Genomic DNA, 115,343 nt, shown 5'->3' on the forward strand with positions numbered 1-115,343 from the left:
CCTAAACCCCAGGTCGCGCGTCGCTCACCTGGCGTCATTTTATAATCGTTCATTACCACCTCTGTTTTAAATTCGCGACTAGTGTAAAGCGGCAAACGAATGGGGTAAACATGCGGATTTTTTAGTAAATATTTCGAGAGGGATATGATTCTAATGCTAAGAAAAAAGGTGCCGTAGCACCTTTTTAACTGAGAGGTTGTGTTACCACACAGCAGCCAGCAGCGTATGCGAGTCCGGCACCATAAAATCAACGGACATCATCACCGAGAGGGCAGTGATGGCGATGATAGAGAAGCCGAACAGCTTGCGCGCCCAGATTCTGTCATCAGCAACTTTATAACCGCGCAGAGCCATGCCTAACCACCAGACGCTCACCGCCGCGGCGACTACCAGATATTTATACCCAGCGTAACCGCCAAGAGAGAGCATCAGCGTGGCAACGGCAAAGGCGATGATATACAGCGTGATGTGATTCTTCGCCACCGAAATGCCTTTTACCACTGGCAATACCGGAATGTTTGCCGCCTGGTAATCCTTAAAGCGGAAAATGGCGATGGCATAGGAGTGAGGCATCTGCCACAGACTGAAGATAGCAAGCAGGATCGCTGCGCCACTATCGAACTCGCCGGTTACTGCACAGTAGCCGATCACCGGCGGCGCAGCGCCGGAGAGCGAACCAATCAATGTGCCGTAGACTGAGTGGCGTTTCATGTACAGGCTATAAACGCCGACGTAAACCACAAAGCCCATCACCCCCAGCCAGCAGGCCAGCGGATTCGCGCCAAACCACAGCAGCATAAAGCCAGCAATACCCAGCAAGGTGGCGTACACCAGCGAGACAGCAGGAGAGATCAGGCCTTTAACCAGCACCCGATTCTTCGTCCTTTCCATCTTTCTGTCGATATCCCTGTCGATGTAGTTGTTAAACACACAACCCGACGCCACAACCAGTGACACCCCAACCAGCGTGTAGATAAACAGGGGATAATCAATGCTGCCCTTTGAGGCCAGCAGGAATCCCCCAATCACCGAGATCAGGTTGCCAAAGATGATGCCTGGTTTCGTTACTTGCAGGTATTGCTTAAACATCATAACCGCCGCTCTTAGTGCATCATCATGTTGTAGTTGAGGTTCCACATAATCCAGATGGAGCCTACAACCAGGATAGCGATGATTAGCACGGTGAAGACAAACGCCGTCATGTTCCAGCCTTCATCTGATTTGGTATTCATGTGCAGGAAGCACACCAGATGCACCAGAACCTGTACCACTGCCATTGCCAGGATTGTTCCCAGAATTACGGCCGGAGAGGCAGCTCCTGTCATCACCATCCAGAACGGAATCACCGTCAGAATGATCGACAGGATAAAGCCTGTCATGTAGGTTTTTACGCTGCCATGGGACGCGCCGCTGTGATCGGTAGAATGACTCATTACATCGCCCCCATCAGATAAACAACAGTGAACACACAGATCCAAACCACATCCAGGAAGTGCCAGAACAGGCTCAGGCACATGATGCGGGTACGGTTAGTGCTGGTCAGGCCGCGACGGGCGATTTGCACCATCAGCACCGCCATCCAGATAAGACCGGAAGTGACGTGCAGACCGTGCGTGCCGACCAGAGCAAAGAACGCTGACAGGAAGCCGCTGCGATCCGGACCCATGCCGTTAACAATCAGGTGATGGAATTCATAGATTTCCATCCCGATAAATCCAGCACCAAACAACCAGGTCAACGCCAGCCAGGAGATAACCTGGCTTTTGTTGTTTTTGTACATGGCGATAGCCGCCATGCCGTATGTGATGGAGCTGAACAACAGCAAGAAAGTTTCAACCAGAACGAACGGCAGTTCGAAAATGTCCTTACCTGTCGGGCCGCCTGCGGTGCCGTTAACCAGAACGGCATAGGTAGCAAACAAGATAGAGAACAGAATGCAGTCGCTCATCAGGTAGATCCAAAATCCGAAGATTTTGGTTCCGCCTGCATCGTGGTGCCCGTGTTCGTGCGCGTGGGCAGTCGCGTGCGTCAAAGTATCAGTTGCCATTTTTCAGCCCTGCCTTAGTAATCTCATCGAAATGCTGGTTTTCCAGTTTTTCGATTTCTGCCACCGGCACGTAGTAATCCACGTCCTCGTCGAAGCTTTTCACGATCCAGGTGATGATCATGCCTGCGAAGCCAACAATCGCCAGCCACCAGATATGCCAGATCATGGCGAAACCGAAGATGGTGGAGAAAGCTGCAATGACGATACCTGCACCGCTGTTTTTCGGCATATGAATTTCTTCATAGTGGTCAGGCTTTTTGTACGCTTCGCCTTTCTCTTTCATTTCCCAGAATGCATCACGCTCGTGAACGTGCGGCACAACGGCAAAGTTATAGAACGGAGGCGGGGAAGAGGTTGCCCACTCCAGCGTACGGCCACCCCACGGGTCGCCAGTCAGGTCACGGTTCTGGTCGCGGTCACGAATAGAAACGTACATCTGAATAACGAGGCAGAGAATACCCAGCGCAATCAGTACTGCACCGCTGGCTGCAATCATCAGCATGGTGTGGAACTGCGGGTCAATCTGCTGGCTCAAACGACGGGTCATGCCCATGAAGCCCAGCGCATACAGCGGCATAAAGGCAACGAAGAAGCCGATGATCCAGAACCAGAACGCGCGTTTACCCCAGGTTTCGTTCAGTTTGAAACCGAACGCTTTAGGCCACCAGTAGGTCATCCCTGCGAAGCAGCCGAAGACCACGCCGCCGATGATCACGTTATGGAAGTGCGCAATCAGGAACAGGCTGTTATGCAGAACGAAGTCCGCGCCCGGTACTGCCAGCAGCACGCCAGTCATACCGCCTACCGAGAAGGTGACGATAAAACCGATGGTCCACAGCATCGCAGAATGGAACACGATGCGGCCCTGATACATGGTGAACAGCCAGTTGAAGATCTTCACCCCGGTCGGGATGGCGATAATCATGGTGGTGATACCAAAGAAGGCGTTTACGTTCGCGCCCGCACCCATCGTAAAGAAGTGGTGCAGCCAGACGATGAACGACAGCACGGTGATACAGACGGTTGCCCATACCAGCGAGGTATAACCAAACAGACGTTTACGCGAGAAGGTTGCCGCAATTTCGGAGAACACACCGAAAACAGGCAGGATCAGGATGTAAACTTCCGGGTGGCCCCAGGCCCAAATCAGGTTGATGTACATCATCATGTTGCCACCCATATCGTTGGTAAAGAAATGGGTGCCCAGATAGCGATCCAGGGTCAACAACGCAACGGTAACCGTCAGAATTGGGAAGGAAGCAATAATCAGTACGTTCGCGCACAGTGATGCCCAGGTAAATACTGGCATCTTGAACATGGTCATGCCCGGTGCGCGCATCTTCAGAATGGTAACGAAGAAGTTGATACCGGTAAGCGTTGTACCTATACCGGATAGCTGGAGACTCCATATCCAGTAATCGACACCGACTCCCGGACTGTACTCTATTCCCGATAGCGGTGGATAGGCCAGCCAGCCGGTCTGCGCAAATTCGCCCACGCCGAGAGAAACGTTAACCAGAATCACACCAACAACGGTAAACCAGAAGCTTAGGTTGTTGAGGAACGGGAACGCAACGTCACGCGCGCCGATCTGCAGCGGAACCACCAGGTTCATCAGACCGATAACGAAAGGCATCGCCACGAAGAAGATCATAATCACGCCGTGCGCGGTGAAGATCTGATCGTAGTGGTGAGGTGGCAGGAAGCCCGCTTCGCCCGCCGAGGCAAGAGCCTGCTGGCTACGCATCATAATGGCGTCAGCAAAACCACGCAGCAACATCACAATCGCCACGATGATATACATGATACCGAGGCGTTTATGGTCGACGGAGGTCAGCCACTCTTTCCACAGGTAGGTCCACTTACCGAAGTAAGTGATCAGGCCAACGAGCGCCAGACCTCCCAAAATAATGCCAGCGATCGTAACCATGACGATAGGTTCATGGAACGGGACTGCATCAAGTGATAATTTTCCGAACATCTTTATTCTTCCTCAACCCCTTTAATGGGCGGATTCCGCGTGGCTCATGTCCATGCCTTCCATACCTTCGTGTGCGCTGTGCTCACCTTCTGGCTGGGTCATGTCCATGCTCTTACCGTGAGCCATAAACTTGTTAATCACATCAGCAAACAAGTCTGGTTTCACGTTGGAGAAATATTCCACCTGGTTGTATTCGCTAGGCGCGGCCAGTTTTTCGAACGCTGCCATGTCAGACATGGTGTTCGGCGACTGTTTCGCTTTTGCGACCCACTGGTCGAATGCGGCGCGATCCGGTGTAGCAATAGCTTTGAACTTCATGCCTGAGAAGCCCGGGCCGCTGTAGCTGGCGGAGATACCGTCATAAGTACCGGGTTCGTTGGCGATCAGATGCAGGCGAGTCTGCATACCGGCCATGGCATAAATCTGGCTACCCAGACGCGGAATGAAGAAGGAGTTCATCACGGAGTTGGAGGTCACTTTGAAGTACACCGGAGTGTTCGCCGGGAAAGCGATTTCATTCACGGTAGCAATGCCCTGTTCCGGGTAGATGAAGAACCATTTCCAGTCCATGGAAACCACTTCGATGGTAATGGGCTTCTCGTCGTGTGCCAGCGGCTTGCTAGGCTCAAGAGCGTGAGTGGTTTTCCAGGTCAGTACCGCAAGGAAGATGATGATTAAGATAGGTACCGTCCAGACCACAGCTTCCACTTTATTGGAGTGTGACCAGTTCGGGCTGTACTTAGCATCTTTATTGCTCGCACGATACTTCCAGGCGAAACCAACAGCCATCAAGATTGCGGGAATAACGACAATCAACATCAGGCCAAATGCCGTCAGTATCAGTGAACGTTGCTCCAGACCAATCTGTCCTTTGGGATCTAACAGCGCAGAATTACAGCCACTGAGCAATACAGTGCCTGCAAATAATGACAACCATCCCAAACTTTTATTGTATTTCCTGAGTCTCATTTAACGACCTCAATTCCACGGGATCTGGTGGCGTTTAAAGTGTGTGGGCATTTTACGGGAAGGTTACATTACTGTAAACATGATTAAATTCCTGTTACTTAGATTTGGCTGCCAGGTCACATATGTTGCAAAACATATCAGGTTGATTTTAAGAAGCTGTTGCAAAAGGGCGTTATAACAAAAGGGGAGTGCAGAAGGAGTCTGGGCGGGCAATTGGTATAACCAATATAAAATAAAACAATTATTTAACAAATAATTATCATTAAGGTGACAACTGGGTGGTGAGAAAATAAAAACTCATTAGCTGAATCGTGTAAGAAAAATAGAATTCATAAATGGCGTCAATAATTTCCAGACGCTAAGCCGCACAAAAGAACAAATATTAATAAGCGATGCTGATGTTTATTTAGCCGTAATAATTACGGCGAGTGATTACTACGGCTAAATAATATTTACAGATTACGTCAGATGCGTTTTTCGTAGCGCCAGATAATCCAGTAAACCACCAAGCACGACGCCAGAAAGGGCGACTAAAACCCCGACTTCCAGCAGAGCAGGCAGGAAAGAGAAGTGCGTCAAATCCAGCGCGTCCATCGTCAACAGCAGTAACCACACGGCCAACAGGCTGACGCCCGCCGCCAGTGTCCACATAGCAAAGGCATAACCTGCCGGATATTCGGTACGGGAGATAAAGTTGTCATTTACTCGTGTATATTCAAGCGTCTGGCGACAAATCAGCAGCAAAATAAGCCCTGGTACGGCAGCGGCGACGGAGAACAGATAGAATGTCGACCAGCCGTGTGCTTCAACAAACCAACCCGCCACGGGGCCGACATAAACTCGCCCTACAGCAGAAAGCGCTGAGAGCAGGGCAAATTGAGTAGCGGAAAATGACTTATTACACAGCGTCATTAACAGCGCGACAAAGGCTGATGTACCCATCCCGCCACAGAGGTTTTCGAAAAAGACGGCTGCGCCCATGCTGTAGAGATGCTTATCAGTAATCGACAGCAGCCAGTAACCGGCGTTAGACGCACCTTGTAAAATACCGAAAATCAGCAGCGCCCGGAACAGTGACAGGCGCTGCATCAAAATCCCACCGTACAATGCGCCAACAATGGTCGCCAGTAAGCCAAGCGTTTTGTTAACCACGCCTACTTCACCCGCATCAAACCCGACGCCACGAATCAAAAACGTGGTTGTCAGGCTCATGGCGAATGCGTCGCCCAGCTTATACAGCACGATAAGAAGCAAAATAAGCCAGGCATTATTGCGACCAAAGAAATCGCGCAGAGGTGCAACAACCGCTTGTTCCAGCGTTTTGGGCACTGGAATGGTGTCGGTGGGTTCTGGTGCAAGTAACGTCGCGATAATACAGGGGATCAACAGCGCCGCCATCAACCAGTACATGCCCTGCCAGCCCAGCCATTTATCTGCCAGCCACAGGGCTAAGCCGCCGGAAACCAGCATCCCTAAACGGTAACCCAGCACGCTGATTGCCGCGCCCGCACCACGTTCTTCTGCCGGGAGCACATCGGTTTTCCACGCATCGAAGACAATATCCTGGGAGGCAGAGCAAAAAGCGATCACCACTGCCAGTGCCGCCATCCAGCGGAGTTGGGTGCCAGGTTCGAGAAAACCCATCGCCGCAATGGCGACTAATAACAGAATTTGCGTGGCGAGCAGCCAACCGCGCCGCCGCCCAAAAAATGGGGGCGTGTAGCGGTCCATCAGCGGTGACCAGAGGAATTTAAAAACGTAAGCCTGGCCTACCAGAGAGAAGAAACCAATGGTTTTGAGATCGATATTCTCGACCGTCATCCAGGCCTGTAAGGTGCCGGACGTCAGGGCGAGCGGTAGCCCGGAAGCAAAACCCAGGATCAGCAATATGGCTGAACGTGGCTGTTGAAAAATACGTAAATATTGACTGGACATGGGCGTCTACAGGCCCGGCTTGCACCGGGCCAGAGGGCAGAAATTAACGCGCGTTCTGCTTGATGAATTCGTGGATGCTGGTGTCCTGAGACATATCAGCGATGGTATCGGTCAGCACACTGTTAACCGCATCGGCGATATTTTTGTTGGAGGCCTGGAACGCACCTTCAACGTTGTAGCTGGCACGATAGTTTTTGGTCATTTTGTTGCCATTCTGCGCGGTAGCGATGATGGCGATATCCGCTTTAGTAGCGATGTTGTAGCGCACGTTGCCCTGGGACACGTCAGCATACAATTGGCTAACGATGATTTGCAGATTAACCGGGCCATTCGGACCAACCATGTAACCACGCGCGGTCATCTGTTTTTCCAGCACTTCTTGCAGCAGGAAACGCAGATCGCGGGAGGCGGTCAGGGTAACGATTTGATTATCGCGGGTGACTTTTGCCAGCGCCTGATCGGTACGCTGATCGGCACCATTAATGCTTACGGTGACGCCCATCAGGCTTGGATCCTGCTGTGGCAGTGTAATCGTCGGGGAAACTTCAATAGTTGTTGGCGGTTTTGCGCATCCTGCAAGCATAAACAGAGCAACTAACGGGAAGAGGATTTTTTTGAACATGTTCGGGCTCTCAGAGACTCTTAAGCGTGTTTGGTAAAAATTCCCGCCATCATAACATTGCCAACGGCGAGGGGAAGTGGGTAAGGCATGTAAATTCATCATGTTGACGAAATAATCACCCCTGGTAAAAGAAACGCTGATGCGAGGCCTGTGTTTCAATCTTTAAATCAGTAAACTTCATACGCTTGACAGAAAAACCAGGACGAAACCTAAATATTTGTTGTTAAGCTGCAATGGAAACGGTAAAAGCGGCTAGTATTTAAAGGGATGGATGACATCTCAGCGTTGTCGGAGGAGATATTTCATGATGATACGTGAGCGGATAGAAGAAAAATTAAGGGCGGCGTTCCAACCCGTATTCCTCGAAGTAGTGGATGAAAGCTATCGTCACAATGTCCCAGCCGGCTCTGAAAGCCATTTTAAAGTTGTGCTGGTCAGCGATCGTTTTACGGGTGAACGTTTTCTGAATCGTCATCGAATGATTTACAGTACTTTAGCGGAGGAACTCTCTACTACCGTTCATGCGCTGGCTCTGCATACTTACACTATTAAGGAGTGGGAAGGGTTGCAGGACACCGTCTTTGCCTCTCCTCCCTGTCGTGGAGCAGGAAGCATCGCGTAAAAACGCATTTGCAACTGTCGGCGCTTTTCCAGTATGTTGCTAAAGATTTTATGAAAAACGGCCTGCGGGCCGTTTTGTTTTGTCTGGATTTTGCGCTTTTTGCCCAGCATTCAGACGAAAATTGCCCGGGAATTGTGAAAAAATACGCGACAGCGCGCAATAACCGTTCTCGACTCATAAAAGTGATGCCGCTATAATGCCGCGTCCTATTTGAATGCTTTCGGGATGATTCTGGTAACAGGGAATGTGATTGATTATAAGAACATCCCGGTTCCGCGAAGCCAACAACCTGTGCTTGCGGGGTAAGAGTTGACCGAGCACTGTGATTTTTTGAGGTAACAAGATGCAAGTTTCAGTTGAAACCACTCAAGGCCTTGGCCGCCGTGTAACGATTACTATCGCTGCTGACAGCATCGAGACCGCTGTTAAAAGCGAGCTGGTCAACGTTGCGAAAAAAGTACGTATTGACGGCTTCCGCAAAGGCAAAGTGCCAATGAATATCGTTGCTCAGCGTTATGGCGCGTCTGTACGCCAGGACGTTCTGGGTGACCTGATGAGCCGTAACTTCATTGACGCCATCATTAAAGAAAAAATCAATCCGGCTGGCGCACCGACTTATGTTCCGGGCGAATACAAGCTGGGTGAAGACTTCACCTACTCTGTAGAGTTTGAAGTTTATCCGGAAGTTGAACTGCAGGGTCTGGAAGCGATCGAAGTTGAAAAACCGATCGTTGAAGTGACCGACGCTGACGTTGACGGCATGCTGGATACTCTGCGTAAACAGCAGGCGACCTGGAAAGAAAAAGACGGCGCTGTTGAAGCAGAAGACCGCGTAACCATCGACTTCACCGGTTCTGTAGACGGCGAAGAGTTCGAAGGCGGTAAAGCGTCTGATTTCGTACTGGCGATGGGCCAGGGTCGTATGATCCCGGGCTTTGAAGACGGTATCAAAGGCCACAAAGCTGGCGAAGAGTTCACCATCGACGTGACCTTCCCGGAAGAATACCACGCAGAAAACCTGAAAGGTAAAGCAGCGAAATTCGCTATCAACCTGAAGAAAGTTGAAGAGCGTGAACTGCCGGAACTGACTGCAGAATTCATCAAACGTTTCGGCGTTGAAGATGGTTCCGTAGAAGGTCTGCGCGCTGAAGTGCGTAAAAACATGGAGCGCGAGCTGAAGAGCGCCATCCGTAACCGCGTTAAGTCTCAGGCGATCGAAGGTCTGGTAAAAGCTAACGACATCGACGTACCGGCTGCGCTGATCGACAGTGAAATCGACGTTCTGCGTCGCCAGGCTGCACAGCGTTTCGGTGGCAACGAAAAACAAGCTCTGGAACTGCCGCGCGAACTGTTCGAAGAACAGGCTAAACGTCGCGTAGTTGTTGGCCTGCTGCTGGGCGAAGTTATCCGCACCAACGAGCTGAAAGCTGACGAAGAGCGCGTGAAAGGCCTGATCGAAGAGATGGCTTCTGCGTACGAAGATCCGAAAGAAGTTATCGAGTTCTACAGCAAAAACAAAGAACTGATGGACAACATGCGCAATGTTGCTCTGGAAGAACAGGCTGTTGAGGCTGTACTGGCGAAAGCGAAAGTGACTGAAAAAGAAACCACTTTCAACGAGCTGATGAACCAGCAGGCGTAATTTACGCAGCATAACGCGCTAAATTCGCACAAAGGCCCGTCACCGCCAGGTGGTGGGCTTTTTTTTGTCATGAATTTTGCATGGAACCGTGCGAAAAGCCTCTTTCGGTGTTAGCGTAACAACAAAAGATTGTTATGCTTGAAATATGGTGATGCCGTACCCATAACACAGGGACTAGCTGATAATCCGTCCATAAGGTTACAATCGGTACAGCAGGTTTTTTCAATTTTATCCAGGAGACGGAAATGTCATACAGCGGCGAACGAGATAACTTTGCACCCCATATGGCGCTGGTGCCGATGGTCATTGAACAGACCTCACGTGGTGAGCGCTCTTTTGATATCTATTCTCGTCTACTTAAGGAACGCGTCATTTTTCTGACTGGCCAGGTTGAAGACCACATGGCTAACCTGATTGTGGCGCAGATGCTGTTCCTGGAAGCAGAAAACCCAGAAAAAGATATCTATCTGTACATTAACTCCCCAGGCGGGGTGATCACTGCCGGGATGTCTATCTATGACACCATGCAGTTTATCAAGCCTGATGTCAGCACCATCTGTATGGGCCAGGCGGCTTCGATGGGCGCTTTCTTGCTGACTGCAGGGGCAAAAGGTAAACGTTTCTGCCTGCCGAATTCGCGCGTGATGATTCACCAGCCGTTGGGCGGCTACCAGGGCCAGGCGACCGATATCGAAATTCATGCCCGTGAAATTCTGAAAGTTAAAGGGCGCATGAATGAACTTATGGCGCTTCATACGGGTCAATCATTAGAACAGATTGAACGTGATACCGAGCGCGATCGCTTCCTTTCCGCCCCTGAAGCGGTGGAATACGGTCTGGTCGATTCGATTCTGACCCATCGTAATTGATGCCAGAGGCGCAACTGTGCCGCTATACTTATCCAGGGCGGCACAACGCTGTAAGCGGCTTGCGCCTGAGAATGGCATTTGCGTCGTCGTGTGCGGCACAAAGAACAAAGAAGAGGTTTTGACCCATGACAGATAAACGCAAAGATGGCTCAGGCAAATTGCTGTATTGCTCTTTTTGCGGCAAAAGCCAGCATGAAGTGCGCAAGCTGATTGCCGGTCCATCCGTGTATATCTGCGACGAATGTGTTGATTTATGTAACGACATCATTCGCGAAGAGATTAAAGAAGTTGCACCGCATCGTGAACGCAGTGCGCTACCGACGCCGCATGAAATTCGCAACCACCTGGACGATTACGTTATCGGCCAGGAACAGGCGAAAAAAGTGCTGGCGGTCGCGGTATACAACCACTACAAACGTCTGCGCAACGGCGATACCAGCAATGGTGTCGAGTTGGGCAAAAGTAACATTCTGCTGATCGGTCCGACCGGTTCCGGTAAAACGCTGCTGGCTGAAACGCTGGCGCGCCTGCTGGACGTCCCGTTCACCATGGCCGACGCAACCACGCTGACCGAAGCCGGTTATGTGGGCGAAGACGTTGAAAACATCATTCAGAAGCTGTTGCAGAAGTGCGATTACGACGTACAGAAAGCGCAGCGCGGGATTGTCTACATCGATGAAATCGACAAGATTTCTCGTAAGTCAGACAACCCGTCCATTACCCGAGACGTTTCCGGTGAAGGCGTACAGCAGGCACTGTTGAAACTGATCGAAGGTACGGTAGCTGCTGTTCCACCGCAAGGTGGGCGTAAACATCCGCAGCAGGAATTCTTGCAGGTTGATACCTCTAAGATCCTGTTTATTTGTGGCGGTGCGTTTGCCGGTCTGGATAAAGTGATTTCCCATCGTGTAGAAACCGGCTCCGGCATTGGTTTTGGCGCGACGGTAAAAGCGAAGTCCGACAAAGCAAGCGAAGGCGAGCTGCTGGCGCAGGTTGAACCGGAAGATCTGATCAAGTTTGGTCTTATCCCTGAGTTTATTGGTCGTCTGCCGGTTGTCGCAACGTTGAATGAACTGAGCGAAGAAGCTCTGATTCAGATCCTCAAAGAGCCGAAAAACGCCCTGACCAAGCAGTATCAGGCGCTGTTTAATCTGGAAGGCGTGGATCTGGAATTCCGTGACGAGGCGCTGGATGCTATCGCTAAGAAAGCGATGGCGCGTAAAACCGGTGCCCGTGGCCTGCGTTCCATCGTAGAAGCCGCACTGCTCGATACCATGTACGATCTGCCGTCCATGGAAGACGTCGAAAAAGTGGTTATCGACGAATCGGTAATTGATGGTCAAAGCAAGCCGTTGCTGATTTATGGCAAGCCGGAAGCGCAACAGGCATCTGGTGAATAATTAACCATTCCCATACAATTAGTTAACCAAAAAGGGGGGATTTTATCTCCCCTTTAATTTTTCCTCTATTCTCGGCGTTGAATGTGGGGGAAACATCCCCATATACTGACGTACATGTTAATAGATGGCGTGAAGCACAGTCGTGTCATCTGATTACCTGGCGGAAATTAAACTAAGAGAGAGCTCTATGAATCCTGAGCGTTCTGAACGCATTGAAATCCCCGTATTGCCGCTGCGCGATGTGGTGGTTTATCCGCACATGGTCATCCCCTTATTTGTCGGGCGGGAAAAATCTATCCGTTGTCTGGAAGCGGCGATGGACCATGATAAAAAAATTATGCTGGTCGCGCAGAAAGAAGCTTCAACGGATGAGCCGGGTGTAAACGATCTTTTCACCGTCGGGACCGTGGCCTCTATATTGCAGATGCTGAAACTGCCTGACGGCACCGTCAAAGTGCTGGTCGAGGGGTTACAGCGCGCGCGTATTTCTGCGCTCTCTGACAATGGCGAACACTTTTCTGCGAAGGCGGAGTATCTGGAGTCGCCGACCATTGATGAGCGGGAACAGGAAGTGCTGGTGCGTACTGCAATCAGCCAGTTCGAAGGCTACATCAAGCTGAACAAAAAAATCCCACCAGAAGTGCTGACGTCGCTGAATAGCATCGACGACCCGGCGCGTCTGGCGGATACCATTGCTGCACATATGCCACTGAAACTGGCTGACAAACAGTCCGTTCTGGAGATGTCCGACGTTAACGAACGTCTGGAATATCTGATGGCAATGATGGAATCGGAAATCGATCTGCTGCAGGTTGAGAAACGCATTCGCAACCGCGTTAAAAAGCAGATGGAGAAATCCCAGCGTGAGTACTATCTGAACGAGCAAATGAAAGCTATTCAGAAAGAACTCGGTGAAATGGACGACGCGCCGGACGAAAACGAAGCCCTGAAGCGCAAAATCGACGCGGCGAAAATGCCGAAAGAGGCAAAAGAGAAAGCGGAAGCAGAGTTGCAGAAGCTGAAAATGATGTCTCCGATGTCGGCAGAAGCGACCGTAGTGCGTGGTTATATCGACTGGATGGTACAGGTACCGTGGAATGCGCGTAGCAAGGTCAAAAAAGACCTGCGTCAGGCGCAGGAAATCCTTGATACCGACCATTATGGTCTGGAGCGCGTGAAAGATCGCATCCTTGAGTATCTTGCGGTTCAAAGCCGTGTCAACAAAATCAAGGGACCGATCCTCTGCCTGGTAGGGCCGCCGGGGGTAGGTAAAACGTCCCTGGGGCAGTCCATCGCCAAAGCCACCGGGCGTAAATATGTCCGTATGGCGCTGGGCGGCGTGCGTGACGAAGCGGAAATCCGTGGTCACCGCCGTACTTACATCGGTTCTATGCCGGGTAAACTGATCCAGAAAATGGCGAAAGTGGGCGTGAAAAACCCGCTGTTCCTGCTCGATGAGATCGACAAAATGTCTTCTGACATGCGTGGCGATCCGGCCTCCGCACTGCTTGAAGTGCTGGATCCAGAGCAGAACGTAGCGTTCAGCGACCACTACCTGGAAGTGGATTACGACCTTAGCGACGTGATGTTTGTCGCGACGTCGAACTCCATGAACATTCCGGCACCGCTGCTGGATCGTATGGAAGTGATTCGCCTCTCCGGTTATACCGAAGATGAAAAACTGAACATCGCCAAACGTCACCTGCTGCCGAAGCAGATTGAACGTAATGCACTGAAAAAAGGTGAGCTGACCGTCGACGATAGCGCCATTATCGGCATTATTCGTTACTACACCCGTGAGGCGGGCGTGCGTGGTCTGGAGCGTGAAATCTCCAAACTGTGTCGCAAAGCGGTTAAGCAGTTACTGCTCGATAAGTCATTAAAACATATCGAAATTAACGGCGATAACCTGCATGACTATCTCGGTGTTCAGCGCTTCGACTATGGTCGCGCGGATAACGAAAACCGTGTCGGTCAGGTAACCGGTCTGGCGTGGACGGAAGTGGGCGGTGACTTGCTGACCATTGAAACCGCGTGCGTTCCGGGGAAAGGCAAACTGACCTATACCGGTTCGCTCGGTGAAGTGATGCAGGAGTCCATTCAGGCGGCGTTAACGGTGGTTCGTGCGCGTGCGGAAAAACTGGGGATCAACCCTGATTTTTACGAAAAACGTGACATCCACGTCCACGTACCGGAAGGTGCGACGCCGAAAGATGGTCCGAGTGCCGGTATTGCTATGTGTACCGCGCTGGTTTCTTGCCTGACCGGTAACCCGGTTCGTGCCGATGTGGCAATGACCGGTGAGATCACTCTGCGTGGTCAGGTACTGCCGATCGGTGGTTTGAAAGAAAAACTACTGGCAGCGCATCGCGGCGGGATTAAAACAGTGCTAATTCCGTTCGAAAATAAACGCGATCTGGAAGAGATTCCTGACAACGTAATTGCCGATCTGGACATTCATCCTGTGAAGCGCATTGAGGAAGTTCTCACTCTGGCGCTGCAAAATGAACCGTCTGGCATGCAGGTTGTGACTGCAAAATAGTGACCTCGCGCAAAATGCACTAATAAAAACAGGGCTGGCAGGCTAATTCGGACTTGCCAGCCTTTTTTTGTCTCGCTAAGTTAGATGGCGGATTGGGCTTGCCCTTATTAAGGGGTGTTGTAAGGGGATGGCTGGCCTGATATAACTGCTGCGCGTTCGTACCTTGAAGGATTCAAGTGCGATATAAATTATAAAGAGGAAGAGAAGAGTGAATAAATCTCAATTGATCGACAAGATTGCTGCAGGGGCTGATATCTCTAAAGCTGCGGCTGGCCGTGCGTTAGATGCTATTATTGCTTCCGTAACTGAATCTCTGAAAGAAGGGGATGATGTAGCACTGGTAGGTTTTGGTACTTTTGCCGTTAAAGAGCGTGCTGCCCGTACTGGCCGCAACCCGCAGACCGGTAAAGAGATCACCATCGCTGCTGCTAAAGTACCGAGCTTCCGTGCAGGTAAAGCACTGAAAGACGCGGTAAACTAAGCGTTGTCCCCAGTGGGGATGTGACGAAGTTCAAGGGCGCATCTACTGATGTGCCTTTTTTATTTGTATTCGGTGACTTTCTGCGTCTTGTGGGCTGACAATTGCCCCCGTTTCTTGTCACAATATGCCTTTGCGCGCATCGATACGTTGCGTGAGGTACACAGTCATCTACAGCGGAGTGTTGTTACACCATGATGGACAGCTTACGCACGGCTGCAAACAGTCTCGTGCTCAAGATTATTTTCGGTATCATTATCGTGTCGTTCATATTGACCGGCGTGAGTGGTTACCTGATTGGCGGAGGCAATAACTACGCCGCAAAAGTGAATGACCAGGAAATCAGTCGTGGGCAATTCGAGAACGCCTTCAACAGCGAGCGTAATCGCATGCAGCAACAGCTGGGCGATCAATACTCCGAGCTGGCAGCGAACGAAGGCTATATGAAAACCCTGCGTCAACAGGTGCTGAATCGTCTGATCGACGAGGCGCTGCTGGATCAGTACGCTCGTGAGCTGAAACTGGGTATCAGCGATGAGCAGGTTAAACAGGCGATTTTCGCGACCCCAGCCTTCCAGGTTGACGGCAAATTTGATAACAGCCGCTATAACGGTATCCTCAACCAGATGGGGATGACCGCCGATCAGTACGCCCAGGCGCTGCGTAACCAGCTCACAACCCAACAGCTGATTAACGGCGTTGCCGGTACCGATTTTATGCTGAAAGGTGAAACCGACGAGCTGGCGGCACTGGTAGCTCAACAACGCGTGGTGCGTGAAGCGACTATCGATGTTAACGCGCTGGCGGCGAAGCAGCCTGTGACCGAACAGGAAATTGCCAGCTACTACGAACAAAACAAAAACAATTTCATGACGCCGGAACAATTCCGCGTGAGTTACATCAAGCTGGATGCCGCGACGATGCAGCAACCGGTTAGCGATGCGGATATCCAGAGCTACTACGATCAGCATCAGGATCAATTCACCCAGCCGCAGCGTACCCGTTACAGCATCATCCAGACCAAAACTGAAGATGAAGCGAAAGCGGTACTTGATGAGCTGAATAAGGGCGGTGATTTTGCTGCATTAGCCAAAGAAAAATCTGCCGATATTATCTCTGCCCGCAACGGCGGTGATATGGGTTGGTTAGAAGATGCCACTATCCCGGACGAACTGAAAAATGCTGGTCTGAAAGAAAAAGGCCAACTGTCTGGTGTTATCAAATCTTCGGTCGGTTTCCTGATTGTGCGTCTGGACGACATTCAGCCAGCGAAAGTGAAATCGTTAGACGAAGTACGTGACGACATTGCGGCGAAAGTGAAACACGAAAAAGCCCTCGATGCGTACTACGCGCTGCAGCAGAAAGTGAGCGATGCGGCAAGCAACGACACCGAGTCTCTGGCCGGTGCAGAGCAAGCTGCCGGCGTTAAAGCCACTCAGACGGGTTGGTTCAGCAAAGATAACCTGCCGGAAGAGTTGAACTTCAAGCCAGTTGCCGACGCTATCTTCAACGGCGGTCTGGTAGGTGAAAACGGCGCGCCGGGCATCAACTCTGACATCATCACCGTAGACGGCGACCGCGCATTCGTGCTGCGCATCAGCGAGCACAAACCGGAAGCGGTGAAACCGTTGGCAGATGTTCAGGAACAAGTTAAGGCACTGGTTCAGCACAACAAAGCTGAACAACAGGCGAAAGTGGATGCTGAGAAACTGCTGGTTGATTTGAAAGCAGGCAAAGGTGCGGAAGCTATGCAGGCTGCCGGTCTGAAATTTGGCGAGCCGAAAACCTTAAGTCGTTCCGGTCGTGACCCGATTAGCCAGGCTGCGTTTGCACTGCCGCTGCCAGCGAAAGACAAACCGAGCTACGGTATGGCGACCGATATGCAAGGTAATGTAGTTCTGCTGGCGCTGGATGAAGTGAAGCAAGGTTCAATGCCGGAAGATCAGAAAAAAGCGATGGTGCAGGGTATCACCCAGAACAACGCACAAATCGTCTTTGAAGCTCTGATGAGTAACCTGCGTAAAGAGGCGAAAATCAAAATTGGCGATGCGCTGGAACAGCAATAATCCTGAAGCCGCCTCGCAAAAAAATGCTTTGCAGCTGTAACAAGAAAAGGTCGCTTTCGCGGCCTTTTCCATTTCTGAACATTGCCATTTGTTTACTGTTTTCACTGCCGTTAAGGTGATTCCACTGTTAACAAACAAGGAGAAAACAGTATGAAACACGGAATTAAAGCACTGCTCATTACCCTGTCCCTGGCCTGTGCCGGAATGTCTCATAGTGCTCTGGCGGCAGCTCCTGCGGCAAAACCGACAACGGTAGAAACCAAAGCGGAAGCTCCTGCAGCACAAAGTAAAGCAGCAGTTCCGGCGAAAGCCAGTGACGAAGAAGGCACCCGGGTCAGCATTAATAATGCCAGCGCGGAAGAGTTAGCCCGCGCGATGAATGGCGTTGGCCTGAAGAAAGCGCAGGCGATTGTCAGTTATCGCGAAGAGTACGGTCCGTTTAAAACGGTGGAGGATCTCAAGCAGGTGCCGGGGATGGGCAATTCGCTGGTGGAACGTAATCTGGCGGTATTAACCCTGTAATTAATTTGCATAGTGGCAATTTTTTGCCAGACTGAAGAGGTCATACCAGTTATGACCTCTGTACTTATAACAGTTCTTATAACAACAACGTAAGGTTATTGCGCTATGCAAACACAAATCAAAGTTCGTGGATATCATCTCGACGTTTACCAGCACGTAAACAACGCCCGCTACCTTGAATTTCTCGAAGAAGCCCGCTGGCATGGGTTGGAAAATAGCGACAGTTTTCACTGGATGACGGCCCATAACATCGCTTTCGTCGTGGTCAATATCAATATTAACTATCGCCGCCCGGCGGTATTAAGCGACCTGTTAACCATTACCAGTCAGTTGCAGCAATTAAACGGTAAAAGTGGCATCTTAAGCCAGGTCATTACACTGGAGCCGGAAGGACAGGTGGTAGCGGATGCGCTTATTACGTTTGTTTGTATTGATCTTAAAACGCAGAAAGCATTAGCTCTGGAAGGGGAATTGCGCGAAAAGCTGGAGCAGATGGTTAAGTAAACGTTTTGTGGTGCCGGATGCTCAAGCCGCATCCGGCGACACCCGGAATAATTACTTCAACCCGGTTTTCTGCTTCATCGCTGCCATCACCGTCGGTTTATCGGCCAGATAATGATTCAAACCGTTGGCACGTAAATTACACGCCGCACAATGACCGCAACCGTCGCCTTTAATGCCGTTATAACAGGTCAGCGTTTCGTTACGGACTAAATCCAGCTTGCCGTAATAATCTGCCAGCGCCCAGGTTTCCGCTTTATCAATCCACATCAGCGGCGTTTCAAAACGAATATCTTTCGCCATGCCCAAACTGACGGCATGGTTTAGTGCTTTCACAAACTCATCGCGGCAATCCGGGTAGCCGGAGAAATCCGTTTCGCAGACGCCGGTAATTACGGCTTCTGCTTTTACCTGATACGCATATATTGCCGCCAGTGTCAGGAACAAAATATTACGCCCTGGGACAAACGTATTCGGGATACCATCGGCTTCAGGTTCATAATCAGGCACCGGAATGCTGTCACGCGTCAGGCTGCTGACCGCCAGCTCGTTGAGCAGCGTTACATCAAGCACCTTATGCGCGCGTGCCCCCAGTTTCAGCGCCAGTTCGCGTGCCACGTCGATTTCTGCGCGATGGCGTTGACCGTAATCGAACGTCACGCAATGGACTTCATCATATTGTTGTAATGCCTGCACCAGACAGGTGGTGGAATCCTGGCCTCCACTGAACACAACGACAGCACGTTTCATAGATAATCCTGCTTGAACAATAAAAGCGTTATGGTAACGCCTGCGATTAACCCGGACCAGCTATTCATTGCGACGGCGCGGGAAGCCAGGCTTCGGTAAATTCAAACCAGCCGCGCGGTGTCAGTCGCACACCGTTCACGCCGGGAGGGGCGCTAATGCGATAGTGATAGTTGAACAGCGGCGTCAGCGTCGCATCTGCCATTAACTGGCTAAAAACCGCTTTCAGGGCATTAAATCGGTTTTCCTCATCAGGCATTACTTGCACCGCGTCCAGTGTCGATTGCAAATGTGCATATGCTGGAGCGTCGAAAACATGTGGCCACAGTGGATCGCAACGCAGCCATTGCTCCAGGGTATATTCCGGTGCTTCGCCAATTAATCTGTCGCCCATCATGAGGTCTGCGTGTGCCAGTAGGGTCGTATCGTCCCAGTTTTTTGCGTTATGAAAAATAATTGTAAGTTCACAACCTTCCGCTGCCAGTGTCGCCTGTAGGCGTTCTGCCATGGTATGAAGTTCTATCGGTAGGTGATAAACCAGCGTCAAGGTTTTCGGTAGTTTAACTTCATCCGGTACCTGCCATTGTGGAATAGTCCAGCCTGGCAGTAATGCATGACTGGCGGTGATCAGGTTTTCTCCGACTTCTAACGTTTGTAATAAACCGGATTGATGAATAATGGAGATCACTTTTCGCGCCTGCCAGAGGGAGAGTCGGGGACTTTTGCGCAACGTTAAATAGCAAAAACCTAAACTGATGCCACTACTGACCTGGCTGACCCGTTGCAGCTCCTCCGGTTTGCCGATGGTGATTTGCACGGGATGCCGACAACTGGTTCCCAAATTTTTTTCGAAAAGTGGCGGAGTTATCCAGTACTCAACCGCTTTAAGCAGCGGATGACGTAAATGGTAATAATCATGGCTCTCCAGGCGCACCAGTTCCGCTGTGAATTGTGTTAAGCGAAAAGGACCTGTGCCGATCAGTGGGAATTGCGGATGCGCCAGATGGCTGCAATAGCTCGCCAGCCGGTGCGCAAGCCAGTAATCGGGGCGATGTAAAAAGAAGGTCAGACACTGCGGATGGGTGACTTCAATACGCTTCACGCTAATAAATAATTGATCCAGTGCTGGCAGTTGTAACAGCATCAATAATCGCTGGTGTAAGTGTGAGGCTTTTACTGTATCGCCGTTATGCCAGTGTAGGGTTGAACGAAGATAAAAGTCCCAGCGTAACCCGTCAGCAGAGGTTTCCCAGTGATGCGCTAAATCGCCAATCGGGCGCTGGGTATTATTATCGAAGCGGGTCAGGCCGGAAAATATCTGTCCGGCGAGATGCTGCTCGGCACGGCCGGGCAAAAAGCCCGGTTGTAGCGGTTCGAGCGGGCGATAGTAGGGAATACGTAACGTGGGCGTATCGTTTTGCCATTGTCCGCCCATAAACGGCTGTAACAGAGTGCGCAGCTCACCTGGGGCCAGTTGCGCCAGCTCCAGCACATCTTGCTGCTTTCCGGTTTCCAGTGCCTGTTCCATCATCGCATTGCGTAGCGATTCTGGCGTGACCAGAAAGCGTAGTTGCCCGCGCTTTCCGCGTCCTGACTGCGCCTGCCACTCCAGCCATCCCGCCTCCTGTGCCTGACGCAACAGCGTACGAACATGGCGTTCGCTGCAAAAACAGCGTTCGGCCAGTTCGCTGACGGTGACGGTTTGCGGCTTTCCGGCGGAAGGTTGCCACAGACGTTGATACTGGTTAAGACGGTTGAGCAGTCGCATATAAACCCGGAACAATATTATTTAACTATTCACTATTACTTCCGTATATATCAGGTGATACTCAATCACCATTAACCGTGTCACAGAGTGGAGAAAGAAATGGCTCGTCTGGCAGCATTTGATATGGATGGCACTTTATTGATGCCTGACCATCATTTAGGTGAGAAAACCCTCTCTACTTTGGCGCGGCTGCGTGAACGCGACATTACCCTCACTTTTGCCACGGGGCGTCATGCGCTGGAGATGCAGCATATTCTCGGGGCGCTATCGCTGGATGCATATTTGATTACTGGCAACGGAACGCGCGTACATTCTCTGGAAGGTGAACTTTTACATCGTGATGATTTACCTGCGGATGTCGCGGAGCTGGTGCTGTATCAGCAATGGGATACCCGAGCAAGCATGCATATCTTCAATGACGATGGTTGGTTTACCGGGAAAGAGATCCCTGCGTTGTTGCAGGCATTTGTCTATAGCGGTTTTCGTTATCAGATAATCGATGTCAAAAAAATGCCACTCGGCAGCGTCACCAAGATCTGCTTCTGTGGCGATCACGACGATCTTACACGCTTGCAGATCCAGCTATACGAAGCATTAGGTGAGCGTGCACATTTATGTTTTTCCGCCACGGATTGCCTCGAAGTGCTGCCGGTGGGCTGCAATAAAGGCGCTGCATTGACGGTGCTGACCCAACATTTAGGTTTATCGTTACGCGATTGCATGGCCTTTGGTGATGCGATGAACGATCGCGAAATGTTAGGCAGTGTCGGTAGCGGATTTATTATGGGCAATGCGATGCCGCAACTGCGCGCGGAGCTCCCGCATTTACCGGTGATTGGACATTGCCGAAATCAGGCTGTCTCTCACTATTTGACGCACTGGCTGGACTATCCACATCTACCTTATTCCCCCGAATAACGAGATCCCTTCCAGCACCGGGCAATTGCCCGGTTTTTTTTGCGTTGAATTTGTCATTTTGTGCCGTGGTGTTTAAACCGCACAGAATAAATTGTCGCGATTTCACCTTTAAAATAGAATTAAAAGAGAAAAAAATTCTCTGTGGAAGGGCTATGTTAGATAAAATTGACCGTAAGCTGCTGGCCTTACTACAGCAGGATTGCACCCTCTCTTTGCAGGCACTGGCTGAAGCCGTTAATCTGACAACCACCCCGTGCTGGAAGCGTCTGAAACGGCTGGAGGACGACGGTATTCTTATCGGCAAAGTCGCCCTGCTGGATCCGGAAAAAATAGGCCTCGGCCTGACCGCCTTTGTGCTGATAAAAACGCAACATCACAGCAGCGAATGGTATTGCCGCTTTGTCACGGTGGTTACCGAAATGCCAGAAGTGCTGGGGTTCTGGCGCATGGCCGGTGAATACGATTATCTGATGCGCGTCCAGGTTGCCGACATGAAACGCTACGACGAGTTTTATAAGCGTCTGGTAAACAGCGTGCCGGGGCTGTCGGACGTCACTTCCAGCTTCGCGATGGAACAGATTAAATACACCACTTCTTTACCCATCGAATAAATATCCAGAATCAGGTCAGGACACAACGCGTGCGATTATTTGCTCAATTAAGCTGGTATTTCCGTCGGGAATGGCGTCGCTATCTCGGGGCTGTCGCCTTGCTTGTCATTATCGCGATGCTGCAACTGGTTCCGCCAAAAGTGGTTGGTATTGTTGTTGATGGCGTGACAGAACAACACTTTACTACCGGGCAGATCCTGATGTGGATCGCCACCATGGTGCTGATTGCCGTTGTGGTTTATCTCCTGCGTTACGTCTGGCGCGTATTGCTGTTTGGTGCGTCTTATCAACTGGCTGTTGAACTGCGTGAAGATTATTACCGTCAGCTAAGCCGGCAGCATCCTGAGTTTTACCTGCGTCATCGCACGGGTGACCTCATGGCTCGTGCGACCAATGACGTCGATCGCGTCGTGTTTGCCGCCGGAGAAGGGGTGCTGACGCTGGTGGATTCACTGGTAATGGGCTGCGCTGTGTTGATTATGATGTCTACGCAAATTAGCTGGCAGTTGACCTTATTTGCCCTGTTGCCGATGCCAGTGATGGCGATCATGATTAAGCGCAACGGCGATGCCTTGCATGAACGCTTTAAGCTGGCGCAGGCGGCGTTTTCCAGTCTTAATGACCGCACCCAGGAAAGCCTCACCAGTATCCGCATGATCAAAGCTTTTGGTCTGGAAGATCGCCAGTCGGCGTTATTTGCCGAGGATGCCGAAGATACCGGCAAAAAAAACATGCGGGTGGCGCGTATTGATGCTCGTTTCGACCCGACCATCTATATCGCGATTGGTATGGCGAACTTGCTGGCGATTGGCGGCGGTAGTTGGATGGTGGTGCAGGGCAGTTTAACGCTGGGCCAGCTCACCAGTTTTATGATGTATTTAGGTCTGATGATTTGGCCAATGCTGGCGCTGGCATGGATGTTTAACATAGTGGAACGTGGTAGTGCTGCGTACAGCCGCATTCGCGCGATGCTGGCGGAAGCGCCGGTGGTGAACGATGGTAGCGAACCCGTGCCGGAAGGTCGTGGCGAACTGGATGTAAATATTCGCCAGTTCACGTATCCGCAGACTGACCATCCTGCGCTGGAAAACGTCAATTTCGCCCTGAAACCCGGTCAGATGGTAGGTATTTGCGGGCCGACTGGTTCCGGCAAAAGTACCCTGTTGTCGCTCATTCAGCGTCATTTCGACGTCAGCGAGGGGGATATCCGCTTTCATGATATTCCTCTGACGAAGTTACAACTCGATAGCTGGCGTAGCCGCCTGGCGGTAGTTAGCCAGACACCGTTCCTTTTTTCCGACACCGTAGCGAACAACATCGCGTTGGGTTGCCCGAATGCCACCCAGCAAGAGATTGAGCATGTCGCGCGGTTAGCCAGCGTGCATGACGATATTTTGCGTTTACCGCAAGGTTACAATACAGAAGTGGGCGAGCGCGGCGTGATGCTTTCCGGTGGGCAAAAACAGCGTATCTCCATTGCTCGTGCGTTATTAGTCAACGCGGAAATCCTCATCCTTGATGATGCGCTTTCGGCAGTAGACGGACGCACAGAGCACCAGATCCTGCATAACCTGCGTCAGTGGGGGCAGGGAAGAACGGTAATCATCAGCGCCCATCGCCTTTCTGCACTGACGGAAGCCAGTGAAATTATTGTGATGCAGCACGGACATATCGCTCAGCGTGGCAATCATGATGAGCTGGCGCAACAAAGCGGCTGGTATCGCGATATGTATCGCTATCAACAACTGGAGGCGGCGCTCGACGACGCTCCGGAAATTCGCGAGGAGGCCATCGATGCGTAGTTTTAGCCAACTGTGGCCGACTCTCAAGCGTCTGTTAGCGTACGGTTCGCCGTGGCGTAAACCGCTGGGGATTGCGGTCATAATGATGTGGGTTGCGGCAGCGGCAGAAGTCAGTGGGCCGCTGCTTATCAGCTATTTTATCGACAATATGGTAGCGAAAAATAACCTGCCGTTGAAAGTGGTTGCAGGGCTGGCTGCGGCGTATGTTGGGCTGCAACTGTTTGCCGCCGGGCTACATTACGCGCAGTCGCTGCTGTTTAATCGGGCGGCAGTAGGCGTAGTGCAACAGTTGCGTACCGACGTGATGGATGCTGCGTTACGCCAGCCATTAAGCGAGTTTGATACCCAACCCGTCGGGCAGGTGATTTCCCGCGTCACTAATGACACTGAAGTGATCCGCGACCTCTACGTTACCGTAGTGGCAACTGTCCTGCGTAGCGCCGCACTGGTGGGCGCGATGCTGGTGGCGATGTTCAGCCTCGACTGGCGAATGGCGCTGGTGGCGATAATGATTTTCCCGGTGGTGCTGGTGGTAATGGTGATATATCAGCGTTACAGCACGCCGATTGTCCGTCGTGTGCGCGCTTATCTGGCAGATATCAACGACGGCTTTAACGAAATTATCAATGGCATGAGCGTTATCCAGCAGTTCCGTCAGCAGGCGCGATTTGGCGAACGTATGGGTGAGGCCAGTCGTTCACACTATATGGCGAGGATGCAAACCCTGCGCCTCGACGGTTTTCTGCTGCGTCCGCTGCTGAGTCTGTTTTCATCGCTCATTCTTTGTGGCTTGTTGATGCTGTTTGGCTTCTCCGCCAGCGGCACCATTGAAGTGGGCGTGTTGTATGCGTTCATCAGTTATTTGGGGCGACTTAACGAACCCTTAATCGAACTGACCACGCAGCAGGCGATGCTGCAACAGGCTGTTGTTGCTGGTGAGCGCGTTTTTGAGCTGATGGACGGACCGCGCCAGCAATATGGCAATGATGATCGCCCGTTGCAGAGCGGCACCATCGACGTCGATAACGTGTCATTTGCTTATCGCGATGACAATCTGGTGCTAAAGAACATTAATCTCTCTGTGCCTTCGCGCAACTTTGTGGCGCTGGTCGGGCATACCGGCAGTGGCAAAAGCACCCTCGCCAGTTTATTGATGGGCTATTACCCGCTAACGGAAGGTGAGATTCGCCTTGATGGTCGTCCATTAAGTACGCTAAGTCACAGCGCGCTGCGCCAGGGCGTGGCAATGGTGCAGCAAGATCCGGTGGTGCTGGCGGATACCTTCCTCGCCAACGTGACGCTGGGACGTGATATCTCTGAAGAACGCGTCTGGCAGGCGCTGGAAATCGTGCAGCTGGCGGAGCTGGCGCGTAGCATGAGTGATGGTATTTACACGCCGCTTGGCGAGCAGGGGAATAATCTCTCAGTCGGGCAAAAGCAACTGCTGGCACTGGCGCGCGTGCTGGTGGAGACGCCGCAAATCCTGATCCTTGATGAGGCAACCGCCAGCATTGACTCCGGGACTGAACAGGCGATTCAACATGCTCTGGCGGCGGTGCGTGAACATACTACGCTTGTGGTGATTGCTCACCGCTTATCGACTATTGTTGATGCCAACACCATTCTGGTGCTTCATCGTGGGCAAGCCGTGGAGCAGGGCACTCACCAGCAACTGCTGGCGGCCCAGGGACGATACTGGCAGATGTATCAACTGCAACTTGCGGGCGAAGAGCTGGCAGCCAGCGTGCGTGAAGAGGAATCATTGAGCGCCTGAATAGCGCAATATTTCATCGTTGGTGCAAAAATGTAACGCACTGTGCACTGTCATAGTGCGTTTTCATTTTCAATCTTCTTAACTTCCTGCTCTCTTTCTCGTTTTTCATTTTTGGCACACCGCTTGCAATACCTTCTTCGTGTAGCAGAACCATTACCGAATTCTGACCGGAGGGGATCTATGAAGCTGGTGACCGTGATTATCAAACCATTCAAACTTGAAGACGTTCGTGAAGCGTTATCTTCCATTGGTATTCAGGGCCTGACCGTCACCGAAGTGAAAGGTTTCGGGCGTCAGAAAGGACATGCCGAGCTGTACCGGGGGGCGGAATACAGCGTCAATTTCCTGCCAAAAGTAAAAATTGATGTGGCGATTGCTGATGACCAACTCGATGAAGTGATCGATATCGTCAGTAAGGCGGCTTACACCGGAAAAATTGGCGACGGCAAAATCTTCGTCGCTGAATTGCAACGCGTCATTCGTATTCGTACCGGCGAAGCCGACGAAGCGGCGCTGTAATCTCTGGCACACAGCAACAGGAACGAAAAATGAAGATAGCGACGATAAAAACTGGGCTTGCTTCACTGGCGATGCTGCCGGGACTGGTAATGGCTGCACCTGCGGTGGCCGATAAAGCCGACAATGCGTTTATGATGATTTGTACTGCGCTGGTGCTGTTTATGACTATTCCGGGGATTGCCCTGTTTTACGGTGGGTTGATTCGCGGCAAAAACGTGCTGTCGATGCTGACGCAGGTGACGGTGACGTTTGCACTGGTCTGTATTCTCTGGGTGGTTTACGGTTACTCGCTGGCGTTTGGTGAGGGAAACAACTTCTTCGGCAACATTAACGGGTTGATGCTGAAAAACATCGAACTGACGGCGGTGATGGGCAGCATTTATCAGTATATCCACGTAGCGTTTCAGGGATCGTTTGCCTGCATTACCGTAGGCTTGATAGTTGGAGCACTGGCGGAACGAATCCGCTTCTCAGCTGTGTTGATTTTCGTGGTGGTATGGCTGACGCTCTCCTACATTCCGATTGCGCATATGGTCTGGGGCGGCGGTTTGCTGGCTTCTCACGGTGCACTGGATTTCGCGGGTGGCACGGTGGTGCACATTAACGCCGCAATCGCCGGTCTGGTGGGCGCGTATCTGATAGGCAAACGCGTGGGCTTCGGCAAAGAGGCGTTTAAACCGCACAACCTGCCGATGGTCTTCACCGGGACTGCCATTCTCTATATCGGTTGGTTTGGCTTTAACGCCGGGTCAGCGGGCACGGCGAATGAAATCGCAGCACTGGCATTTGTGAATACTGTGGTCGCAACGGCGGCGGCAATTCTTGGCTGGATCTTCGGTGAATGGGCGCTGCGTGGTAAGCCTTCACTGCTGGGAGCGTGTTCAGGCGCGATTGCCGGTCTGGTCGGCGTGACGCCAGCGTGTGGCTACATTGGTGTTGGCGGCGCGTTGATTATCGGCGTGGTAGCTGGTCTGGCGGGCTTGTGGGGCGTTACCATGCTCAAACGCTTGTTGCGGGTGGATGATCCCTGCGATGTCTTCGGTGTGCACGGCGTTTGTGGCATTGTCGGCTGTATCATGACCGGGATTTTTGCTGCCAGCTCGCTGGGCGGCGTGGGCTTCGCTGAAGGTGTGACGATGGGCCATCAGTTGCTGGTACAGCTGGAAAGCATCGCCATTACGATCGTCTGGTCCGGTGTGGTGGCATTTATTGGCTACAAACTGGCGGATCTGACGGTTGGTCTGCGTGTGCCGGAAGAACAAGAGCGAGAAGGGCTGGACGTCAACAGCCACGGCGAGAATGCCTATAACGCGTAACAAGCACTGCAAAAAACAGCCGGACGGTTTTCACCTCCGGCTATTTTTTTAATTATGATTACGCATTACCCCTTCCTGAACGGTCGAGGCAACCAGCACGCCGTCCTGAGTATAAAACTCACCGCGCACAAAGCCGCGTGCGCTGGACGCCGAGGTGCTCTCCACGCTATACAGCAGCCATTCATTCAAATTAAACGGGCGATGGAACCACATGGAATGGTCGATGGTCGCTATCTGAATTCCCGGTTCGAGAAAACCGATGCCGTGCGGCTGTAGAGCTACCGGCAGGAAGTTAAGATCAGAAGCGTAACCGAGCAGATACTGATGAACGCGCAGATCATCCGGCACGCTACCATTTGCGCGGATCCACACCTGACGATGCGGTTCTGCGACGTGACCTTTCAATGGGTTATGAAATTCCACCGGACGGACTTCCAGCGGACGATCGCAGATGAATTTATCTTTCAGCACTGGCGGCAGCAGGTGCGCCAGCGATTGGGCGATTTGTGTTTCCGAAGGCAGGCCATCAGGCGCTGGCGCGGACGGCATTGTTTTTTGATGTTCGAAACCCGCTTCTGGTGCCTGGAAAGAGGCCGTCATATAAAAAATCGGTTTGCCGTTTTGAATAGCAGCAACCCGGCGGGCGCTGAAGCTGTTACCGTCACGCAGCGTTTCGACATCATAAATAATCGGCTTCTTACTATCGCCTGGGCGAAGAAAGTAGCTGTGAAACGAATGTACCAGCCGCTCTTCAGGGACGGTCTCTTTTGCAGCATACAAGGCCTGACCCACGACCTGGCCGCCAAACACCTGGCGTAAACCTAAATCTTCACTCTGGCCGCGAAAGAGTCCTTCCTCAATTTTTTCCAGATTTAACAATGTCAGTAAATTTTTTAGCGCCTGACTCATATAACTCTCCAGTAACAAAGCTGCCGCAGCAAGCCAAAGTGAGTTGAGTATAACGCAAATTTGCCACTGGTCCGATGGGTGCAATGGTCTGAATTACGGGCTAATTACAGGCAGAAATGCGTGATGTGTGCCACACTTGTTGACGTTACTATTTTGTTAACCACTCTTCCGGCGAGGAAAGTTAGCCCGCTGGTGCATTGATAATAAGGAGAAGTGAATGAAACTCGTGCACATGGCCAGTGGTTTAGCGGTTGCGATTGCGTTGGCGGCTTGCGCAGATAAAAGCGCGGATATTCAGACGCCAGCACCGGCTGCAAATACGTCTATTTCAGCAACACAACAACCTGCTATCCAGCAACCGAATGTCTCCGGTACCGTCTGGATCCGTCAGAAAGTCGCACTGCCGCCTGATGCTGTGCTGACCGTGACACTTTCTGACGCGTCGTTAGCCGATGCGCCGTCAAAAGTGCTGGCGCAGAAAGCGGTGCGTACCGAAGGTAAACAGTCACCATTCAACTTTGTTCTGCCATTTAACCCGGCAGATGTTCAGCCGAACGCGCGTATTCTATTGAGTGCGGCGATTACCGTGAATGACAAACTGGTATTTATTACCGATACCGTTCAGCCGGTGATCAACCAGGGCGGAACTAAAGCCGACCTGACATTGGTGCCGGTGCAGCAAACCGCCGTGCCGGTTCAGGCCAGCGGTGGCGCAACGGCTACCGTACCTTCGACTTCACCAACTCAGGTGAATCCGTCTTCGGCAGTTCCAGCTCCTACGCAATATTAAGCGCAGTTAACCCTCTCCGCCCGGAGAGGGTTAGTAGTTCCAGCGATAACGCTGCAAGTCGATTTGCCCGCTTCCCGATACCATCACACCTTCTGCCAGTAATGCCTGTCGTTGACGCTGTAAATCCGGTCCGGTTAGCGAAATTGTGCCGTGGCGATTAACCACCCGGTGCCAGGGCAAGGTGCTGCCTTCAGGGAGACGCTTTAACACACCGCCCACCTGGCGCGCGGCGCGCGGCGATCCCGCCAGTTTCGCCACATCACCGTAAGTGGTGACATAGCCTTCGGGAATAGCGGCGACGATTTGCCAGACGCGTTGGGGAAATGAATCTTCTTTTTCCATCTTTTCTTCCTGAGGTAATTTTTCAGCATAATCTGGAAAAACGCCCGAGTGAAGCCGCATTGCGCAAGAAACCAGCATCTGGCACGCAATGGGTTGCAATTAGCCGGGGCAGCAGTGATAATGCGCCTGCGCGTTGGTTCTCAACGCTCTCAATGGGGGCTCTGTTGGTTCTCCCGCAACGCTACTCTGTTTACCAGGTCAGGTCCGGAAGGAAGCAGCCAAGGCAGATGACGCGTGTGCCGGGATGTAGCTGGCAGGGCCCCCACCCATTTCTGCCTCCCACCGTTTCGTCAAAAAATCCCAACATGGCTAAACTTTAACCACAACTGACGTCGCAAGAATTGTCTGGCTGCGCAGTACGCTTCGGAGGTATGTCTGATGAAGTATGTTGATGGTTTTGTTGTTGCCGTTCCTGCCGATAAAAAGGATGCCTATCGGGAAATGGCCGCTAAGGCCGCGCCATTATTTAAAGAGTTCGGTGCGCTTCGTATTGTCGAATGCTGGGCCAGCGATGTACCGGATGGTAAAGTGACCGATTTTCGTATGGCGGTGAAAGCGGAAGAGAATGAAGAGGTTGTCTTTAGCTGGATTGAATACCCTTCAAAAGAGGTCCGCGACGCTGCTAATCAAAAGATGATGTCGGACCCACGGATGAAAGAGTTCGGCGAGTCCATGCCGTTTGACGGCAAGCGAATGATCTATGGTGGATTCGAATCAATCATCGACGAGTAGGTAGCGTGACGGGCTGTGCGGCGTGCCGTCAGCCCTAAAATTCACAAATGTTGCTCGGCCCAGCGTAAGAAATCCTCTTTCGGTAATGCCTTGCTGTAGAGCCAGCCCTGACCGTAGTGCACGCCATGCTGGCGTAACCACTCTTCTTGTTTACTGGTTTCGATTCCCTCCGCTACCATTTTCAGTTTCAGTGTTTTTGCCATTTCGATGATATGCGGCGTGACATTTTTATATTCCAGCGCATCAACGAAAGATTTATCGATCTTCAGAATGTCGACATCCAGATCCTGTAAATAACTTAAACTTGAATACCCCGTACCAAAATCATCGAGATAAATTTCATGGCCCGCCTCCCGGTAGCGAGAAATTATCGGGGCGCTGGTTTTCGGATCGGCAAACTCGCGTTCAGTGAGTTCAAGCGCGATCTGTCTGGGATTAACCTGATAGTGATTGATCATTTCACGCAGCAATTGCGGGATTTTTTCCGAGGTGAGCACGGTGGATTCAAGATTGATCGAAATATGCTGCTGCGGATGCTGACGCAGCCAGTCGCCCATATCTTCGAAGACGCTTCTTATGATCAGTAGCGTCAACGGCTCAGAAAGGCCCGTTTGCTGTGCCAGCGGAATAAAACTATCTGGTGACAACCAACTACCGTCTGTCTGCGGCCAGCGCGCCAGTGCCTCAGCACCGACAATTTTGCCATTGGCTAAGGAGACAATCGGCTGATAGTGCACGCAAATATCACGATTTTCGATAGCATCCTGCAGCCGATGATGCGGTGACTGGATACGGCGCAAAATACGCAGCACAAACATCGCTGCCAGCAGGCCAATCACCAACCCGAGCGGTAACCAAATAAAGACTTGCCGATGCCAGCCTTTCTGCAACATTTTCGTTGAAGACCAGGTGATGATCGAAATATTCATTTCCGGGAAGGGCAGGATATCGTAAATGATTCCATTATTTTCGATATGCTCACCGGGTGTTTTTTGTAGTCTGGTAATAATTCCCTGAGCAATTTCATCGCTGCTGGTTATCACAACGTTATGGGCATTGCCAATAATGGCGGCATCAATTTGCCATGAGCTATAGGGAATGACATCAATAAAGGAAGCGGGGTCGATCATGACGACATAATGTGCCGTTCCCATGGCAACCATGTAACGGATAATGCCTAAATCGTTATGCGATGTTAACCAGACACGATAACCATCTTTCGAAATTTTACCTGGCTCGGGGAAGGTATCGGGCGGGCTTTCATGCTCCAGAGACGAACACTGGGGAACGTTGTTATCGATATAAACCACTTCCTGAATATAGCGATAACTGTAAGATACCCGACGCATTTCCATGAGATGGGCTTCGCTACAGGCAGCGCCTTGCCATCTTTCCAGCTCTTGCAGCGCATCTTTCCCTTGTGTCGCCACCTTATTGGCCCGAATAGCGACGCGGGAGGAATACGTATTCAGCTCTTCAATAAATGATGTTTCTACCTGCTGATGGGCCAGCCAGATGCTTAAGCCGACAGGCAGCAATACTGAAAGAATCAGTACTCCCGAAATAAGGCCGACCAGATGTCGTGTTCTCACCAGCATATCCTTATTAACACAGTGTAGGGAAAGTATATCTGATTGTGGAAAAAGGCTGGCAGGAGATAAGGAGGTAGAGCCGGGATTTCATGAAGGGATGGGTGGAAACGAACGTTGTCATTTGACCAGGCGCAGAGCTTTACGCCTGGTATGTAACCCTAACTTAAGATGTTGATTCGGCGCGAGCGAGGGTAAAAATATCGTAAAAAGACAGTTCACCTTTACGGACGATCATTTTTTGCAGTTGTTCTTTATGAACATCCGCGACACGCGGAGAGTTCAAGATGGCTTCAACCAGCGCGGCAGGTACAAAGCGCGTGTTGTACCATTCGCCGTTATAGCAAACGCGGAAATCCAGCACGTCGATATCTTCATAGCGGTAGCGTGGGTAGACATCGAAAAAGAAGAAACCATTAAGCAGGATAAATAATACCACCAGCAGCCAGACAGAGCCTGAAAGCGTTTCGGACTGCAACATCACCGCCAGGGTGGCAAAAAAAGCAACGTACATACCGATAAACAGCCCCGGATGTTTACGGATAAAACTGATACTAAAGCGGGGTTTGTTGTCGCGTTTTTCGCGGGTATTCAGAGACTCAATCGTTTCGGTCAGCAGGCGTTGTATTTCGGTCATCGTTTGCCTTCGTGGTATCTGCAACTTTCCAGGGAACACCCTATTTTAACGTGGGAATAGTAGAGGGAAAGTAACAGATTTACCACAATTTTGCATAACAGTTGCGAAAAATCGATTACAATTTTTTAATTATTCTGGCTGGATTACCGCCCACGACAACGTTGTCCGGGACATCTTTTGTGACAACTGCACCTGAGGCTACCACGACGTTATCACCAATGGTCACACCAGGGTTAATGACCGCGCGTCCGCCAATCCAGACGTTATTACCGATGGTGACGGGTTTCCCCAGCTCAGCACCGCTATTACGTGCTACAGGGTCGATGGGATGTGTTGCCGTGTAGATATGAACGCCTGGTGCCAACATACAGTTATCACCGATGCGAATAGGGCAGACATCAAGCATCACGCAATCGAAGTTGGCGAAAAAATTATTGCCGAGAAAAATGTTATAGCCATAATCACAGCGAAACGTTGGCTCAATATAAGCCTCTGTCACCTGACCGAATAAATCAGCGAGAATTTGCTGGCGTAATGTGTGCTCTTCCGCCAGGGAATGATTGTATCGGTGAATAAGCTGACGAGCGCGCAGGCGATCGCGAGATAACGTCTCATCTGCTGAGCGATACAACTCACCAGCAATCATCTTTTCTTTTTCTGTGCTCATTACTGACCTCCGGTTGCTGAAAATGCGGCAACACAGTAAGACGAAAAGTCAGTGAAGAGAACGTTCCCATTACATCTGTGTGATAAAGATCACATAGGGTATGTCTTCATGGCGAAAAAGTATAAAATTCTTAATAAACAGCCGGTTATAGCTCCGAAAGCGAATTATTTATTAGCGAATAAATTTCCATACTGAGGAAGGGATCTTGTCGTACAGTTTATTCATGGTCAATTCGGCGAGGCGGTGATCTGCGGCTGAGTAAAATACCGCCAGTTCATTATCTGATAATTCGTATTTATTTTTCTCGATAACACGCTCCAGCGTGTCAATTGTCTGGCAACGACGTAAACGCATTAAATAATCGGTTTTTGTTAAAGGTTTTTCGGACATACTTCTACCCATGGTTGTAATAATTCTAACAAGATAAACTCGCAGGATTCTCTTTCGTCGCATTGACAAAACAACGGAATAGTCGATTACCTGACTTCCGCCATTTCTGAAGATCCTGCATATTAATACCATAACTGCTGAACAACATAAAGGTGTCATCCAGATATTCGTCGATCTGCTCAATGAGCTTATTGTCTTCATTATACTTAATTTTGTAATTAAGTGCGAAGGTCGCAATATGCTCAATCAGTTCATTCAACTGGAGGTTGATCGCCGAGGTTGGGTCGTTAACCCAGCCATGATTGCTTTCTTCAAGGTTTGCAAGACAGTCATGATACAGGGTTTCACAGAGAAACTTAAGCTGCGCGATATCATGTCTTTTGGGTGAGTATTCATCCATAACGCGTCCCCTTCTTAGCGGTTGAACTAACGGACACCTTTCGGGATGGAAAAAACTTACTGACCTGGACTTGCCCTCTCGTTTGTTAGCTTAACTATAAGCCACTCTTTGCAGGTTTTCATCGCATTATTACGAAAAATTACAATTAGGAAGGAAGCGGGACAGGACTCACTTTTTCATACTAGCACTAACCCGCAGCAGGTAAAAGCAGTTTGCTCGAACTGTTCATAACATTTCAGGATTATCGCCAGATGAAATTGGTAACACTAATACCAGGATTGCTCTGAATATGACGTAATAACCGAGGAATGAATAAAGAATTACCGCAAATAATTAAGAATAGCCTCTAAATGATTATGGATTATTAAATCTATTAGCGCTACTTAATATAAATTAACTAACAATCAGTATTTTTTATGAATTTTATACGTGTTTAATACTGGTTTTCGTATGAGATCCTGAGTTGGTGGTTCAATGACTCCTTAATGTTCGTCGGTTATGCATAAAAAAGGCCGCTTGCGCGGCCTTAGTGATTACACGTTGTATCAATGATGATCGACAGTATGGCTGTGCTCGATATCTTCATTCTTGCGGCTAAAGCGGCGGCGAACCACCACAAAGAATACCGGAACGAAGAAGATTGCCAGTACCGTTGCGGTCACCATCCCGCCCATTACACCGGTACCTACTGCGTTCTGCGCGCCGGAACCAGCACCAGTACTGATAACCAGCGGCATAACGCCGAGGATAAACGCCAGCGAGGTCATCAGGATCGGACGTAAACGCATCCGCACCGCATCAAGCGTCGCTTCAATCAGACCTTTACCTTCTTTATCCATCAAGTCTTTGGCGAATTCGACGATAAGTATCGCGTTCTTCGCCGACAACCCAATGGTTGTGAGCAGGCCTACCTGGAAGTAAACGTCATTGGTCAGGCCACGGAAGGTGGCAGCCAGCAACGCACCGATAACCCCCAGCGGAACGACCAGCATAACGGAGAACGGAATCGACCAGCTTTCATACAGCGCCGCCAGACACAGGAACACGACAATCAACGAAATCGCGTACAGTGACGGTGCCTGGTTGCCGGAGAGACGTTCCTGATAGGACATCCCCGTCCAGTCATAGCCAACACCGGTAGGTAGTTTGCTCGCCAGTTGTTCCATCAGCTCCATTGCTTCACCGGTACTTTTACCCGGTGCCGCCTGGCCTAAGATTTCCATGGATGGCAGGCCGTTGTAACGTTCCAGACGCGGCGAACCGTACTCCCAACGAGAAGATGAGAACGCCGAGAATGGCACCATCTGACCATCAGCAGCACGAACATACCAGTCGCCGATATCATCCGGCAGCATACGGTATTTCGCTTCTGACATGACGTAAACTTTCTTCACACGACCGCGGTCGATAAAGTCGTTCACATAGCTACCGCCCCATGCAGCGCCCAGAGTGGTGTTAATGTCGTTGATAGAAACACCCAGCGCCTGCGCTTTTTCCTGGTCGATATCAATCTTAAACTGCGGGGTATCTTCCAGACCGTTTGGACGTACGCTGGTCAACATATCAGGGTGCTTCGCTGCTTCTGCAAGCAGCTGGTTACGCGCCTGAGTCAGTTTTTCGTGACCAAGGCCAGCCTGGTCAATCAGCTCAAAGTCAAAGCCGGTTGCGGTACCCAGTTCCACGATTGCGGGCAGGTTAAAGGCGAAAACCATCGCATCTTTGATTTGCGAGAAAGCACGTGTTGCACGCATGGTAATCGCTTCAACTTTGTTTTCTTCGCCCGGACGATCGGCCCAGTCCTTCAAGGAAACGAACGCAATACCGGTATTCTGACCACGTCCCGCAAAGCCGAAGCCGTTAACGGCGAACACCGACTCAACGTTGTTCTTTTCTTTGGTCAGATAGTAATGCGTTACCTCATTGAGCACTTTCTGCGTACGTTCCTGCGTTGCACCTGCTGGCAGCTGAACCATGGTCATAAATACGCCCTGGTCTTCATCTGGCAAGAAGGAGCTTGGCAGACGCACGAACAGATAGGCCATGCCGACCACGATGATCAGATACAGCACCAGGTAACGCCCTGTACTGCGCAGAATACCGCCTACGCTGTCGGTGTAGTGGTGCGTGCTCTTTTCGAACATGCGGTTAAACCAGCCGAAGAAGCCTTTTTTACCTTCCCCGTGATCGCCTTTGGCAATCGGTTTCAGCATGGTGGCACAAAGAGCCGGCGTCAGGATCAACGCCACCAGTACTGACAGCGCCATTGCTGAAACAATGGTAATAGAGAACTGACGATAAATAGCACCGGTAGAACCGCCAAAGAAGGCCATCGGTACGAATACCGCCGACAGTACCATCGCGATACCGACCAGAGCGCCCTGAATCTGCCCCATCGACTTACGGGTAGCTTCTTTTGGCGGCAAACCTTCTTCCGCCATAACACGCTCAACGTTTTCTACCACAACGATGGCGTCATCCACCAATAGGCCGATGGCGAGCACCATCCCGAACATTGTTAGCGTGTTTATCGAGAAGCCAAAGGCGGCAAGGACGGCAAAGGTCCCCAGCAATACCACCGGTACGGCAATGGTCGGAATCAACGTCGCGCGGAAGTTCTGCAGGAACAGATACATAACCAGGAACACGAGGATGATCGCTTCGACCAGCGTTTTAACCACTTCGTGAATAGAGATTTTCACGAACGGTGTGGTGTCATACGGGTAAACAATTTTCAGACCCGACGGGAAGAACGGTTCCATCTTCGCCAGTTCAGCACGGATTGCCGCAGCGGTATCCAGCGCGTTCGCACCGGTCGCCAGCTTGATCCCCAGACCGGAAGCCGGTTGGCCGTTAAACTCTGCGATGATGTCGTAGTTCTCACCACCCAGCTCAATTTTCGCCACATCACGCAGCAGCACGCGGGAACCATCCTGATTCACTTTCAGCAGGATTTTGCCGAACTCTTCAGTAGAGGTCAGACGCGTCTGAGCAATAATAGAGGCGTTAAGCTGTTGGCCTTTCACCGGCGGCGTACCACCGAGCTGACCCGCCGCAACCTGGGCGTTCTGCGCTTTGATGGCAGTAATGACATCAACCGGTGTTAGCTGGAATTTGTTTAGTTCATTCGGGTTCATCCAGATACGCATCGCGTACTGTGAACCGAACAACTGAACGTCACCCACGCCCGACGTACGGCTGATGGCATCTTTCATATTCGCCGCCACGTAGTCGGAGATATCCTCCTGCGTCATGGTGCCATCGGTGTTGATAACGCCGACAACCATCAGGAAGCTGCTGGATGATTTCTCAACGCTCACCCCTTGCTGCTGTACTTCTTGTGGCAGCAACGGCATCGCCAGCTGCAGTTTGTTCTGCACCTGAACCTGCGCGATATCCGCATCAGTACCAGACTCAAAGGTCAGGGTGATCTGCACGGTACCCGTGGAGTCACTGTTAGAGGACATGTACATCAGGTTATCGATACCGTTCATATTCTGTTCGATAACCTGTGTCACCGTGTCCTGCACTGTTTTCGCATCAGCGCCAGGGTAGGAGGCGGAGATCGTTACTGCCGGCGGTGCAATCGTAGGATATTGCGCCACCGGCAGTTTGAGGATCGCCAGCCCCCCTGCCAACATGATGATAATGGCGATCACCCACGCAAAAATCGGGCGATCGATAAAGAAATTAGGCATGTCTTAACGGCTCCTGTTTAAGTTAAGACTTGGACTGTTCAGGCTGAGCACCGCTTGCGGCTTGCTGGTTATTATCAGCGGTAACTTCTTGTGCTTTTACCTGGACACCAGGACGCACTTTCTGCAGCCCACTTATTACTACGCGATCGCCTGCTTTCAGACCTTCTGTCACCAGCCACTTATCGCCGATAGCCTGGCTTGCAACGATCGGACGGGTTTCCACTTTGTCATCCGCGCCAACCACCAGTACGGTGGCATCGCCACGCGGCGTACGGGTTACGCCCTGTTGCGGGACTAAAATAGCGTTTGGATTAAGCCCTTCTTCCAGACGTGCACGTACGAACATACCCGGCAGCAGAGTGTGATCCGGGTTCGGGAAGATAGCGCGTAGGGTGATAGACCCGGTGGTCTGATCAACGGTAACGTCAGAGAATTCCAGCGTACCGTCCTGCGGGAACTTAATGCCGTCACTGGTGATCAGCGACACTTTGGCTTTGCCGTTCTCTTGTTTCAGCGTGCCATTTGCCAGTTCCTGTTTCAGGCGCAGGAAGTCGTTGCTGGACTGGGTCACATCAACGTAGATCGGATCAAGTTGCTGCACGGTTGCCAGCGCAGTCGCCTGACCGTTCTGTACCAATGCGCCTTCTGTCACGTTCGACTTACCAATGCGACCGCTAATCGGAGAGGTAACTTTGGTGTAAGCCAGATTGATTCGCGCAGTTTCAACGGCAGCTTTCGCCGCAGTTACCGCAGCATTCGCCTGTTGCGCATCAGCCAGAGCCTGATCGTACTCTTGTTTACTGATGTACTGAGTACCGAGCAGTTTCTGATAACGATTCACCGTCAATTGCGCGATATTTGCTGCAGCCTGGGCTTTCGCCAGATCACCTTTCGCACTGTCGTATGCCGCCTGATAGGTCGCAGGATCAATCTGATAGAGAGAGACACCTGCTTCGATGTCGCTACCTTCTTTGAAATTACGCTTCAGGATAATCCCGCTAACTTGAGGACGAACTTCTGCGATCCGGTAGGCACTGGTGCGACCCGGAAGCTCGGTTGTGATCTGCAGAGGTTCAGTTTTGACTGTTACTACGCCAACGGCGGGCATCTGCTGGCCACCTTGTTGGGCCTGTTTGTCGTCACATCCTGTTAGGGCTAAGCTGCCTGAGAGCATCAGAACGACCGCCAGAGGCGTAAACCCTCTGTTTTTGTTCATATGTAAACCTCGAGTGTCCGATTTCAAATTGGTCAATGGTCAAAAGTTAATAAACCCATTGCTGCGTTTATATTATCGTCGTGCTATGGTACATACATTCACAAATGTATGTAAATCTAACGCCTGTAAATTCACGAACATATGGCACGAAAAACCAAACAAGAAGCGCAAGAAACGCGCCAACACATCCTCGATGTGGCTCTACGTCTTTTCTCACAGCAGGGGGTATCATCCACCTCGCTGGGCGAGATTGCAAAAGCAGCTGGCGTTACGCGCGGTGCAATCTACTGGCATTTTAAAGACAAGTCGGATTTGTTCAGTGAGATCTGGGAACTGTCAGAATCCAATATTGGTGAACTCGAGCTTGAGTATCAGGCAAAATTCCCTGGCGATCCACTCTCAGTATTAAGAGAGATATTAATTCATGTTCTTGAATCCACGGTGACAGAAGAACGGCGTCGATTATTGATGGAGATTATATTCCACAAATGCGAATTTGTCGGAGAAATGGCTGTTGTGCAACAGGCACAACGTAATCTCTGTCTGGAAAGTTATGACCGTATAGAACAAACGTTAAAACATTGTATTGAAGCGAAAATGTTGCCTGCGGATTTAATGACGCGTCGGGCAGCAATTATTATGCGCGGCTATATTTCCGGCCTGATGGAAAACTGGCTCTTTGCCCCGCAATCTTTTGATCTTAAAAAAGAAGCCCGCGATTACGTCGCCATCTTACTGGAGATGTATCTCCTGTGTCCCACGCTTCGTAACCCTTCCATTACCGAATAACCCTGAATCTGACTCCAGGATTTTTCCTGGACATTTTCGTCGTTGCTATTCTGGTTCACTGCGTCGTGATATTCTTGCGGTTTGACTTTTTCAGGTCGTTCTTCAGGTTCAGAAACCTTCATTCATCATGACTATGTTCCAGTATTACAAACGATCACGGCATTTTGTTTTTTCAGCATTTATTGCTTTTGTTTTTGTCTTGTTATGCCAGAACACGGCGTTTGCGCGGGCGTCATCGAATGGTGATCTGCCGACAAAAGCGGACCTGCAGGCACAACTTGACTCACTGAATAAACAAAAAGATCTTTCTGCTCAGGACAAACTGGTGCAGCAGGATCTGACAGATACATTAGCTACCCTCGATAAAATCGATCGCGTAAAAGAAGAGACAGTTCAGCTACGGCAAAAGGTTGCTGAAGCGCCGGAAAAAATGCGCCAGGCGACCGCGGCGTTAACTGCACTTAGCGATGTCGATAATGACGAAGAAACGCGCAAAATTCTGAGTACGCTTTCGTTGCGCCAGCTGGAAACTCGCGTTGCCCAGGCGCTGGACGATTTGCAAAACGCACAAAACGATCTGGCGTCTTATAACAGCCAGCTGGTTTCGTTACAGACGCAGCCCGAACGCGTGCAAAATGCGATGTATAACGCTTCGCAGCAGCTGCAACAAATTCGCAGTCGTCTGGATGGGACTGATGTCGGCGAGACTGCCTTACGTCCCAGCCAGAAAGTGTTAATGCAGGCTCAGCAGGCGTTGCTGAATGCCGAGATTGACCAGCAGCGTAAAAGCCTGGAAGGGAACACAGTCTTACAGGATACCTTGCAAAAGCAACGGGATTACGTGACGGCGAACAGCGCCCGTCTGGAGCACCAGTTGCAGCTGTTGCAAGAAGCAGTAAACAGCAAGCGTCTGACTTTAACCGAAAAAACGGCGCAGGAAGCCGTCTCCCCGGATGAAGCCGCGCGTATTCAGGCTAATCCGCTGGTGAAGCAGGAACTGGAAATTAACCAGCAGTTAAGTCAGCGTCTGATTACCGCGACTGAAAACGGTAATCAGTTGATGCAGCAAAACATTAAAGTCAAAAACTGGCTGGAGCGGGCGCTGCAATCGGAACGCAATATTAAAGAGCAGATTGCCGTCCTGAAGGGCAGCTTGCTGTTGTCTCGTATCCTTTACCAGCAACAACAAACGCTGCCCTCGGCGGATGAACTGGAAAACATGACCAACCGCATCGCGGATTTGCGTCTCGAACAGTTTGAAGTTAACCAGCAGCGTGATGCACTCTTCCAGAGCGATGCGTTCGTCAACAAACTGGAAGAAGGTCACACCAACGAAGTCAACAGCGAAGTTCACGATGCATTATTGCAAGTGGTTGATATGCGTCGCGAATTGCTGGATCAGCTTAACAAACAGTTGGGTAACCAATTGATGATGGCCATTAACCTGCAAATCAACCAGCAGCAGTTAATGAGTGTGTCGAAAAACCTGAAATCCATCCTGACTCAGCAAATCTTTTGGGTGAACAGTAACCGTCCAATGGACTGGGACTGGATCAAAGCGTTCCCGCAAAGCCTGAAAGATGAATTTAAGTCGATGAAAATCACGGTGAACTGGGAAAAAGCCTGGCCTGCCGTTTTTATCGCTTTCCTCGCCGGTTTGCCGCTGCTGTTGATTGCCGGGCTGATCCACTGGCGTCTGGGCTGGCTGAAAGCGTATCAACAAAAACTGGCTTCCGCTGTGGGTTCCCTGCGTAACGACAGCCAGCTCAACACACCAAAAGCGATCCTTATCGACCTGATCCGTGCGCTGCCGGTGTGCCTGATTATTCTCGCGGTTGGCCTGATTCTGTTGACCATGCAGCTCAACATCAGCGAACTGCTATGGTCGTTCAGTAAAAAACTGGCGATTTTCTGGCTGGTGTTTGGCCTGTGCTGGAAGGTACTGGAGAAAAACGGCGTTGCCGTGCGTCACTTTGGTATGCCGGAACAGCAGACCAGCCACTGGCGTCGGCAAATTGTCCGCATCAGTCTCGCGTTGCTGCCTATCCATTTCTGGTCTGTGGTGGCAGAACTTTCCCCGCTGCATCTGATGGATGATGTGCTGGGGCAGGCGATGATTTTCTTCAACTTGCTGCTGATTGCCTTCCTGGTGTGGCCGATGTGCCGCGAAAGCTGGCGTGATAAAGAGTCGCACACCATGCGACTGGTCACCATTACCGTACTGTCGATTATCCCGATTGCGTTGATGGTGCTGACTGCCACGGGTTATTTCTACACCACGCTGCGCCTCTCCGGGCGTTGGATTGAAACCGTTTATTTGGTGATCATCTGGAACCTGCTGTACCAGACGGTATTGCGCGGCTTAAGCGTAGCGGCGCGGCGTATCGCCTGGCGTCGTGCGCTGGCGCGTCGGCAGAATCTGGTGAAAGAGGGCGCAGAAGGTGCTGAACCGCCGGAAGAACCCACCATTGCACTGGAGCAGGTTAACCAGCAGACGCTGCGTATTACCATGTTGCTGATGTTTGCGCTGTTCGGTGTCATGTTCTGGGCAATTTGGTCCGATTTGATCACCGTGTTCAGCTATCTGGACAGCATCACGCTCTGGCATTACAACGGCACTGAAGCTGGCGCTGCGGTGGTGAAAAACGTCACCATGGGCAGTCTGTTGTTTGCGATTATCGCCTCAATGGTGGCCTGGGCGTTGATTCGCAACCTGCCTGGTTTACTGGAAGTGCTGGTGCTCTCGCGACTGAATATGCGCCAGGGCGCGTCGTATGCCATTACTACCATCCTTAACTACATCATTATTGCCGTTGGTGCGATGACGGTGTTCGGATCGCTGGGCGTCTCGTGGGATAAACTCCAGTGGCTGGCGGCAGCATTATCCGTAGGTCTTGGTTTTGGTTTACAAGAGATCTTCGGTAACTTCGTTTCCGGTTTGATCATTCTGTTCGAACGTCCGGTGCGCATAGGCGACACGGTAACCATTGGTAGCTTCTCGGGGACGGTAAGTAAGATCCGTATTCGTGCGACAACGATTACCGATTTCGATCGCAAAGAAGTGATTATCCCGAACAAAGCGTTTGTTACCGAGCGTCTGATCAACTGGTCGTTGACTGACACGACTACGCGTCTGGTGATCCGTCTCGGCGTGGCCTATGGCTCCGATCTGGAAAAAGTGCGTAAAGTGTTACTGAAGGCGGCGACTGAGCACCCAAGGGTGATGCACGAACCAATGCCGGAAGTCTTCTTTACGGCATTTGGTGCCAGCACGTTGGATCATGAGCTGCGTCTGTATGTGCGTGAACTGCGTGACCGTAGCCGTACTGTCGATGAGCTGAACCGTACTATTGATCAGTTGTGCCGTGAAAACGACATCAACATTGCCTTTAACCAGCTTGAAGTGCATCTGCACAACGAGAAGGGCGATGAAGTGACGGAAGTGAAACGCGACTACAAAGGCGACGATCCGACGCCAGCGGTAGGGTAATAACCAAAGGGGGAGACATTTAGTTGCCCCGAGATTACTGACAAAGTGCGCGTTGTTCATGCCGGATGCGGCGTGACCGCCTTATCCGGCCTACGAAACCGCAAGAATTCAATATATTGCAGGAGCGGTGTAGGCCTGATAAGCGTAGCGCATCAGGCAGTTTTGCGTTTGCCCGCAATCTTAGGGGACATTTAGCGACCCCATTTATTTCTCACTTTTCCGCCTCATCATCGCGCGTTAATTTCTTTTCATAATCGCGTTTTACAATATCCAGCGCGCGCAGTACGGTGCGGGCTGGGATCTGATTTTCTTCCAGCAGCACAATCAAATCGACGGCCAGTTTGACATCGTCAGGGGCATTTTCCAGTGACATACTCTCTCCATTGCTAGCGGGTTAAACGCGCTAACCTGTTTTCGATTTTTTCCAGCGCATGGCGGCAGCGTGCCAGGCGCGCTTCATAGGCTTCCACTTCACGATGCAGCGTTTGCTGTTCCACGAGATCGGTCACCCGCGCCAGGCGGGCTCGACGTTCAGCAACCATCTCACTTAGCCGCCGCTCAAAATCCTGATGCTGAATACGTTTACGCTGCCAGCGGGCAATTTTCGGTGGCGCACTGTCCCACTCGCGTAGCGACCAGGCTGTGGCTTCACGCGCTATAGCCTCCAGTTGCGCCGCCAGATGTTCCGCCAGCCAGGCGACTTGCGGCAGCTGTTGCTGCTCAACCGCATGACGAAGCGCAGCCAGATTATCGCCCGCCTCATCGAGACAAGCCTGCAGTGTTGTCGCACGAGTCTGAAAAAGATGCCTGTCAAAACGGGCGCTTAGCGTGGCAAATTGCGCTACCGGGGCACAACGCTGACGCAGCGTAGCGAGCTGTCCTTCCAGTTTTTCCAGCAGCAGGGCGGTTTTCACGATAAGACCTCAATGAAAATGATAATTGTTATGCTAAAGTAGCAACTCTGTAAGCTGACAACACTCAATATGCAACGAATCATTTTAATCATCATTGGCTGGCTGGCGGTAGTGCTGGGTACGCTGGGCGTGGTATTACCGGTATTACCGACGACGCCGTTTATCCTGCTGGCGGCCTGGTGCTTTGCCCGTTCTTCCCCGCGCTTTCACGCCTGGTTGCTGTACCGCTCATGGTTTGGCAGCTATCTACGTTTCTGGCAGAAACATCATGCGATGCCGCGCGGCGTCAAACCGCGGGCGATTTTGCTTATTTTGCTCACGTTTGCCATTTCTCTGTGGTTCGTCCAGATGCCATGGGTGCGCATCATGTTGCTGGTAATTCTCGCCTGTTTGCTTTTTTATATGTGGCGAATTCCAGTGATTGATGAAAAGCAAGAAAAGCACTGAAGCACAACAATCGCAGTTGCAATTATTGCGTACAGCCAGTACATTCTGGCGTTTTCGAGCACAGGCGCAGGCGGTCAAAGGTTAAACAACTGTTACTTTTGATACGTTTAAAACGCGCCGTGAGTACCACCGTAACAAGCAGGCATACACTTATGACCGCGACTGCACAGCAGCTTGAGTATCTCAAAAATAGCATCAAAAGCATTCAGGACTACCCAAAACCCGGCATTCTTTTCCGCGATGTCACCAGCTTACTGGAAGACCCGAAAGCTTACGCTCTCAGCATCGACTTGCTGGTTGAGCGTTACAAAAATGCGGGCATTACCAAAGTGGTCGGCACCGAAGCACGTGGCTTCTTGTTTGGCGCTCCGGTAGCTCTGGGTCTGGGCGTTGGCTTTGTACCGGTCCGTAAACCGGGCAAACTGCCGCGTGAAACCATCAGTGAAACTTACGACCTGGAATACGGCACCGATCAGCTGGAAATCCACGTTGATGCCATCAAACCGGGCGACAAAGTTCTGGTGGTGGACGATTTGCTGGCAACCGGCGGCACTATCGAAGCGACCGTTAAACTGATCCGTCGTCTGGGTGGTGAAGTAGCTGACGCTGCGTTCATTATCAACCTGTTCGATCTTGGCGGCGAACAGCGTCTCGAAAAACAGGGCATTACCAGCTACAGCCTTGTCCCGTTCCCGGGCCATTAATTATCGTCAGTCTTGCGCTGCTCACGCTACGGGCAGCACAAGATGTGCATTCAGCCTCGCCGTTCTGACGGGGCTGTGTTAGCATTACCCCTTCGTGAATCCACCTTCCAGCGTTTCAGAGCCTGCCAATGAGTTATCAGGTCTTAGCCCGAAAATGGCGCCCACAAACCTTTGCTGACGTCGTCGGCCAGGAACATGTGCTGACCGCACTGGCGAACGGCTTGTCGTTAGGGCGTATTCATCATGCTTATCTTTTTTCCGGCACCCGTGGCGTCGGAAAAACCTCTATCGCCCGACTGCTGGCGAAGGGGCTAAACTGCGAAACCGGCATTACCGCGACGCCGTGCGGCGTGTGCGATAACTGTCGTGAAATCGAGCAGGGGCGCTTTGTCGATCTGATTGAAATCGACGCCGCCTCGCGCACTAAAGTTGAAGACACTCGCGACCTGCTGGATAACGTCCAGTACGCTCCGGCGCGTGGTCGTTTCAAAGTTTATCTCATCGACGAAGTGCATATGCTGTCGCGTCACAGCTTTAACGCACTGTTAAAAACCCTTGAAGAGCCGCCAGAGCACGTTAAGTTTTTGCTGGCGACGACCGATCCGCAGAAATTGCCGGTGACGATTTTGTCACGCTGTCTGCAATTTCATCTCAAGGCGCTGGATGTCGAGCAAATTCGCCATCAGCTTGAGCACATCCTCAACGAAGAACATATCGCTCACGAGCCGCGGGCGCTGCAATTGTTGGCACGCGCCGCTGAAGGCAGCCTGCGAGATGCCTTAAGTCTGACCGACCAGGCGATTGCCAGCGGTGACGGCCAGGTTTCAACCCAGGCGGTCAGTGCGATGCTGGGTACGCTTGACGACGATCAGGCGTTATCGCTGGTTGAAGCGATGGTCGAGGCCAACGGCGAGCGCGTAATGGCGCTGATTAATGAAGCTGCTGCCCGTGGTATCGAGTGGGAAGCGTTGCTGGTGGAAATGCTCGGTCTGTTGCATCGTATTGCGATGGTACAACTTTCGCCTGCTGCTCTTGGCAACGACATGGCCGCCATTGAGCTGCGGATGCGTGAACTGGCGCGCACCATACCGCCGACGGATATTCAGCTTTACTATCAGACGCTGTTGATTGGTCGCAAAGAATTACCGTATGCGCCAGACCGCCGTATGGGTGTTGAGATGACGCTGCTGCGCGCGCTGGCGTTCCATCCGCGTATGCCGCTGCCTGAGCCAGAAGTGCCACGCCAGTCCTTTGCGCCCGTTGCGCCAACGGCAGTAATGACGCCAACACAGGTGCCGCCGCAACCGCAATCAGCGCCGCAGCAGGCACCGACTGTACCGCTCCCGGAAACCACCAGCCAGGTGCTGGCGGCGCGCCAGCAGTTGCAGCGCGTGCAGGGAGCAACCAAAGCAAAAAAGAGTGAACCGGCAGCCGCTACCCGCGCGCGGCCGGTGAATAACGCTGCGCTGGAAAGACTGGCTTCGGTCACCGATCGCGTTCAGGCGCGTCCGGTGCCATCGGCGCTGGAAAAAGCGCCAGCCAAAAAAGAAGCGTATCGCTGGAAGGCTACCACTCCAGTGATGCAGCAAAAAGAAGTGGTCGCCACGCCGAAGGCGCTGAAAAAAGCGCTGGAACATGAAAAAACGCCGGAACTGGCGGCGAAGCTGGCGGCAGAAGCCATTGAGCGCGACCCGTGGGCGGCTCAGGTGAGTCAACTTTCGCTACCAAAACTGGTCGAACAGGTGGCGTTAAATGCCTGGAAAGAGGAGAACGGCAACACGGTGTGTCTGCATTTGCGCTCCTCTCAGCGTCATCTGAATAACAGTGGCGCACAGCAAAAACTGGCTGAAGCGTTGAGCACGTTAAAAGGTTCAACGGTTGAACTGACTATCGTTGAAGATGATAATCCCGCGGTGCGTACGCCGCTGGAATGGCGTCAGGCGATATACGAAGAAAAACTTGCGCAGGCGCGCGAGTCCATTATTGCGGATAATAATATTCAGACCCTGCGTCGGTTCTTCGATGCGGAGCTGGATGAAGAAAGTATCCGCCCCATTTGATCGTAAGCACAGCTTACGTTCGTCATCCTTAACGTGATTGAGAGAGAAACCTATGTTTGGTAAAGGCGGTCTGGGTAACCTGATGAAGCAAGCCCAGCAGATGCAAGAAAAAATGCAGAAAATGCAGGAAGAGATCGCGCAGCTGGAAGTGACCGGCGAATCTGGCGCAGGTCTGGTAAAAGTGACCATCAACGGTGCACACAACTGCCGTCGCGTAGAGATCGACCCGAGCCTGCTGGAAGACGACAAAGAGATGCTGGAAGACCTGGTGGCTGCAGCATTCAACGACGCGGCACGTCGTATCGAAGAAACGCAGAAAGAAAAAATGGCCTCTGTATCCTCCGGAATGCAGCTGCCGCCTGGCTTTAAGATGCCGTTCTGATGCAAACCAGCCCGCTGTTAACACAGCTTATGGAAGCACTGCGCTGTCTGCCGGGCGTTGGCCCGAAGTCGGCGCAGCGTATGGCGTTCACGCTGCTTCAGCGCGATCGTAGCGGCGGGATGCGTCTGGCGCAGGCGCTCACCCGGGCGATGTCGGAAATCGGCCACTGCGCCGATTGCCGCACCTTCACCGAACACGAAGTCTGTAACATCTGTTCGAATCCGCGTCGTCAGGAAAACGGTCAAATCTGCGTGGTGGAGAGTCCGGCGGACATCTACGCCATTGAGCAGACGGGGCAGTTTTCAGGCCGTTATTTTGTGTTGATGGGACACCTGTCACCGCTGGACGGCATCGGTCCGGATGATATCGGGCTTGATCGTCTGGAACAGCGTCTGGCAGAGGAAAAAATCACTGAAGTGATCCTCGCCACCAACCCCACGGTTGAAGGTGAAGCTACCGCTAACTACATTGCCGAGCTTTGCGCGCAATATGACGTGGAAGCCAGCCGAATCGCTCATGGCGTACCGGTTGGCGGCGAACTGGAAATGGTCGATGGCACCACGCTGTCACACTCCCTTGCCGGGCGTCATAAGATTCGTTTTTAAGCAAACGAGAGCAGGATCACCTGCTCTCGCTTGAAATTATTCCCCCTTGTCCCCATCTCTCCCTCATCCTGTTTTTAACCTTAAAATGGCATTATTGAGGTAGACCTACATGAAAGGACAAGAAACTCGTGGTTTTCAGTCAGAAGTGAAGCAGCTTCTGCACCTGATGATCCATTCTCTCTATTCCAATAAAGAAATCTTCCTGCGTGAGCTTATCTCTAACGCCTCCGATGCGGCGGACAAGCTGCGTTTCCGCGCGCTCTCTAACCCGGATCTGTACGAAGGTGATGGCGAACTGCGCGTTCGTGTCTCTTTCGATAAAGACAAGCGCACGCTGACCATCTCCGATAACGGCGTGGGGATGACCCGCGACGAAGTGATTGACCATCTGGGGACTATCGCTAAATCCGGCACCAAATCATTCCTCGAATCCCTGGGTTCTGACCAGGCGAAAGACAGCCAGCTGATCGGTCAGTTTGGTGTTGGTTTCTACTCTGCGTTTATCGTGGCCGACAAAGTGACCGTGCGTACTCGCGCGGCAGGCGAAAAACCAGAAAACGGTGTTTTCTGGGAATCGGCTGGTGAAGGTGAATACACCGTTGCCGACATCACCAAAGAAGATCGTGGTACTGAAATCACCCTGCATCTGCGTGAAGGCGAAGACGAGTTCCTCGATGACTGGCGCGTGCGTTCCATCATCAGCAAATACTCCGACCATATCGCGCTGCCGGTAGAGATCGAAAAACGCGAAGAGAAGGATGGCGAAACCGTTATCTCCTGGGAGAAAATCAACAAAGCGCAGGCGCTGTGGACCCGTAACAAGTCGGAAATCACCGATGAAGAGTACAAAGAGTTCTACAAACACATCGCCCACGACTTTAACGATCCGCTGACCTGGAGCCACAACCGTGTTGAAGGTAAGCAGGAGTACACCAGCCTGCTGTACATTCCGTCCCAGGCTCCGTGGGATATGTGGAACCGCGATCATAAACATGGCCTGAAACTGTACGTCCAGCGTGTGTTCATCATGGACGACGCAGAACAGTTCATGCCGAACTATCTGCGCTTCGTGCGTGGTCTGATTGACTCCAGCGATCTGCCGCTGAACGTTTCCCGTGAAATCCTCCAGGACAGCACGGTAACGCGTAACCTGCGCAATGCGCTGACCAAGCGTGTGCTGCAAATGCTGGAAAAACTGGCGAAAGACGACGCGGAAAAATACCAGACCTTCTGGCAACAGTTTGGCCTGGTACTGAAAGAAGGTCCGGCGGAAGATTTCGCTAACCAGGAAGCGATCGCCAAACTGCTGCGTTTTGCTTCTACCCATACCGATTCTTCTGCGCAGACCGTGTCTCTGGAAGACTACGTTTCCCGCATGAAAGAAGGGCAGGAGAAAATCTACTACATTACCGCAGACAGCTATGCGGCAGCGAAGAGCAGCCCGCACCTGGAACTGCTGCGTAAGAAAGGCATCGAAGTTCTGCTGCTTTCCGACCGCATCGATGAGTGGATGATGAACTATCTGACTGAGTTCGACGGTAAACCGTTCCAGTCTGTGTCTAAAGTTGACGAGTCGCTGGAAAAACTGGCTGACGAAGTTGATGAGAGCGCGAAAGAAGCGGAGAAAGCCCTGACTCCGTTCATCGACCGTGTGAAAGCCCTGCTCGGCGAGCGCGTGAAAGATGTCCGTCTGACTCACCGTCTGACCGATACGCCAGCGATCGTTTCGACCGACGCGGACGAAATGAGCACTCAGATGGCGAAACTGTTCGCTGCGGCGGGCCAGAAAGTGCCAGAAGTGAAATACATCTTCGAACTGAACCCGGATCACGTACTGGTGAAACGTGCGGCGGATACTGAAGATGAAGCGAAGTTCAGCGAGTGGGTAGAACTGCTGCTGGATCAGGCGCTGCTGGCAGAACGCGGCACGCTGGAAGATCCGAACCTGTTTATTCGTCGTATGAACCAGCTGCTGGTTTCTTGATGCCATGCCGGATGACCTTCGTGTCATCCGGCATTTTTCTTTTCTTCATCTGCACTTTCCGCAAATTATCTTGCCATTAACCGTTTCAGCCTCAGGTGCCTTTCTTGAGGCAATCGCCTGTTGGTGGTATCGTTTATCGCTTTTTCAAAAAATTCGACACATTTTAAGGGGATTTTCGCAATGCGTATCATTCTGCTTGGCGCTCCGGGCGCGGGGAAAGGGACTCAGGCTCAGTTCATCATGGAGAAATATGGTATTCCGCAAATCTCCACTGGCGATATGCTGCGTGCTGCGGTCAAATCTGGCTCCGAGCTGGGTAAACAAGCAAAAGACATTATGGATGCTGGCAAACTGGTCACCGACGAACTGGTGATCGCGCTGGTTAAAGAGCGCATTGCTCAGGAAGACTGCCGCAACGGTTTCCTGTTGGACGGCTTCCCGCGTACCATTCCGCAGGCAGACGCGATGAAAGAAGCGGGCATCAATGTTGATTACGTTCTGGAATTCGACGTACCGGACGAACTGATCGTTGATCGTATCGTCGGCCGCCGCGTTCATGCGCCGTCTGGTCGTGTTTATCACGTTAAATTCAATCCGCCGAAAGTAGAAGGCAAAGACGACGTTACCGGTGAAGAACTGACTACCCGTAAAGACGATCAGGAAGAGACCGTACGTAAACGTCTGGTTGAATACCATCAGATGACTGCACCGCTGATCGGCTACTACTCTAAAGAAGCGGAAGCGGGTAACACCAAATACGCGAAAGTTGACGGCACCAAGCCGGTTGCTGAAGTTCGCGCTGATCTGGAAAAAATCCTCGGCTAATCAAGCCGCAGCAGATCTGCTTTCGGGCAGGTCTGCTCATCCTCCTCAGGCAATACCTCTCACAGCAATTAGTTCTTCTTCTTCACTTTTCCGCTACAATTATCAACAAGTTGAATCGATAAGAGGCGGTAATGCGTCAGACTAAAACCGGTATCCTGCTGGCAAACCTGGGGACGCCCGATGCCCCCACACCTGAAGCGGTAAAACGCTATCTGAAACAATTTTTAAGCGACAGACGTGTGGTTGATACCTCACGGTTGTTATGGTGGCCATTGCTACGCGGCGTGATTTTGCCGCTGCGCTCGCCGCGTGTGGCGAAGCTGTATGCCTCTGTCTGGATGGAAGGTGGCTCGCCGCTGATGGTTTACAGCCGCCAGCAACAGCAGGCGCTGGCACAACGTTTACCGGAGACGCCCGTAGCGCTGGGAATGAGCTACGGCTCGCCATCACTGGAAAGCGCCGTAGATGAACTACTGGCAGAGCATGTAGATCATATTGTGGTGCTGCCGCTTTATCCGCAATTCTCCTGTTCAACGGTCGGTGCGGTATGGGATGAACTGGCACGCATTCTGGCGCGCAAACGTAGCATTCCGGGGATATCGTTTATACGTGATTACGCCGATAACCACGATTACATTAATGCACTGGCGAACAGCGTACGCGCTTCTTTTGCCAAACATGGCGAACCGGATCTGCTGCTGCTCTCTTATCATGGCATTCCCCAGCGTTATGCAGATGAAGGCGATGATTACCCGCAACGTTGTCGCACAACGACTCGCGAACTGGCTTCCGCACTGGGGATGGCACCGGAAAAAGTGATGATGACCTTTCAGTCGCGCTTTGGGCGGGAACCCTGGCTGATGCCTTATACCGACGAAACGCTGAAAATGCTCGGAGAAAAAGGTGTAGGTCATATTCAGGTGATGTGCCCGGGCTTTGCTGCGGATTGTCTGGAGACGCTGGAAGAGATTGCCGAGCAAAACCGTGAGGTCTTCCTCGGTGCGGGCGGGAAAAAATACGAATATATTCCGGCGCTTAATGCCACGCCGGAACATATTGAAATGATGGCTAATCTTGTTGCCGCGTATCGCTAAAGCTGAGCGGTAAAGAATTGAGCGCCGTCGCGAAGAGCCTCGTCGGCGGTTTTCATCATCCGTGAATAATGCAAAAAGGCGTGCAGCGTGCCTGGGTAGAGTTTGAACTCACAGGGCTGCTGATGCGCCGCTAACGTCTGGTAAAGCAGACGGCTGTCATCCAGCAGCGGATCGAACTCCGCCCCGGCAATAAAACAGGGCGGAACTTCGCGAGTGAGATCATTATTAAACAGGCAGTAATACGGCGACTCGCGGTCCGCGTCGTTACTTAAATACGCCTCTTCATACATCTGTAAATCCTGTTGCGTTAAGCCATCCCAGACACCGCCCAACAGACGACGAGTCACGGAATCCCGTAATCCGTAAAGCCCATACCACAGCAAAACGCCCGCAACTTTACCGCAATCGATCTGTTTATCACGCAACCACAACGTACTGGCGAGCGCCAGCATGGCACCTGCGGAATCACCGGCAAAGCCAATGCGGGACATATTGATTTGATAATCTTCCGCCTGCTGGTGGAAATAACAACAGGCAGCCACAATTTCCTCTATCGCTTGCGGAAAACACGCTTCAGGTGAAAGGGTGTAATCAATGCCAATCACCGTACATTGGCTGTAGCTTGCCAGCAGGCGCATGATGCGATCGTGGGTATCAAGATTGCCGAGAATAAAACCGCCGCCATGCAAATAAAATAGCGTCGCCGGGCTATCTGGCTGCGGACAAAAGAGACGTGTTTCCACCTGCCCATATTTTGTTGGAACCATGTAAGCTCTGGTTGCCATTTCTGGAGCGCCCGCATTCCAGAATCGGCGCTCAAGCGTGTAATGCTGTCGTTGCTCAGCAATCGTTCCCGTTGCGGGCCAGGGCGGTAAATCCGGCTGAAGAGTATTCACAACGGTCTTCATTTCAGCAGAAATAAGGTCCAGAACGGGTAATTTGTTTTCCGGCTTCATGCAAAAACTCCTTTCAAATTACGTCATTGTAAGGAACCACTGCCATGAAAATGCGATCCCGCCTGCTGATATTGAAACTGGCTGCGTCTCGCGCGCTCCCGTCAGATTGTGTTAACATTCGCCGCTCAGTTAACCACCCGTAAAAACAACCATGAAATTTCCCGGTAAACGTAAATCCAAACATTACTTCCCCGTAAATGCACGCGATCCGCTGCTTCAGCAATTCCAGCCAGAAAACGAAACCAGCGCTGCCTGGGTAGTGGGTATCGATCAAACGCTGGTCGATATTGAAGCGAAAGTGGATGATGAATTCATTGAGCGTTATGGATTAAGCGCCGGGCATTCACTGGTGATTGAGGATGACGTTGCCGAAGCGCTTTATCAGGAACTAAAACAGAAAAACCTGATTACCCATCAGTTTGCGGGTGGCACCATTGGTAACACCATGCACAACTACTCGGTGCTCGCGGACGACCGTTCGGTGCTGCTGGGCGTCATGTGCAGCAATATTGAAATTGGCAGCTATGCCTATCGTTACCTGTGTAACACCTCCAGCCGTACCGATCTTAACTATCTACAAGGCGTGGATGGCCCGATTGGTCGTTGCTTTACGCTGATTGGCGAGTCCGGGGAACGTACCTTTGCTATCAGCCCTGGCCACATGAACCAGCTGCGGGCTGAAAGTATTCCGGAAGATGTGATTGCCGGAGCCTCGGCACTGGTTCTCACCTCTTATCTGGTGCGTTGCAAGCCGGGTGAACCCATGCCGGAAGCAACCATGAAAGCTATTGAGTACGCGAAGAAATATAACGTACCGGTGGTGCTGACGCTGGGCACCAAGTTTGTCATTGCCGAGAATCCGCAGTGGTGGCAGCAATTCCTCAAAGACCACGTCTCTATCCTTGCGATGAACGAAGATGAAGCCGAAGCGTTGACCGGAGAAAGCGATCCGTTGTTGGCATCTGACAAGGCGCTGGACTGGGTTGATCTGGTGCTGTGTACCGCAGGGCCAATCGGCTTGTATATGGCGGGCTTTACCGAAGACGAAGCGAAACGTAAAACCCAGCATCCGCTGCTGCCGGGTGCTATAGCGGAATTTAACCAGTATGAGTTTAGCCGCGCCATGCGCCACAAGGATTGCCAGAATCCGCTGCGTGTCTATTCGCACATTGCGCCGTACATGGGCGGGCCGGAAAAAATCATGAACACTAATGGAGCAGGGGATGGCGCACTGGCAGCGTTGCTGCATGACATTACCGCCAACAGCTACCACCGTAGCAACGTACCAAACTCCAGCAAACATAAATTCACCTGGTTAACTTATTCATCGTTAGCGCAGGTGTGTAAATATGCTAACCGTGTGAGCTATCAGGTACTGAACCAGCATTCACCTCGTTTAACGCGCGGCTTGCCGGAGCGTGAAGACAGCCTGGAAGAGTCTTACTGGGATCGTTAAGTTATCGACCAGACCGGACGACGATGGCATCCGTAGGCCGGATAAGATGCGTCAGCATCGCATCCGGCAATGGAATCAATGTTTTACCCCGTCACCACCTCACCCGCCGGTGGCGTTTCCAGCAGTTCCAGCATAGTACGGGCAATTTCACGCTCACCCATCACTACCTGATTTGCACCACGTTCGGTGATATACGCCACTTCATCGTCATAATGGGCGCGGGCGATAATCTCAATATCCGGATTTTTCGCGCGGGCAGATGCCACAATCTCGCCCGCTTCATAACCGTTGGGAATCGTCAGGATCAGCCATTTTGCACATTCCAGATGCGCCAGTTGCATAATTTCTTCGTTCGCCGCATTGCCCAATACTGCGCGGACCCCGCGCTCTCGCAGTTCATCAACACGGGTTCGTGACGTCTCAATCACCACCAGCGGAATATCAGAGGCGAGCAATTTCTCCCCCAGCAGGCTGCCTACACGACCGTAACCTACCAGTAGCGCATGGTTGCAAATATCCACTGGGATCTGCTTCTCTTCTTCGATAGCCTCTTCCAGCGTCTGCTCTTCCAGCGTTTCGGTCTTCGCCAGATATTTCTCCAGCAGCGCAAACAGGACCGGGTTGAGCATAATCGACAAAATCGCCCCTGCCAGTACCAGGTTCTGCCCGGCTTGCGGCAACAGATCCAGCGCCATGCCCAGTCCCGCCAGGATAAACGCGAACTCACCAATTTGCGCCAGGCTGGCGGCGATAGTTAATGCCGTACGTTGGGAGTGACCAAACAGTCGCACCAGGAAAAACGCGGCTAACGACTTACCAAACAGAATAATCGCCAGCGTCGCCAGCACTGCCAGCGGTTGCTGAATCAGAATTAACGGATCAAACAACATCCCGACGGAGACAAAAAACAGCACCGCAAACGCGTCGCGCAATGGCAGCGTATCGTGGGCGGCACGGTGACTCAGTTCAGACTCGTTCAGTACCATCCCGGCAAAGAACGCACCGAGTGCAAAGGAGACATCAAACAGCTCCACCGCACCAAAGGCAATCCCTAACGCCAGCGCCAGCACCGACAGGGTAAACAGCTCACGGGAACCGGTTGCTGCGCTACGTGCCATAATCCACGGCACCAGACGGCGACCTACCAGCATCATAATGGCGATAAATGCGATCACCTTGCCGATGGTGATCCCCATATCGACAGCAAGAGTGGCAAAGCCCACATCGCCTTGTTCCATCATTCCTGCCACTGCGGGCAGCAACACCAGCGTCAGAACCATGACCAGGTCTTCCACAATCAACCAACCGATGGCGATTTGCCCACGCTGACTGTCTATTAATTGCCGTTCTTCAAGTGCGCGCAGTAACACCACGGTACTGGCGGTGGAAAGGCATAAGCCGAACACGATACCGGTCATTAACGACCAGCCCAGCACGGCGGAGAGCGCCATACCCAGCAGCGTCGCCACGGCTATCTGGGCGATCGCGCCGGGAATGGCGATGGCCTTTACCGCCATCAAATCCTTCAGCGAAAAGTGCAGACCCACGCCAAACATCAACAGAATGACGCCCAGTTCAGCCAGTTCCGGCGCAAGCTTGGTATCGGCAACAAAGCCCGGAGTGAATGGTCCTGCCAGCACACCCGCTAACAGATATCCCACCAGAGGAGAAATACGTAGTTTATTGGCCAGCATGCCGAGGATAAAGGCGAGCACAAGGCCGCCAACAATGGTGGTGATAAGCGGGGTGGCGTGATGCATTCCGTCTCCTTTTCCTGGTGGTTATTGTCCATTTTTGGCCGGGAAAACCAAAATTACAGGTAATAGTTTATGACAATTTCATTGATGATGTTTATGAATAATTGTTGAATTTTGCAGAAAAATGGAATTAGCTGCAAAAAAAGCACGGATCGGAAAACAGAAGGCGGTTTAACAGAGGAAAGGCTTATGGCGACTGTAAAACGATGCAGCCAAAGTTTGCCTTTGGCTGCAATGAAATCAGTCTTTATGCCGGTTATCAGGCAGGAATATGGTCAACATCCCCAATAGTGGCAGGAAAGCACAGATTTTATAGACTAACTCGATGCTGGTGTGATCGGCGATAAGCCCCAGAACTGCCGCTCCCAGACCTCCCATGCCAAAAGCAAAACCGAAAAAGAGTCCAGAAACCATACCGATACGTCCCGGAAGTAGCTCCTGAGCGTAGACCAGAATGGCAGAGAATGCCGAAGCGAGGATAAATCCAATAATCACCGTTAAAACCCCCGTCCAGTGCAGGCTGGCGTAGGGTAAAATCAGCGTAAACGGCGCAACGCCGAGGATAGAGCCCCAAATCACATATTTCCGTCCAATTTTATCCCCTACAGGCCCGCCGATCACCGTACCTGCCGCAACGGCAAACAGGAAGGCAAACAGATGAAGCTGGGCATTCTGGATAGATAATCCGAATTTTTGCATCAGATAAAAGGTGTAATAGCTGCTGATGCTCGCCATATAGAAATATTTCGAGAAAATGAGGATTAACAGAATGCTGACCGCCAGTACCACTTTGTTGCGCGGCAGTGGATTGATAATCGTCGCTTTGGGTTTTCCTTTATTCATTCGGTGCTGTGCCGAGTACCAACGGCTGATTTGCGCCAGCACCACGATTGCCAGCAGTGCCGCAAGCACAAACCAGGCAACGTTGCCTTTGCCATAAGGCGCGATAATCACCGCCGCCAGCAAGGGTCCCAGGGAACTGCCAAAGTTGCCGCCGACCTGAAAGATAGATTGTGCCAGGCCATGCCGCCCGCCGGACGCCATACGGGCCACGCGAGAAGATTCCGGATGAAAGACCGATGAACCGGTACCGACCAGCGCCGCCGCCAGCAGAACTGCGCCAAAACTGCCCGCCAGCGCCAGCAGCACCAGACCACTTAAGGTAAAGCACATGCCAATTGGCAACGACCACGGCATCGGATATTTATCGGTCCAGTAGCCGACAACTGGTTGCAGTAGCGAAGAGGCGAGCTGGAAGGTGAGGGTTATCATGCCAATCTGCATAAATGTCAGAGAAAACTCTGACTGAAGCAGCGGATAAATCGCCAGAATCAGCGATTGGATCATGTCGTTCAGCAGATGTGAGAGGCTGATAGCACCTAAAATACCAAACGATGTTCGGGCCTTGGTCGTTGACGCAGCCGCGCCCGCCACAGGCTGGGTTTGTTCACTCATTGCCATAGGAAAGTCACTTTTTCAGGGTTGCGATGTAAAGAATGATCTTATTTGTGATTATTACCCGACTAACATACCTGTATGCGCCGCCTGAAGGAAGTCTCAACGCTGAATACAGAATTTCTAATCTGGATGCAGATTTATCTTCACCGGACGCAGACTTATCTATGATGTCGCGTCATACTATTTTTCAACACGTTGAAATCAGGTCAGGGAGAGAAGTATGAAATTATTGCAGCGGGGCGTGGCGTTAGCACTGTTAACCACATTTACACTGGCGAGTGAAACTGCTCTGGCGCAATGAATATGGTGAATATGGTCTGGCGGCGCAAAAAACGCTGGTGGATGGTATCCGCAAAGAGGTTGCGGCTGAAGGCGGTAGCGTGCTGCTACTTTCCGGTGGCGACATTAACACTGGCGTGCCCGAGTCCGACTTACAGGATGCCGAACCTGATTTTCGCGGTATGAATCTGGTGGGCTATGACGCGATGGCGATCGGTAATCATGAATTTGATAACCCGCTCACCGTATTACGCCAGCAGGAAAAGTGGGCTAAGTTCCCGTTGCTTTCCGCCAATATCTACCAGAAAAGTACCGGCGAGCGCCTGTTTAAACCATGGGCGCTGTTTAAGCGTCAGGATCTGAAAATTGCCGTTATTGGCCTGACGACGGATGACACAGCCAAAATTGGTAATCCGGAATATTTCACTGATATCGAATTTCGTAAGCCCGCTGATGAAGCGAAGCTGGTGATTCAGGAGCTGCAACAGACAGAAAAGCCAGACATTATTATCGCGGCGACCCATATGGGGCATTACGACAATGGTGAGCACGGCTCTAACGCACCGGGCGATGTGGAGATGGCACGCGCGCTGCCTGCCGGATCGCTGGCGATGATCGTCGGTGGTCACTCGCAAGATCCGGTCTGTATGGCGGCAGAAAACAAAAAACAGGTCGATTACGTGCCGGGTACGCCATGCAAACCGGATCAACAAAACGGCATCTGGATTGTGCAGGCGCATGAGTGGGGCAAATACGTGGGACGGGCTGATTTTGAGTTTCGTAATGGCGAAATGAAAATGGTTAACTACCAGCTGATTCCGGTGAACCTGAAGAAGAAAGTGACCTGGGAAGACGGGAAAAGCGAGCGCGTGCTGTACACCCCTGAAATCGCTGAAAACCAGCAAATGATCTCGCTGTTATCACCGTTCCAGAACAAAGGCAAAGCGCAGCTGGAAGTGAAAATAGGCGAAACCAATGGTCGTCTGGAAGGCGATCGTGACAAAGTGCGTTTTGTACAGACCAATATGGGGCGGTTGATTCTGGCAGCACAAATGGATCGCACTGGTGCCGACTTTGCGGTGATGAGCGGAGGCGGAATTCGTGATTCTATCGAAGCAGGTGATATCAGCTATAAAAACGTACTGAAAGTGCAGCCATTCGGCAATGTGGTGGTGTATGCCGACATGACCGGTAAAGAGGTGATTGATTACTTGACCGCCGTCGCGCAGATGAAGCCAGATTCAGGTGCCTACCCGCAATTTGCCAACGTTAGCTTTGTGGCGAAAGACGGTAAACTGAACGACCTGAAAATCAAAGGCGAACCGGTCGATCCGGCGAAAACTTACCGCATGGCGACATTAAACTTCAATGCCACCGGCGGGGATGGCTATCCGCGCCTTGATAACAAACCGGGCTATGTGAATACCGGCTTTATTGATGCCGAAGTGCTGAAAGCGTATATCCAGAAAAGCTCGCCGCTGGATGTGAGTGTTTATGAACCGAAAGGTGAGGTGAGCTGGCAGTAATCCGAAAGTGCCGGATGTTCGCATCCGGCACAATGCTTAATCGCGACGGGCGATATCAGCAAATTTGGCATCGAGTATCTTTGCCAGGTCGCTTGCCGCCAGTTCGATATCCAGACCGCGCTTGCCGCCGGAAACATAAATAGTGGCAAATTCTTGTGCGGGGGTGTCGATAATCGTTGGCAGACGTTTTTTCTGCCCCAGTGGGCTAATCCCTCCAACCAGATATCCCGTCGAACGCTGCGCGACCATCGGATCGGCCATCTCAACTTTCTTGGCACCCAGCGCTTTTGCTACTTTTTTAAGATCCAGTTGACCTGCGACCGGCGTAACGGCCACGGCAAGGTGTTTCATATCACCGTTCACTGCGACCAGCAGCGTTTTGTAGACCTGATCCGGATTCAAACCTAATTTTTTGACGACTTCATCGCCAAAATTGGTTTCAGCCGGATCGTGCTCGTAGGTGTGGATTTGAAACGAAATCTTGTTTTTTTCGAGTAATTTAACTGCGGGTGTCATGGTAATTTTCCTGCCTTAAACAAAAAAACGAAGCAAGCATACGCCTGATGGCGGTCCAAAAAAAAGAGTCATCTTGCCTAAGAGTATTGGCAGGATGGTGAGATTGAGCGACAATCGAGTTACACCGTCGCTTAAAGTGACGGCATAATAATAAAAAAATGAAATTCCTCTTTGACGGGCCAATAGCGATATTGGCCATTTTTTTAGCGCAACATCTGCGGCAAATTCCCTTCTCCATACAGGTGTAGTGCACCAACCGCGACCACATATCGCCCCGGCGGCATGGCGCGTAATTTGTCCCGCCAGGCGAGATTTCGCTGATGCATCAGCACATCGTACAGCGACTGACTGAACGTATTAGGCAGCGTTATTTCATTATTTTGTGGCGGTGTATTCAGCCACCAGCTCATCATTTGTTGCAGCAACCGTGCGTTGGTGTGCCAGTGGGTCAGCGTATCGTCCAGCAGCGCCAGTCCGTTGTCAGGGAGCTGGAGCAACATGGCAATCTGGTTTTCTGCCCCTTCCAGTTCAATCACGGGTTTATGTTGTTGCTTCGCCGCCTGCAATAGCTGGTAATCGATACCGTATTCTGCCCGCAGCCCCAGTTTTTGTGCCTGCGTCGCCTGAAGAACCATCGCGATTTGCCACAGCGGTTGAGTAGAAAAGAGCGACGGAGAAATGCCCATCTCCTGGCTAATATGCTGCAGATTTTGGAGTTGCTCCTCGCTAATGCGCTCTTCCAGCGTCTCGCAGGCAGGCAAATTAGCAAAAGGCGTATCGCTGGTGGAAACATCCGCCTCGACGATCAGCGCATCGGCGTTTTTGAGCTTTTTGAGCAAACGGGTGGGCAGGGGAGCCATATCGTGGCTACCCATATGAATACTGCCAATCAGATGAAAATGGCGATTGCCGGGAAGAGAGATATCGATAGCAGGCCAGGTGTAATGATTACCGCGCAGCGCGGCCCAAAGCGTTTTTACCCGGTACAACAGATCCATACGACCTCCCTTTGTGAAATATCATGCTAGCGCGCGGGGAGGGATGGCGCAAATGGAGTTGATTGTTGCACTTGCGCACAGTGCTTGTGTGCATTACAATGATTAAATAATGGACAAGGAGATGAGAGAGGAATGGCTCAAAAGAAAAATATAAGGAGTTTTCGTGATGCCTGGTTGGCTGATTTTTTTGTCCATTCAACGCCACATCGAAAGATCCCTGCTGAAATCCATACCACGTTATCACGAAAGTTGGACATCATTAATGCTGCCACTTCTCATCGGGATTTACGCTCCCCTCCGGGGAACCGATACGAAGAGTTATCCGGGAAATTACAGGAATACTCCTCCATTAGAGTGAATAAACAGTACCGACTGATTTTTAAATGGGTTAATGGCAAGGCCGAAGAATTGTTTTTAGACCCACACAACTACTAAAACATAGCTGTCGTATTGACGAGAAAGGTAAAACTATGAAACAGGCAACAAGAAAACCGACGACACCCGGAGATATTCTTCTCTATGAATATCTGGAACCGCTCGATTTGAAAATCAATGAGTTAGCAGAGTTGCTGCATGTTCATCGTAATAGCGTCAGTGCACTGATCAATAACAATCGTAAACTCACCACTGAGATGGCATTCCGTCTGGCGAAAGTTTTTGATACCACAGTCGATTTTTGGCTAAACCTCCAGGCGGCAGTTGATCTTTGGGAAGTTGAAAACAACATGCGTACCCAGGAAGAATTGGGACGGATTGAAACAGTGGCTGAATATTTGGCACGCCGTGAAGAGCGTGCAAAAAAGGTCGCGTAGAATAATTTCCCTATAACGGATGCGCCACCCTAAAGCAGTGCATCCGCAATGATGTACTTATTCCTTCGGTTTAAACCGCAGCAACCGGTTGGCGTTACTCACTACGGTAATCGACGAGAGCGCCATTGCCGCTCCGGCGACCACCGGGTTAAGCAGCGTACCGGTGAACGGCCACAAAATACCGGCGGCGACCGGAATACCAATGCTGTTGTAGATAAACGCACCGAGCAGGTTCTGCTTCATGTTGCGCAGCGTTGCGCGGGAAATTGCGAGCGCATCCGCAACACCCATCAGGCTATGGCGCATCAGGGTAATCGCCGCGGTTTCAATGGCAACATCACTGCCGCCACCCATCGCAATACCGACATCCGCCTGAGCCAGCGCTGGCGCATCGTTAATGCCGTCGCCCACCATTGCTACCTGACGTCCTTCACTTTGCAGACGTTTGATCGCTTCGGCTTTACCGTCTGGCAGCACGCCGGCTATCACCTCATCAATCCCTGCTTCTTTAGCGATCGCATTGGCGGTGGTCGGGTTATCCCCGGTTAGCATCACCAGGCGATATCCCGCTTTATGCAGGCGTTGCAGCGCCGCCACGCTATCACTACGCAACGGATCGCGTACAGCCAGCAGGGCTACCGCTTTCCCGTCAACCGCCAGCAGCACAGGCGTTGCCCCTTGCGATGCCTGAGCTGAAATATCTGCTTCAATTGCTTTGGTATCGACCTGTTGGTCATTTAACAGCGCCTGATTACCCAGCAATACCGCATGACCTTCAGCTTCACCGCTCACACCCAGCCCGCGCAATGTGCGGAAACCGTTGACCTGCGGCAGCTGCATATCACCTGCTTTATCGAGGATCGCCCGTGCCAGCGGGTGGCTGGAACCTTGCTCCAGCGCCGCCGCCAGACGCAGCGCCTGCGCTTCATCAACATCAGCAAATGTTTTTACTGCGACAACCTGCGGCTTCCCTTCGGTCAGCGTCCCGGTTTTATCGAACACCACGGTGTCGAGCGTACTGGCGCGTTGCAGCGCGTCGGCGTCCCGCACCAGCACGCCAAACTCAGCCGCCCGCCCGACGCCCGAAATAATCGACATCGGCGTCGCCAGTCCCAGCGCACACGGACAGGCGATAATCAGCACCGTGGTGGCAATCACCAGGGTATAAACAATTTGCGGTGCCGGGCCAAAGAAATACCAGATTGCCGCACTGACCAGCGCAATGACTACCACCACCGGCACAAACACAGCGGAGATTTTATCCGCCAGTTGACCGATTTCTGGCTTGCTGCTCTGGGCCTGTCGCACCATGCGAATGATCCGTGACAGCGTAGTATGGCTGCCGACCGCACTGGCGCGAAACAGCACACTGCCGTCCTGTACCACTGTCCCGGCATGGACGCTATCGCCTTCGCCTTTTTGCTGCGGGATTGGTTCGCCCGTCAGCATCGCTTCATCCAGCCACGCTTCGCCCTGGGTAATTTCACCATCTACCGGCACCCGATCACCCGTCGTCAGGCGCAGCAACATACCTGGCTGAACATCTGCCAGCGGCACGTTTTTTTCACCTTCGTTGGTGACCAGGCGCGCCGTCGGTGGGGTTAAATCGAGTAATTTCTCCAGCGCCTTAGAAGAACGCTGACGTGCGCGCGCTTCCAGCATATGACCGAGATTAATCAGACCGATAATCATCGCACTGGCTTCATAGTAAAGATGTCGCGCTTCCATCGGGAACCACTGCGGCCACAGGTTGACGCTCATTGAATAGAGCCACGCCACGCCCGTACCCAGCGCCACCAGCGTATCCATCGTCGCTGCACCGTTCAGCAGGCTTTTCCATGCGCTGCGGTAAAAATGGCCGCCGGCGAAAACCATTACCGCCAGGGTTATCAGGCCGATAACCAACCACAGGCTGCGGTTGTCGGCGGTGACCATCATGTTATCGCCGATCATCCCCCAGACCATCACCGGGATACCCACCGCCAGTGCGACAATCGCCTGCCAGCGGAAGCGCTTCATCGTAGCGACGGCGGTTTCTTGCTGGCGCTCGCGGCGTTTAGCGTCATCTTCAATCGCTTCCGCGCCGTAGCCCGCTTTTTCCACCGCCTGCACTAAATCTTGTGGGGAGGCACTGCCCATCACCAGCGCAGTACGCTCCGCCAGGTTTACCCGTGCCTGAGTGACGCCCGGTACGCTTTGCAACGCATTTTGTACGCGGGTGACACAGCTGGCGCAGCTCATGCCGCTCAGCAGCAACTGCTGGCTGTCATCGTCATCGGCGGTCGCTGCCGGAAGCGCCTCAGAAACCGCTGTCAGTGCTTCCGACGGGATTGATGACTCCGCCAGCGGTTTAGCCTTTGGGTGGCTTACAGATGCGTCATAACCCGCTTGTTTGATGGTTTCGATCAGCTGTTCTGCACTGGCAGTCCCGGTAACGTGCGCTTCAGTGACAGACACATCCGCCTGCTCAACATCCGGGCGCTGTTCGAGACTTTCTTTCACGCGTTTAACGCAGTGACCGCAGGACAGGCCGTCCAGGGTCAGGTCGATAGTTTGTGACATAAAACACTCCTTTTAAGACAGTTTTGACTGGCTGTGATAAAGGTTAAACCTTCCAGCAAGGGGAAGGTCAAGAAATTAATAAACCAGGCGGGTAAAAGTCCGTAAAGATTAAAAAATCGGCTCGATTTGCATCAGGATTAGACATTTATCTCTTTGTTTTCCTGTAGTTAAGTTGCGGGTGCTAAGTTAAATCAGGATGCCTGAAAATTGGCACCGGGGTGAGGAATTACCTCCCGCATCTATAAAAAGGAGTTAACAAAAGATGTTAGATGCAAACAAATTACAGCAGGCAGTGGATCAGGCTTACACCCAATTTCACTCACTTAACGGCGGACAAAATGCCGACTACATTCCCTTTCTGGCGAATGTACCTGGTCAACTGGCAGCAGTGGCTATTGTGACCTGCGATGGCAACATCTATCGCGCGGGTGATAGTGATTACCGCTTTGCGCTAGAATCCATCTCGAAAGTCTGTACGTTAGCCCTTGCGTTAGAAGATGTCGGCCCGCAGGCGGTACAGGACAAAGTTGGCGCTGACCCGACCGGATTGCCCTTTAACTCAGTTATCGCCTTAGAGTTGCATGGCGGCAAACCGCTGTCGCCACTGGTAAATGCTGGCGCTATTGCCACCACCAGCCTGATTAACGCTGAAAATGCCGAACAACGCTGGCAGCGAATTTTACATATCCAACAACAACTGGCTGGTGAGCAGGTAGCGCTCTCTGATGAAGTCAACCAGTCGGAACAAACAACCAACTTCCATAACCGGGCCATTGCCTGGCTGCTGTACTCCGCCGGATATCTCTATTGTGATGCAATGGAAGCCTGTGACGTGTACACCCGTCAGTGCTCCACGCTCATCAATACTGTTGAACTGGCAACGCTTGGCGCGACGCTGGCGGCGGGTGGTGTGAATCCGCTGACGCATAAACGCGTTCTTCAGGCCGACAACGTGCCGTACATTCTGGCTGAAATGATGATGGAAGGGCTGTATGGTCGCTCCGGTGACTGGGCGTATCGCGTTGGTTTACCGGGCAAAAGCGGTGTAGGTGGCGGTATTCTGGCGGTCGTCCCTGGCGTGATGGGAATTGCCGCGTTCTCACCACCGCTGGACGAAGAAGGCAACAGTGTTCGCGGTCAAAAAATGGTGGCATCGGTCGCTAAGCAACTCGGCTATAACGTGTTTAAGGGCTGATCATGATGAACACGGAAGGTAATAACGATAACAAACCCCTCGGTCTATGGAACGTCGTTTCCATCGGTATTGGGGCAATGGTGGGGGCGGGGATCTTCGCGCTGCTGGGGCAGGCTGCGTTGCTAATGGAAGCCTCGACCTGGGTCGCCTTTGCTTTTGGCGGTATTGTGGCGATGTTTTCCGGTTATGCCTATGCGCGCCTAGGGGCGAGCTATCCCAGCAATGGCGGTATTATCGACTTCTTTCGTCGCGGATTAGGCAACGGCGTCTTTTCGCTGGCACTCTCGTTATTGTACCTGTTGACGCTGGCGGTGAGCATCGCCATGGTCGCCCGTGCTTTTGGCGCTTATGCCGTGCAGTTTTTGCATGAAGGCAGTCAGGAGGAGCACCTTATATTGCTCTACGCGTTGGGGATCATTGCGGTGATGACGCTTTTCAACTCCTTAAGCAACCATGCGGTAGGGCGGCTGGAAGTGATCCTCGTCGGCATTAAAATGATGATCCTGTTATTGCTGATCATTGCCGGTGTCTGGTCGCTGCAACCGGCGCATATTTCCGTCTCTGCGCCCCCCAGCTCCGGTGCGTTCTTCTCCTGTATCGGGATAACCTTCCTTGCCTATGCGGGCTTTGGCATGATGGCGAACGCGGCGGATAAAGTGAAAGATCCGCAGGTCATTATGCCACGGGCGTTTCTGGTGGCGATTGGCGTTACCACGTTGCTTTATATCTCGCTGGCGCTGGTTTTGCTTAGCGATGTATCGGCATTAGAGTTAGAAAAATATGCCGATACCGCCGTAGCGCAGGCAGCTTCTCCGCTGCTCGGGCATGTGGGTTATGTGATCGTCGTCATCGGCGCTTTACTGGCGACGGCTTCAGCCATCAACGCGAACCTGTTCGCCGTGTTTAACATCATGGACAACATGGGCAGCGAACGCGAACTGCCGAAGCTAATGAATAAATCCCTGTGGCGGCAGAGTACCTGGGGCAACATCATTGTCGTGGTGTTGATTATGCTGATGACGGCGGCGCTGAATTTAGGCTCACTCGCCAGCGTTGCCAGCGCCACCTTTTTGATTTGCTATCTGGCGGTGTTTGTGGTGGCGATCCGCCTGCGTCATGATATTCACGCCTCGTTGCCGATTCTTATCGTTGGTACGTTGGTGATGTTGTTGGTGATCGTTGGCTTTATCTACAGCCTGTGGTCCCAGGGCAGCCGTGCGCTGATATGGATTATTGGCGCACTCTTACTCAGCCTTATTGTGGCAATGGTCATGAAGCGCAATAAAACCGTATAACATCTCTCTGTGCGCAGTACTTCCTGTATTATTGTGGTGGCGGTCGATATTCGCACTGGCAAAAAAACGTGCTTGAATATTTGTTGAAACCCTTTAACAAAGCACAGGAGGCGTTGCGCGAACGATGAACATTAGCGATGTAGCAAAAATTACCGGCCTGACCAGCAAAGCCATTCGCTTCTATGAAGAGAAGGGGCTGGTGACGCCGCCGATGCGCAGCGAAAACGGTTATCGCACCTACACGCAGCAGCATCTCAACGAACTGACCTTACTGCGCCAGGCACGCCAGGTGGGCTTTAACCTGGAGGAGAGCGGCGAACTGGTGAATCTGTTTAACGATCCGCAGCGTCACAGCGCCGACGTCAAACGTCGTACGCTGGAGAAAGTAGCGGAGATCGAACAGCATATCGAAGAACTGCAATCCATGCGTAACCAGCTGCTGGCGCTGGCGAATGCCTGCCCCGGTGATGACAGCGCCGACTGCCCGATTATCGAAAATCTCTCCGGCTGCTGTCATCATCGGGCGGGGTGATTAAGGCTTGCGAAAATAGTCGTCCATTATTTTCGTCAGCTCCGGACGTTCCCCGTCATCATTGATGGCAAAATCCAGAAAAAAAGCATCTGCTTGCGGCGTTCGGTTTTGCGCCATCAACCGGAAGGTGAGGGGGCCTGACCAGGTTTCGGATGGGCTGATGTGCTTATCAGGGCCGAAACTCTCCCATGCGTTGGGCGGTAATGTTTTGCACGCGGTGAGTTTTGGTATGTGGTGTTGCAGCTCTGTTTTGTGCAGACATTCCCCGCCAGGAAATACCAGGGTTTGTTGCTCATCATTAAAATGGGTTGCCGTGCTGAGCACCTGTGTTTTGAGCGGTCGCCCTTCCAGCGCGGCGGCAGTAGCCTTATGGTGTCCGTCGAGCAGAACGCAGAGATAGGAATCAGGGAGATACCAGGCCAGAGCGCGGGCGATTCCAGTTTTCGAGAGCAGACAAAAACCGGGCGGCTCCCTGTTCACCCTCCGCAAAACCGCTGTAGACAAATTCCGCACAGGTAGGGCAACCAGCCTCGGACCAGAAACGTATTAACGGGACATCCTTGCCAGCAGAGCGAATGGATAAGACCGTGCGAGTGCGGATCGTAAATCACACATTGACGCAGAAATCCTTTCCCGGACTTCACCGAAAAAATGACGCCCGCAGCGGTATTTTTCAGCAGACGTACTTCAGGTTTTCGAAAGGGGAAAAAGCATGGCCACTCCTTAGCCAAAATTTCAGTTCCCTGAACTGTGCCAGAAAATTACGCTGGTGACTATTGCTCTGGAAATGGAAACGGTGTCCTTACCCATTAATCCCCGTTTGTACCGAAAGAATATGTTGCAAACTTTCTACCATAATGCGCCCCGACTGAAATAAGCCTTCCTGGATTTCATTGTTAACATTCACAGCGTGAACCAGGGAGGCTAATAACACCACTTGCAAGAAGGCAAAAATAAACGCACCGATAATCATAATATGCGTCAGGGGGATTTTCCTTTGCTCCTTCATTTTAAATAACCCACAAACTGGCCTTCTTTCATTAAGGCGACTTTTCCTGTGTGATGATAAACAATGACATTATACAGACCCGACTGATAAACCGTGGCATCGGCATTATCTTCATCTATGGCACATAATGAATCATTGAGATAAGCAAAATTCTTACTACTCATTCTAAAGGTCATGCCAAATCCTTTATAAATGGCTTTTTTTGCCGCCTGGGCATGTTGTGCGGCTTCTGCATTTTTAAATGCCTGCGCTTCAGAAGCACTTAAAATAGCCGTCTGGCGCTGCTGTTCTGCGAGATAACAGGTGTCATGGCTGACGCCCTGCGCCTGACAATCTGCGATGCGGGAAGCGGGTGAGCTACAGCCAGCCAGTAATATAACCGCCAGCAGGGAAAAGGATTTAATGGAGCTATTCATCATTGTTAACCTTAAATAATGTGCGAATTAATGAAGAGGTGAAACCCGGCAAGCTTCCTTGCTCTTATTTATATTGAGGATTGAAATATTAGAACGAATATCCTACGCCGACACCTGCGCCGAAATCAGATTGCGTATCCGCAGAAATACCGGCTTTAAGTACCGTATGCGTTCCGGCATTAAAAGATGCTCCGACAGACACCGCAGATTCACCGTTGAAGGTTCCCGCTCCCGCTGACACCATCATCACGTCACCGGTTTTAACCTGTGGTTGTGAGGCGATAGCGATGGCAGATGCAGTTCCCGCATTGGCTTCTTTACGGTTGTCCTCAACTTCGTTTTTCAGCGAACTGAAATGGTTATTGAGCGTGTTAATTTGTTGGCTGTTATCTGCGACCCGTTTTTGCGTGTTGCTTAACTGTTGCTGCGTTTGTGCGGAATCTTGTCTCAGACTTTCAATTTGCTCATGTGCCTGGACAGACTTCTGCGCCAGACTTTGCATTTGTTTATCGTATTGAGCCCTTTCTTTTTGCTGTTGTGCTGCCACATCGGTTGTCAGTGCATTCATTTTCTGCCCTTGTTCCGTGGTAGTGCGCTGATTAGCCTCATTTTGAGCCGCCAGTCTGGCATTAATCATCTCCTGATAATGCGCAGTATTTTGCGTATCTCCAGTCGCGGCGAGCGTTTTTTGTGTGGCTACGATCTGCGCCTGTTGCTCTGTAATTTGCGTTTGCTGGGCATCAGTTACCGCAGACTGTCGGGCGTTGATCATGCTCTGATAACGGGCAGGTGTCTGTGCATCACCTGTAGCGGCAACGGTTTTTTGTCCTGCGTCAGGATCTGTCTGGACAGTGGGAGTCTGAGTGGTATCAGGTGTTTCAGAAGGGATGTAGTGATGTTCAGTCAAATAGGTATACGCAGCGGGGCTGTTGTCTGTGCGTTCTAAAAAGCGGGTAATCTTCTGCTCAATCTCCGATTGCGACATGCCAGAGTTAATGGCTGAAAGCTCTGTTGCCGCCGCTTCAATGGTATCACCAGCTAAAACAACAGGGCTGGATGTTGCTGAAATTATGAGTGCCAGTAAAGCTACGTTTACAGTTTTCATTCATTTTCTCTTGTTCAAAATAAGTCGCATTAATGTTTCTATAAGAAACAAATAATATTATTTTAAGAAATAAACTGCGTTGCAATTTAATCGAAATCTACGCCGCCATTTGTGTGATGTAAAGCGCATTTTTGTCTGGTGTAAGCGTAAACACCACCAATAAGAAACAAAAAATGTTTCTTATATAAATAAAATCGAAAATCATTTTGTGCTCTTTCAATGTAAAAAAGAGTAAAGACTTGTTTTGATAAGCGAAATAAATTCTGTTTCTGGACTAAACGTGAAGCGGTTCCTGATGTGTGCTAAAATGCGTTTCTTTGATAAATCTCAATTTTTAAGAGGTTTACGCCAGGCAGGAAAATTTAAATGAATGAATTTGAGAAGATTTTTAATGAAATGAATCTGGACCGGGCATTGTTACCGATCCTTTTTCGTTCGAACCGGTCGACAGTGTGGAAGTATTTAAGCGGCGATAGTACGGCTCCTGCCTCTGCCATGTCGCTGATCATGCTGTTGCAGTTGATCCAGAAACGAAACCCCGATCTGTTAGCCGAATGGTTAACGCTTTCTGATTTCACCATTCCGCCAGAAGTTTACCTGGACCAACCTGATTACTGGAAAGGGTGGGTGTATACCCAACACAAGGTCAATAAAAACGTCCTGGAATATCTAAAAAAACACTATCCGGATGAAGACCAAAAAAGTATGGGTAAAGGCCGGGAAGAGTAATTTTGCCTCTACTCGGCTATATGCCGGATGCGGCGCAAGCGCCTTATCTGGCCTACGATTCGGGCATATTTTGTAGGCATGATAAGACGCGCCAGCGTCGCATCAGGCGATGACCGCACGGATAATCAGCGTTATCCCTTCTATCGCAATCACCTCAACATGCGTACCTGCACTGAGATCCTCGCTGGCGCTGACAGGCCATGAACTGTCACCGACGCGCATATGACCACGCCCGTTGACCAGCGGAGATTCCAGAACAAAACGTCGGCCAATCAACTGCTGCCCGCGCTGGTTTAAATGACTGTCGCTGTGCTTTTGTTCGCGCACCCGCCGCGACAACCATTTCCACCACAGCCAGGCGGCGAGCAGCGTCAGGACGGCAAACATTACCCCTTGCCACTCCCAACCCAGCGGCAGCAACCAGACCACCAGACCGGTAATCACCGCTGCCACGCCGCTCCACAACAGATAACCATTGCCGCCCAACATCTCGGCTGCCAGCAGCAAACCGCCGAGACTTAGCCAGAAAATATGTGGATGAACGACCATTAACTCCATCATGGCTGAGTCCGTTTGTTGGCGCTGTCTTTCACCAGCTCGGCAATCCCGGCAATCGACCCCATCAGGCTGCTGGCCTCTAATGGCATCATCACTACTTTGCTGTTACTGGACGAACCGATCTGCTGTAACGCTTCGGTGTATTTCTGTGCGACGAAGTAGTTCACCGCCTGAATATCACCGGAGGCAATGGCTTCAGATACCATTTTGGTGGCGCGGGCTTCTGCTTCGGCAGAACGTTCACGCGCTTCGGCCTGTAAGAATGCCGATTGACGTTCACCTTCCGCTTTCAGGATTTGCGACTGTTTTTCACCTTCAGCTTTGAGGATTTCCGCCTGACGGATCCCTTCCGCTTCAAGGATGTAAGCGCGTTTGGTACGTTCCGCTTTCATCTGCGCGTTCATTGAAGAGATAAGCTCTGCCGGTGGGCGCACGTCGCGAATTTCAATACGGGTGACTTTAATCCCCCACGGGTTGGTGGCTTCATCGACAATACGCAGCAGGCGTGAGTTGATGCTGTCGCGCTGAGAGAGCATTTCGTCAAGTTCCATTGAACCCAGCACGGTACGGATGTTAGTCATGGTCAGGTTGATGATCGCCAGCTCCAGATTGCTGACTTCATAAGCCGCGCGCGGCGCGTCAATCACCTGAATAAAGCACACGGCGTCGATGGTAACGTTGGCGTTATCTTTCGAGATAACTTCCTGGGAAGGGATATCGAGCACTTGCTCCATCATATTGATCTTGCGACCAATGCGATCCATAAACGGCACCACCAGACTGAGCCCCGGCTGTAACGTTTTGGTATAGCGACCAAAACGTTCTACTGTCCACTGATAGCCCTGCGGCACGATTTTGACGCCCGCGCCGACAATGACCAGCGCGACAAAAATGAGAATCGGGATAAAGATAAGCATCGGAAAAACCTCCTGTTGTACCGTCCATAATCAGCAAAATTGCTGCTTGATTAAACAAATTATACCTGATTACTGAAAGAGAGTTTCCCCTTATTCCTGCGAAGGATAAACTGTTTTTAGTAAAAATCAGAAAAAGGGAACAGTGATGCAGGAAAATAGTCCTTTGCTTCAGCTACAAAACGTAGGATATCTGGCGGGTGATGCGAAGATTCTTAATAACATCAATTTTTCGCTGTGTGCTGGCGAATTTAAGTTAATTACCGGTCCTTCTGGTTGTGGCAAAAGTACGCTGCTAAAAATAGTTGCTTCATTGATCAGCCCAACCAGCGGAACGTTACTGTTTGAAGGTGAGGATGTCAGCACACTAAAGCCAGAAATCTACCGCCAGCAAGTCTCTTATTGCGCCCAGACGCCGACGCTGTTTGGCGACACGGTATACGATAATCTGATCTTTCCTTGGCAGATCCGTAACCAGCAGCCTGACCCAGCCATTTTTCTCGATTTTCTCGAACGCTTCGCCTTACCGGACACCATTTTGACGAAGAATATCGCCGAGCTATCTGGTGGGGAAAAACAACGCATCTCATTGATTCGTAACCTGCAATTTATGCCGAAGGTTTTATTGCTGGATGAAATAACCAGTGCGCTGGACGAAAGTAATAAACATAACGTTAATGAGATGATCCACCGTTATGTGCGCGAGCAAAATATTGCCGTGCTGTGGGTGACACACGATAAAGACGAAATTAATCATGCGGATAAAGTGATTACACTGCAACCGCATGCCGGAGAAATGCAGGAAGCACGCTATGAACTCGCATAATATTACTAACGAATCATTAGCACTGGCATTGATGCTGGTGGTGGTGGCAATCTTAATTAGCCATAAAGAAAAACTGGCGCTGGAGAAAGATATTCTCTGGAGCGTCGGGCGAGCGATAATTCAGCTGATTATTGTCGGCTATGTGCTGAAGTATATTTTCAGCGTGGATGATGCCAGCCTGACATTATTGATGGTGTTATTTATCTGCTTTAATGCGGCGTGGAATGCGCAAAAACGCAGTAAATATATTGCTAAAGCTTTTATCTCATCGTTTATTGCCATTACGGTCGGGGCGGGAATTACCCTGGCGGTGCTGATTCTCTCAGGGTCGATTGAATTTATCCCGATGCAGGTGATCCCTATCGCCGGGATGATAGCCGGCAACGCCATGGTAGCGGTGGGGTTGTGTTACAACAATTTAGGGCAACGGGTCATTAGCGAACAGCAACAGATTCAGGAGAAACTGAGTCTTGGCGCGACGCCGAAACAGGCTTCAGCGATATTGATTCGCGACAGTATTCGCGCGGCTTTAATTCCGACGGTCGATTCAGCAAAAACGGTAGGCTTAGTGAGTTTACCAGGAATGATGTCCGGGCTGATATTTGCCGGGATTGATCCGGTGAAGGCGATTAAATATCAGATTATGGTGACCTTTATGCTGCTCTCAACCGCCAGCCTGTCGACCATTATTGCCTGCTATTTAACCTATCGTAAGTTTTACAATTCGCGCCACCAGTTGGTGGTGACGCAATTGAAGAAGAAATGATGCGATGCCGGATGCGCAGCATCGCATCCGGCGTTGTGGTTCATGTGCCGATCAACGGAAACTCAATACAACAACGCATACAGCTGGCGGCGATACTTCGACGCCAGTGCATCACCCGTACCCAGCGCAGCGAGGATCTCCTGGAACGTTTTACGCGTCTGACCGTCTGCGGCGGTGAGATCTTTACGCAGATGCCCGAACAGCAACTCCAGCGCCTCTTCATTGCGCCCAACCTGATGCAGTTGCAGCGCCAGTTGCGTCGCCAGTGCGGCATCTTCTGGATTCTCCGCCACCTGCTGTTGCAACTGTTGAATTTCCGGCGTATCAGCCGCCTGCTTCAGCAGTTCGATTTGCGCCACCAGCCCCTGGTAGCGGGTGTCCTGATCCTGCAACGGAATGGTTTTCAGCACCGCTTCTGCATCTTCAGAACGGTTCAGCGCAATCAGCGTTTCTGCCAGCAGCAGGCCGATCTCCCCGTTCTGATTCGACAACTGCCAGGCGTCTTTCAGCAATGGCAAGGCGTCGGTGTAATTGCCTTCCTGCATCAGCTGCATCGCCTGCTGCGCTTTCAGCTCTTCTTCGCGCGGCAGCACTTTATCCAGCAGGGCGCGGATCGCCTCTTCCGGTTGCGGCCCCTGGAAGCCATCTACCGGTTGCCCGTTCTGGAACAGATACACGGTCGGAATCGCGCGCAGACCAAACTGGGCGGCAATCATCTGCTCCGCGTCGCAGTCCAGCTTCGCCAGAATAAATTGCCCGTTGTACTGCGCCGCGAGGCTTTCCAGGATCGGGGTTAACTGCAAACAGTGCTGGCTACGTTCAGACCAAAAATAGAACAGCACCGGAGTGGTCATCGACTGTTCAAGAACCTGTTGCAGGTTAGATTCGTTAATGTTGACAATATTTTCTACGGACATGGAGTCGCTCTCTGTTGTCGATATTTTCTTTGACATGGGGGCTTAAGCGCGCGCTTCAACTCACCCCTGCAATATTTTGTCCATCACGCGCCCCGGCAGTAGGCGCTTAAGCACCATTACCGCCCAGGTCACCAGCGTTACCGGATAGCGCATCTTCGGCTTCTCGCTAATAAAAGCATGGCGTACTTTGTCCACCACCGCTTCCGGTCCCAACGTAAAGCGGGCGGCGATGCCGGGATTTTCGACTGGTTTATCACTTTGCGTCTGGTTGACGTTGTCGGTGAAGCGAGTACGAATGGGACCGGGTTCGATCAGGCTGACTTTAATTCCACAGTGGCGTAGCTCCATGCGCAGCGCGTCTGACCACGCCTCCAGCGCATATTTACTGGCCGCGTAAGCGCCACGACCCGGTGTGGAGATTAATCCCATCACCGATGAGGTCATCACAATACGCCCTTCACCGTGCGGCAACATCGCGGGTAACAGGCGCATGGTGAGCTGGTGTGCGCCGAAAAAGTTGGCGGAAAACTGCTGTTCCATCTGCGCACGGCTGATGGTGGAAAGGGGGCCATACATGCCGAATCCGGCATTGTTAAAGATCCCATACAGACAATTATCGGTCAGGGCGATCACTTCGTCGGCTGCGCGATCAACACATTCTGGCGAATCCAGATCGATCAACACGCCGGTAAATCCCATGCTGTTCATGCGCTCAACATCATCCGCTTTCCGGCAACCTGCCAGCACATGAAAACCCTGGCGTTTTAATTCGAGCGCGCTTTCCAGGCCAATTCCACTGGAACATCCGGTAATTAAGACCGATTTTTGCATAACTTTACCTGTCAGGATCTCCGTTGCTTTATGAGTCATGATTTACTAAAGGCTGCAACTGCTTCGCCATCCAGTCGGCAATAAACGGCTGGGCGTCGCGGTTGGGATGAATACCGTCATCCTGCATCCATTGTGGTTTGAGGTAGACCTCTTCCATAAAAAAGGGCAGCAGCGGAACATCAAACTCTTTGGCGAGTTTGGGGTAAATGGCGCTAAAGGCTTCATTATAACGGCGACCATAGTTTGCAGGCAGACGTATTTGCATTAACAATGGTTCAGCGTTGGTGGCTTTGACCTCCTGCAAAATCTGGCGCAGCGTTTGCTCGGTTTGTTGTGGCTGAAAACCACGCAAACCGTCATTGCCGCCCAGTTCAACCAGCACCCAACGCGGCTGATGCTGTTTCAGCAGAGCCGGAAGGCGCGCCAGCCCTTGTTGCGAGGTGTCGCCGCTGATGCTGGCATTGACTACCGACGTTTTACTCTGCCACTTATCATTCAACAAGGCAGGCCAGGCCGCGCTGGCAGACATTCGATACCCGGCGCTCAGGCTATCACCCAGAATCAATAACGTGTCCGCTGCAGCGGCACGGAAGGTTAACAGGACCAGGAACAGGAAGGGCAAATGCCAGCGGAAAACATTGTTGAAGTTCATCATCTTAAGAAGTCCGTCGGTCAGGGGGAGCATGAACTCTCCATCCTCACCGGAGTTGAGCTGGTTGTCAAACGTGGCGAGACCATCGCGCTGGTGGGCGAGTCGGGATCGGGTAAGTCAACCTTGCTGGCGATCCTCGCCGGGCTGGATGACGGCAGCAGTGGCGAAGTAAATCTGGTGGGACAACCGCTACATAATATGGACGAAGAAGCGCGGGCAAAGTTACGCGCGAAGCACGTAGGTTTTGTTTTTCAGTCATTTATGTTAATTCCTACCCTTAACGCGCTGGAAAACGTCGAGCTTCCGGCGCTGCTGCGCGGTGAAAGTAGCGTGGAAAGTCGTAACGGGGCAAAAGCGTTGCTCGAACAGTTAGGACTGGGTAAACGTCTGGATCATCTTCCGGCACAGCTTTCCGGCGGCGAACAGCAACGAGTGGCGCTGGCGCGAGCTTTTAATGGTCGGCCTGATGTGCTGTTTGCCGACGAACCCACCGGCAATCTTGACCGCCAGACGGGCGATAAAATTGCCGACCTGCTGTTTTCCCTCAACCGTGAACATGGCACCACGTTGATTATGGTGACCCACGACCTGCAACTGGCGGCACGCTGCGACCGCTGCTTACGGCTGGTGAACGGGCAGTTGCAGGAGGAAGCATGATTGCACGTTGGTTCTGGCGCGAATGGCGCTCGCCGTCGCTATTAATTGTCTGGCTGGCGCTAAGCCTGGCGGTGGCCTGCGTGCTGGCGCTGGGCAATATCAGCGATCGCATGGAGAAGGGCTTAAGCCAGCAAAGCCGGGAGTTTATGGCGGGCGATCGGGCGTTGCGCAGTTCGCGCGAAGTGCCGCAAGCGTGGCTGGAGGAAGCGCAAAAGCGCGGCCTGAAAGTCGGCAAGCAGCTGACTTTCGCCACCATGACATTTGCAGGCGACACACCGCAGCTGGCGAACGTCAAAGCGGTGGATGATATCTACCCGATGTATGGCGATCTGCAAACCAATCCCCCAGGCCTGAAACCGCAGGCGGGCAGCGTATTGCTGGCCCCACGCCTGATGGCACTGCTTAACCTGAAAACGGGCGACACCATTGACGTGGGCGATGCCACCTTGCGGATTGCCGGAGAAGTGATTCAGGAACCGGATTCCGGTTTTAACCCCTTCCAGATGGCTCCGCGTCTGATGATGAATCTGGCGGATGTCGATAAAACCGGAGCCGTGCAGCCGGGAAGTCGGGTCACCTGGCGCTATAAATTCGGCGGCAACGAGAACCAGCTCGACGGCTATGAGAAATGGTTGTTACCCCAGCTTAAACCCGAACAACGCTGGTACGGTCTGGAACAGGACGAAGGCGCGCTGGGGCGCTCGATGGAACGCTCGCAACAGTTCCTGCTGCTTTCGGCGCTTCTGACCTTGCTGCTGGCAGTGGCAGCGGTGGCGGTGGCGATGAATCATTACTGTCGCAGTCGCTACGATCTGATGGCGATCCTCAAAACGCTGGGAGCAGGGCGAGCGCAATTGCGTAAGTTAATCGTCGGTCAGTGGTTGATGGTGCTGGCGCTTTCAGCCGTTACCGGTGGTGCGATAGGCCTGTTGTTCGAAAACGTGTTGATGGTGCTGCTCAAGCCCGTTTTGCCTGCTGCACTACCGCCAGCCAGCCTCTGGCCGTGGTTGTGGGCGCTGGGCACCATGACGGTCATCTCGCTGCTGGTGGGGCTACGACCGTACCGCTTGTTGCTGGCAACGCAGCCTTTACGCGTATTACGTAATGATGTGGTCGCGAACGTCTGGCCGCTGAAGTTTTATCTGCCGATTGTCAGTGTGGTGGTTGTGCTGCTGCTCGCCGGATTAATGGGTGGCAGCATGCTGCTTTGGGCGGTGCTGGCGGGCGCGGTAGTACTGGCTTTGCTGTGCGGTGTGCTGGGCTGGATGCTGCTGAATGTACTTCGCCGCATGACGCTGAAATCGCTACCTCTGCGCCTGGCGGTTAGCCGCCTGTTACGTCAGCCGTGGTCAACGTTAAGCCAGCTTTCGGCATTTTCGCTCTCCTTTATGCTGCTGGCGCTGTTGCTGGTATTGCGTGGCGATCTGCTCGACCGCTGGCAGCAGCAGCTACCTCCAGAAAGCCCGAACTACTTTTTAATTAACATCGCCACAGAACAGGTAGCACCGCTAAAAGCGTTCCTCGCGGAACATCAGATAGTCCCGGAATCGTTTTATCCGGTGGTGCGGGCGCGGCTGACGGCGATTAACGATAAGCCGACAGAAGGCAATGAAGATGAGGCGCTCAATCGCGAACTCAATCTTACCTGGCAAAATACGCGGCCCGATCATAATCCGATTGTCGCCGGTAACTGGCCGCCAAAAGCCGATGAAGTGTCGATGGAAGAGGGGCTGGCGAAACGCTTAAACGTTGCCCTCGGTGATACCGTGACTTTTATGGGCGATACCCAGGAGTTCCGCGCTAAAGTGACCAGCCTGCGCAAAGTGGACTGGGAAAGTCTGCGGCCTAATTTCTATTTTATTTTCCCTGAAGGGGCATTAGACGGGCAACCGCAGAGCTGGCTTACCAGTTTCCGCTGGGAGAATGGCAACGGCATGTTGACGCAACTCAACCGCCAGTTCCCTACTATTAGCCTGTTAGACATTGGCGCGATTTTAAAACAGGTCGGTCAGGTGCTGGAGCAGGTAAGTCGGGCGCTGGAGGTGATGGTGGTGCTGGTCACCGCCTGCGGTATGTTGCTGTTGCTGGCACAGGTGCAGGTGGGAATGCGTCAGCGTCATCAGGAGCTGGTGGTGTGGCGCACACTCGGTGCGGGGAAAAAACTGCTGCGTACCACGTTGTGGTGTGAGTTCGCCATGCTTGGGTTTGTTTCTGGCCTGGTAGCCGCAATTGGTGCGGAAACGGCGCTGGCAGTGTTGCAGGCGAAAGTGTTTGATTTTCCGTGGGAGCCAGACTGGCGATTGTGGATTGTGCTGCCGTGCAGCGGTGCACTGCTGCTGTCGCTTTTCGGCGGCTGGCTGGGTGCGCGATTGGTTAAGGGTAAGGCGCTGTTCAGGCAGTTTGCGGGGTGATGACAGGCGTTAGATTGCCTGATGCGCTACGCTTATCAGGCCTACGAGGATCGTGCAATATATTGATTTTGCAAGATTGTGTAGGCCGGATAAGGCGTTTACGCCGCATCTGGCATGAACAGTGTGCATTTTGGCAATAAATATGAAACCAACTGTCATGTCGGTTTTTTTAAAGGCCGAAGGTGGTAAACCTTCGGCCTTAGCTACGTTTCCTCAGTTATTCAATAAACTGACGGATCAGTTCCAGCAGCGCGATTAGCGCCTTAAGAACGATGAGAACTTTATCGAGAAAAGTTTTCATCCGTTGCTCCCTTAAGGGAGAAAGACAATCACAGCTTACCCTTACGTTGCCTGTAACTATGATTTTCTTCATGTGCTAGATGAGGACTGCCTCTCTCCAAATTAGAGCACCAGAATCAGCACCACCTGTATCCTGACCAGGACTTAAAAGTACTTTTCCGCACTGCGGTAGTCCCTTGAGGCAGTATCACTACTAGCGTCGGGATTGTATCGCCAACATAGCTGTTTGAATATGTAGGCATCCTGACTTATAATTCACTTGCTAGATGAGGACTGTTTCATTTCTGCCCGGAACCACCAAGTCTTGGGCGGAAAAAATAAAAAAACCGACTGTCATGTCGGTTTTTTTATATCTGTATTCTGGTGCAACCATTCTGTTCTCACGACAATCGCCGTTTCAGAATACCGCCCATCACTGCGTCTTAACCCATTCCGCCACTTCCGCCCACTCACCGCGAAAGACAACTTTTTCCGCTTTTTTCTCAAGCTGATAGCGATACATCGGGTCGTAATATTCTTCAAGTAACGGCACCAGCCAGGCCAGATGACCGTCGGTGCTGCCGGTGGTAAGTTGCGTTGTCAGCGCCGCATCCAGCCTTGCAGCCAGTTCGTTATAGCGCTGTAGCCCCAGCCGACGCTTAATCGCCGAAAGTCCGTGATGCAGGTATTCGCAATACTCCTGCCAGCCCTGTTCGTCGCCGTACGCGTGGGTAAAATCATGATGCATACGCAGGAAATATTCTTCGTTCAGCCGCTCAAGACGGATCTCAAACGGATCTTCTACTACCGCAATCGCCGCCTGGGTCATTCGCTCGCGCAGGCATTCCGGCAGGTGATTCGAACCGATCATCCGGCTTTCGTCTTCCAGCACCCACAGGCGCAAATTCTGACGGGCGTCGGTTTTTAGCATTTCGGCAGCCAGCAGGTTTTCAAAACTCGCCTGGCTAAGTTGTGGTTGTAAGGTGCGACCAAACGCCGAACCGCGATGACGCGCCAACCCTTCCAGATCAACACCGTTCGGCTGTTGCTGCACTAACAGCGTTTTACCGCTGCCGGTACAACCGCCAATCAGCACTATCGGTTTTTGTGCCAGTTCAATAGTCGCCTGAATCGCGGTCTGGCGCAGTGCCTTATAACCGCCTTCCACCAGCGGATAATCAATCCCCGCTGCATGCAACCAGCTTTGCACAATATGTGAGCGCTGACCGCCTCGGGCGCAGCAGAGAATACCGTGCGGATTTTGCAGGCACGCTGCCCGCCAGGCGTCCATGCGCTGCTGACGAATTTCACCCGCCACCAGTTTATGACCCAGCGCCAGCGCCGCGTCTGACCCTTGCTGTTTATAGCAGGTGCCAACGGCGGCGCGTTCATCGTTATTCATTAACGGCAGGTTGATAGCGGCAGGCATTGCGCCTTGCTCAAACTCGATGGGGGCGCGAACATCAATAATGGGCGTATCAGCAATCAGCAGGGCACGATAGTCCTGTTCCGTGTGTCTCTCTTGCATAGTAAAAAGTGAACCTCAAATCAGCTTGCGCGCTATTTTACGCGCCAACGCGCAAGGAAACTTGATTTTTAACTGCGTGGGTTGCCGAAAATTTCTAAAAATCCGCTGATTTCCGGCCTGCGCTGGGTAAACAAGGTCACAATATCTTCTACCGCTTTGCCGCTGCCAAATTTGCGCCATGCCAGACTCAATGGTGAAGGAGGGCGCATCGTTGGGATTACCCGGCTGACCAGTTGTTGATTATCGATCATTGACTGGCAAAGTGATTTTGGCAAAAAACCAATGCCAACGCCCGCCAGATGGGCGGCGATTTTCGTTTCCATATCGGGAACAATAATCTCTTTTTGCCCCGGCAATCGCCAGGCGACGCGTTTGGTTAGTGTGCGGGCGCTGTCTTCAATATTAACCGCCGGAAAGCGCCGCAACTGTGCTTCTGTTAGCGGCTCTTCAACGTTCGCCAGCGGATGATCCGCCGCCATGACAAAGCGCCATTGCACCGATCCTAAGGGATCAAGACTAAAGGTATTTGCCAGCGCCTCGGTTCCCGTGACGCCGATAGCCAGTGAAAAACCTTCGTATAATAGCGAATCCCAGACGCCCATATAGATTTGTCGGGAGATGTGAAATTGGGTAAACGGGTAACGTTCATTTAGCCACGCCAGCAGCCTGGCAACGGCCTGAGGGTTATAGAGCAGGTTGTTGATGACGATATTCACCTGGCGTTCCACGCCATCATTCACCTGTTGTAACTCGCTGGGCATACTTTCCAGCCAGCTCAGCCAGTCTCTGGCCTGACAAAGTAGATGCTCGCCAGCCGCCGTCAACGTCACGCTACGAGTCGTACGGAAAAACAGCGCTACTCCGGTATTCTCTTCCAGAAGTTTAATGCGATAACTGATCGTCGCCGTGGTTTTACATAATCGTTCTGCCGCTTTTGAAAAACTTCCTGTTTCAGCAACCGCAATGAAAGTCCGCAAGGTTTCTGGATCGAACATCTTCAGGTATCCCCTTTTAAATCCGCAAGTTGCGTGATTTTCTTATCCTCTGATTTATCAGTATTTTTACATGATAACCCTGTTCAATTTGTGGACTAAATCTAGTTTTGGAAAAATATTCCAACTTTTGTATTGATGTTGTTCTCTTAAGGTTTTAGATTGCCTGTTATTGAAACCAAGCTGACCGGTCGGCGGTGGTTGAACGGAATTATGTTACAAGGACAAAAAGATGAAACTTCAGGTATTACCGTTAAGTCAGGAAGCCTTTAGTGCTTATGGCGACGTAATCGAAACGCAGCAACGGGATTTTTTCCATATTAACAATGGCCTGGTGGAGCGTTACCACGATTTGGCGCTGGTTGAGATTCTTGAGCAAGACCGTACGCTTATCAGCATTAACCGAGCGCAACCGGCGAATCTGCCGCTGACCATTCACGAACTCGAACGTCATCCGCTGGGTACTCAGGCCTTTATCCCGATGAAAGGTGAAGTGTTTGTGGTAGTCGTGGCGTTAGGTGACGACAAACCAGACCTGTCAACGCTGCGGGCGTTTATTACCAACGGTGAACAGGGGGTGAATTACCATCGTAACGTCTGGCATCACCCACTTTTCGCCTGGCAGCGCGTCACCGATTTTCTGACCATCGATCGCGGCGGCAGTGACAACTGTGATGTTGAAAGTATTCCTGAACAGGAACTCTGTTTTGCGTGACGCCTGCAACCGACTTGCATAAGATAAACGAATTGTTCATTGTTTATGCTCACTTGTAGGTCGGAGTTAACGTAGGTATGACGGAAGTTAGACGGCGCGGCAGGCCAGGACAGGCGGAGCCTGTGGCACAGAAGGGCGCACAGGCGTTAGAGCGGGGAATTGCGATTCTGCAATATCTGGAAAAAAGTGGGGGAAGTTCGTCGGTTAGCGATATTTCTCTCAATCTGGATTTGCCGCTCTCCACGACCTTTCGCTTGCTGAAGGTTTTACAGGCAGCGGATTTTGTCTATCAGGACAGTCAGTTAGGCTGGTGGCATATAGGATTAGGTGTCTTTAACGTCGGTGCAGCGTACATCCATAACCGCGATGTCCTCTCCGTCGCCGGGCCGTTTATGCGCCGCCTGATGTTACTTTCCGGCGAAACGGTCAATGTCGCGATCCGTAACGGCAATGAAGCGGTATTAATTGGTCAGTTAGAGTGTAAATCGATGGTCAGGATGTGTGCGCCGCTGGGCAGTCGTCTGCCGCTGCATGCTTCCGGTGCGGGCAAGGCGCTGCTTTATCCGCTGGCGGAAGAAGAGTTGATGAGCATCATTCTGCAAACCGGTTTGCAGCAGTTTACGCCAACGACGCTTGTGGATATGCCCACCTTGCTGAAGGACCTGGAACAAGCGCGTGAACTGGGCTATACCGTAGATAAAGAAGAGCATGTTGTCGGCCTGAATTGCATAGCTTCAGCAATTTACGATGATGTAGGTAGTGTTGTTGCCGCTATCTCCATCTCCGGGCCTTCATCAAGACTGACAGAAGATCGTTTTGTCAGTCAGGGTGAGCTGGTCAGAGACACCGCCCGCGATATCAGCACGGCGTTGGGACTGAAAGCACATCCATAGTGTCTGTCGTATCCCGCTCTGCGGAGCGGGTTTTTTTGACAAAATTTGAAAGTTGGAAAAATTTTCCAATTAATAGAGGTAGGAATAAAATGGCAAAAATGAGAGCCGTTGACGCGGCAATGTATGTGCTGGAGAAAGAAGGTATCACCACCGCCTTCGGCGTTCCGGGAGCTGCAATCAATCCGTTCTACTCAGCGATGCGTAAGCACGGCGGTATTCGTCACATTCTGGCGCGTCATGTGGAAGGTGCTTCGCACATGGCGGAAGGTTATACCCGCGCAACGGCAGGGAATATCGGCGTATGTCTGGGGACTTCCGGTCCTGCGGGCACGGACATGATCACCGCGCTCTATTCCGCTTCTGCTGATTCCATTCCTATTCTGTGTATTACCGGCCAGGCTCCGCGCGCCCGTCTGCATAAAGAAGATTTCCAGGCCGTTGATATTGAAGCAATTGCTAAACCGGTCAGCAAAATGGCGGTTACAGTTCGTGAAGCGGCGCTGGTGCCTCGTGTGCTGCAACAGGCGTTTCACCTGATGCGTTCTGGTCGCCCGGGTCCGGTACTGGTGGATTTACCGTTCGACGTACAGGTTGCGGAAATCGAGTTTGATCCTGATATGTACGAACCGCTGCCGGTCTACAAACCTGCTGCCAGCCGTATGCAGATCGAAAAAGCTGTAGAAATGTTAATCCAGGCCGAACGTCCGGTGATTGTTGCCGGAGGCGGGGTAATCAATGCTGACGCAGCTGCACTGTTACAACAGTTTGCTGAACTGACCAGCGTTCCGGTGATCCCAACGCTGATGGGCTGGGGCTGTATCCCGGACGATCATGAACTGATGGCCGGGATGGTGGGCCTGCAAACCGCGCATCGTTACGGTAATGCAACGTTGCTGGCGTCCGACATGGTGTTTGGTATCGGTAACCGTTTTGCTAACCGTCATACCGGTTCGGTAGAGAAATACACCGAAGGGCGCAAAATCGTTCATATCGATATTGAGCCGACGCAAATTGGCCGCGTGCTGTGTCCGGATCTCGGCATTGTCTCTGATGCTAAAGCGGCGCTGACACTGCTGGTTGAAGTGGCGCAGGAGATGCAAAAAGCAGGTCGTCTGCCGTGTCGTAAAGAGTGGGTCGCCGACTGCCAGCAGCGCAAACGCACTTTGCTGCGTAAAACTCACTTCGACAATGTGCCGGTGAAACCGCAGCGCGTGTATGAAGAGATGAACAAAGCCTTTGGTCGCGATGTTTGTTATGTCACCACCATTGGTCTGTCACAAATCGCTGCGGCACAAATGCTGCATGTCTTTAAAGACCGCCACTGGATCAACTGTGGGCAGGCAGGCCCGTTGGGCTGGACCATTCCGGCGGCGCTGGGGGTTTGTGCCGCTGATCCAGAGCGCAATGTGGTGGCGATTTCCGGTGACTTCGACTTCCAGTTCCTGATTGAAGAATTAGCCGTTGGCGCACAGTTCAACATTCCGTACATCCATGTACTGGTCAATAACGCCTATCTCGGTCTGATTCGCCAGTCGCAGCGCGCGTTTGATATGGATTACTGCGTACAGCTCGCGTTCGAAAATATTAACTCCAGCGAAGTGAACGGTTACGGCGTCGACCACGTAAAAGTAGCGGAAGGTTTAGGTTGTAAAGCGATTCGCGTTTTCAAACCGGAAGATATAGCACCAGCCTTTGAACAGGCGAAAGCCTTAATGGCGCAATATCGGGTACCGGTAGTCGTGGAAGTTATTCTCGAGCGTGTGACCAATATTTCGATGGGCAGCGAACTGGATAATGTCATGGAATTTGAAGATATCGCCGATAACGCAGTGGACGCACCGACTGAAACCTGCTTCATGCACTATGAATAAGGGAGATAAATAATGTTACGTTTCTCTGCTAATTTATCGATGTTATTTGGTGAATATGATTTTCTCGCCCGTTTTGAGAAAGCTGCGCAGTGTGGTTTTCGCGGTGTTGAATTTATGTTCCCTTATGACTACGACATTGAAGAATTAAAACAGATACTGGCGAGTAATAAACTCGAACATACGCTGCACAATTTACCGGCGGGTGACTGGGCGGCGGGGGAGCGCGGTATTGCCTGTATTCCTGGCCGTGAAGAAGAGTTTCGGGATGGCGTAGCAGCAGCGATTCGTTATGCCCGTGCGCTGGGTAATAAAAAAATTAACTGTCTGGTCGGTAAAACGCCGGCTGGTTTCAGCAGTGAACAGATTCACGCAACGCTTGTAGAAAACCTGCGTTATGCCGCGAATATGCTGATGAAAGAAGATATTTTATTACTGATTGAACCTATCAACCATTTTGATATTCCTGGTTTCCATCTCACCGGAACTCGGCAGGCGCTGAAACTGATTGATGATGTTGGTTGCTGCAATTTGAAAATTCAGTATGACATTTATCACATGCAGCGGATGGAAGGTGAATTAACCAACACTATGACTCAATGGGCCGATAAAATTGGTCACCTGCAAATTGCCGATAATCCGCATCGCGGCGAACCGGGAACCGGAGAAATTAATTACGAATATCTCTTTACGGTAATTGAAAATTCTGACTACAACGGTTGGGTTGGGTGTGAATATAAACCCCAAACCACCACGGAAGCCGGTTTACGCTGGATGGATCCGTACCGTTAAAACGTAACGCTATTCAGACAATGCTTTTTTAGGTCGCTAAGTCGGCAGGGGATCGTGTTGTCTGAATTCAGGAAAAGCGAAATTTAAAAGAGGTTAATTATGAAACTGGGATTTATTGGCTTAGGTATTATGGGTACTCCGATGGCCATTAATCTGGCGCGTGCCGGTCATCAACTGCATGTCACAACCATTGGTCCGGTTGCTGATGAATTACTGTCACTGGGTGCCGTCAGTGTTGAAACTGCGCGCCAGGTAACGGAAGCATCGGACATCATTTTTATTATGGTGCCGGATACGCCACAGGTTGAAGAAGTTCTGTTTGGTGAAAATGGTTGTACCAAAGCCTCGTTGAAGGGCAAAACCATTGTTGATATGAGCTCCATTTCCCCGATCGAAACTAAACGTTTCGCTCGTCAGGTGAATGAACTGGGCGGTGATTATCTCGATGCGCCCGTCTCCGGCGGTGAAATCGGCGCGCGTGAAGGGACGTTGTCGATTATGGTTGGCGGTGACGAAGCGGTATTTGAACGTGTTAAACCGCTGTTTGAACTGCTCGGTAAAAATATCACCCTCGTGGGCGGTAACGGCGACGGTCAAACCTGCAAAGTAGCAAATCAGATTATCGTAGCGCTCAATATTGAAGCGGTTTCTGAAGCCCTGCTATTTGCTTCAAAAGCCGGAGCGGATCCGGTACGTGTGCGCCAGGCGCTGATGGGCGGCTTTGCTTCCTCACGTATTCTGGAAGTTCACGGTGAGCGCATGATTAAACGCACCTTTAATCCAGGTTTTAAAATTGCGCTGCACCAGAAAGATCTCAACCTGGCACTGCAAAGTGCGAAAGCACTGGCGCTGAACCTGCCAAACACCGCGACCTGCCAGGAATTGTTTAATACCTGTGCGGCAAACGGTGGCAGCCAGTTGGATCACTCTGCGTTAGTGCAGGCGCTGGAATTAATGGCTAACCATAAACTGGCCTGATACCCGCAATAAAAATGGCCGATATCAGAAAATGAATCGGCCAGCAATATTAAAAAAAGAAAGCAGCCAAAGATGTTGCTTCAGTATTAAAAATAATATTTTTATTTTATTTGTTCCTCATAGCTAGATTAAAAAGACGTTATTCGATACGTGAAATTAAGAGGGATTTATGGAACATCAGAGAAAACTATTCCAGCAACGCGGCTATAGCGAAGATCTATTGCCGAAAACGCAAAGCCAGCGGACCTGGAAAACATTTAACTATTTTACCTTATGGATGGGTTCGGTTCATAACGTTCCCAATTATGTGATGGTCGGTGGCTTTTTTATTCTCGGCTTGTCTACCTTTAGTATTATGCTGGCAATTATCCTCAGCGCCTTTTTCATTGCCGCGGTAATGGTATTAAACGGTGCTGCGGGCAGTAAATACGGCGTACCGTTTGCCATGATCCTGCGTGCTTCTTATGGCGTACGTGGCGCACTGTTTCCCGGATTATTAAGAGGCGGGATTGCTGCCATTATGTGGTTTGGCCTGCAATGTTACGCCGGATCGCTGGCCTGCTTGATCCTGATTGGCAAAATCTGGCCGGGATTTTTAACTCTCGGTGGTGATTTCACTCTGTTAGGCCTTTCTCTACCGGGCTTAATTACTTTCTTACTCTTCTGGCTGGTCAACGTTGGTATAGGTTTTGGCGGTGGCAAAGTTTTAAATAAATTCACTGCCATTCTTAACCCGTGCATCTATATCGTTTTCGGCGGTATGGCGATTTGGGCGATTTCGCTGGTCGGGCTCGGTCCAATCTTTGACTACATTCCGAGCGGTATTCAGAAAGCAGAAAACAGTGGATTCTTGTTCCTGGTGGTGATTAACGCGGTAGTTGCGGTCTGGGCGGCACCGGCGGTGAGCGCATCCGACTTTACGCAAAACGCCCACTCGTTTCGTGAGCAAGCGCTGGGGCAAACGCTGGGTTTAGTTGTGGCCTATATTCTGTTTGCGGTCGCCGGGGTATGTATTATTGCCGGAGCCAGTATTCACTACGGCGCTGACACCTGGAACGTGCTGGATATTGTTCAGCGTTGGGACAGCCTGTTTGCCTCGTTCTTTGCGGTACTGGTTATTCTGATGACGACCATTTCCACTAACGCCACCGGTAATATTATTCCGGCCGGTTATCAGATTGCCGCTATTGCACCGACGAAACTGACCTATAAAAACGGCGTACTGATTGCCAGTATTATCAGCCTGGTGATCTGCCCGTGGAAATTAATGGAAAATCAGGACAGTATTTATCTGTTCCTCGATATTATCGGCGGAATGCTGGGTCCGGTAATTGGTGTCATGATGGCGCATTATTTTATGGTGATGCGCGGACAAATTAATCTTGATGAACTGTATACCGCAGCAGGTGATTTCAAATATTACGATAACGGCTTTAACCTTACCGCGTTCTCAGTAACTTTGGTCGCCGTTATTTTATCTCTCGGTGGTAAATTTATTCCGTTCATGGAGCCTTTATCACGCGTTTCATGGTTTGTCGGCGTTATTGTCGCATTCGCTGCCTACGCGTTATTAAAAAAACGTACAGCAGCAGAAAAAACAGGAGAACAAAAAGTCACAGGTTAATTAATCCCGATATTGAACATTGAGTTAAAAAACCAATCTGTATTTTACAAGGAGTTTGTTATGTCTTTTGATTTAATCATTAAAAACGGCACCGTTATTTTAGAAAACGAAGCTCGCGTTGTAGATATCGCCGTTAAAGGCGGAAAAATTGCTGCTATCGGTCAGGATCTGGGCGATGCAAAAGAAGTGATGGATGCGTCTGGTCTGGTGGTTTCTCCAGGCATGGTTGATGCGCACACCCATATTTCTGAGCCGGGTCGTAGCCACTGGGAAGGTTATGAAACGGGTACTCGCGCAGCGGCAAAAGGTGGTATCACCACCATGATCGAAATGCCGCTCAACCAGCTGCCAGCAACGGTTGACCGCGCTTCAATTGAACTGAAGTTCGATGCCGCTAAAGGCAAGCTGACTATCGATGCGGCACAACTCGGTGGCCTGGTGTCTTACAACATCGACCGTCTGCATGAGCTGGATGAAGTGGGCGTTGTCGGCTTCAAATGCTTCGTTGCGACCTGTGGCGATCGCGGTATCGACAACGACTTCCGTGATGTAAACGACTGGCAGTTCTTCAAAGGTGCGCAGAAGCTGGGCGAACTGGGGCAGCCGGTGCTGGTGCACTGCGAAAACGCGCTGATCTGTGACGAACTGGGCGAAGAAGCGAAGCGTGAAGGTCGCGTAACTGCTCATGACTATGTGGCTTCGCGTCCGGTATTTACCGAAGTGGAAGCGATTCGCCGCGTGCTGTATCTGGCGAAAGTTGCCGGTTGCCGTCTGCACGTTTGCCATATCAGCAGCCCGGAAGGCGTTGAAGAAGTGACTCGTGCACGTCAGGAAGGTCAGGACGTTACTTGTGAATCCTGCCCGCATTACTTTGTACTTGATACCGATCAGTTCGAAGAAATCGGTACTCTGGCGAAGTGTTCACCGCCGATCCGCGATCTGGAAAACCAGAAAGGCATGTGGGAAAAACTGTTTAACGGTGAAATCGACTGCCTGGTTTCCGACCACTCTCCATGTCCGCCGGAAATGAAAGCCGGCAATATCATGAAAGCATGGGGTGGTATCGCCGGTCTGCAAAGCTGCATGGACGTGATGTTCGATGAAGCGGTACAGAAACGCGGTATGTCTCTGCCGATGTTCGGCAAATTAATGGCGACTAACGCAGCAGATATTTTCGGTCTGCAGCAAAAAGGCCGTATCGCCCCAGGAAAAGATGCCGACTTCGTCTTCATTCAGCCGAATAGCAGCTATGTTCTTACCAATGACGATCTGGAATATCGCCACAAAGTCAGCCCGTATGTTGGCCGTACCATTGGCGCGCGTATCACGAAAACCATCTTACGTGGTGATGTGATTTACGACATCGAACAGGGCTTCCCTGTTGCGCCGAAAGGTCAATTTATCCTTAAACATCAGCAGTAATCTGGCCCCTGCAATGCCCGTCCTTGCGGCGGGCATTCTCCGGTTAAGGTGTTTTTATGTTCAATTTTGCAGTCAGCCGCGAAAGCCTGTTATCAGGATTTCAGTGGTTTTTCTTTATTTTTTGCAACACGGTTGTGGTTCCTCCTACGCTACTTTCTGCTTTTCAGTTGCCGCAAAGTAGCCTGCTTACGCTCACGCAATATGCTTTTCTTGCTACCGCACTGGCCTGCTTCGCTCAGGCGTTCTGCGGTCATCGTCGCGCTATTATGGAGGGGCCGGGCGGCCTGTGGTGGGGAACCATCCTGACTATCACCCTTGGCGAAGCATCGCGCGGGACACCGATCAACGATATCGCTACCAGTCTGGCGGTGGGAATTGCGCTCTCCGGCGTGCTGACGATGTTGATTGGTTTTAGCGGATTAGGCCATCGCCTGGCACGGTTATTTACGCCGTCGGTGATGGTCTTGTTTATGTTGATGCTGGGCGCGCAGCTGACCACTATCTTTTTCAAAGGTATGCTCGGGCTGCCGTTTGGCATAGCCGACCCGAATTTTAAAATTCAGTTACCGCCGTTCGCGCTTTCGGTCGCGGTGATGTGCCTGGTACTGGCGATGATTATCTTTCTGCCGCAACGTTTTGCCCGTTATGGCCTGCTGGTCGGTACCATAACCGGCTGGTTGTTGTGGTACTTTTGCTTTCCTTCTTCGCATTCGCTCTCCGGTGAGTTGCACTGGCAGTGGTTCCCGCTCGGCAGTGGCGGTGCTTTGTCGCCGGGGATTATTCTGACGGCGGTGATTACAGGTCTGGTAAATATCAGCAATACCTACGGTGCGATTCGTGGCACGGATGTTTTTTATCCGCAGCAGGGCGCGGGGAATACACGTTATCGTCGCAGCTTTGTGGCGACCGGATTTATGACACTGATAACCGTGCCGCTGGCGGTAATTCCATTTTCACCGTTTGTTTCATCCATTGGTTTATTAACCCAGACTGGCGATTACACGCGGCGTTCGTTTATTTATGGCAGCGTTATTTGCCTGCTGGTGGCACTGGTTCCGGCACTCACGCGACTGTTTTGCAGTATCCCCTTACCGATGAGTAGCGCGGTCATGCTGGTTTCTTATCTGCCTTTACTCTTTTCCGCGCTGGTGTTTAGCCAGCAAATCACGTTTACCGCTCGCAATATTTATCGACTCGCATTGCCGTTATTTGTCGGCATATTTTTAATGGCATTACCGCCTGTGTATCTGCAAGACCTTCCATTAACGCTTCGTCCTCTGCTCAGTAACGGCTTACTGGTCGGAATTTTACTGGCTGTTCTTATGGATAATCTTATTCCGTGGGAACGCATCGAATAATTTGTTGAAAAAGGATTGATAATGAAGATTGTCATTGCGCCAGACTCGTTTAAAGAGAGCTTAAGTGCAGAAAAATGTTGTCAGGCAATTAAAGCCGGGTTTTCGACCCTCTTTCCCGATGCGCACTATATCTGTTTACCGATAGCGGATGGCGGCGAAGGGACAGTGGATGCGATGGTCGCCGCGACGGGCGGCAACATCGTGACGCTTGAAGTCTGCGGGCCGATGGGCGAAAAAGTGAATGCTTTTTATGGCATTACCGGCGACGGGAAAACGGCGGTGATTGAGATGGCTGCGGCAAGCGGCCTGATGCTGGTCGCGCCTGAAAAGCGTAATCCGTTGCTGGCCTCCAGTTTTGGTACGGGGGAGTTAATTCGCCATGCGCTGGATAACGGCATTCGCCATATTATTCTCGGCATTGGTGGTAGCGCGACGGTTGACGGCGGTATGGGCATGGCGCAGGCGCTCGGTGTGCGTTTCCTTGATGCCTACGGTCAGGTGCTGGCGGCTAACGGCGGCAATTTAGCACGCGTGGCAAGTATTGAGATGGATGAATGCGATCCGCGTCTGGCGAACTGCCATATTGAAGTCGCATGTGATGTTAATAATCCGCTGGTAGGGGCACGCGGCGCGGCGGCGGTGTTTGGCCCGCAAAAAGGGGCGACGCCAGAAATGGTCGAAGAGCTGGAACAGGGGCTGCAAAATTACGCCCGTGTTTTACAACAGCAAACTGAAATCAACGTCTGCCAGATGGCGGGTGGTGGCGCGGCGGGCGGTATGGGCATTGCGGCGGCGGTATTCCTCAATGCGGATATTAAACCGGGTATTGAGATTGTGTTGAATGCGGTCAATCTTGCGCAGGCAGTGCAGGGCGCAGCACTGGTGATCACCGGGGAAGGGCGCATCGACTCGCAAACGGCAGGTGGTAAAGCGCCGCTGGGCGTGGCGTCGGTGGCGAAGCAGTTTAATGTCCCGGTGATTGGGATTGCTGGCGTATTGGGTGATGGCGTGGAAGTGGTGCACCAGTACGGCATTGACGCGGTATTCAGCATTTTGCCACGTCTGGCACCTCTAGCCGAAGTGCTCGCCAGCGGTGAAACCAATCTCTTTAACAGCGCGCGAAATATTGCCTGCGCCATTAAAATAGGTCAGGGAATTAAAAACTGACTCTTACCTTTAAAGCGGATGCGATTTATATCGCATCTTTTTTTACCTGAATTGACTACAAAAAAAGCCACGGAATAAACCGTGGCAAAATCCAACATAGCTAAAAATAATCAGGCGAGTGGTATGACTTAAATCTCTACGTCGCGGTTGCAATCTTTTGAGTAAATATAACTAAACGCTTCACCACGCCCTACGCCATAACCGGCCTGTAAGGAGTAAGCGCCCATAAAGATGTAATCGCCTTTTTTCACCGGGATCCAGTTATTGTCGAGGTTATAAACCCCCTGACCGGAAAGAATATAGGCACCGTGTTCCTGGACGTGAGTTTCGATATAACCGTGGCTGGCACCTGGCGCAAAAGAGAGGATATGCATGTTCATATCAAAACCTAACTCTTTGGGCAGAAAATCCAGCAGAATAACATCGTCCATGCCTTCATAATGAATGTGTTCCAGTTCGCTGGCATTGCCAGAAACCAGCCACGGCGCATGACCTTCTACCGGAATATAGCGACGCTTATATAAAAAGATTTGGCTGTCTTCGGCCTGGGCGTTAACAAACGTCATTAAGGAGCCTGGCGGGCAATAAAGATAGCCACCTTCGCTTAAGGCAAATGTTTTCCCTTCGGCTTTGGCAGTGATATTTCCAGAGATCACATACAGGAACGTTTCAATGCCTTCGCCACCGAAGCCCTGTTGGTTGCCGCCGTTTTGATGCAGTGTGACCAGATAATCAACAAAAGAGGCACCCAGCTTTGGCGTGGAGAGGATTGTCGCGTCACAATTTTCAAAGCCCGGAATAATATTTTTTACCAGACCGTCTGGTGTTAACAGTGCGAAATTACCGTGTTTCACAATCGCACGGTTAGCCAGTAAATCATCGCGGTAACCGGTGACGTTATTTAAATATCCCATTTATAACTCCTTATTTCTGCCAGGCAAGTTGATAAAGCATGAGTGCCAACGTTTTGACCCCTTCGGCAAGGTCGGTAATATTGGTGCGTTCCGCCGGGTTATGGCTGATCCCGTTGATGCTGGGAATGAAAATCATGCAGGTCGGCACGCGAGGCGCGAAAATTTGCGCGTCGTGCCCGGCACCACTGTGCATTACCCGGTAGTTCTGTTTTTCACTTTCACACAATTCTGTCAGGGTGGCGACCAGCTCCTTATTCATCGGCACGGGTTCTTCGTCCATCCATAAATCGATATCAATACCAATGTCCATTTCATCGCAAATCGCCCGCATGTCGTTTTCTAACTGCTGGGTGAAATCGCGCAGCACGGCAGCGTCGGTATGACGACAATCAATAGTGAACGTGGTTTTACCCGGCACTACATTCACCGTATTCGGGCGCGGCTCCACCTTGCCAAAGGTCAGCACCAGCGGATCGCCCATCTTTTTCGCTTTCTCAACTGACTGATGGCAAATGCGACTGAAAGCGTAAACCGTATCACGACGATAACCCATCGGCGTGGTGCCTGCATGGTTTGATTCGCCGTTCAGCGTCACCGTATAGCGACGTTGTCCGACAATTGCATTCACCACGCCAATTGACTGACCATTACTTTCCAGCACACAACCCTGTTCGATATGCAGTTCGACAAAGGCTTTAATATCCTGACGCGGAGTTAGTGGGGCGTTCGGCAGAGTAAATCCGCAAGCCTTCATTGCATCGACAAAACTATTTCCTTTGGCATCACAGATATTCCGCACGTCGTCAGGATTCGCCAGCCCAAAGATATTTTTACTGCCCCAGAAGACATACGGGAAGCGGCTGCCTTCTTCTTCCGCCATTGCCACCACTTCGACCGTTCGCAGCGGCGCGCCGTATTGCGTTTTCAGCCAGTCAATCGCCAGCCACGCCGCCAGCGCGCCGAATTGCCCGTCGAGGTTACCGCCGTTAACCACGGTATCGATATGCGAACCGCTCAGAACCACTTCCTGTGGATATTCGGTGCCACTCAGGCGACCGTATAAATTCCCCACTTCATCGAAACGTGTTTCCAGCCCGCTTGCTGCCATTCTTTTTTTAAATTGCTGCTGGGTTTCCAGCCATTCCGGCGAATAAAGTAAACGGGTCATCCCACCCGTTGGGTCAGCGCCAAAAGAGGAAAGCCAGGGCAGCGTTTCTTCTATGGCTTGACGGAAATGTGTAATCATAAGAAAGTCCTGTCTCAATAATTATTGTGCAAAGGGATTTTTCGTTTCGTATGACGTGTTATAAAGCGCGTCGGAAATTAAATACTGGTAAATATCATCAACAATTTCGATGCCTTCGACGGCGGCTTTGCGTTGTTTAATATCCTGATCCTGTCCGGGATAATAAACCTGATTAAAACCGGGCGCGGGGGTAATGGCATTTAATTCGCGCATGGTCTGGCTAAGATGTTGACGGAATAATTCGCTGGAGGAGAAAAAGTTCGGATTAATAACGATATGTAATTGCCCCAAATTACGCCCGGCGTGTAAATCGTCATACATCGAACTAACCTGTCGCCCGAACGGTAAGCCGAGTAAGACGCCTGAGAGGACGTCAATCATCATCATCAGGCCATACCCTTTCGGTCCGGCGGCAGGGAGCAGGGCGTTAACTGCAAATGGATCGGTTGTTGGTGCACCGTTTTTATCGACCGCCCAGGTATCCGGGATAGACATATTACGCGAGCGGGCGTCGAGCACTTTTCCCCATGCCTGTACGGTAGTCGCCATATCAAAGGTAAGGATCTCGTCGCCTTCTCCCGGCGCGGCAAAGGCCAGTGGGTTAGTACCGTAGTAAATTTCCGCGCCGCCAAACGGCACCACCATTGGATCGGACTGGCACATCGAAATGCCAATTAACCCGGCGCGAGCTGCCTGCTGTACAAAATAAGAGATTGCGCCGCTGTGACCCATCCGGCTGATACCGACCACCGCAACGCCTTTTTGCTGGGCGGTTTTGATGGCATGTTCCATACCCATTTTCGCCGCGACCTGTCCGGCAGCATTGTCGGCATGTAAAATTGCCGAGCACGGTCCGGTTTCCTCAAGACGAAACTCCGGTTCGCGGTTGGTGCCGCCTTTTGAAATGCGTTCGGCGTAGTATTCAACGCGCACCGCGCCATGAGAGTGGATCCCTCTGGCATCGGCGTAAACCAATACTTCAGCCACGGTTGCAGCGTGCTCACGTTTTAACCCAGCCTGGCAGAGTTTATTCTCGATTAGCTGGTGGAGTGTTTCCCGACTGATTTTCATCTGTCTTCCTTTTTAACGACGGTGTGAAGCATGACTGCAATTAACATACAGGGAAAATATCTGGATTATGTGATCCAGACAGGCAAAAAAATATAGTTAGAATTTATTTGATAATCCGCTCGCTTTTAACCTGGTTTTTAAAACAACCCCACTTATTAAAAAATAATACGTAATAGCCTGGCGGTTATTTGAATTCTTTTGTTAATAATCCCTGTGTGATATTCATCACCTTATTTACTCGTTGTCATCGATACCGTAATCGCCATATTAACACTGCTCGTGCAATTGCCATGGGTGCAATTTTTAAGGAGTTGTTATGATCCACGCCTTTATTAAAAAAGGGTGTTTTCAGGATTCGGTCAGTTTAATGATTATTTCACGAAAACTCAGCGAATCAGAAAATGTTGATGATGTTTCCGTAATGATGGGTACGCCCGCCAATAAAGCGTTATTAGATACTACAGGTTTCTGGCATGACGATTTTAATCACGCCACGCCGAACGATATTTGCGTGGCAATTCGTAGCGAAGCGGCGGATGCGGGGATCGCGCAGGCGGTTATGCAGCAGCTTGAAGAGGCGCTAAAACAACTGGCGCAGGGTTCAGGCAGCAGCCAGGCGTTGACGCAGGTGCGTCGCTGGGACAGTGCCTGTCAGAAATTACCCGATGCCAATCTGGCGCTGATTTCAGTGGCTGGTGAGTATGCGGCGGAGCTGGCGAACCAGGCGCTGGATCGCAACCTCAACGTGATGATGTTCTCCGATAACGTCACGCTGGAAGATGAAATCCAACTTAAAACCCGCGCGCGGGAAAAAGGCTTGCTGGTGATGGGGCCAGACTGCGGTACGTCGATGATTGCCGCCACGCCGCTGGCTTTTGCTAACGTGATGCCGGAAGGCAACATTGGCGTCATAGGCGCTTCCGGTACCGGGATTCAGGAGCTGTGCTCACAGATTGCGCTGGCAGGGGAGGGAATTACTCACGCGATTGGTCTTGGCGGGCGCGATCTCAGCCGTGAAGTGGGCGGCATCAGTGCGCTAACGGCGCTGGAAATGCTCAGTGCAGACGAGAAAAGCGAAGTGCTGGCATTTGTTTCAAAACCACCTGCCGAAACTGTGCGTCTGAAAATTGTTAATGCCATGAAAGCAACTGGCAAACCGACGGTGGCGCTGTTTTTAGGTTATACCCCGGCGGTGGCCCGCGACGAGAATGTCTGGTTTGCCTCCTCGCTGGATGAGGCCGCTCGTCTGGCTTGTCTGCTTTCACGCGTCACTGCGCGACGTAACGCGATAGCGCCTGTCAGCAGCGGATTTATTTGCGGTTTGTATACCGGCGGTACGCTGGCTGCTGAAGCGGCGGGATTACTTGCCGGACACCTTGGCGTGGAAGCCGACGATACCCATCAACATGGCATGATGCTGGACGCCGACGGACATCAGATCCTCGACCTGGGCGATGATTTTTACACCGTCGGGCGTCCCCATCCGATGATCGACCCGACCTTACGCAACCTGTTAATTGCCGATCTCGGCGCTAAACCGCAAGTGCGCGTGTTGCTGCTTGATGTCGTGATTGGCTTCGGTGCGACCGCCGATCCTGCCGCCTCGCTGGTGAGCGCCTGGCAAAAAGCCTGTGCCGCGCGTTCAGACAATCAACCACTGTATGCCATTGCCACGGTGACAGGCACTGAACGTGACCCGCAATGCCGCTCGCAGCAAATCGCCACGCTGGAAGATGCGGGGATCGCGGTAGTGAGTTCGCTACCGGAAGCCACCTTGCTGGCTGCGGCGTTAATTCATCCGCTCTCGTCAGCCACACAGCAACACACACCGTCATTACTGGAAAACGTCGCCGTGATTAACATCGGATTACGCAGCTTTGCGCTGGAGCTACAAAGCGCCAGCAAACCGGTTGTGCATTACCAATGGTCGCCAGTCGCCGGCGGCAATAAAAAACTGGCTCGTTTATTAGAACGTTTGCAATAAGGGGTTCCCATGTTTACATCAGTGGCGCAAGCCAATGCTGCGGTTATCGAACAAATTCGTCGCGCTCGTCCACACTGGCTGGATGTGCAACCGGCTTCTTCACTTATCAGCGAACTAAACAAGGGCAAAACACTGCTTCACGCCGGGCCGCCAATGCGCTGGCAGGAGATGACCGGGCCAATGAAAGGGGCGTGCGTGGGCGCATGTCTGTTCGAAGGCTGGGCGAAAGATGAAGCGCAGGCACAGGCAATGCTGGAGCAGGGGGAAGTGAACTTCATTCCTTGTCACCATGTGAATGCTGTCGGGCCAATGGGCGGCATTACTTCTGCCAGTATGCCGATGCTGGTGGTCGAGAACGTGACCGACGGCAACCGGGCGTACTGCAACCTCAACGAAGGTATCGGCAAAGTGATGCGTTTTGGCGCTTACGGCGAAGATGTTCTGACTCGCCATCGCTGGATGCGCGATGTGTTAATGCCAGTATTAAGCGCGGCGCTGGGGCGCATGGAGCGCGGTATCGATCTCACCGCGATGATGGCGCAGGGCATTACCATGGGCGATGAGTTCCATCAACGCAATATTGCTTCCTCAGCACTGTTAATGCGTGCGCTGGCCCCACACATTGCTCGCCTCGATCATGATAAACAGCACATCGCGGAAGTGATGGATTTCCTCAGCGTGACCGATCAGTTCTTCCTTAACCTCGCGATGGCTTACTGCAAGGCGGCGATGGATGCTGGTGCGATGATCCGCGCAGGCAGCATCGTCACGGCTATGACCCGCAACGGCAATATGTTCGGGATTCGGGTAAGCGGGCTGGGCGAACGCTGGTTTACTGCGCCTGTAAACACTCCCCAAGGGCTGTTTTTCACCGGCTTCTCGCAGGAGCAGGCGAACCCGGATATGGGCGATAGCGCAATTACCGAAACCTTTGGTATTGGCGGTGCGGCGATGATCGCAGCGCCTGGCGTAACGCGCTTTGTCGGTGCGGGTGGCATGGAAGCGGCCAGAGCGGTATCTGAAGAGATGGCGGAAATCTTCCTTGAACGCAATATGCAGTTGCAGATCCCCGGCTGGGATTTCCAGGGCGCGTGCCTGGGGCTGGATATTCGTCGCGTGGTAGAAACCGGCATTACGCCGCTCATCAATACCGGAATCGCCCATAAAGAGGCGGGGATCGGGCAGATTGGCGCAGGCACTGTGCGGGCACCGTTGGCCTGCTTTGAACAAGCGCTGGAAGCACTGGCTGAAAGCATGGGGATAGGTTGAGGAACGCGCAATGACGATCATCCATCCTCTGCTTGCCAGCCGTAGCGCACCGAATTATCGCCAGTCCTGGCGGTTAGCGGGCGTGTGGCGGCGGGCGATTAACCTGATGACGGAAAGCGGCGAACTGTTAACGCTGCATCGTCAGGGTAGTGGTTTCGGCCCCGGAGGATGGGTGCTTCGCCGCGCGCAATTCGATGCGTTATGCGGTGGATTATGCGGCAATGAACGACCACAGGTTGTGGTTCAAGGGATTCGCCTCGGGCGTTTCACGGTTAAACAGCCACAGCGTTATTGTTTGCTGCGTATTACGCCGCCTGCGCATCCTCAACCGCTTGCCGTTGCATGGATGCAACGCGCGGAGGAAACCGGGCTTTTCGGGCCACTGGCGTTGGCGGCAGGCGATCCGCTTCCTGCTGAATTACGCCAGTTTCGTCACTGTTTTCAGGCCGCGCTCAATGGCGTTAAGACCGACTGGCGGCACTGGCTGGGTAAAGGCCCAGGATTAACGCCAAGTCATGATGACACGCTGAGCGGAATGCTGCTGGCGGCCTGGTATTATGGCGCTTTAGATGCGCGCTCCGGTCGCCCGTTTTTTGCCTGTTCCGACAATCTTCAACTCGTTACCACAGCGGTGAGCGTCAGTTATTTACGTTATGCCGCGCAAGGATATTTCGCCTCGCCACTCCTGCACTTTATTCATGCTCTGAGTTGCCCGAAACGTACCGCTGTTGCGATTGATTCGCTGCTGGCGCTGGGGCATACGTCAGGGGCAGATACGCTGCTGGGGTTCTGGCTTGGCCAACAATTATTACAAGGAAAATCATGAAAACACTGGTTGTGGCTCTTGGGGGCAACGCCTTACTCCAGCGCGGTGAGGCGCTGACGGCAGAAAATCAATATCGCAACATTGCCAGTGCTGTACCCGCACTGGCGCGCCTGGCCCGTTCTTATCGGCTGGCGATTGTTCACGGCAACGGGCCACAGGTGGGGCTGCTGGCGTTACAGAATCTGGCGTGGAAAGAGGTAGAACCGTATCCGCTGGATGTGCTGGTAGCGGAAAGCCAGGGGATGATTGGCTATATGCTGGCGCAGAGCTTGAGCGCACAGCCGCAGATGCCGCCCGTGACGACGGTGCTGACGCGCATTGAGGTTTCGCCTGATGATCCGGCGTTTTTGCAGCCAGAGAAGTTTATTGGTCCGGTTTATCAGCCAGAAGAACAAGAGGCACTGGAAGCGGCTTACGGCTGGCAGATGAAACGTGATGGTAAATATTTACGCCGGGTGGTGGCGTCTCCGCAACCGCGTAAAATTCTCGACAGCGAAGCCATCGAGTTGTTGCTCAAAGAGGGGCATGTGGTGATTTGCAGTGGCGGCGGCGGTGTGCCTGTGACGGAAGACGGGGCAGGGAGTGAAGCGGTGATTGATAAAGATCTTGCCGCTGCGTTGCTCGCCGAGCAGATTAATGCCGATGGACTGGTGATCCTCACCGATGCTGATGCGGTATATGAAAACTGGGGAACGCCGCAGCAACGTGCCATTCGCCATGCCACACCGGATGAGTTAGCGCCATTTGCCAAAGCCGATGGTTCGATGGGGCCGAAGGTAACGGCGGTGAGTGGCTATGTCAGAAGCCGTGGTAAACCCGCGTGGATTGGGGCGTTATCGCGGATTGAAGAGACGCTGGCGGGCGAAGCGGGGACTTGTATTTCGCTGTAGTGATGGGCACCAGGCAATTGGCACATCCAGCCTGATGCGATGCTGGCGCGTCTTATCAGGCCTACAGTCGGTGTTGGAGCGGTGGGCCGGATAAGGCGTTTACGCCGCATCCGGCAATCGGCACACCATGCCTGATGCGATGCTGGCGCATCTTATCAGGCCTACAGTCGGTGTTGGAACGGTAGGCCGGATAAGGCGTTCACGCCGCATCCTGCAATCGGCACACCATGCCTGATGCGATGCTGGCGCGTCTTATCAGGCCTACAGTCGGTGTTGGAGCGGTGGGCCGGATAAGGCGTTTACGCCGCATCCGGCAATCGGTACACCATGCCTGATGCGATGCTGGCGCGTCTTATCAGGTCTACAGGCGGTGTCGGAACGGTAGGCCGGATAAGGCGTTCACGCCGCATCCGGCAATCGGCACACCATGCCTGATGCGATGCTGGCGCGTCTTATCAGGTCTACAGGCGGTGTCGGAACGGTAGGCCGGATAAGGCGTTCACGCCGCATCCGGCAAGAAAATGAGCATCAATTAACTGAACTTGCTCTGCGCCCACATCACGCCGCTGGCATACTCCGGCGGCAGCAGTGGGATTAAGGCTTCCAGCGTCGCGGTCAGACGCGATGTGTCGCTGTCGGTCAAATTTAAATGCCCCACTTTACGGCCCGGACGGACTTCTTTGTCGTACCAGTGCAGATGCACAAGCGGCAGTTTCAGCCAGTCATAATTCAGATCGCTACCAATCAGATTGATCATCACCGACGGATTATTCACTACTGGTTGCGGTAACGGCAGATCGGTAATCGCCCGCAGATGTAGCTCAAACTGGCTGATGCTGGCACCGTTTTGTGTCCAGTGACCGCTGTTATGCACACGCGGAGCCAGTTCGTTGATCAGCAGACCTTGCGGGGTGACAAAACACTCCATCGCCATCACGCCCACATAGCCCAGCTCCTGCATAATCGCCGACAGCATCTCTTCGGCTTGCGCTTGCTGCTGCGCGTTGGCCTGCGGGAAAGCGACGCTGGTGCGCAAAATACCGTCCTGATGCAGGTTATGCGTCAGCGGATAAAACACGGTGCTACCATCAAAGCCGCGCGCGCCAACCAGCGACACTTCGCCAGAGAAGTTTATGCCCTGCTCGACAATACATTCGCCGTAGCATTCAGCCGGTAACTGTTCGGTTTCATCGGCGCGTAAACGCCATTGACCGCGTCCGTCATAGCCACCAGTGCGACGCTTAACAATCGCCAGCTCACCTAAACGATCAAACACCGCAGGCCACTCGCTGCGATCGGCAAGTAACTGCCACGGTGCGGTCGGTAGGTGAAGCTTGTCGAAAAGCTGCTTCTGAGTCAGACGGTCAGCAATAATCGGGAACACATCGCGGTTCACAAAGGCCGGATGGCGCGCCAGCTCGCGGGTTAATGCGGTTTCCGGCCAGCGTTCGATCTCAGCGGTAATCACGCTTTGTTGAAAAGGCACCGCCGCCGGTTCAGCGTCCAGCCCGACCGGCCAGACAGCAATGCCTAACGGTTCGCCTGCCTGACGCAGCATACGGCCTAACTGCCCGTTACCGAGGACGCAAACCTGTTTCATGCCGCACCTCGCGGGTCCGGGTTTTCCAGCACTTCATCAGTTTGTGCTTTGCGCCAGTCATTCAGACGCTGGTGCAATTCTTTATCATGAGTCGCAAGAATTTGTGCTGCCAGTAATGCCGCGTTTGCCGCGCCAGCTTTACCAATCGCCAGTGTACCCACCGGAATGCCGCGCGGCATTTGTACGATAGAGTAGAGGCTATCGACACCGCTCAGTGCGGCGCTCTGTACTGGCACGCCCAGCACTGGCACCAGCGTTTTGGCGGCAATCATGCCTGGCAGGTGCGCTGCGCCGCCTGCGCCCGCAATAATCACCTGATAACCGTTCTCTTCGGCACTTTCGGCGAAGCTGAACAGTTTATCGGGGGTGCGGTGAGCAGAAACCACTTCAACGTGGTGTGGGACATTCAGGATTTCGAAGATTTCGGCGGCGAACTGCATGGTAGCCCAGTCGCTTTTGGACCCCATCACGATGGCGACACGCGCCGGATTATTGCGGGAAGACATGCGTCTTAAAACTCCTGTGGTGCACAACTCTCGGCTTTAGAGGGCACAGAGAATAGCACGGAAAGAGAGCAAGGAAAACGGTTGCGTGGCTGTGAAATCAGCAAAGTTGCGGGTATTTAAAACGGAAAATGAATCAGCTCAACGTCATCTGCCGTGACTTTCACCATTGAACCTTCAGTATGCCAGGCACCCAGCACGACGCGGAAAGCAGGTTGCTGATTGGCGATAAGTTCATGTACTGCCGGGCGATGGGTATGCCCGTGAATCAGCCATTGCACCTGATGTTTTTCCATCGCACTGACCACCGCGTTTTGGTTAACGTCCATGATCGCCAGCGATTTACTGCTGTTGGCTTCTTTGCTGTTCGCTCGCATTCGCGCGGCAATGCGTTTGCGCACAAACAACGGCAGGGCGAGGAATAGCGTTTGCAGCCAGGGTTTGTGGACTTTGGCGCGAAAAGCCTGATAACCGGCGTCATCGGTGCACAGCGTGTCGCCATGCATAATCAATACCCGGCGACCATACAGTTCGAGCACCTTTTCTTCCGGCAATAACGTCATGCCGCTTTCACGGGCAAAGCGTTTGCCGAGCAGAAAATCACGGTTGCCATGAATGAAATAACAGGGAACACCGGAATCGGACACCGCTTTGATCGCTGCCGCCATCTGGCGATGGAGTGGGTTGGGATCGTCGTCGCCAATCCACGCTTCAAACAGATCGCCAAGAATATACAGCGCGTCGGCCTTGCGGGCTTCCCCCGCTAAAAAACGCAGAAAACCGGCGGTGATCGCCGGTTCTTCCGCGCAGAGATGAAGATCTGCAATAAAGAGTGTCGCCACGATTACTCGCTAACGGTCACGCTTTCAATGATAACGTCTTCTTTTGGCACGTCCTGGTGCATACCGCTACGACCGGTTGCGACACCTTTGATTTTGTCTACCACGTCCATGCCTTCAACCACTTCAGCAAACACGCAGTAACCCCAACCTTGCAGGCTTTCGCCAGAGAAGTTCAGGAAGTCGTTATCAACCACGTTGATGAAGAACTGTGCAGTTGCAGAGTGCGGTGCCTGAGTACGGGCCATTGCCAGTGTACCACGGGTATTTTTCAGACCGTTGTTGGCTTCGTTTTTGATCGGTTCTTTGGTGGCTTTTTGTTTCATGCCCGGTTCAAAACCGCCGCCCTGAATCATAAAGCCGTTGATAACACGGTGGAAAATGGTGTTGTTGTAAAAACCTTCGCGGCAGTAGTCCAGGAAGTTTTTAACTGTTTCAGGTGCTTTATCGTCAAAAGTTTTGATGACAATATCGCCGTGATTGGTGTGGAAAGTAACCATTTTTGCATCCTGTTCCGTTTGATTGGTGCTTCAACCCGGTTCGGGTCATATATAGGGTGGTGTTATAGCATAACCGCACGATCGGATCATCACGCAATGTATGCTGATTCGCGCGGGAAATATGGGTATTATACGCAACTCAATTACCCACACATGTCTAAACGGAATCTTCGATGCTAAAAATCTTCAATACTCTGACACGCCAAAAAGAGGAATTTAAGCCTATTCACGCCGGGGAAGTCGGCATGTACGTGTGTGGAATCACCGTTTACGATCTCTGTCATATCGGTCACGGGCGTACCTTTGTTGCTTTTGACGTGGTTGCGCGCTATCTGCGTTTCCTCGGCTATAAGCTGAAGTATGTGCGCAACATTACCGATATCGACGACAAAATCATCAAACGCGCCAATGAAAATGGCGAAAGCTTTGTGGCGCTGGTGGATCGCATGATTGCCGAAATGCACAAAGATTTTGATGCTTTGAACATTCTGCGCCCGGATATGGAGCCGCGCGCGACGCACCATATCGCAGAAATTATTGAACTCACTGAACAACTGATCGCCAAAGGTCACGCTTATGTGGCGGACAACGGCGACGTGATGTTTGACGTACCGACCGATCCGACATATGGCGTGCTGTCGCGTCAGGATCTCGACCAGCTGCAGGCAGGCGCGCGCGTTGACGTGGTCGACGACAAACGCAACCCGATGGATTTCGTTCTGTGGAAGATGTCGAAAGAGGGCGAACCGAGCTGGCCGTCGCCGTGGGGCGCGGGCCGTCCAGGCTGGCACATTGAATGTTCGGCAATGAACTGCAAGCAGCTGGGTAACCACTTTGATATTCACGGCGGCGGTTCAGACCTGATGTTCCCGCACCACGAGAACGAAATCGCTCAGTCCACCTGTGCGCATGATGGTCAGTATGTGAACTACTGGATGCACTCCGGGATGGTAATGGTTGACCGCGAGAAGATGTCCAAATCGCTGGGTAACTTCTTTACCGTGCGCGATGTGCTGAAATACTACGACGCGGAAACCGTGCGTTACTTCCTGATGTCGGGCCACTATCGCAGCCAGCTGAACTACAGCGAAGAGAACCTGAAGCAGGCGCGTGCGGCGCTGGAGCGTCTCTACACTGCGCTGCGCGGCACAGATAAAACCGTTGCGCCTGCCGGTGGCGAAGCGTTTGAAGCGCGCTTTATTGAAGCGATGGACGACGATTTCAACACCCCGGAAGCCTATTCCGTGCTGTTTGATATGGCGCGTGAAGTAAACCGTCTGAAAGCAGAAGATATGGCAGCGGCAAACGCGATGGCGTCTCATCTGCGTAAACTTTCCGCCGTATTGGGCCTGCTGGAGCAAGAACCGGAAGCGTTCCTGCAAAGCGGCGCGCAGGCAGACGACAGCGAAGTGGCTGAGATTGAAGCGTTAATTCAACAGCGTCTGGATGCCCGTAAAGCGAAAGACTGGGCGGCGGCAGATGCGGCGCGTGACCGTCTGAATGAGATGGGGATCGTGCTGGAAGATGGCCCGCAAGGGACCACTTGGCGTCGTAAGTAATTGCGCTATTGCCGGATGCGAGTTTTCGCATCCGGTTATCGCCTGCGCCACCACAACATTCCCATCAGTAGCATCCCCGGCAACCACACCCACATTAATTCAGAAATAATCACCTGATGCCCGTACGGCGTGGTGTAACGAGACAATGCAAACGGCGCGACTTTAATCACCTGCCAGGGGGCGAAAAAGCGTTCATCTGACCACGGCCACAGCCAGCCAACCCCTTTACCGCCAGTGGTTACCGAATCCAGCAAGCTGTGCGATAGCAACGAGACGGTTAAAAACAGCCAGCAGCGAATCAGCCCAGCCCTGAACCATCGGCGTCCAATCAGCACACATAACAGCGGGACAACAAACGCAAACACCAGCGAATGGGTAAACCCGCGATGACCAAAAACATTGCCGTAAGCAACGCCAAATTTAAACGACAAGACGTCGGCATCGGGCAGCATCGCCAGGATGATTCCGGCAAATAACAGGCGCGGAGGGATGACTTTCGAACCCAACCCTAAAGCAATGCAAAGGGGAACGGCGGCGTGCGTAATAACGGTTGGCATGATGGTCGCTTCGGCAAAATGTCGATGCTATCAGCATGGATGAACGGGGCGTAGAGGGCAAAAGTCTGAAAAGAGAACCGGCCTGTTGTTACAGGCCGGGAAAGGGATCAGGCAACAACCTGTACGCTGTGACCGGCAAAACTCACTGTCTGCCCGGCAACGATTTTGCAGCGTTTGCGCGTTTCAACCGCACCGTCGACTTTCACCTGGCCTTCTGCTATCGCGATTTTCGCCTGCGGCGCCGCTTTCGCTCCAGCCTTCCAGTTTCAGCAAGTCGCACAGCTCAACGTGCGGATGTTTACCTAAAGAAAATGTCGCCATGTTACTCACCCTGTGGATCATGATATTCAACGCACGCCTGTAGCGTGTTTTCAATCAGCGTGGCAACCGTCATCGGGCCAACGCCGCCCGGAACAGGCGTAATGTATGAGGCGCGTTTAGCCGCGTCTTCAAACACGACGTCGCCCACAACTTTGCCATTTTCCAGACGGTTGATGCCGACATCAATCACAATTGCGCTTTCTTTGATCCAGTCACCAGGAATAAAGCCCGGCTTGCCGACGGCAACGATCAGTAGATCGGCATTTTCTACGTGGTGACGCAGATTTTTAGTGAAACGGTGAGTCACGGTGGTGGTGCAACCTGCCAGCAGCAGTTCCATGCTCATTGGGCGACCGACGATATTCGATGCGCCAATCACCACGGCGTTGAGGCCGAAGGTATCAATGTTGTAACGCTCAAGCAGCGTGACGATACCGCGCGGGGTGCAGGGACGCAGACGCGGCGCGCGCTGGCACAGACGACCGACGTTGTAAGGATGGAAACCGTCCACGTCTTTGTCCGGATGAATACGTTCCAGCACTTTGACGTTATCAATACCCGCCGGTAACGGCAGTTGAACCAGAATGCCATCGATGGTGTTGTCGGCATTCAGCGCATCGATAAGCTCCAGCAGCTCCGCTTCGCTGGTGGTTTCCGGGAGGTCATAAGAGCGGGAGACGAACCCGACTTCTTCACAAGCCTTGCGTTTGCTTGCGACATAAATTTGCGATGCAGGGTTACTACCCACCAGCACAACGGCCAGTCCTGGTGCCCGCAGTCCGGCTGCAATACGCGCCTGAACTTTTTGAGCAACTTCAGAGCGCACCTGCTGCGCAATCGTTTTACCGTCAATAATCTTTGCTGCCATCAGAGAGAGGATTCCATCTGTTACGTAGGTCGAAGGGGATGCGCCTATTTTGTCAGAAGCGTGGCGCGCTGTCAGTTTTCGTTTTCTGAAAAGTAAAACCTTCTGTACCTGGCTGATTCACACCTATCATGATAACCGTCGTTGGTTTGCCGCCATAGTGAGCTACATCTGATGCGGTCGTACACTTGTTCAGCAACTGGTTCAAAAGCCATTGACTCAGCAAGGGTTGACCGTATAATTCACGCGATTACAGCACACCGTGGTATCAATGCGCCCTTAGCTCAGTTGGATAGAGCAACGACCTTCTAAGTCGTGGGCCGCAGGTTCGAATCCTGCAGGGCGCGCCATTAAAATTCAATCAGTTACGCCTTCTTTATTTCTTCTATAATTCCAGAGTGGGACATTATAACCAAAAATGTCGTCTATTTTCCTCGCGTGCTCAGTCAAATGATTAGGCGCAAGGTGAGCATATCTACGAACCATTTCTCTGGACTCCCATCCGCCCATTTCCTGAAGCACTGATAATGGGATGCCTGACGGAATCAACCAGCTTGCCCAGGTATGCCAGAGGTCATAGAAACGGAAATTTTCAACTCCTGCACGACGACAAGCTGATAGCCATGCTGTCTTGCTGTCAATGCGCATCTTCCTGAGCGCAGGCATTGATGTTCCATCTGCTCGCTTAGCCGCCCTGGTATGTACACCCACATTTGTGATGCTTGCCTGTTTGAGCACGCAACACTTTAGAGGCGGTATCGTTCAGCGCCACACCAATGGCGCGGTTTGATTTGCTATCTTCTGGATTCACCCTGGCAACTTGTCGCTGCATGTCAATCTGTTGCCACTCCAGATTTATGATGTTCGACTTTCTCAGAACAGTTACCAGCGCAAATTTGACGACAGATTTCAGTAGTTAGGGGCTCTCATCAATCAGGCGTTTTGCCTGATTCTTTTGTAAGTCTCTTGTGCCATTCCACCTCATACAGGTTTGCCTGCAAACAGTACTGATATTGCCCAGATATTCCGGCTGGCTTCGTGGTTGTTTTCAACAGTGATGAGGCATCGTGGCATCTCGTTGAAGACCATCGGGGTAAAACGGTTTATGACGTGGCATCAGGGGACGCATTATTTATTTCTGAACTCGGTCCGTTACCGGAAAATGTCACCTGGTATCCCCGGCAGGGGAGTTTCAGAAGTGGAACGGCATATCATGGATAAAGGATACGGAGGAAGAAACCTCGTTGCTGGAAGCCTGTAAGATGTATCAGGTGTTGCTGAACCGAGTTGATACATCAACTGCCCCTGATATTGAGTGGCCTGTGAACCCTGTCAGAGAGTAATCATTGGGATTATGCCGCAGCACGTCGTGCGCAAGAACGTGCTGCGGCTGGATGCTATTTTTTCCCTGAAGCGGAAAACATTACTACAGTACCTTTAACCTTGGTTTTAACATTCTCGAAATGCTCTGAGAGTATATGTGTTAAGCCTTCTTCGGAATCTTTTGTGTTTGAAAAGATGCCTTTCTGATTGTAAATGCGCATCAGTTTTTGACCGAAGCTATTGTGCACAACGCCGTCACCAAGAATTGTGGCTCCGTATAGAGTTCCATCGTCAGTTAAGGCCTGCGCCGCATTGCGTATTACACAGCTTTTTGTAGATATATTTCCAGGCAGGCAGTGAAGAAGGTAAAACATGGAAATGGAATCAAATTGACCATGTAACGCCGCGGGATAAGGATCAAAAACATCATGGCTAATTTTATGTTTAATTTTTGATTCCCCAGCCCTTGTCGATGCCGCGTTCAGGCTAGCTTCGTTCAAATCCATTAAAGATATCAGACTACTCTCAGGTACGTGAGTAAGGTAAAACCCAGTTCCAACACCAATATCCAGATGGTTGTTACCTAAATGTTCCAGAAAGTGTGGAAGAAGGTGTTCCTTTGTAGGACATCCCCATGCAAGCCGATTTGATACTCCCAAAACCCACCAGTCATAAAGCTTTAGGGTAAGTGGTGTGTAAATTTTAGCCCCATCATCTGTGTTTTTTTTCATTAGTTTCACCGTGTTATAGTTTTATTTGTGAATTAAATCAATTATAGCGATGAATTACAAGGGGTTAAATGATGCCACGGCATAACGAATTTGAATATATTGGGTCTTGTGTTGCGGTAAGAGGTTACACGCCAGGACGCAGGTTAAATGCTTACAATATTAGGGGATATTGTTTGCTTTTAACGGTAAACAAATTCCCCGGGGCTATACAATACCACCGGGGAGAAAATCTATTTAACGTTGTTAAAAGGTGTACTTAAGACCAGCAGTAGTGATGAAGTTATAGTTTTCTATGCCTGCACCATTTTTGCTGTAGTCAGAAGTGTTATCATTGTGATCATAAAGTGAAGTATCACCTTTTTTATTCGTAACCCGATTCCATGCGCCTTCAATATAAACTTTTGCGTTAGGCGTTACGTAATAACCTGCATTGACTGCAACAGAATAGTAATTTTGGTCTTTGACTTTACTGCGATAAGTGATTCTTTTTCCTGGGTCATAGTGTTCATCGTTATCAGATGCTTCCACCCAGCCGCTGTATTTAAATGTGCCACCTAGCTCAAAATCTTCATAACGATAACTTCCAGTCAAGCCAATGTAGGGCATTTTAAAACGTTGTTTGTAGCCGATTGCTCTTTCTCCATTCGGGAAGGAGCCGATATCATCTCTGAATCCCTCCTCAGAACTGTAGATATAGGAACCACCTCTGGCTGTAAAGCTATAACGGCTTTCCTGATATCCGGCCATGAGTCCCAGGCGGTAATTGGGTTCGTTGAGGAGCCAGCCTTTGATATTCAGATCAAATTCGTTGGCATAATTGAGTTGTGTATCAGGGTGTCTACTTTCATCCGTCCAGGTTCCGGGGTTACTGGAATCCATCCAGTCCCGATCGACCATATTGCCACCTCGGCTACCGAGAGTTGTCCAGCCAGCAGCCCCGATAGATATCTGGGGCATCAAATCCCAATTAATTGCCCCTTTAATAATTGCAGCGTTATTGAATTTCCAGTCAAGTTGACTGACTTTTCGGCCTCCTTCTTCGGCTAGATAAACACGCTCTTTTGTTTTTCCGCTCAGAGTTCCAAGACTAATGTCCGCATTTATGTTGTCAGGAGTAAACGATAAAGTCTCGGTAGAAGCAAAAGAGCTGATCGCAATAGGGGTTGTCAGGACTATTCCCAGAAGTTTCGCCCGCATAAAAGGTCTCCATTCAATCGTTTTAATGATTGAGTATGTATTTTTTATATCTAACTTAATGAGTCAATTGTATATTGCCCCACTGTTTATATTTTGTTTAACATTGAATTTTTGTCACAATACACTGTCAGTTTTTTAGTTTAATTGTCTGTTTGTGTTTTGCATTGTGGTTTTATGGGCTAATTATTTTTTCTTTGTGGAGTTTTTATCTATTCAAGTGCCATGCCTTTAGATGCATATTAGCGATAATAGCATGAGGTTTATCCTCAATTGCTGTGTTTTTTAGTATAAAAAAGAGGAACAAAACTGAGACACATAAGGCCTCGCAATGGCTTGCAAGGTTTTACATATTTTGAGGTGGTGGAACGTGTGAACGCAGAGATGGCGCGGTAATTTGTTGATTTAAAATGTCGTTCCTGGAGTTTCTAAGTCGTGGGCTACAGGTTCGAATCCTGCAGGGCGAGCCATTTCCTCGCCATTTATTTGTTCCCTTATACAAATTACACCATCACTTTGTTGTCGCAGTTTTGCTAAATAATTGGAACACGTCAGACGAATAAAATGAAAACAGAAATTCTGCTAAACAATTCATCTTGCCAGGATTTTGATTAGGAAAGTGAAAAGGAAAGGAGCAAGCTAAGTTGCTCCCTTTAATCATTAATACTCAAGGATACTCTGCGCGACGGGCAAATAGCGCAGAGAGAAATAGAGCGTGTCTTTACCGCAAGAGGAACGTTTCGCTAACAGCGAGGCGATCTCTGCATCCGGTTTCGGTTTCGCTGTAAACGTTTTACCTTTACCAGCGACAAACAGTTCATAAACAATGCCGCTTGCTGGGGCGGAACTTTGGCAATCGGCGCTGGCCTGTAGATAACGTTCACGCTGTTCAGCGGTCAGTTTATCCACGCCGCTGCCATCCTGTACCCAGACATTAACACCGGTTGCTTTAACTTGTTCCAGCAGTTGGCGATAGCCATCTGGCGACATGTTTCCGGCGAAAAAACTACTGATATAAACCGGTTTTGCTGAAACATCGCTAATCAACCGCTGCGCGTTGTTTAACCATGTTAGCAAAGGTTGACGGGCGGCTTCGCTGCGCCAGTTCAGGTCGTCAATTTCCGCGCTGATGTACCAGCCATCCGGCGTTACGCCAGGCACGGCGCTCCATAATCTGGCTTGCTGGAGATCGGCAGCCAGCAGGCGATTAAGATAGCTTTCCAGCGCCGCGGAGGACTGTTTCTGGTGTATAAAAAATTCCGGATCGGCGTTCAGCCCGACAATCAGCTTCAGGCCAGCCTGTTGCGCAGCTGCGGCACGCTTAAACAATAACGCGCGCTGTTCTGGCTGGGTGAATGCATCGCCGTAACGGGTCCATTGCAAAACCAGGGTATCGAAGCCTTGCAAACGTAACTGACTCATCAGCCCCTGCCACTGGGTATCGGTAACCTGACTATCACGGTTTTGTGGTTGCCAGATAATACCTTTCATCGCAAAGGAAAAAGGGCTGACCAAAAGCAGTGTCAACAATACGAAAATGAACTTACGCATTTACCAGTGCACTCCAATGGTGAGAAACGCGTTGTTGCGCTCTCCGTTACGTTGATTAATCGCCTTAAAGGTATGTTGATATTCGATGCCGAGACTGACTTTGTGCGGCCAGGCGTCGTAGTGCGTCTCGCCGGTCCAGATATTCCAGCGGACCCCGACACCGCCAAGCTGCGCGCCCTGAGTGCCTTTATCACGATAACCGTTGTCCTGAACGTGAGCATAAGGCTCAATAGTCTGCCCGTTTGCCACCTTCTGATGCCAGCTGACTCGATAATCTGCCGTCCACGCCTGAATATCCTGGCGGATATATTGCGCCGCATCGAGGTACAGGTTTTGGGCAAACCAGCCTGAACCGTTCGGGTGCCATTCGTCGCTGTATTTGCCGCCATTAAAGAATGAGGCGCTGGCGCGCAGCATGGTATCGGATGCGCCATTTTGTCCGTTCAGCGGCAACTGCTGTTCGACGGCGAGGAAAAAGATCTGATCGCGCAGCGGCTTCCAGCGCAGACCGGTGCCGGACATCGGATTTTTCACCGGCATCATCACCCCGTTTTCACCGGTATCGGCAAAGACGCGGCTATAAACTGAGAGCAGGTCGCCTTCCAGCAGCATATTGCGTCCGATGCGGTACTCGGCTTCCAGTTGCCCGTAGCTACGATAGCTTTTCCCTGGCGCTGCGCCGCCGACATTATTGTTAGCGGTACTCATTGCGCCGGAACGCAAGCCGATAGAAGAATCGAAACTGAACGTCCAGTGGCGACCGACCTCCTCATGCAGACGGCGGAAATTGAAGCGTTGCTGATTTTGCTCTGGGGTCAGTGGGGTTATCAGCGCCTGATTATCAATGTCATCAATCACCAGTCGGGCGTAGTGCTGCGTCGCAGGCATGTCATCCAGACGCTGGTTCACGTAGGCCAGTTGTCGGATAAGTGCCGGATCGTCCGGTAGCCCTTTATGCGCCTGTTCGAGCATTTCCCGCGACTGTGCGATATCACCGCTATCCCACAAGGCGTAACCGAGCGCTGCCTGGGTGTTGCTATTATTCGGTTCCAGTTCCAGAGCGGCGCGCAAATCACTCACCGCCGCCGGGACATTATGACGTTGGCGATAAATTGTCGCCCGCGCAACGTAAGCGTTGGCAGAAGGCGCAATATTGATTTAGCGCGTGAGATCGCTCAGTGCGAGTTCCGGCTGACCAGGAATGTAACGTTGCGCATGCAGCCACCAGTAGAGGGCATTGTTTCCCAGCCCACGTTGTTCTGCCTGCTGAAGCCAGCGATCACGAGCCGCACCATTTCCTGCCGCCTGGGCGGTATTGGCAGCAGCAAGCAGATCCTCATTGCTCATGCCGTGAAGACTGATTTTCTGCCAGGCCGCCAGTGCGGTGGCGTAGTCCTCAACCTGATACGCCTGATAGGCTACCGCACGATGTTGCCAGGCGTTCGGTTGTCGTTGTTCGGCCTGAAGCCATGCATACAACGCCACACCGGGTAGCGTGTCCCGATAACACTTTGCCAGACGGTTCCAGGCGGCAGCATCGTAGGAAGGCGACATATCGCCCAGCAAGCGAACTATTGCCGGGCAATTATCTGCAATACCCGGCAACTGACTTTGCCACTGACGTTGCTCCGCCAGCGGTAAGGGTTTCGATAAAATCGCCACCTTCGCCGGAGTTGCCAGGTAAGGATGACTTTCCAGCAGAGACGCCAGTCGCGCCATTAAAGTCTGGCTGACACGCGCATCGCCCTGGAAAGGATAGCGTTGCAGCAATAAATCGGCAGCTTCACGTGACTGCTCGTTCTGCATCAGTTGCCAGGTCAGTTGATCCAGGCGGGTAAGATTTGCCGGTTCTTGCTGATACAGCAATCGTGCCAGACGCAGAGCTTCAGCCTTGTTACGGGTCGCCACGCTAACGGTATAACGCTCCTCAAGCATTTCATTGGCGGGGAGGGTGGCGAGCAGTTTTTGCGCTGCGTCGTACTGACCTTCTTTTAACAGCACCGGTAGCGTCGCGCCAACAACATACTGGCGGTTGTCGGCAAACTGTACCGTATAATTCGCCAACGCCTGAACGGGGTTGCCGCTGTATTTAGATAACAGATAGAGCCAACTTTTCTCTTGTGCGTCCGTGGTAAATAGCGGCGTATTTTCAATGAGATAATGCTGGAGGCGTGCTTTTTCGCCACGATAAGCCAGCGCGGTCGCGTAAGTAATATATGACTGAGGATCGGTGAAGATCCCCTGTGATTGCAGCGCCAGGATCCGATCGTCCAGCTGCCCGGCAAGAAGCACGTCAAACCACTGACGGCGTTCTGCCGCACTTAATGTGTTCTGCTGGCGTGCTTCATTGTATAGCGTATCTGCCTGGGACCATTGTTTCAGGTAGATTGCCCGTTGCAGTAGATCGGTTCGCAGCGTTTTTCCTTCCGGCGATGCAGCAAACGTCGCATCGTTCAGTTGCGCTCTGGCGACAGGTAATTGTGCCAGCCGCAGGGCATTCTGCCCGACTTCACTGCGACAACGCAGGGTCGGCGCAGCA

At 51.7% G+C, this 115,343-nt stretch carries 102 protein-coding genes, 1 tRNA gene, 1 other RNA gene, 7 pseudogenes and 1 other annotated feature (2 of these 112 running past the window's edge); of the genes and pseudogenes, 57 read left to right on the forward strand and 54 right to left on the reverse strand.

Annotated features, from left to right (window positions below):
* From ACJHWT_RS03020 to ACJHWT_RS03055, 8 genes are all read right to left on the reverse strand, one after another.
* Positions 1 to 53 carry the start of an MFS transporter gene (locus ACJHWT_RS03020; RefSeq protein ID WP_001000953.1) on the reverse strand. 1,312 nt of this gene lie to the left of the window's left edge, so the window shows 53 of its 1,365 coding nt (coding positions 1-53); it begins with the start codon at positions 51 to 53; its stop codon lies off the left edge, out of view.
* Positions 54 to 201: 148 nt separating this feature from the next.
* A complete protein-coding gene (gene cyoE, locus ACJHWT_RS03025) occupies positions 202 to 1,092 on the reverse strand; it encodes a heme o synthase (RefSeq protein ID WP_000971336.1) in 891 nt (296 codons plus the stop codon).
* Between the two features lie 11 nt (positions 1,093 to 1,103).
* Positions 1,104 to 1,433 (reverse strand): cytochrome o ubiquinol oxidase subunit IV, encoded by a 330-nt coding sequence (locus tag ACJHWT_RS03030; RefSeq protein WP_000019869.1) that lies wholly within the window; start codon positions 1,431 to 1,433, stop codon positions 1,104 to 1,106.
* Positions 1,433 to 2,047 (reverse strand): cytochrome o ubiquinol oxidase subunit III, encoded by a 615-nt coding sequence (locus tag ACJHWT_RS03035; protein WP_000179819.1) that lies wholly within the window; start codon positions 2,045 to 2,047, stop codon positions 1,433 to 1,435. Before ACJHWT_RS03035 ends, ACJHWT_RS03030 begins: the two co-directional genes overlap by 1 nt.
* Positions 2,037 to 4,028 carry a cytochrome o ubiquinol oxidase subunit I gene (gene cyoB / locus ACJHWT_RS03040; protein ID WP_000467180.1) on the reverse strand — a complete coding sequence of 664 codons (1,992 nt, stop codon included), beginning with the start codon at positions 4,026 to 4,028 and terminating at the stop codon, positions 2,037 to 2,039. The genes ACJHWT_RS03035 and cyoB overlap by 11 nt, the downstream gene beginning before the upstream one ends.
* Positions 4,029 to 4,049: 21 nt before the next feature.
* Entirely contained in the window at positions 4,050 to 4,997 is a 948-nt protein-coding gene (gene cyoA, locus ACJHWT_RS03045; RefSeq protein ID WP_001239436.1) for a cytochrome o ubiquinol oxidase subunit II, read from the reverse strand.
* A 459-nt stretch (positions 4,998 to 5,456) separates the two neighbouring features.
* Positions 5,457 to 6,932, reverse strand: coding sequence for a muropeptide MFS transporter AmpG (gene ampG / locus ACJHWT_RS03050; protein ID WP_000098423.1), 1,476 nt, complete (start codon positions 6,930 to 6,932; stop codon positions 5,457 to 5,459).
* Between the two features lie 43 nt (positions 6,933 to 6,975).
* A complete protein-coding gene (locus ACJHWT_RS03055; protein ID WP_001295326.1) occupies positions 6,976 to 7,554 on the reverse strand; it encodes a lipoprotein in 579 nt (192 codons plus the stop codon).
* Between the two features lie 304 nt (positions 7,555 to 7,858).
* Between ACJHWT_RS03055 and bolA the strand changes: the two genes are divergently transcribed.
* The 9 genes from bolA to fadM all read left to right on the forward strand — a co-directional run bounded on the left by bolA (position 7,859) and on the right by fadM (position 18,199).
* Entirely contained in the window at positions 7,859 to 8,176 is a 318-nt protein-coding gene (bolA, locus tag ACJHWT_RS03060; RefSeq protein ID WP_000973448.1) for a transcriptional regulator BolA, read from the forward strand.
* A 343-nt stretch (positions 8,177 to 8,519) separates the two neighbouring features.
* Positions 8,520 to 9,818 (forward strand): trigger factor, encoded by a 1,299-nt coding sequence (tig, locus tag ACJHWT_RS03065; RefSeq protein ID WP_001198386.1) that lies wholly within the window; start codon positions 8,520 to 8,522, stop codon positions 9,816 to 9,818.
* A gap of 245 nt (positions 9,819 to 10,063) precedes the next feature.
* On the forward strand, positions 10,064 to 10,687 hold the full coding sequence (clpP, locus tag ACJHWT_RS03070) for an ATP-dependent Clp endopeptidase proteolytic subunit ClpP (protein ID WP_000122253.1): 624 nt from the start codon (positions 10,064 to 10,066) through the stop codon (positions 10,685 to 10,687).
* 125 nt (positions 10,688 to 10,812) lie between these two features.
* The gene (gene clpX / locus ACJHWT_RS03075; RefSeq protein WP_000130305.1) at positions 10,813 to 12,087 is read left to right on the forward strand and encodes an ATP-dependent protease ATP-binding subunit ClpX; all 1,275 of its coding nucleotides are present in this window, start codon (positions 10,813 to 10,815) and stop codon (positions 12,085 to 12,087) included.
* 187 nt (positions 12,088 to 12,274) lie between these two features.
* Positions 12,275 to 14,629 (forward strand): endopeptidase La, encoded by a 2,355-nt coding sequence (gene lon / locus ACJHWT_RS03080; protein WP_001295325.1) that lies wholly within the window; start codon positions 12,275 to 12,277, stop codon positions 14,627 to 14,629.
* A 190-nt stretch (positions 14,630 to 14,819) separates the two neighbouring features.
* Complete coding sequence (hupB, locus tag ACJHWT_RS03085; protein WP_254892905.1) at positions 14,820 to 15,110, forward strand: nucleoid-associated protein HU-beta; 291 nt, start codon at positions 14,820 to 14,822, stop codon at positions 15,108 to 15,110.
* Between the two features lie 191 nt (positions 15,111 to 15,301).
* Positions 15,302 to 17,173, forward strand: a complete 1,872-nt coding sequence (gene ppiD / locus ACJHWT_RS03090) for a peptidylprolyl isomerase (RefSeq protein WP_000969372.1) — start codon at positions 15,302 to 15,304, stop codon at positions 17,171 to 17,173.
* Between the two features lie 150 nt (positions 17,174 to 17,323).
* Entirely contained in the window at positions 17,324 to 17,695 is a 372-nt protein-coding gene (locus ACJHWT_RS03095; RefSeq protein ID WP_000680294.1) for a helix-hairpin-helix domain-containing protein, read from the forward strand.
* A 105-nt stretch (positions 17,696 to 17,800) separates the two neighbouring features.
* Positions 17,801 to 18,199: a long-chain acyl-CoA thioesterase FadM gene (gene fadM / locus ACJHWT_RS03100; RefSeq protein WP_001194552.1), complete on the forward strand. Its 399-nt coding sequence runs from the start codon at positions 17,801 to 17,803 to the stop codon at positions 18,197 to 18,199.
* 51 nt (positions 18,200 to 18,250) lie between these two features.
* Here the strand turns inward: fadM and queC are convergent, their stop codons facing one another.
* Positions 18,251 to 18,946, reverse strand: a complete 696-nt coding sequence (queC, locus tag ACJHWT_RS03105) for a 7-cyano-7-deazaguanine synthase QueC (protein ID WP_000817227.1) — start codon at positions 18,944 to 18,946, stop codon at positions 18,251 to 18,253.
* Positions 18,947 to 19,010: 64 nt separating this feature from the next.
* The gene (locus tag ACJHWT_RS03110; protein WP_001238218.1) at positions 19,011 to 20,711 is read right to left on the reverse strand and encodes an SgrR family transcriptional regulator; all 1,701 of its coding nucleotides are present in this window, start codon (positions 20,709 to 20,711) and stop codon (positions 19,011 to 19,013) included.
* 99 nt (positions 20,712 to 20,810) lie between these two features.
* On the opposite strand from ACJHWT_RS03110, the gene cof reads away from it, so the two are divergent.
* The 6 genes from cof to amtB all read left to right on the forward strand — a co-directional run bounded on the left by cof (position 20,811) and on the right by amtB (position 27,651).
* Positions 20,811 to 21,629, forward strand: a complete 819-nt coding sequence (cof, locus tag ACJHWT_RS03115; RefSeq protein ID WP_000113027.1) for an HMP-PP phosphatase — start codon at positions 20,811 to 20,813, stop codon at positions 21,627 to 21,629.
* Positions 21,630 to 21,781: 152 nt separating this feature from the next.
* Positions 21,782 to 22,240: a DNA-binding transcriptional regulator DecR gene (gene decR / locus ACJHWT_RS03120; protein ID WP_000884589.1), complete on the forward strand. Its 459-nt coding sequence runs from the start codon at positions 21,782 to 21,784 to the stop codon at positions 22,238 to 22,240.
* 29 nt (positions 22,241 to 22,269) lie between these two features.
* Positions 22,270 to 24,042 (forward strand): SmdA family multidrug ABC transporter permease/ATP-binding protein, encoded by a 1,773-nt coding sequence (locus tag ACJHWT_RS03125; protein ID WP_001235643.1) that lies wholly within the window; start codon positions 22,270 to 22,272, stop codon positions 24,040 to 24,042.
* Entirely contained in the window at positions 24,035 to 25,816 is a 1,782-nt protein-coding gene (locus tag ACJHWT_RS03130) for a SmdB family multidrug efflux ABC transporter permease/ATP-binding protein (RefSeq protein ID WP_001256161.1), read from the forward strand. Before ACJHWT_RS03125 ends, ACJHWT_RS03130 begins: the two co-directional genes overlap by 8 nt.
* A gap of 180 nt (positions 25,817 to 25,996) precedes the next feature.
* Positions 25,997 to 26,335, forward strand: coding sequence for a P-II family nitrogen regulator (gene glnK, locus ACJHWT_RS03135; protein WP_000780338.1), 339 nt, complete (start codon positions 25,997 to 25,999; stop codon positions 26,333 to 26,335).
* A gap of 29 nt (positions 26,336 to 26,364) precedes the next feature.
* On the forward strand, positions 26,365 to 27,651 hold the full coding sequence (amtB, locus tag ACJHWT_RS03140) for an ammonium transporter AmtB (protein ID WP_000685020.1): 1,287 nt from the start codon (positions 26,365 to 26,367) through the stop codon (positions 27,649 to 27,651).
* 48 nt (positions 27,652 to 27,699) lie between these two features.
* On the opposite strand, the gene tesB is transcribed toward amtB, so the two are convergent.
* A complete protein-coding gene (gene tesB / locus ACJHWT_RS03145; protein WP_000075876.1) occupies positions 27,700 to 28,560 on the reverse strand; it encodes an acyl-CoA thioesterase II in 861 nt (286 codons plus the stop codon).
* A gap of 217 nt (positions 28,561 to 28,777) precedes the next feature.
* On the opposite strand from tesB, the gene ACJHWT_RS03150 reads away from it, so the two are divergent.
* Complete coding sequence (locus ACJHWT_RS03150) at positions 28,778 to 29,350, forward strand: YbaY family lipoprotein (protein ID WP_000779821.1); 573 nt, start codon at positions 28,778 to 28,780, stop codon at positions 29,348 to 29,350.
* A 30-nt stretch (positions 29,351 to 29,380) separates the two neighbouring features.
* On the opposite strand, the gene ACJHWT_RS03155 is transcribed toward ACJHWT_RS03150, so the two are convergent.
* Positions 29,381 to 29,692 (reverse strand): MGMT family protein, encoded by a 312-nt coding sequence (locus tag ACJHWT_RS03155; RefSeq protein ID WP_000409911.1) that lies wholly within the window; start codon positions 29,690 to 29,692, stop codon positions 29,381 to 29,383.
* A gap of 162 nt (positions 29,693 to 29,854) precedes the next feature.
* On the opposite strand from ACJHWT_RS03155, the gene ffs reads away from it, so the two are divergent.
* Both ffs and ACJHWT_RS03165 read left to right on the forward strand, forming a co-directional pair.
* Positions 29,855 to 29,951: signal recognition particle sRNA small type (gene ffs, locus ACJHWT_RS03160), an RNA gene on the forward strand.
* 119 nt (positions 29,952 to 30,070) lie between these two features.
* Complete coding sequence (locus ACJHWT_RS03165; RefSeq protein WP_000878140.1) at positions 30,071 to 30,424, forward strand: DUF1428 domain-containing protein; 354 nt, start codon at positions 30,071 to 30,073, stop codon at positions 30,422 to 30,424.
* Positions 30,425 to 30,465: 41 nt separating this feature from the next.
* On the opposite strand, the gene pdeB is transcribed toward ACJHWT_RS03165, so the two are convergent.
* From pdeB to acrA, 7 genes are all read right to left on the reverse strand, one after another.
* Entirely contained in the window at positions 30,466 to 32,016 is a 1,551-nt protein-coding gene (gene pdeB / locus ACJHWT_RS03170) for a cyclic-guanylate-specific phosphodiesterase PdeB (protein WP_001317659.1), read from the reverse strand.
* Positions 32,017 to 32,179: 163 nt separating this feature from the next.
* Positions 32,180 to 32,650: a YlaC family protein gene (locus ACJHWT_RS03175; protein WP_000136192.1), complete on the reverse strand. Its 471-nt coding sequence runs from the start codon at positions 32,648 to 32,650 to the stop codon at positions 32,180 to 32,182.
* Positions 32,651 to 32,765: 115 nt separating this feature from the next.
* Positions 32,766 to 33,317 (reverse strand): maltose O-acetyltransferase, encoded by a 552-nt coding sequence (gene maa, locus ACJHWT_RS03180; RefSeq protein WP_000102564.1) that lies wholly within the window; start codon positions 33,315 to 33,317, stop codon positions 32,766 to 32,768.
* 171 nt (positions 33,318 to 33,488) lie between these two features.
* Positions 33,489 to 33,707, reverse strand: a complete 219-nt coding sequence (locus tag ACJHWT_RS03185) for an HHA domain-containing protein (protein ID WP_001291435.1) — start codon at positions 33,705 to 33,707, stop codon at positions 33,489 to 33,491.
* A 25-nt stretch (positions 33,708 to 33,732) separates the two neighbouring features.
* Positions 33,733 to 34,107: an Hha toxicity modulator TomB gene (gene tomB / locus ACJHWT_RS03190; protein ID WP_000344800.1), complete on the reverse strand. Its 375-nt coding sequence runs from the start codon at positions 34,105 to 34,107 to the stop codon at positions 33,733 to 33,735.
* Positions 34,108 to 34,652: 545 nt separating this feature from the next.
* The gene (acrB, locus tag ACJHWT_RS03195; protein ID WP_001132469.1) at positions 34,653 to 37,802 is read right to left on the reverse strand and encodes an efflux RND transporter permease AcrB; all 3,150 of its coding nucleotides are present in this window, start codon (positions 37,800 to 37,802) and stop codon (positions 34,653 to 34,655) included.
* A 22-nt stretch (positions 37,803 to 37,824) separates the two neighbouring features.
* Complete coding sequence (gene acrA, locus ACJHWT_RS03200; protein ID WP_001295833.1) at positions 37,825 to 39,018, reverse strand: multidrug efflux RND transporter periplasmic adaptor subunit AcrA; 1,194 nt, start codon at positions 39,016 to 39,018, stop codon at positions 37,825 to 37,827.
* A gap of 141 nt (positions 39,019 to 39,159) precedes the next feature.
* Between acrA and acrR the strand changes: the two genes are divergently transcribed.
* Together acrR and mscK are read left to right on the forward strand one after the other, a co-directional pair.
* Positions 39,160 to 39,807 (forward strand): multidrug efflux transporter transcriptional repressor AcrR, encoded by a 648-nt coding sequence (acrR, locus tag ACJHWT_RS03205; RefSeq protein ID WP_000101738.1) that lies wholly within the window; start codon positions 39,160 to 39,162, stop codon positions 39,805 to 39,807.
* 127 nt (positions 39,808 to 39,934) lie between these two features.
* On the forward strand, positions 39,935 to 43,297 hold the full coding sequence (gene mscK / locus ACJHWT_RS03210; RefSeq protein ID WP_000177746.1) for a mechanosensitive channel MscK: 3,363 nt from the start codon (positions 39,935 to 39,937) through the stop codon (positions 43,295 to 43,297).
* A 211-nt stretch (positions 43,298 to 43,508) separates the two neighbouring features.
* Here mscK and rsmS read toward each other — a convergent pair whose 3' ends face one another.
* Entirely contained in the window at positions 43,509 to 43,670 is a 162-nt protein-coding gene (rsmS, locus tag ACJHWT_RS03215; RefSeq protein WP_000051146.1) for a pleiotropic regulatory protein RsmS, read from the reverse strand.
* Between the two features lie 13 nt (positions 43,671 to 43,683).
* Positions 43,684 to 44,211: a primosomal replication protein N'' gene (priC, locus tag ACJHWT_RS03220; protein WP_000844858.1), complete on the reverse strand. Its 528-nt coding sequence runs from the start codon at positions 44,209 to 44,211 to the stop codon at positions 43,684 to 43,686.
* Between the two features lie 69 nt (positions 44,212 to 44,280).
* On the opposite strand from priC, the gene ACJHWT_RS03225 reads away from it, so the two are divergent.
* The 8 genes from ACJHWT_RS03225 to hemH all read left to right on the forward strand — a co-directional run bounded on the left by ACJHWT_RS03225 (position 44,281) and on the right by hemH (position 52,312).
* Positions 44,281 to 44,658, forward strand: coding sequence for a DUF454 family protein (locus tag ACJHWT_RS03225; RefSeq protein ID WP_001188905.1), 378 nt, complete (start codon positions 44,281 to 44,283; stop codon positions 44,656 to 44,658).
* 152 nt (positions 44,659 to 44,810) lie between these two features.
* Positions 44,811 to 45,362 carry an adenine phosphoribosyltransferase gene (apt, locus tag ACJHWT_RS03230; protein ID WP_000127356.1) on the forward strand — a complete coding sequence of 184 codons (552 nt, stop codon included), beginning with the start codon at positions 44,811 to 44,813 and terminating at the stop codon, positions 45,360 to 45,362.
* Between the two features lie 128 nt (positions 45,363 to 45,490).
* A complete protein-coding gene (gene dnaX, locus ACJHWT_RS03235; RefSeq protein WP_000122011.1) occupies positions 45,491 to 47,422 on the forward strand; it encodes a DNA polymerase III subunit gamma/tau in 1,932 nt (643 codons plus the stop codon).
* Positions 46,755 to 46,819, forward strand: a sequence feature (DnaX frameshifting element). It overlaps the preceding gene by 65 nt.
* Before the next feature lie 52 nt (positions 47,423 to 47,474).
* Positions 47,475 to 47,804 carry a YbaB/EbfC family nucleoid-associated protein gene (locus ACJHWT_RS03240; protein ID WP_000467098.1) on the forward strand — a complete coding sequence of 110 codons (330 nt, stop codon included), beginning with the start codon at positions 47,475 to 47,477 and terminating at the stop codon, positions 47,802 to 47,804.
* Positions 47,804 to 48,409 (forward strand): recombination mediator RecR, encoded by a 606-nt coding sequence (gene recR / locus ACJHWT_RS03245; protein ID WP_001195017.1) that lies wholly within the window; start codon positions 47,804 to 47,806, stop codon positions 48,407 to 48,409. Before ACJHWT_RS03240 ends, recR begins: the two co-directional genes overlap by 1 nt.
* Positions 48,410 to 48,518: 109 nt before the next feature.
* The gene (gene htpG / locus ACJHWT_RS03250; RefSeq protein ID WP_000678201.1) at positions 48,519 to 50,393 is read left to right on the forward strand and encodes a molecular chaperone HtpG; all 1,875 of its coding nucleotides are present in this window, start codon (positions 48,519 to 48,521) and stop codon (positions 50,391 to 50,393) included.
* Positions 50,394 to 50,573: 180 nt separating this feature from the next.
* Entirely contained in the window at positions 50,574 to 51,218 is a 645-nt protein-coding gene (gene adk / locus ACJHWT_RS03255) for an adenylate kinase (protein ID WP_001220233.1), read from the forward strand.
* Between the two features lie 131 nt (positions 51,219 to 51,349).
* Positions 51,350 to 52,312, forward strand: a complete 963-nt coding sequence (gene hemH / locus ACJHWT_RS03260; RefSeq protein ID WP_001250105.1) for a ferrochelatase — start codon at positions 51,350 to 51,352, stop codon at positions 52,310 to 52,312.
* Here the strand turns inward: hemH and aes are convergent.
* Complete coding sequence (gene aes, locus ACJHWT_RS03265; RefSeq protein WP_000801797.1) at positions 52,309 to 53,268, reverse strand: acetyl esterase; 960 nt, start codon at positions 53,266 to 53,268, stop codon at positions 52,309 to 52,311. The two genes, hemH and aes, sit on opposite strands and share 4 nt — an antisense overlap.
* 151 nt (positions 53,269 to 53,419) lie before the next feature.
* Here aes and gsk point away from each other — a divergent pair, with 151 nt between their 5' ends.
* A complete protein-coding gene (gsk, locus tag ACJHWT_RS03270; protein ID WP_000671574.1) occupies positions 53,420 to 54,724 on the forward strand; it encodes an inosine/guanosine kinase in 1,305 nt (434 codons plus the stop codon).
* A gap of 83 nt (positions 54,725 to 54,807) precedes the next feature.
* Here the strand turns inward: gsk and ybaL are convergent, their stop codons facing one another.
* Both ybaL and fsr read right to left on the reverse strand, forming a co-directional pair.
* Positions 54,808 to 56,484 carry a YbaL family putative K(+) efflux transporter gene (ybaL, locus tag ACJHWT_RS03275; RefSeq protein WP_000546224.1) on the reverse strand — a complete coding sequence of 559 codons (1,677 nt, stop codon included), beginning with the start codon at positions 56,482 to 56,484 and terminating at the stop codon, positions 54,808 to 54,810.
* Positions 56,485 to 56,721: 237 nt separating this feature from the next.
* The gene (fsr, locus tag ACJHWT_RS03280; RefSeq protein WP_001251634.1) at positions 56,722 to 57,942 is read right to left on the reverse strand and encodes a fosmidomycin MFS transporter; all 1,221 of its coding nucleotides are present in this window, start codon (positions 57,940 to 57,942) and stop codon (positions 56,722 to 56,724) included.
* A 217-nt stretch (positions 57,943 to 58,159) separates the two neighbouring features.
* Between fsr and ushA the strand changes: the two are divergent.
* Positions 58,160 to 59,744: pseudogene (ushA, locus tag ACJHWT_RS03285) on the forward strand (bifunctional UDP-sugar hydrolase/5'-nucleotidase).
* A gap of 36 nt (positions 59,745 to 59,780) precedes the next feature.
* Here ushA and ybaK read toward each other — a convergent pair.
* Together ybaK and ACJHWT_RS03295 are read right to left on the reverse strand one after the other, a co-directional pair.
* Complete coding sequence (gene ybaK, locus ACJHWT_RS03290; protein ID WP_000186638.1) at positions 59,781 to 60,260, reverse strand: Cys-tRNA(Pro)/Cys-tRNA(Cys) deacylase YbaK; 480 nt, start codon at positions 60,258 to 60,260, stop codon at positions 59,781 to 59,783.
* Positions 60,261 to 60,463: 203 nt separating this feature from the next.
* Entirely contained in the window at positions 60,464 to 61,258 is a 795-nt protein-coding gene (locus tag ACJHWT_RS03295) for a TraB/GumN family protein (protein ID WP_000365161.1), read from the reverse strand.
* 132 nt (positions 61,259 to 61,390) lie between these two features.
* Here ACJHWT_RS03295 and ACJHWT_RS03300 point away from each other — a divergent pair, with 132 nt between their 5' ends.
* Positions 61,391 to 61,693, forward strand: coding sequence for a type II toxin-antitoxin system RelE/ParE family toxin (locus tag ACJHWT_RS03300; protein ID WP_000057523.1), 303 nt, complete (start codon positions 61,391 to 61,393; stop codon positions 61,691 to 61,693).
* 35 nt (positions 61,694 to 61,728) lie between these two features.
* On the forward strand, positions 61,729 to 62,070 hold the full coding sequence (locus ACJHWT_RS03305) for a HigA family addiction module antitoxin (protein WP_000806442.1): 342 nt from the start codon (positions 61,729 to 61,731) through the stop codon (positions 62,068 to 62,070).
* A 57-nt stretch (positions 62,071 to 62,127) separates the two neighbouring features.
* On the opposite strand, the gene copA is transcribed toward ACJHWT_RS03305, so the two are convergent.
* On the reverse strand, positions 62,128 to 64,632 hold the full coding sequence (gene copA / locus ACJHWT_RS03310) for a copper-exporting P-type ATPase CopA (protein WP_000083999.1): 2,505 nt from the start codon (positions 64,630 to 64,632) through the stop codon (positions 62,128 to 62,130).
* A 262-nt stretch (positions 64,633 to 64,894) separates the two neighbouring features.
* Here copA and glsA point away from each other — a divergent pair, with 262 nt between their 5' ends.
* The 4 genes and pseudogenes from glsA (at position 64,895) to cueR (ending at position 67,654) form a co-directional block, all read left to right on the forward strand.
* Positions 64,895 to 65,827 (forward strand): glutaminase A, encoded by a 933-nt coding sequence (gene glsA, locus ACJHWT_RS03315; protein ID WP_000883024.1) that lies wholly within the window; start codon positions 64,895 to 64,897, stop codon positions 65,825 to 65,827.
* A 2-nt stretch (positions 65,828 to 65,829) separates the two neighbouring features.
* Positions 65,830 to 67,122, forward strand: a complete 1,293-nt coding sequence (locus ACJHWT_RS03320; protein WP_000982144.1) for an APC family permease — start codon at positions 65,830 to 65,832, stop codon at positions 67,120 to 67,122.
* 30 nt (positions 67,123 to 67,152) lie between these two features.
* A pseudogene (locus tag ACJHWT_RS03325) lies at positions 67,153 to 67,250 on the forward strand (hypothetical protein); the annotation flags it as partial.
* A complete protein-coding gene (gene cueR, locus ACJHWT_RS03330; protein ID WP_001026743.1) occupies positions 67,247 to 67,654 on the forward strand; it encodes a Cu(I)-responsive transcriptional regulator in 408 nt (135 codons plus the stop codon). The pseudogene ACJHWT_RS03325 and the gene cueR, both read left to right, overlap by 4 nt.
* Here cueR and ACJHWT_RS03335 read toward each other — a convergent pair.
* The 4 genes and pseudogenes from ACJHWT_RS03335 to ACJHWT_RS03350 all read right to left on the reverse strand — a co-directional run bounded on the left by ACJHWT_RS03335 (position 67,655) and on the right by ACJHWT_RS03350 (position 70,184).
* Positions 67,655 to 68,334: pseudogene (locus ACJHWT_RS03335) on the reverse strand (hypothetical protein).
* 122 nt (positions 68,335 to 68,456) lie between these two features.
* A complete protein-coding gene (locus tag ACJHWT_RS03340; RefSeq protein ID WP_000664217.1) occupies positions 68,457 to 68,663 on the reverse strand; it encodes a hypothetical protein in 207 nt (68 codons plus the stop codon).
* Positions 68,660 to 69,082 (reverse strand): hypothetical protein, encoded by a 423-nt coding sequence (locus ACJHWT_RS03345; RefSeq protein WP_001317660.1) that lies wholly within the window; start codon positions 69,080 to 69,082, stop codon positions 68,660 to 68,662. The genes ACJHWT_RS03340 and ACJHWT_RS03345 overlap by 4 nt, the downstream gene beginning before the upstream one ends.
* Before the next feature lie 85 nt (positions 69,083 to 69,167).
* Positions 69,168 to 70,184, reverse strand: coding sequence for a YadA family autotransporter adhesin (locus ACJHWT_RS03350; RefSeq protein ID WP_000859813.1), 1,017 nt, complete (start codon positions 70,182 to 70,184; stop codon positions 69,168 to 69,170).
* Positions 70,185 to 70,550: 366 nt separating this feature from the next.
* Here ACJHWT_RS03350 and ACJHWT_RS03355 point away from each other — a divergent pair, with 366 nt between their 5' ends.
* Positions 70,551 to 70,913, forward strand: a complete 363-nt coding sequence (locus tag ACJHWT_RS03355) for a hypothetical protein (RefSeq protein WP_001001644.1) — start codon at positions 70,551 to 70,553, stop codon at positions 70,911 to 70,913.
* A gap of 102 nt (positions 70,914 to 71,015) precedes the next feature.
* On the opposite strand, the gene ACJHWT_RS03360 is transcribed toward ACJHWT_RS03355, so the two are convergent.
* Positions 71,016 to 71,474: an NfeD family protein gene (locus tag ACJHWT_RS03360; RefSeq protein ID WP_000970319.1), complete on the reverse strand. Its 459-nt coding sequence runs from the start codon at positions 71,472 to 71,474 to the stop codon at positions 71,016 to 71,018.
* Positions 71,471 to 72,388 carry an SPFH domain-containing protein gene (locus tag ACJHWT_RS03365; protein WP_000904502.1) on the reverse strand — a complete coding sequence of 306 codons (918 nt, stop codon included), beginning with the start codon at positions 72,386 to 72,388 and terminating at the stop codon, positions 71,471 to 71,473. The genes ACJHWT_RS03360 and ACJHWT_RS03365 overlap by 4 nt, the downstream gene beginning before the upstream one ends.
* 145 nt (positions 72,389 to 72,533) lie before the next feature.
* Here ACJHWT_RS03365 and fetA point away from each other — a divergent pair, with 145 nt between their 5' ends.
* Together fetA and fetB are read left to right on the forward strand one after the other, a co-directional pair.
* On the forward strand, positions 72,534 to 73,211 hold the full coding sequence (gene fetA / locus ACJHWT_RS03370) for an iron efflux ABC transporter ATP-binding subunit FetA (protein ID WP_001317661.1): 678 nt from the start codon (positions 72,534 to 72,536) through the stop codon (positions 73,209 to 73,211).
* Positions 73,198 to 73,977 (forward strand): iron efflux ABC transporter permease subunit FetB, encoded by a 780-nt coding sequence (gene fetB / locus ACJHWT_RS03375; protein ID WP_001295323.1) that lies wholly within the window; start codon positions 73,198 to 73,200, stop codon positions 73,975 to 73,977. Before fetA ends, fetB begins: the two co-directional genes overlap by 14 nt.
* 62 nt (positions 73,978 to 74,039) lie before the next feature.
* On the opposite strand, the gene cnoX is transcribed toward fetB, so the two are convergent.
* Genes cnoX through tesA form a run of 3 tightly spaced genes read right to left on the reverse strand, consistent with a single transcriptional unit; the run spans position 74,040 to position 76,377 of the window.
* Positions 74,040 to 74,894, reverse strand: a complete 855-nt coding sequence (gene cnoX, locus ACJHWT_RS03380) for a chaperedoxin (protein ID WP_001295322.1) — start codon at positions 74,892 to 74,894, stop codon at positions 74,040 to 74,042.
* A gap of 60 nt (positions 74,895 to 74,954) precedes the next feature.
* Positions 74,955 to 75,764, reverse strand: a complete 810-nt coding sequence (gene ybbO / locus ACJHWT_RS03385) for an NADP(+)-dependent aldehyde reductase (RefSeq protein WP_000148927.1) — start codon at positions 75,762 to 75,764, stop codon at positions 74,955 to 74,957.
* Entirely contained in the window at positions 75,754 to 76,377 is a 624-nt protein-coding gene (tesA, locus tag ACJHWT_RS03390; RefSeq protein ID WP_001317662.1) for a multifunctional acyl-CoA thioesterase I/protease I/lysophospholipase L1, read from the reverse strand. Before tesA ends, ybbO begins: the two co-directional genes overlap by 11 nt.
* Between tesA and ybbA the strand changes: the two genes are divergently transcribed.
* A complete protein-coding gene (gene ybbA, locus ACJHWT_RS03395; RefSeq protein WP_001110563.1) occupies positions 76,348 to 77,034 on the forward strand; it encodes a putative ABC transporter ATP-binding protein YbbA in 687 nt (228 codons plus the stop codon). The genes tesA and ybbA overlap by 30 nt on opposite strands.
* Positions 77,031 to 79,445 carry a putative ABC transporter permease subunit YbbP gene (gene ybbP / locus ACJHWT_RS03400; RefSeq protein ID WP_000561840.1) on the forward strand — a complete coding sequence of 805 codons (2,415 nt, stop codon included), beginning with the start codon at positions 77,031 to 77,033 and terminating at the stop codon, positions 79,443 to 79,445. Before ybbA ends, ybbP begins: the two co-directional genes overlap by 4 nt.
* Before the next feature lie 217 nt (positions 79,446 to 79,662).
* On the opposite strand, the gene dinQ is transcribed toward ybbP, so the two are convergent.
* The 3 genes from dinQ to allS all read right to left on the reverse strand — a co-directional run bounded on the left by dinQ (position 79,663) and on the right by allS (position 82,247).
* Positions 79,663 to 79,818: a damage-inducible type I toxin DinQ gene (dinQ, locus tag ACJHWT_RS03405; protein WP_001308457.1), complete on the reverse strand. Its 156-nt coding sequence runs from the start codon at positions 79,816 to 79,818 to the stop codon at positions 79,663 to 79,665.
* Between the two features lie 339 nt (positions 79,819 to 80,157).
* Positions 80,158 to 81,252: a tRNA 2-selenouridine(34) synthase MnmH gene (gene mnmH / locus ACJHWT_RS03410; RefSeq protein ID WP_001157969.1), complete on the reverse strand. Its 1,095-nt coding sequence runs from the start codon at positions 81,250 to 81,252 to the stop codon at positions 80,158 to 80,160.
* A 68-nt stretch (positions 81,253 to 81,320) separates the two neighbouring features.
* On the reverse strand, positions 81,321 to 82,247 hold the full coding sequence (gene allS, locus ACJHWT_RS03415; protein ID WP_000460118.1) for an HTH-type transcriptional activator AllS: 927 nt from the start codon (positions 82,245 to 82,247) through the stop codon (positions 81,321 to 81,323).
* Between the two features lie 229 nt (positions 82,248 to 82,476).
* Between allS and allA the strand changes: the two genes are divergently transcribed.
* The 9 genes from allA (at position 82,477) to glxK (ending at position 93,061) form a co-directional block, all read left to right on the forward strand.
* Positions 82,477 to 82,959 carry an ureidoglycolate lyase gene (gene allA, locus ACJHWT_RS03420; RefSeq protein WP_000776388.1) on the forward strand — a complete coding sequence of 161 codons (483 nt, stop codon included), beginning with the start codon at positions 82,477 to 82,479 and terminating at the stop codon, positions 82,957 to 82,959.
* A gap of 77 nt (positions 82,960 to 83,036) precedes the next feature.
* Complete coding sequence (gene allR, locus ACJHWT_RS03425) at positions 83,037 to 83,852, forward strand: HTH-type transcriptional repressor AllR (RefSeq protein ID WP_000141275.1); 816 nt, start codon at positions 83,037 to 83,039, stop codon at positions 83,850 to 83,852.
* Between the two features lie 89 nt (positions 83,853 to 83,941).
* On the forward strand, positions 83,942 to 85,723 hold the full coding sequence (gcl, locus tag ACJHWT_RS03430; protein WP_001309310.1) for a glyoxylate carboligase: 1,782 nt from the start codon (positions 83,942 to 83,944) through the stop codon (positions 85,721 to 85,723).
* 12 nt (positions 85,724 to 85,735) lie between these two features.
* Positions 85,736 to 86,512 carry a hydroxypyruvate isomerase gene (gene hyi, locus ACJHWT_RS03435; RefSeq protein WP_000943546.1) on the forward strand — a complete coding sequence of 259 codons (777 nt, stop codon included), beginning with the start codon at positions 85,736 to 85,738 and terminating at the stop codon, positions 86,510 to 86,512.
* 99 nt (positions 86,513 to 86,611) lie between these two features.
* Positions 86,612 to 87,490 carry a 2-hydroxy-3-oxopropionate reductase gene (glxR, locus tag ACJHWT_RS03440; RefSeq protein ID WP_000765839.1) on the forward strand — a complete coding sequence of 293 codons (879 nt, stop codon included), beginning with the start codon at positions 86,612 to 86,614 and terminating at the stop codon, positions 87,488 to 87,490.
* Positions 87,491 to 87,659: 169 nt separating this feature from the next.
* The gene (locus ACJHWT_RS03445; RefSeq protein WP_000401143.1) at positions 87,660 to 89,114 is read left to right on the forward strand and encodes an allantoin transporter; all 1,455 of its coding nucleotides are present in this window, start codon (positions 87,660 to 87,662) and stop codon (positions 89,112 to 89,114) included.
* Positions 89,115 to 89,174: 60 nt separating this feature from the next.
* Positions 89,175 to 90,536 (forward strand): allantoinase AllB, encoded by a 1,362-nt coding sequence (allB, locus tag ACJHWT_RS03450; protein ID WP_000006897.1) that lies wholly within the window; start codon positions 89,175 to 89,177, stop codon positions 90,534 to 90,536.
* Positions 90,537 to 90,592: 56 nt separating this feature from the next.
* Positions 90,593 to 91,894 (forward strand): uracil/xanthine transporter, encoded by a 1,302-nt coding sequence (locus ACJHWT_RS03455; protein WP_000481540.1) that lies wholly within the window; start codon positions 90,593 to 90,595, stop codon positions 91,892 to 91,894.
* 21 nt (positions 91,895 to 91,915) lie between these two features.
* The gene (gene glxK, locus ACJHWT_RS03460) at positions 91,916 to 93,061 is read left to right on the forward strand and encodes a glycerate 3-kinase (RefSeq protein ID WP_001317663.1); all 1,146 of its coding nucleotides are present in this window, start codon (positions 91,916 to 91,918) and stop codon (positions 93,059 to 93,061) included.
* A gap of 128 nt (positions 93,062 to 93,189) precedes the next feature.
* Here the strand turns inward: glxK and allE are convergent, their stop codons facing one another.
* The 3 genes from allE to allD are packed head-to-tail and all read right to left on the reverse strand — an operon-like array spanning position 93,190 to position 96,292.
* On the reverse strand, positions 93,190 to 93,975 hold the full coding sequence (gene allE / locus ACJHWT_RS03465; RefSeq protein WP_000540944.1) for a (S)-ureidoglycine aminohydrolase: 786 nt from the start codon (positions 93,973 to 93,975) through the stop codon (positions 93,190 to 93,192).
* 10 nt (positions 93,976 to 93,985) lie between these two features.
* A complete protein-coding gene (allC, locus tag ACJHWT_RS03470) occupies positions 93,986 to 95,221 on the reverse strand; it encodes an allantoate deiminase (protein ID WP_001317664.1) in 1,236 nt (411 codons plus the stop codon).
* A 21-nt stretch (positions 95,222 to 95,242) separates the two neighbouring features.
* On the reverse strand, positions 95,243 to 96,292 hold the full coding sequence (allD, locus tag ACJHWT_RS03475) for an ureidoglycolate dehydrogenase (protein ID WP_000703886.1): 1,050 nt from the start codon (positions 96,290 to 96,292) through the stop codon (positions 95,243 to 95,245).
* A gap of 316 nt (positions 96,293 to 96,608) precedes the next feature.
* Between allD and ACJHWT_RS03480 the strand changes: the two genes are divergently transcribed.
* Genes ACJHWT_RS03480 through ACJHWT_RS03495 form a run of 4 tightly spaced genes read left to right on the forward strand, consistent with a single transcriptional unit; the run spans position 96,609 to position 101,261 of the window.
* Positions 96,609 to 98,276 (forward strand): acyl-CoA synthetase FdrA, encoded by a 1,668-nt coding sequence (locus tag ACJHWT_RS03480; RefSeq protein WP_000580808.1) that lies wholly within the window; start codon positions 96,609 to 96,611, stop codon positions 98,274 to 98,276.
* 9 nt (positions 98,277 to 98,285) lie between these two features.
* Entirely contained in the window at positions 98,286 to 99,545 is a 1,260-nt protein-coding gene (locus ACJHWT_RS03485; protein WP_000495398.1) for a DUF1116 domain-containing protein, read from the forward strand.
* A gap of 10 nt (positions 99,546 to 99,555) precedes the next feature.
* A complete protein-coding gene (locus ACJHWT_RS03490; RefSeq protein WP_000152514.1) occupies positions 99,556 to 100,371 on the forward strand; it encodes a DUF2877 domain-containing protein in 816 nt (271 codons plus the stop codon).
* Entirely contained in the window at positions 100,368 to 101,261 is an 894-nt protein-coding gene (locus ACJHWT_RS03495; protein WP_000855388.1) for a carbamate kinase, read from the forward strand. Before ACJHWT_RS03490 ends, ACJHWT_RS03495 begins: the two co-directional genes overlap by 4 nt.
* Positions 101,262 to 101,793: 532 nt before the next feature.
* On the opposite strand, the gene purK is transcribed toward ACJHWT_RS03495, so the two are convergent.
* The 4 genes from purK to ppiB all read right to left on the reverse strand — a co-directional run bounded on the left by purK (position 101,794) and on the right by ppiB (position 104,703).
* The gene (purK, locus tag ACJHWT_RS03500; RefSeq protein ID WP_000815523.1) at positions 101,794 to 102,861 is read right to left on the reverse strand and encodes a 5-(carboxyamino)imidazole ribonucleotide synthase; all 1,068 of its coding nucleotides are present in this window, start codon (positions 102,859 to 102,861) and stop codon (positions 101,794 to 101,796) included.
* Positions 102,858 to 103,367, reverse strand: coding sequence for a 5-(carboxyamino)imidazole ribonucleotide mutase (purE, locus tag ACJHWT_RS03505; protein ID WP_001295318.1), 510 nt, complete (start codon positions 103,365 to 103,367; stop codon positions 102,858 to 102,860). Before purE ends, purK begins: the two co-directional genes overlap by 4 nt.
* 116 nt (positions 103,368 to 103,483) lie before the next feature.
* Positions 103,484 to 104,206, reverse strand: coding sequence for a UDP-2,3-diacylglucosamine diphosphatase (lpxH, locus tag ACJHWT_RS03510; RefSeq protein WP_000212237.1), 723 nt, complete (start codon positions 104,204 to 104,206; stop codon positions 103,484 to 103,486).
* Between the two features lie 2 nt (positions 104,207 to 104,208).
* On the reverse strand, positions 104,209 to 104,703 hold the full coding sequence (ppiB, locus tag ACJHWT_RS03515) for a peptidylprolyl isomerase B (RefSeq protein WP_000256002.1): 495 nt from the start codon (positions 104,701 to 104,703) through the stop codon (positions 104,209 to 104,211).
* A 173-nt stretch (positions 104,704 to 104,876) separates the two neighbouring features.
* Between ppiB and cysS the strand changes: the two genes are divergently transcribed.
* Positions 104,877 to 106,262 carry a cysteine--tRNA ligase gene (gene cysS, locus ACJHWT_RS03520; RefSeq protein ID WP_000912345.1) on the forward strand — a complete coding sequence of 462 codons (1,386 nt, stop codon included), beginning with the start codon at positions 104,877 to 104,879 and terminating at the stop codon, positions 106,260 to 106,262.
* 35 nt (positions 106,263 to 106,297) lie between these two features.
* Here cysS and ACJHWT_RS03525 read toward each other — a convergent pair whose 3' ends face one another.
* From ACJHWT_RS03525 to folD, 3 genes and pseudogenes are all read right to left on the reverse strand, one after another.
* On the reverse strand, positions 106,298 to 106,819 hold the full coding sequence (locus ACJHWT_RS03525) for a metal-dependent hydrolase (protein WP_001143512.1): 522 nt from the start codon (positions 106,817 to 106,819) through the stop codon (positions 106,298 to 106,300).
* A gap of 107 nt (positions 106,820 to 106,926) precedes the next feature.
* Positions 106,927 to 107,140 (reverse strand): annotated as a pseudogene (gene ybcJ / locus ACJHWT_RS03530) (ribosome-associated protein YbcJ).
* A 1-nt stretch (position 107,141) separates the two neighbouring features.
* A complete protein-coding gene (folD, locus tag ACJHWT_RS03535) occupies positions 107,142 to 108,008 on the reverse strand; it encodes a bifunctional methylenetetrahydrofolate dehydrogenase/methenyltetrahydrofolate cyclohydrolase FolD (protein WP_000729156.1) in 867 nt (288 codons plus the stop codon).
* A 270-nt stretch (positions 108,009 to 108,278) separates the two neighbouring features.
* Between folD and ACJHWT_RS03540 the strand changes: the two genes are divergently transcribed.
* Positions 108,279 to 108,355: transfer RNA gene (locus ACJHWT_RS03540), tRNA-Arg, on the forward strand.
* 15 nt (positions 108,356 to 108,370) lie between these two features.
* On the opposite strand, the pseudogene ACJHWT_RS03545 reads toward ACJHWT_RS03540, so the two are convergent.
* A pseudogene (locus tag ACJHWT_RS03545) lies at positions 108,371 to 108,960 on the reverse strand (site-specific integrase); the annotation flags it as partial.
* An 18-nt stretch (positions 108,961 to 108,978) separates the two neighbouring features.
* Here ACJHWT_RS03545 and ACJHWT_RS03550 point away from each other — a divergent pair.
* A pseudogene (locus tag ACJHWT_RS03550) lies at positions 108,979 to 109,348 on the forward strand (tail fiber assembly protein); the annotation flags it as partial.
* Positions 109,349 to 109,402: 54 nt separating this feature from the next.
* Here ACJHWT_RS03550 and ACJHWT_RS03555 read toward each other — a convergent pair.
* From ACJHWT_RS03555 to nfrA, 4 genes and pseudogenes are all read right to left on the reverse strand, one after another.
* Complete coding sequence (locus ACJHWT_RS03555; RefSeq protein WP_000742375.1) at positions 109,403 to 110,059, reverse strand: class I SAM-dependent methyltransferase; 657 nt, start codon at positions 110,057 to 110,059, stop codon at positions 109,403 to 109,405.
* A gap of 243 nt (positions 110,060 to 110,302) precedes the next feature.
* A complete protein-coding gene (gene ompT, locus ACJHWT_RS03560; protein ID WP_001357859.1) occupies positions 110,303 to 111,256 on the reverse strand; it encodes an omptin family outer membrane protease OmpT in 954 nt (317 codons plus the stop codon).
* A 657-nt stretch (positions 111,257 to 111,913) separates the two neighbouring features.
* Entirely contained in the window at positions 111,914 to 112,804 is an 891-nt protein-coding gene (locus ACJHWT_RS03565) for a DUF4434 family protein (protein ID WP_001224560.1), read from the reverse strand.
* A pseudogene (gene nfrA, locus ACJHWT_RS03570) lies at positions 112,805 to 115,343 on the reverse strand (bacteriophage adsorption protein NfrA); it runs 434 nt beyond the window's last position.

The sequence above is a fragment of the Escherichia sp. WS338 genome (assembly GCF_046486405.1).
Classification (GTDB): domain Bacteria; phylum Pseudomonadota; class Gammaproteobacteria; order Enterobacterales; family Enterobacteriaceae; genus Escherichia; species Escherichia coli.

Bases quoted from the DNA above. Each gene is read 5' to 3' on its own strand.
- cyoE (WP_000971336.1), bottom strand. From the start codon at position 1,092: ATGATGTTTAAGCAATACCTGCAAGTAACGAAACCAGGCATCATCTTT.
- ACJHWT_RS03030 (WP_000019869.1), bottom strand. From the start codon at position 1,433: ATGAGTCATTCTACCGATCACAGCGGCGCGTCCCATGGCAGCGTAAAA.
- ACJHWT_RS03035 (WP_000179819.1), bottom strand. From the start codon at position 2,047: ATGGCAACTGATACTTTGACGCACGCGACTGCCCACGCGCACGAACAC.
- cyoB (WP_000467180.1), bottom strand. From the start codon at position 4,028: ATGTTCGGAAAATTATCACTTGATGCAGTCCCGTTCCATGAACCTATC.
- cyoA (WP_001239436.1), bottom strand. From the start codon at position 4,997: ATGAGACTCAGGAAATACAATAAAAGTTTGGGATGGTTGTCATTATTT.
- ampG (WP_000098423.1), bottom strand. From the start codon at position 6,932: ATGTCCAGTCAATATTTACGTATTTTTCAACAGCCACGTTCAGCCATA.
- ACJHWT_RS03055 (WP_001295326.1), bottom strand. From the start codon at position 7,554: ATGTTCAAAAAAATCCTCTTCCCGTTAGTTGCTCTGTTTATGCTTGCA.
- bolA (WP_000973448.1), top strand. From the start codon at position 7,859: ATGATGATACGTGAGCGGATAGAAGAAAAATTAAGGGCGGCGTTCCAA.
- tig (WP_001198386.1), top strand. From the start codon at position 8,520: ATGCAAGTTTCAGTTGAAACCACTCAAGGCCTTGGCCGCCGTGTAACG.
- clpP (WP_000122253.1), top strand. From the start codon at position 10,064: ATGTCATACAGCGGCGAACGAGATAACTTTGCACCCCATATGGCGCTG.
- clpX (WP_000130305.1), top strand. From the start codon at position 10,813: ATGACAGATAAACGCAAAGATGGCTCAGGCAAATTGCTGTATTGCTCT.
- lon (WP_001295325.1), top strand. From the start codon at position 12,275: ATGAATCCTGAGCGTTCTGAACGCATTGAAATCCCCGTATTGCCGCTG.
- ppiD (WP_000969372.1), top strand. From the start codon at position 15,302: ATGATGGACAGCTTACGCACGGCTGCAAACAGTCTCGTGCTCAAGATT.
- ACJHWT_RS03095 (WP_000680294.1), top strand. From the start codon at position 17,324: ATGAAACACGGAATTAAAGCACTGCTCATTACCCTGTCCCTGGCCTGT.
- fadM (WP_001194552.1), top strand. From the start codon at position 17,801: ATGCAAACACAAATCAAAGTTCGTGGATATCATCTCGACGTTTACCAG.
- queC (WP_000817227.1), bottom strand. From the start codon at position 18,946: ATGAAACGTGCTGTCGTTGTGTTCAGTGGAGGCCAGGATTCCACCACC.
- ACJHWT_RS03110 (WP_001238218.1), bottom strand. From the start codon at position 20,711: ATGCGACTGCTCAACCGTCTTAACCAGTATCAACGTCTGTGGCAACCT.
- cof (WP_000113027.1), top strand. From the start codon at position 20,811: ATGGCTCGTCTGGCAGCATTTGATATGGATGGCACTTTATTGATGCCT.
- decR (WP_000884589.1), top strand. From the start codon at position 21,782: ATGTTAGATAAAATTGACCGTAAGCTGCTGGCCTTACTACAGCAGGAT.
- ACJHWT_RS03130 (WP_001256161.1), top strand. From the start codon at position 24,035: ATGCGTAGTTTTAGCCAACTGTGGCCGACTCTCAAGCGTCTGTTAGCG.
- glnK (WP_000780338.1), top strand. From the start codon at position 25,997: ATGAAGCTGGTGACCGTGATTATCAAACCATTCAAACTTGAAGACGTT.
- amtB (WP_000685020.1), top strand. From the start codon at position 26,365: ATGAAGATAGCGACGATAAAAACTGGGCTTGCTTCACTGGCGATGCTG.
- tesB (WP_000075876.1), bottom strand. From the start codon at position 28,560: ATGAGTCAGGCGCTAAAAAATTTACTGACATTGTTAAATCTGGAAAAA.
- ACJHWT_RS03150 (WP_000779821.1), top strand. From the start codon at position 28,778: ATGAAACTCGTGCACATGGCCAGTGGTTTAGCGGTTGCGATTGCGTTG.
- ACJHWT_RS03155 (WP_000409911.1), bottom strand. From the start codon at position 29,692: ATGGAAAAAGAAGATTCATTTCCCCAACGCGTCTGGCAAATCGTCGCC.
- ACJHWT_RS03165 (WP_000878140.1), top strand. From the start codon at position 30,071: ATGAAGTATGTTGATGGTTTTGTTGTTGCCGTTCCTGCCGATAAAAAG.
- ACJHWT_RS03175 (WP_000136192.1), bottom strand. From the start codon at position 32,650: ATGACCGAAATACAACGCCTGCTGACCGAAACGATTGAGTCTCTGAAT.
- maa (WP_000102564.1), bottom strand. From the start codon at position 33,317: ATGAGCACAGAAAAAGAAAAGATGATTGCTGGTGAGTTGTATCGCTCA.
- ACJHWT_RS03185 (WP_001291435.1), bottom strand. From the start codon at position 33,707: ATGTCCGAAAAACCTTTAACAAAAACCGATTATTTAATGCGTTTACGT.
- tomB (WP_000344800.1), bottom strand. From the start codon at position 34,107: ATGGATGAATACTCACCCAAAAGACATGATATCGCGCAGCTTAAGTTT.
- acrB (WP_001132469.1), bottom strand. From the start codon at position 37,802: ATGCCTAATTTCTTTATCGATCGCCCGATTTTTGCGTGGGTGATCGCC.
- acrA (WP_001295833.1), bottom strand. From the start codon at position 39,018: ATGAACAAAAACAGAGGGTTTACGCCTCTGGCGGTCGTTCTGATGCTC.
- acrR (WP_000101738.1), top strand. From the start codon at position 39,160: ATGGCACGAAAAACCAAACAAGAAGCGCAAGAAACGCGCCAACACATC.
- mscK (WP_000177746.1), top strand. From the start codon at position 39,935: ATGACTATGTTCCAGTATTACAAACGATCACGGCATTTTGTTTTTTCA.
- rsmS (WP_000051146.1), bottom strand. From the start codon at position 43,670: ATGTCACTGGAAAATGCCCCTGACGATGTCAAACTGGCCGTCGATTTG.
- ACJHWT_RS03225 (WP_001188905.1), top strand. From the start codon at position 44,281: ATGCAACGAATCATTTTAATCATCATTGGCTGGCTGGCGGTAGTGCTG.
- apt (WP_000127356.1), top strand. From the start codon at position 44,811: ATGACCGCGACTGCACAGCAGCTTGAGTATCTCAAAAATAGCATCAAA.
- dnaX (WP_000122011.1), top strand. From the start codon at position 45,491: ATGAGTTATCAGGTCTTAGCCCGAAAATGGCGCCCACAAACCTTTGCT.
- ACJHWT_RS03240 (WP_000467098.1), top strand. From the start codon at position 47,475: ATGTTTGGTAAAGGCGGTCTGGGTAACCTGATGAAGCAAGCCCAGCAG.
- recR (WP_001195017.1), top strand. From the start codon at position 47,804: ATGCAAACCAGCCCGCTGTTAACACAGCTTATGGAAGCACTGCGCTGT.
- htpG (WP_000678201.1), top strand. From the start codon at position 48,519: ATGAAAGGACAAGAAACTCGTGGTTTTCAGTCAGAAGTGAAGCAGCTT.
- adk (WP_001220233.1), top strand. From the start codon at position 50,574: ATGCGTATCATTCTGCTTGGCGCTCCGGGCGCGGGGAAAGGGACTCAG.
- hemH (WP_001250105.1), top strand. From the start codon at position 51,350: ATGCGTCAGACTAAAACCGGTATCCTGCTGGCAAACCTGGGGACGCCC.
- aes (WP_000801797.1), bottom strand. From the start codon at position 53,268: ATGAAGCCGGAAAACAAATTACCCGTTCTGGACCTTATTTCTGCTGAA.
- gsk (WP_000671574.1), top strand. From the start codon at position 53,420: ATGAAATTTCCCGGTAAACGTAAATCCAAACATTACTTCCCCGTAAAT.
- ybaL (WP_000546224.1), bottom strand. From the start codon at position 56,484: ATGCATCACGCCACCCCGCTTATCACCACCATTGTTGGCGGCCTTGTG.
- fsr (WP_001251634.1), bottom strand. From the start codon at position 57,942: ATGGCAATGAGTGAACAAACCCAGCCTGTGGCGGGCGCGGCTGCGTCA.
- ybaK (WP_000186638.1), bottom strand. From the start codon at position 60,260: ATGACACCCGCAGTTAAATTACTCGAAAAAAACAAGATTTCGTTTCAA.
- ACJHWT_RS03295 (WP_000365161.1), bottom strand. From the start codon at position 61,258: ATGGATCTGTTGTACCGGGTAAAAACGCTTTGGGCCGCGCTGCGCGGT.
- ACJHWT_RS03300 (WP_000057523.1), top strand. From the start codon at position 61,391: ATGGCTCAAAAGAAAAATATAAGGAGTTTTCGTGATGCCTGGTTGGCT.
- ACJHWT_RS03305 (WP_000806442.1), top strand. From the start codon at position 61,729: ATGAAACAGGCAACAAGAAAACCGACGACACCCGGAGATATTCTTCTC.
- copA (WP_000083999.1), bottom strand. From the start codon at position 64,632: ATGTCACAAACTATCGACCTGACCCTGGACGGCCTGTCCTGCGGTCAC.
- glsA (WP_000883024.1), top strand. From the start codon at position 64,895: ATGTTAGATGCAAACAAATTACAGCAGGCAGTGGATCAGGCTTACACC.
- ACJHWT_RS03320 (WP_000982144.1), top strand. From the start codon at position 65,830: ATGATGAACACGGAAGGTAATAACGATAACAAACCCCTCGGTCTATGG.
- cueR (WP_001026743.1), top strand. From the start codon at position 67,247: ATGAACATTAGCGATGTAGCAAAAATTACCGGCCTGACCAGCAAAGCC.
- ACJHWT_RS03340 (WP_000664217.1), bottom strand. From the start codon at position 68,663: ATGAAGGAGCAAAGGAAAATCCCCCTGACGCATATTATGATTATCGGT.
- ACJHWT_RS03345 (WP_001317660.1), bottom strand. From the start codon at position 69,082: ATGATGAATAGCTCCATTAAATCCTTTTCCCTGCTGGCGGTTATATTA.
- ACJHWT_RS03350 (WP_000859813.1), bottom strand. From the start codon at position 70,184: ATGAAAACTGTAAACGTAGCTTTACTGGCACTCATAATTTCAGCAACA.
- ACJHWT_RS03355 (WP_001001644.1), top strand. From the start codon at position 70,551: ATGAATGAATTTGAGAAGATTTTTAATGAAATGAATCTGGACCGGGCA.
- ACJHWT_RS03360 (WP_000970319.1), bottom strand. From the start codon at position 71,474: ATGATGGAGTTAATGGTCGTTCATCCACATATTTTCTGGCTAAGTCTC.
- ACJHWT_RS03365 (WP_000904502.1), bottom strand. From the start codon at position 72,388: ATGCTTATCTTTATCCCGATTCTCATTTTTGTCGCGCTGGTCATTGTC.
- fetA (WP_001317661.1), top strand. From the start codon at position 72,534: ATGCAGGAAAATAGTCCTTTGCTTCAGCTACAAAACGTAGGATATCTG.
- fetB (WP_001295323.1), top strand. From the start codon at position 73,198: ATGAACTCGCATAATATTACTAACGAATCATTAGCACTGGCATTGATG.
- cnoX (WP_001295322.1), bottom strand. From the start codon at position 74,894: ATGTCCGTAGAAAATATTGTCAACATTAACGAATCTAACCTGCAACAG.
- ybbO (WP_000148927.1), bottom strand. From the start codon at position 75,764: ATGACTCATAAAGCAACGGAGATCCTGACAGGTAAAGTTATGCAAAAA.
- ybbA (WP_001110563.1), top strand. From the start codon at position 76,348: ATGCCAGCGGAAAACATTGTTGAAGTTCATCATCTTAAGAAGTCCGTC.
- tesA (WP_001317662.1), bottom strand. From the start codon at position 76,377: ATGAACTTCAACAATGTTTTCCGCTGGCATTTGCCCTTCCTGTTCCTG.
- ybbP (WP_000561840.1), top strand. From the start codon at position 77,031: ATGATTGCACGTTGGTTCTGGCGCGAATGGCGCTCGCCGTCGCTATTA.
- dinQ (WP_001308457.1), bottom strand. From the start codon at position 79,818: ATGAAGAAAATCATAGTTACAGGCAACGTAAGGGTAAGCTGTGATTGT.
- mnmH (WP_001157969.1), bottom strand. From the start codon at position 81,252: ATGCAAGAGAGACACACGGAACAGGACTATCGTGCCCTGCTGATTGCT.
- allS (WP_000460118.1), bottom strand. From the start codon at position 82,247: ATGTTCGATCCAGAAACCTTGCGGACTTTCATTGCGGTTGCTGAAACA.
- allA (WP_000776388.1), top strand. From the start codon at position 82,477: ATGAAACTTCAGGTATTACCGTTAAGTCAGGAAGCCTTTAGTGCTTAT.
- allR (WP_000141275.1), top strand. From the start codon at position 83,037: ATGACGGAAGTTAGACGGCGCGGCAGGCCAGGACAGGCGGAGCCTGTG.
- gcl (WP_001309310.1), top strand. From the start codon at position 83,942: ATGGCAAAAATGAGAGCCGTTGACGCGGCAATGTATGTGCTGGAGAAA.
- hyi (WP_000943546.1), top strand. From the start codon at position 85,736: ATGTTACGTTTCTCTGCTAATTTATCGATGTTATTTGGTGAATATGAT.
- glxR (WP_000765839.1), top strand. From the start codon at position 86,612: ATGAAACTGGGATTTATTGGCTTAGGTATTATGGGTACTCCGATGGCC.
- ACJHWT_RS03445 (WP_000401143.1), top strand. From the start codon at position 87,660: ATGGAACATCAGAGAAAACTATTCCAGCAACGCGGCTATAGCGAAGAT.
- allB (WP_000006897.1), top strand. From the start codon at position 89,175: ATGTCTTTTGATTTAATCATTAAAAACGGCACCGTTATTTTAGAAAAC.
- ACJHWT_RS03455 (WP_000481540.1), top strand. From the start codon at position 90,593: ATGTTCAATTTTGCAGTCAGCCGCGAAAGCCTGTTATCAGGATTTCAG.
- glxK (WP_001317663.1), top strand. From the start codon at position 91,916: ATGAAGATTGTCATTGCGCCAGACTCGTTTAAAGAGAGCTTAAGTGCA.
- allE (WP_000540944.1), bottom strand. From the start codon at position 93,975: ATGGGATATTTAAATAACGTCACCGGTTACCGCGATGATTTACTGGCT.
- allC (WP_001317664.1), bottom strand. From the start codon at position 95,221: ATGATTACACATTTCCGTCAAGCCATAGAAGAAACGCTGCCCTGGCTT.
- allD (WP_000703886.1), bottom strand. From the start codon at position 96,292: ATGAAAATCAGTCGGGAAACACTCCACCAGCTAATCGAGAATAAACTC.
- ACJHWT_RS03480 (WP_000580808.1), top strand. From the start codon at position 96,609: ATGATCCACGCCTTTATTAAAAAAGGGTGTTTTCAGGATTCGGTCAGT.
- ACJHWT_RS03485 (WP_000495398.1), top strand. From the start codon at position 98,286: ATGTTTACATCAGTGGCGCAAGCCAATGCTGCGGTTATCGAACAAATT.
- ACJHWT_RS03490 (WP_000152514.1), top strand. From the start codon at position 99,556: ATGACGATCATCCATCCTCTGCTTGCCAGCCGTAGCGCACCGAATTAT.
- ACJHWT_RS03495 (WP_000855388.1), top strand. From the start codon at position 100,368: ATGAAAACACTGGTTGTGGCTCTTGGGGGCAACGCCTTACTCCAGCGC.
- purK (WP_000815523.1), bottom strand. From the start codon at position 102,861: ATGAAACAGGTTTGCGTCCTCGGTAACGGGCAGTTAGGCCGTATGCTG.
- purE (WP_001295318.1), bottom strand. From the start codon at position 103,367: ATGTCTTCCCGCAATAATCCGGCGCGTGTCGCCATCGTGATGGGGTCC.
- ppiB (WP_000256002.1), bottom strand. From the start codon at position 104,703: ATGGTTACTTTCCACACCAATCACGGCGATATTGTCATCAAAACTTTT.
- cysS (WP_000912345.1), top strand. From the start codon at position 104,877: ATGCTAAAAATCTTCAATACTCTGACACGCCAAAAAGAGGAATTTAAG.
- ACJHWT_RS03525 (WP_001143512.1), bottom strand. From the start codon at position 106,819: ATGCCAACCGTTATTACGCACGCCGCCGTTCCCCTTTGCATTGCTTTA.
- folD (WP_000729156.1), bottom strand. From the start codon at position 108,008: ATGGCAGCAAAGATTATTGACGGTAAAACGATTGCGCAGCAGGTGCGC.
- ACJHWT_RS03555 (WP_000742375.1), bottom strand. From the start codon at position 110,059: ATGAAAAAAAACACAGATGATGGGGCTAAAATTTACACACCACTTACC.
- ompT (WP_001357859.1), bottom strand. From the start codon at position 111,256: ATGCGGGCGAAACTTCTGGGAATAGTCCTGACAACCCCTATTGCGATC.
- ACJHWT_RS03565 (WP_001224560.1), bottom strand. From the start codon at position 112,804: ATGCGTAAGTTCATTTTCGTATTGTTGACACTGCTTTTGGTCAGCCCT.